Consider the following 110550-nt stretch of genomic DNA (forward strand, 5'->3'; position numbering starts at 1 on the left):
AGGACCAGACCCATGTTCGCACGCGCCATCGACAACCAGCCCCGCGGCACGATCTGCATCGAAGATCTCGAAATCGGGATGACCCGCTATCTGCTGAAAACCGTCACTGACCGCGACATCGAAATGTTCGCCGAGGTGTCGACCGACCGCAACCCCGTCCACCTCGACGATTCCTACGCCCAAGACACCATATTCGAGGGGCGCATCGCCCACGGCATGCTGACCGCCGGCCTGATTTCCGCTGTGATCGGCGAACAGCTTCCCGGCCACGGCACGGTCTATCTGGGCCAAAGCCTGCGCTTCATGGCCCCCGTCCGCCCCGGCGATACCGTGCGGGCCGAGGTGAAGGTGACCGCGATCGACCACGCCAAGCGCCGCGTCACCCTTGAAACCCACTGCGCCGTGGGTAATACGGTTGTCCTGAAGGGCGAGGCGCTGGTTCTGGCGCCCAGCCGCAAGTTCGACTGACAGCCACGGGCGCGCCCCGTGCGCGCCTTGGGGTAAGATGCGTATTCACCATCACTGGCAGGGACTTCCCCGCGATGCACAGGGCGCTTCCGTCGCCATGGGCAATTTCGACGGCGTCCACCTCGGCCACCGCTCGGTGATCGACCGCGCGCGCGGCGCGGCCCCCTTGGGTGTCGTGACCTTCGAACCCCATCCGCGTCAGGTCTTTGCCCCCGACGCATCCCCCTTCCGCCTGATGAACGCCGAAGCCCGCGCCAACCGTCTTGCGAAACTTGGCGTGGCCGAGCTTTACGAACTTCCCTTCGATGCCACCCTGTCCGGCCTGTCCCCTGCCGAATTCGCAAGCCAGGTGCTGGTGCAGGGATTGGGCATCTCGCATGTCGTCGTCGGCGCCGACTTCCGCTTCGGCAAGGGCCGCGCGGGCACGGCCGAAGACCTCGCCACGCTGGGCCGCGACCTCGGCTTTGCGGTCACCATCGCCCCCCTCTTGGCCATCGACGGGCAAGAGGTGTCATCCACCGCCATCCGCGCCGCGCTGGCCGAGGGCCGCCCCCGCGCGGCGGCCGCCATGCTCGGCCACTGGCACCGGATCGAGGGCGAGGTGATCCACGGCGAGAAGCGCGGCCGCGAACTGGGCTACCCCACAGCCAACATGTCGGTAGACGGGCTGCACCTGCCCCGCCTCGGTGTCTATGCCGTGCGCGCCGATGTCCTGACGGGCCCGCAGGCGGGCAGCTACATGGGGGCCGCCAGCCTTGGCGTGCGGCCGATGTTCGGGGTGAACCGGCCCAACCTCGAAACCTTCCTTCTCGATTTCAAGGGCGATCTTTACGGCCAGCACATCTCGATCGGTTTCGTCGACTACCTCCGCCCCGAACTGAAATTCGACGGCCTCCCCGCCCTCATCACCCAGATGGACGCCGACTGCGTCAAGGCGCGCGAAATCCTCTCCGCGCTCTGACAGGCAAATTTCTTCGAAGAAATTTGCAAATCCGTCCGAACGGATTTGGCCCCCCTTCCCTTCCGCCCGCCAAACGGGCACCTTTCCCCCATGACCGAAAAACTCCGCCCGCGCTTTTGGGAAACCGTTCCCCTGAACAAGATGACCGCCCCCGAATGGGAGGCGCTCTGCGACGGCTGCGGCAAATGCTGCCTGAACAAGATCGAATACGAAGACACGGGCGAGGTGGAATACACCCGCGTCGCCTGCCGCCTGCTCGACGGCGAAACCTGCCGCTGCACGCAATACCCGATCCGCCACCAGTTCGTGCCCGATTGCGTGCGCCTCACGCCCAAGACCTTGCCGAAAATCGCCTATTGGATGCCCGCAAGCTGCGCCTACAAACTGCTTCATCAGGGCAAGACCCTTCCCGACTGGCACCCCCTCGTCACCGGCGACCCCGACAGCACGCACAAGGCGGGCCGCTCGGTCCGTGGCCTGACCGTGCCGGAGTTCGAGGTCGACGAGGAAGATTGGGACGATTACATCATCGAGGACCAGACCTGATGTTCTTTGCCTCCGACAACACCTCCGGCGCTCCGGCCGAGGTGATGAACGCCCTGCTCCGCGCCAACGAAGGCTATGACCGCAGCTACGGCAACGACCGCATCATGGCCGATGTCACCGCCCGCATCCGCGACCTTTTCGAAGCGCCCGAGGCTGCGGTCTACCTCGTCCCCACCGGCACCGCCGCCAATGCCCTCGCCATCGCCACCCTCACCCCGCCCTGGGGTGCCGTGTTCTGCCACCGCCACGCCCATATCGCCGAGGATGAATGCGGCGCGCCGGAATTCTACGCCTCGGGCGCGAAGCTCGTCCTCGTCGAAGGCGCGCATGGCCGCATGACACCCGAAACCCTGGCCGCCGCCCTTGCCACCACGGGGGCAAGCGGCGTCCACGGCGTGCAGCGCGGCATGCTCTCGCTCACCAACGTGACCGAGGCGGGAACCCTCTACACCCCCGCCGAGATCGCCGCCCTCACCGCCTTGGCCAAGGCCCACGGCCTGCCCTGCCACCTCGACGGCGCGCGCTTTGCCAATGCCATCGTGGCAACGAAATCCTCCCCCGCCGAAATGACATGGCGCGCGGGCATCGACGTGCTTTCCTTCGGCGGCACCAAGAACGGCCTTCTCGGTGTCGAGGCGGTGGTTTTCTTCGACCCCGCCAAGGCGTGGGAGTTCGAGCTGCGCCGCAAACGCGGCGGTCACCTCTTTTCCAAGCACCGTTTCCTGTCGGCCCAGATGCAGGCCTATCTGGCCGACAACCTCTGGCTCCGCCTCGCCGTCCACGCCAACGACATGGCCGCACGGCTCTGGCAGGGCATCGCGGCCTTGCCCCATGCGGCGCTGACCCATCCCTCGCAAGCGAACATCGTCTTCGCCAATTGGGAAGCGGGCGGCCACGACCGGCTGCAAGCCGCAGGGGCCATCTACTACGATCTGCGCCCCACGCCCGAAGGCCGCGAAACCGCCCGCATGGTCACAAGCTGGAACACCACCACCGACCACGTCGACGATTTCGTCACAGCCCTCAGGGGCTGACGCGCCCGCCCCCGCTTTCACACCCGCTCAAATATCCTCGGGGGGACGCCGCCCCCTTGGCGGCGCGGGGGGCAGACAGCCCCCCGTCGCACCCGTTCACCCCGCGCCACGCCCAGAGGCCCCGCACAGGGCAAAGTCGCCCGCCGCCAAGGCTAGGCCCCCGCCAGATGCGCCTCCAGATCGTCCAGCCGGTCCTGCCCCCAGAACCGCGCGCCTTCCGTCACGAAGAACGGCACGCCGAAAACGCCCTTTGACACCGCCTCTTCCAGATTTCCGGCATAGGTCTCGGCCGCCATCAGCATCCCCCGATCCGCGACCTTGGGATCGAAACCGTTCTCTGCCAGCGCCGCATGGATCACCTCGTCCTCCGAGATGTCCTTGCCTTCGGCCCACATCGCCCGCCCGATGGCCAGAACATAGCCCGCCAGATCGCCGCCCCCCGCCGCCTGCGCCGCAATCAGCGCATAGGCCGCAGGCGCAGGGTTCGCCCCGCGAAACAACGGGTCTGCCGTCATCCTGACACCCAGCTTCCTGGCCTGCCGCGCGAGATCCTCGGCGGAATAGCTCACCCGTGACGGATGCCGATCGGCCCGCACCTTGCCCCCCGTGCGCGGAAACAGCGCCAGCGCATCAAGCGGCTTGTAGACCAGCGTCGCCCCGTGCAGTGCCGCAATCTCGGCAGGCCGCCGTCCGGCCAGATAGACCCACGGCGATTGCAGCGCCAAAAAGTACTCAATCTGCGCCATTTCCGCACCCCGCCCTTCGCCCGTGTTTCCAAGAGCGTAACGCGGTGCTAAGGCACAACCAACCCGAATCCGAGCCCACCGGAGTAACCATGCCCGCAATCACCGAGCCGAAACTCATTTCCGGCAACGCGAACCTGTCTCTCGCCAAATCCATCGCCCGCCGCATGTCGATGCATCGCGGCATGTCGGTGAACCTCGTCGACGCCCGCGTCGAACGGTTCAACGACCAAGAGATTTTCGTCGAGGTGTTCGAGAACGTGCGGGGCGAGGACATGTATGTCATCCAGCCCACCTCGAACCCCGCAAACGACAACCTGATGGAACTGCTGATCATGGTCGATGCGCTCCGCCGCTCCTCGGCCAGCCGCATCACCGCCGTGATCCCCTATTTCGGCTACGCGCGGCAAGACCGCCGCGCCAAGGCCCGCACGCCGATCAGCGCCAAGCTCGTCGCCAACCTGATCGCCGAGGCAGGCGTTGACCGCGTCCTCACCCTCGACCTGCACGCCGCGCAAATTCAGGGTTTCTTCGACCTTCCGGTCGACAACCTCTACGCCTCGCCGGTGTTCGCGCTCGACATCGAACACAACTTCAAGGGCCAGATGGATGACCTCATGGTCGTCTCGCCCGACGTGGGCGGCGTGGCCCGCGCGCGCGAACTCGCCAAGCGCATCCATGCCCCGCTCGCCATCGTCGACAAGCGCCGCGAAAAGGCGGGCGAAGTCGCGGAAATGACCGTGATCGGCAATGTCGCGGGCAAGAAATGCATCATCGTCGATGACATCTGCGACACCGCCGGCACGCTGTGCAAAGCGGCCGAAGTCCTTATGGAAAACGGCGCGACCGAGGTGCATTCCTACATCACCCACGGCGTGCTGTCCGGCCCCGCCGTGGAACGCATCACCAAATCGGTGATGAAATCGCTCGTCATCACCGACAGCATCGAACCGACCGACAAGGTCAAGGCCGCGCCCAATATCCGCATCGTGCCCACCGCACCGATGTTCGCCCAAGCCATCCTGAACATCTGGAACGGCACCTCGGTCTCGTCGCTGTTCGAAACCGACACCCTCGTTCCGATCTACGAAGGCATGTACCAGCGCGCCTGACAGGGGGCGCGGCCCGTCCCGCCAAGCGCCCCTCCTCCCTTTGCAAAGCGGGGGGGCTGCGGCGCGGCGGGACTTGGCCGCCTACTCGACCTCCCACAAATCCTCGTCCCGCACGGGGCCGATCGCCGTCCAGTCCGCCCGCAATTGCGCAACGCGCGTATCGCTCCATGTGCGAAAGACCAGGTGGAACCCCGTCGCGGTCACCTCTTCCGCCGACAGATCGGCGCGGATGTTCGACTTGTGGTCCATATCCCAAAGCGAAATGCCGACCATCACCGCGGGCTTTGCAAGGAACGGTTCGGCAAAGACAATCACATGGCGGCTTTCCCGCCGCCCTTCGCCGGTCCACATCGGCCCGTCCGTCGCGTAATCCGAAAACAGCATCCGGCTTCCCTGCTGGATACCCATCGGCCCGCTGATCACCTGTCGCTTCGGTTTCGAACTCATGGTCACTCATTATACGGCTTTCGGGACGAAACATTGACCGAAAACAACGAAAAAGGGCCCTGCCAGACGGCAGAGCCCCAATTTTCGCCCAAAGCGTTAAGGAACGCTTAACGCTTTACAGCCCAGCTGCCGCGCGCAGGGCCGCCATATCGGCGACCAGCTTGTCGGCAACGTCCTTGTCCTCGGTCGCGGCAGCGGCCTCGCGGGCCTCGACCATCAACGCGTCGAACAGGGCGGCGTTGGCTTCTTCCACCGGAACCGCGCGCTCGGCCAGAACCGAAACGCCCGCCGCCGTGATCTCGGCGAAACCGCCGGTGACCACATAGGCTTTGGTGCCGTCAGCGCCCAGCGCCTTCAGGATGCCGGGCCGCAGCGTGGTGATGGTCGGGGCATGCCCCTCCATCGCCGTCAGGTCGCCATCGGCGCCCGGAATCTGCACCTCGGTCGCGGCGACAGAGGCAAGCCTCCGTTCCGGCGAGACGAGGTCGAATTGCAGCGTGCCTGCCATGTCGCCCCCTTAGGCCGCAGCCGCGGCGAGACGCTGGGCCTTGGCAACCACTTCCTCGATGTCGCCGACCATGTAGAAGGCGGCTTCCGGCAGGTGATCGTATTCGCCGTTAACGACCGCTTTGAACGAAGCGATGGTCTTTTCCAGCGGAACCTGAACGCCGTCCGAACCGGTGAAAACCTTCGCCACGTCGAAGGGCTGCGACAGGAAGCGCTGGATCTTGCGGGCGCGGGCCACCGTCAGCTTGTCCTCTTCCGACAGTTCGTCCATCCCGAGAATGGCGATAATGTCCTGAAGCGACTTGTAGCGCTGAAGAATGCCCTGAACCGAACGGGCGACCTGATAATGCTCGTCGCCGATCACGGCGGGGTCAAGCAGACGCGAGGTCGAGTCGAGCGGGTCGACGGCCGGATAGATGCCAAGCTCCGAGATCGCACGCGACAACACCGTGGTGGCGTCGAGGTGGGCGAACGAGGTCGCAGGCGCAGGGTCGGTAAGGTCGTCGGCCGGAACGTAGATGGCCTGAACCGAGGTGATCGAACCCGCCTTGGTCGAGGTGATGCGTTCCTGCAGCGCGCCCATGTCGGTCGCCAGCGTCGGCTGGTAACCCACGGCCGAAGGAATACGGCCCAGCAGAGCCGACACTTCCGAACCGGCTTGGGTAAAGCGGAAGATGTTGTCCACGAAGAACAGCACGTCCGTCCCCGACTGGTCGCGGAACTGTTCGGCCAGGGTCAGGCCGGTCAGCGCCACGCGGGCACGCGCCCCCGGAGGCTCGTTCATCTGGCCGTAAACAAGGGCCACTTTCGACTCGGTCAGGTTATCGACCTTGATAACGCCCGATTCCATCATCTCGTGGTACAGGTCGTTCCCTTCACGGGTCCGTTCACCCACACCCGCGAACACGGAATAGCCCGAGTGCACTTTGGCGATGTTGTTGATCAGTTCCATGATCAGAACCGTCTTGCCCACGCCGGCGCCGCCGAACAGGCCGATCTTGCCGCCCTTGGCATAGGGGGCCAGCAGGTCGATGACCTTGATGCCGGTCACCAGAACCTGGCTTTCCGTCGCCTGCTCGCTGAAGGACGGGGCCTTCTGGTGGATCGGGCGGTATTCGGTCGCGTTGACCGGGCCCTTTTCGTCCACCGGCTCGCCGATGACGTTCAGGATGCGGCCCAGCGTCGCGTCACCCACCGGCACCGAGATCGGTGCGCCGAGGTCTTTCACCGGCGCGCCACGGACCAGACCTTCGGTCGCGTCCATAGCGATGGTGCGGACGGTGTTCTCGCCCAGGTGCTGCGCCACTTCCAGAACAAGGCGCTTGCCGTTGTTCACGGTTTCGAGGGCGTTCAGAATGGCCGGAAGGGCCCCTTCGAACTGGACGTCAACCACAGCGCCGATGACCTGCGTCACCTTGCCCGCCGCGGCAGCCGCTTTCGGTGCTTTTGCCATGTCGTTTCTCCGGTTCCTCAGAGCGCCTCGGCGCCCGAAATGATTTCGATAAGCTCTTTGGTGATCGCAGCCTGACGCGAGCGGTTATAGATCGTCGTGTACTTGGTGATCATCTCGCCTGCGTTGCGCGTTGCGTTGTCCATCGCGCTCATCCGTGCGCCCTGTTCCGACGCACCGTTCTCCAGCAGGGCGGTAAAGACCTGCGTCGCCAAGCCGCGCGGCAGAAGGTCGGCCAGAATGGCCTCTTCGCTCGGCTCGTAATCGTAAAGCGCGGTAACGGCGGCCCCGTCGAATTTCGCCGGAATCACCTGCTGCGCGGTCGGGATCTGGCTGATCACCGACTGGAAGCGGTTGAAGAACAGCGTCGCCACGTCGAATTCACCGCCGTCGAAACGGCCGATGATGTCGCGTGCGATGGCCTGCGCGTTGACATAGCCCACGCGCTTCACATCCGACAGGTCCACGTGGCCGACGAAATGCGCGCCAAGGTCGCGTTTCAGCGCCTCGCGGCCTTTCTTGCCGACGGTGAGGATCTTCACCGTCTTGCCGGCGGCCAGCAGTTCTTGCGCATGCAGACGGGCAAGGCGCGCGATGGTGCTGTTGAAGCCACCGCAAAGCCCGCGCTCGGCCGTCATCACCACCAGAAGATGCACCTTGTCCGACCCCGTCCCCGCCAAAAGGCGCGGGGCCGAAGCCGACGATCCGACCGAAGCCGCCAGCCCCGCCATCACGGCATTCATCCGTTCGGCATAGGGGCGTGCAGCCTCGGCAGCATCCTGGGCCCGGCGGAGTTTAGCCGCCGAAACCATCTGCATCGCCTTGGTGATCTTGCGCGTGTTCTTAACGCTCGCGATCTTGTTCTTTAGGTCCTTAAGGCTGGGCATCGTTTATCTCCCTGCCCCGCCCTCAGGCGAAGTCTTTCGCGAACTTGTCCAGCTCGGCCCGGATCGCCTTCTCCAGATCGCCCGCAACCTTGCGGTCGTTCTTGGTGATGTCTTCCAGAAGGGCCTTGCCCGTGGTCCGCAGATGCTTCAGCAGGCCCGCTTCGAACCGGCCAACGTCCTTCACCGCGATCTTGTCGAGGTAGCCGTTGGTGCCCGCGAAGATCACGCAGACGATCTCGGCGTTGGTCATGGGCGAATACTGGTTCTGCTTCATCAGCTCGGTCAGACGCGCGCCGCGGTTCAGCAGCTGCTGGGTCGAAGCGTCAAGGTCCGAACCGAACTGCGCAAAGGCCGCCATTTCGCGGTACTGCGCCAGTTCGAGCTTCACCTTGCCGGCAACCGACTTCATCGCGTTCGTCTGCGCCGAAGAGCCGACGCGCGACACCGACAGACCGGTGTTCACAGCGGGGCGGATGCCCTGATAGAACAGTTCGGTTTCAAGGAAGATCTGCCCGTCGGTGATCGAGATCACGTTCGTCGGAATAAAGGCCGACACGTCGCCGCCCTGCGTTTCGATGATCGGCAGCGCGGTCAGCGAACCGGCACCGAAATCCTCGTTCAGCTTGGCCGACCGCTCCAGAAGGCGCGAGTGGAGGTAGAAAACGTCGCCCGGATAGGCTTCACGTCCCGGCGGACGGCGCAGCAGCAGCGACATCTGGCGGTAAGCCACGGCCTGCTTGGAAAGGTCATCATAGATGATCAGCGCATGGCGGCCGTTGTCGCGGAAGAATTCCGCCATCGCGGTCGCCGAATAGGGCGCGAGGAACTGCATGGGCGCCGGGTCCGAAGCGGTCGCGGCCACGACGATCGTGTAGTCGATCGCGCCGGTTTCTTCCAGCTTCTTCACAAGCTGCGCCACGGTCGAACGCTTCTGGCCGATGGCGACGTAGATGCAATACAGCTTCTTGCTCTCGTCGTTGCCAGCCGCTTCGTTGTACGACTTCTGGTTCAGAATGGTGTCGAGCGCCACGGCGGTCTTGCCGGTCTGGCGGTCGCCGATGATCAGTTCGCGCTGGCCACGGCCTACGGGGATCATCGCGTCCACGGCTTTCAGGCCGGTTGCCATCGGCTCGTGAACCGATTTGCGCGGGATGATGCCGGGGGCCTTCACGTCAGCGACGCGACGCTCGGTCGCCGCGATCGGGCCTTTGCCGTCGATCGGGTTGCCAAGGCCGTCAACGACACGGCCCAGCAGCGCGTTGCCGGCGGGCACGTCCACGATGGACTTGGTGCGCTTGACGGTGTCGCCTTCCTTGATGTCCTGGTCGGAACCGAAGATCACGACGCCGACGTTGTCGACTTCGAGGTTCAGCGCCATCCCGCGGATACCGCCGGGGAATTCCACCATTTCACCGGCCTGGACGTTGTCCAGCCCGTGCACACGGGCGATCCCGTCACCAACCGAAATAACGCGGCCCACTTCGGCCACTTCGGCATCCTTGCCGAAGTTCTTGATCTGCTCTTTCAGGATCGCAGAGATCTCAGCAGCCTGAATTCCCATCACCCAACCTCTTTCATTGCATTCTGGAGAGCCGCGAGCTTCGACCGCACCGAAGTGTCGATCATGGTCGAGCCCAGCTTGACGACAAGACCACCGATAAGTGTCTCATCGACGGCGGTTTTCAATTTCACGTCCTTGCCCACCCGCGCTTTCAGCGTGTCGGCCAGTTTCTTCGCCTGATCGGCGGTCAGCGCCGCGGCGCTGGTCACTTCGGCGGTCACCTCGCCCTTTTCGGCGGCGATGCGCGCCAAAAGGTCGGTGACAAGCTGCGGCAGCACGAACAGGCGCCGCTTCTGCGCCATCAGCGCCAGCGTGTTTGCGACCAGCACAGACACGCCCATCTTGGCGGCGATGGCGGCAATGGCACCTGCCTGTTCGTCACGCGACACGACCGGCGAGCCGATCATCGCGACAAGTTCGGGGCTTGCGGCCAAAGCCGCTGCAAGCGCGTCGGCATCCCGTTCCAGCGCCTTGAGGCCGCCTTCTTCCTTAGCAAGGTCGAAAAGCGCCGTGGCGTAGCGTGCGGCGATGCCGGAGGAGATCGAAGCTGGTTCGGACACGTCAACCCTTCCGCTGTTTTCGCCCCGTCCCGCTGACCCGCAGGCAAAGGCTTCCCAAGGCGCACGCTGTTGCGCGCGTCGGTGTGAATTTGCGGCGTCATTAGCAGAGGTGCAGGAACCCCGCAACCGTCAAGGAAGCGTGAACGTGACTGATTTGGTCATGATTTTCTGGGGGTTTCGCCAAAGCGCCCGCCCCTGCGACTCTTTGCGCGGGGCGGGGGCGGCAAAGCGGGGTGCAAACCGCCAGAATCAGCGCGCTTTCCAGACCGTGCAACACCGTGCCCGACCCTGCGGCCCGCCCCTGCCGCCGCCGCCCCTGCCGGACAGCCGCGCCAAATCCGTCCGAACGGATCTGCAAATTTCTTCGAAGAAATTTGCCCGCTCAGTCGCCTTGCGTCATCGCAGGTTCCGGCACGCCCTTGCCCACGCCTTCCAGCACCCGCAAGGGCCGCCGCACCACCGCCCCCAGCCCCCCGCGCGTGGGGGCATAGACCTGCTTTGATGCCTCGACCATCAGCACCCCGCCCGCCAGCCACGGCCCGAAGCGCCGCCCGAAGCCTTCCCAGTAATCCGCCGTCCGCAGCCAGAACCGCCCCTGCGCGGGGGGCGAGAACAGCGCGGCGCAGGTGCGCTCCGGCGTAAAGCCGTGCCGCTTCAGCTGCGTTTCCAGCTGCGACATCGAATAGGGCCGGCCAAAGCCAAAGGGCGTTCCGTCCCGCCGCGACCACAGGCCCGACCGGTTCGGCACGATGAACATCGCCTTCCCCCCCGGCCCCAGCACGCGATGCGCCTCTTGCAGCACCTCCGAAGGGTGTTCCGACGTTTCCAGCCCGTGCATCAGCACCAGCCGGTCGATGAACCCCGTCGAGATCGGCCAATGCTCCTCCTCGCACAGCACCGACACGTTCTCCAGTCCCGCAGGCCAGGGCATCACCCCCTGCGGCCCCGGCATCAGCCCGATTACCCGCCGCGCCTCGGTCAGGTAGGGTCGCAGCAGCGGCACGGCAAAACCGAAGCCCGCCACCGTCTGCCCCGCCTGCACCGGCCACAGCTTGACCACCTGATCGCGGATCGCCCGCTGCGCCACGCGGCCCAGCTGCGTGCGGTAATAGAAATTGCGAAGGTCGAGCACGTCGAGGTGCATTGCACTTGGCTTTCCTGCCGGTCCAGACTGGCGACAGCATACCCAAGACAGGGACAAAGACCATGCCGCTCGAACTCGTCACCATCCCCTGCCTCAAGGACAATTACGCCTACCTGATCCACGACCCCGAAACCGGCGAAACCGCCGTTGTCGACGTGCCCGAGGCCGCCCCCATCCTCGCGGCGCTCGGGCAGCGCGGCTGGCGGCTGACCGACATCTGGCTTACCCACCATCACTGGGACCATATCGACGGCGTCCCCGCCCTGCGCGACGCGACGGGCGCTCTGGTCACCGGGGCTGCGGCCGATGCCCACCGCCTGCCCCCGCTCGATTTGTCCCTGCCCGCGGACGGCAGCTTCACCCTCGGCCGCCACAGCGTCGAAACCCTCGAGGTTCCCGGCCATACCGTCGGCCACATCGCCTTTCACATCCCCGCCGCAGGGCTTGCCTTCACCGGCGACAGCCTGATGGCCGCGGGCTGCGGCCGCCTGTTCGAAGGCACCCCCGACCAGATGCACGCCAGCTTGCAGAAACTGGCGCGGCTGGCCCCCGGCACGCTGATCTGCTCGGGCCATGAATACACCGCCGCGAACATCCGCTTCGCCCTGACCCTTGAACCTTCCAACGCTGCGCTTATCTCTCGTGCAGACAAGGTGGCGACGCTGCGCGCAGGCGGGCATCCCACCGTTCCCGTCACCCTTGCCGAAGAACTGGCAACCAACCCCTTCCTCCGCACCCACAGCGCGGAAATAAGGGCCAACACCGCCCTTGGCACCGCCCCCGACGCCAAGGTTTTTGCCGAAATCCGGTCCCGCAAGGACAGCTTCTAGGCATCCACCGCCACCAAACGATCACTTTTTCCGGTCCTTTGGCGGCAAAGCGAAATTAGCGCCAATTTGTCCTTGAAGTGCGGCGAATAAAGCCGAAGTCTAAGGGCATGAGGCCACGGCTGGATCGGGTCCGTCGACCCGTCCGGCCCGCAGGACAGGAGCACCCAACGTGCCGTCATTTTCGACCACACTCGAGCAGGCCATCCACGGCGCACTCGCTTTGGCGAATGCACGCCGCCATGAACTCGCAACGCTGGAGCATCTGCTTCTGGCGCTGATCGACGAACCCGATGCAGCCCGCGTGATGAAGGCCTGCTCGGTCAACCTCGACGATCTCAGGAAAACCCTGATCGAATTCATCGACGACGACCTCTCCACCCTCGTCACCGATGTCGAAGGGTCCGAGGCCGTGCCGACCGCAGCCTTCCAGCGCGTGATCCAGCGCGCCGCGATCCACGTCCAGTCCTCGGGCCGGACCGAGGTGACGGGGGCCAATGTCCTCGTGGCCATCTTCGCCGAACGCGAATCCAACGCCGCCTATTTCCTGCAAGAGCAGGACATGACGCGCTATGATGCGGTGAACTTCATCGCCCACGGCGTCGCCAAAGACCCGTCCTACGGCGAATCCCGCCCCGTCTCCGGTGCCGAAGAACATCAGGAAACACCGAAAGCCGAAGCCGGCGAGGCGAAGGAATCCGCCCTGTCGAAATACTGCGTCGACCTCAACGTCAAAGCCCGCAAGGGCGATGTCGACCCCCTGATCGGCCGCGATGCCGAAGTCGAGCGCGCGATTCAAGTCCTGTGCCGCCGCCGCAAGAACAACCCGCTTCTGGTGGGCGATCCGGGCGTGGGCAAAACCGCCATCGCCGAAGGTCTGGCGTGGAAGATCGTCAAGAAAGAGGTTCCCGAAGTTCTGGCCCATGCCACGATCTTCAGCCTCGACATGGGCGCGCTTCTGGCCGGCACCCGCTACCGTGGCGATTTCGAAGAGCGTCTGAAAGCCGTCGTCAAAGAGATGGAGGATCACCCCGACGCGATCCTGTTCATCGACGAAATCCACACCGTCATCGGTGCGGGCGCCACTTCGGGCGGGGCGATGGATGCCTCGAACCTTCTCAAGCCCGCGCTTCAGGGCGGCAAACTGCGCTGCATGGGTTCGACCACCTACAAGGAATTCCGCCAGCACTTCGAAAAAGACCGCGCCCTCTCGCGCCGCTTCCAGAAGATCGACGTGAACGAACCTTCGGTCCCCGATGCCATCAAGATCCTGATGGGCCTCAAACCGCATTTCGAGGAACATCACGACCTGCGCTACACCTCCGACGCCATCAAATCGGCGGTGGAACTTGCCGCGCGCTACATCCACGACCGCAAACTGCCCGACAGCGCGATCGACGTGATCGACGAGGCGGGCGCCGCCCAGCACCTTCTGCCCGAAGGCAAGAAGCGCAAAACCCTTGGCACCAAGGAAATCGAGGCTGTCGTGGCGAAAATCGCCCGCATCCCCCCGAAGAACGTGTCCAAGGACGATGCCGAAACCCTGCGCGATCTGGAAAAAACCCTCAAACGCGTCGTGTTCGGTCAGGACAAGGCGGTTGAAGCACTCTGCTCGGCGATCAAACTCGCCCGCGCCGGCCTGCGCGAGCCTGAAAAGCCCATCGGCAACTACCTCTTTGCCGGTCCGACAGGCGTCGGCAAGACCGAAGTCGCCAAACAGCTTGCAAGCTCGCTCGGCGTGGAACTGCTGCGCTTCGACATGTCGGAATACATGGAGAAGCACGCCGTTTCCCGCCTCATCGGCGCGCCTCCGGGCTATGTCGGCTTCGATCAGGGCGGCATGCTCACCGATGGCGTCGACCAGCACCCCCATTGCGTCCTGCTCTTGGACGAAATGGAAAAGGCGCACCCCGATGTCTACAACATCCTGCTTCAGGTCATGGACCACGGCAAACTGACCGACCACAACGGTCGCACGGTCGATTTCCGCAACGTGATCCTGATCATGACATCGAACGCCGGCGCGCAGGAAATGTCGAAATCGGCCATCGGCTTCGGGCGCGAGCGGCGCACGGGCGAAGACACCGCCGCCATCGAGCGGACCTTCACCCCCGAATTCCGCAACCGTCTGGATGCGGTGATCTCCTTCGCCCCGCTTGGCAAGGAAGTGATCCTGCAAGTCGTCGAGAAGTTCGTCCTGCAACTCGAAGCGCAGCTCATGGACCGTGGCGTTCACATCGAACTCACCCCCGAAGCCGCCGCTTGGCTGGGCGACAAGGGCTATGATGACAAGATGGGCGCCCGCCCGCTTGGCCGCGTGATCCAGGAACACATCAAGAAGCCGCTGGCCGAAGAACTGTTGTTCGGCAAGCTGGTCAAGGGTGGCGTGGTCAAGGTCGCGGTCAAGGATGACGGCATCGTGCTGAACATCGAAGAACCGGCCAAGCCGCGCCTGACAGGCTCGAAGCCGCCGCTGCTGACCGCCGAGTAAGGCGCGACCCCGACACAAGACCAAAGGCCCCTGCCGCAAGGCGGGGGCCTTTTTCTTTGCCGCACGGGTGAAGAAAGTCTTAAGCCGCCGTGTCAAACCTGTGCATCAGATGTGCATCCGCACCATTTAACGCTCGGTCAATTTCAACTCGATCCGACGGTTCTGCGCGCGGCTCGCCTCGTCGTCGCCCGCCGCTACGGGGCGGTATTCCCCGAACCCCGTCGCGGCCATCCGCTCGGGCGGGAAACCAAGGGCCGTCTGCATGTAGCGAACCACCGAAAGCGCCCGCGCCTGCGACAGCTCCCAATTGTCCTTGAACAGCCCCGTTCCCAGCAGCGGGATATTGTCGGTATGGCCGTCCACGCGGATGATCCAGTCAATCTCGGGCGGGATATCTCCCTTGATTTCATTCAATATTTTCACCACTCCGGCAATCTGCGCCTGCCCTTCCGGGGCCAGATCGGCCGCCCCCGGTTTGAACAGGACCTCGCTGGAAAACACGAAGCGGTCACCCACCACGCGCACCCCTTCGCGCCCGTCCAGCAGCGACGACAGCTTGCCAAAGAATTCCGACCGGTATCGCGCCAGATCGGCGTTTTCCGCCTGCAAACGCAGCTTTTCCGCCTCTTCCAGTTCGGCCCTTTTCCGCTGCTCGGACGCCACCTGCGCCAAGGCCGCGTTCAACTGCGACCCAAGGTTTTCAAGCTGCACCTTGGCCTTGGCATCCTTGTCCGCCGCCTCGTTCAGCACCGCCTGAAGGCTGGCCAACTGCCCACGAAGCGAGGCGATCTGCTCATTCAGCAGCGCCATTTTCCGCTGCGCTTCCAAGGACTTGGCCTGTTCCTCGCTCAGGGCTTGCTTCGCCGCCTCAAGCGCCGCGTCCTTGCCGGTCAACCCCTCGGCCCGCTTCGCCGCCTCGGATTTGGCAGCCGCCAAAAGGGTCAGCGTATCCTCGGCGCGCTGCCGCTCTTCTTCCAATGCAAGCGTCATCGCGGTGATCTCGTCATCGGATGATTTCAGCTTGTTTCGCAATTCTTCCAAGGCCTTGGCATCCACCAGCCGTGCCGCCTCGGCATCGCCCAGCTTGGCGGTGGCTTCGGTCGATTGCCGCCGCAACGTCTCGACCAGCGCGGCCATCGCCTCGCGCCGCGCCGCCGCAAGCCGCGCCTCTTCCGCCTGCTTGTCGATCTCGGACCGCGCCTTGGCCAGCGCCAGTTGCGCGGCCTCTTGCTCGGTCAGCAGTTTTTGTTGTGCGGTTTCAAGCTCTTGGACAGTGCCTGTCAGCTTGTTCTTTTCCGCCAGAAGCGATGCGACCTGCGCTTCAAAGCTGACGATCTTGCCTTGCGCGGTCGCCAAATCTCCCTGCGCCGTCGCCAACTGCCCCGAAAGCGAGGCGATCAGCGACGCCTGTTTCTCTCCCTCGGCCTTTGCCGCCGCAAGCGAGGCGTCCAGTTCCCCCACCTGCGCCGTCAGCTCGGCAGCCTTCTTCTTTTCCAGCCCCAAGGCATCGGCCAATTGCGCGATCTGGTCGGTCAGGCTGTCCAACTCGTTCGACTGCGCCGTGATCGTGTCGCGCAGCACCACCTGCATCACGGTAAAGATGGTCAGAATGAACATCATGACCATCAAAAGCGTGGTCACGGCGTCCACAAAGCCGGGCCAGATCATCGCAGTATCTCGGCGCGACCGAAGGCCCATGATCTACCCCCGCCCGACCGTGCCACGCGACAGCGTGCGGATCGCGGCCGTCAACGCAGCGATGTCGCCGCGCAGATCGGCCGTGCTTTCCTGACGTCCGGCCGAAATTTCTTCAAGTATCCTAAGCAGTTGCACGTCGATCGACCGCAGGCGCATCCGGCTTTCGGCATCCGAATGCGCGCCTCCCTCGGCCCCCGTCAGTGCCGCGACCAGCCGGTCCTGCCCTTCGGCGATCCGGTTCAGGGCCGCCGCCTGTCCGGTTTCGGCCTCCATCCGCTCGGCCAGCTTGGTGATGGCGCGGGCAAGATCGTCGATCTTGTCTTCGACCATGACACGCGTGATATCGGATTGGGTATAAAGGGATTGCAGCGCATCCATCTGCGCCGCCATCTGGTCGACCACAGCCGCCATCGCATTGCTGTCGCCGCCTTCGCCATCAGAAGCAAGGCTCACGCGGGTGATCGACGACAGCCACTCTTCCAACTCGCGGTAGAAGCGGTTCTGCCCGTGTCCGGCAAAAAGTTCGAGCAACCCCACAACCAAAGATCCGGCAAGGCCCAGCAAGGACGAGGAAAACGCCGTCCCCATCCCGCCCAACTGGTTCTCGAGGCCCCCCATCAACTTCGTGAAAACCTGTATGCCCGTTTCACCCTCTTGCGGGGCAAGCGAGCGAATGGTTTCGACCACCGCCGGAACCGTGGTGGCAAGGCCGTAGAATGTGCCGAGAAGCCCCAGAAAAATCAGCAGGTTGGTCAGATAGCGGGTGATATCCCGCGCCTCGTCGATGCGGGTGGCGACCGATTCAAGGATGGACCGCGACGAGGAATTCGAGATCTGCATCTTTTTCCCGCGCGATCGCAAAAGCGAGGCGAGCGGCGCCAGCAAACGCGGCGGGCGGGTGTTTTCGTGCCCCGGAATATGGCGCACGAAATCCTCGATCCAGCTGACCGACTGCATCAGGATGAACACCTGCCAGAAGCAGGTCAGCACCCCGAGGAAAAAGACGCCCGCAATGAAACCGTTCAGCAACGGGTTTGTCTGGAAAATGCCCGCCACCTGCGCATGGATCACCCAGGCACCCGTGGCGACCAGCACGACAACGACCAGCATGAACACCAGTTGCCGGATCGGCTGGCTGAAGGTGGTGGCCGGCTCGGCCCGGAACTTGTCCATCAGGTCACATCCACAAGGTTCTGCTGCGCGATCACCATAACAGCCCGACGCCCCATGCCAAGGGGAAGCCCGTTCACGAACACAGTTGCCGGACCCTTGCGGCCAACCAGTCGAGGTCGGCATCGGCGATGCCAAGTGCTGCAAGATGTTCCGCGGTCGAATAGAGGTAGTCGCGGTTCGGCCCACGTCCGCCTGTCGCATGGGCAATGATTTCGGCCTGCTCCTCGAGCGGCAGGCCACCGCAATACTGTTCATGCACGGGGTCGATGACATAGGCCAGCGCCGTGACCTGACGGCCATCCGACAGGGTCACATCAAGCCATTCCTCGATATATGCGGAAGATATGAGCTCTCTTTCCCGCAATGCCGCCAGCGTTTCGTCTTCGGCGCCTTCCGCCACGCGAAAGGCGACGCCGTCGCAATGCACGCCCGTGGCCCTGTCCAGCGCCAGCACCAGACCCGGCGCTTCGACCGAGCCGCGATGGTGGATCGAGCGCATGCAGAAACTGCGGTGCCAGCCCGCCAGCCGCGCCACATGGCGTTCGGCCACGGGAAATTCCGGATGCCAGATCAGCGACCCATAGCCGAAGACCCAAAGCGCAGCTTTCATTGACTGGCCCTCATGTTGCCGCACCTGTAGACAACAGGGCGTTGAACTTGGAAAGGGCGTCCGATGCGGGCATTGCTTGTCGCGGTTCTGATCGCGGCCATTCTTTGGGCCGGTTACTGGGTCGTCGGTTCGCGTCTTGTCGAACGCGAGGTGACGGCTTGGTTCGCGGCACCGCATGGCGATGTGACGGCAGCGCAAAGCGATATCACGGTTCTGGGCTTTCCCAACCGCTTCGACCTGACCGTGACGGACCCCGCCCTTGCCGATACGGCCCGTGGCTGGGGCTGGCGTGCGCCCTTTGCGCAGGTGTTCATGATGACGTGGAAGCCGTGGCACCTGATCGCGGCCTTGCCGCAAGAGCAGGAAATCGACACGCCTTTCGGCCCCTTCCGCCTGACGTCGAGCCAGTTCGAAGGCAGCCTCGTGATGATCCCCGGCACGGCATTGGCGCTCGACCGGACGGTTGTTTCCGCCGACAATCCGGCCTTGCTGCGCGCCGACGGGTGGGAGGTTTCGGCCACCAAGGCGACATTCGCCACGCGCCTCGCGCCCGATGACGCCAAGGCGCACGAAATCGGGATCGAGGTCACGACCCTGACACCGCCCGCAGAGTTCCGCATGGCGCTGGCGAACCGGTCCGCCCTGCCCGAACAGGTCGAAAAGGTGCGGCTTGACATGGTTGCAACCTTTACCGCGCCGATTGACCGTTTTGCCGCCGTGGCCCGGCCGCGTTTGTCCGCACTACGGGTGAAGGAAGGGCTTTTGCGCTGGGGCGATATGGTCATTTCCGCCAATGGCGAGGTAAGCCCCGCCGCCGATGGCACCGCCGAAGGCCGGATCGAGCTAAGGGTGCAAAACTGGCGCGAACTGGTTCCCGTGCTGGTCGCGGCGGGGTTGGTGACAGCCGAAGTGTCGCCAACCGTAACACGCGCCATGGAATTGCTGTCGGAACAGGGCGCGAACCCCGACGTGCTGGACATTCCGCTGGTCATGCAATCGGGGCGCATGACGCTGGGGCCGCTCCCCCTCGGGCCGGCGCCGCAGATGTTCTAGCGGCAGTAGGGGCCGTTGCGGTAACCGGCGGTGTCGAAATGCAGATGGTCTTCGTGGTAGCCATCCGATCCGGGGCCGAGCGTCGTGCCGAAGATGCCGCAGGCGGCCTTGTGCGCCTTGCGGATCTGCCGATTGTAGTCTGATTTGACCGTCCATTCGCTGCCATCGGAAAAGACGAAGGCCGAAATATCCACCGCCTTGCCGCGCCCGTGTTCGCTGATCTTGTTGCCGCGAATGTTGTTACGCGGACGGCAGACGTAGCTTCCGGCAATCTGCAACTCGACCACATCTTTGGAGAAGGCGGGCTGCATGCCCTTGTCGATCCATGTCTTGAGGGCCGTTGCCGTGTTGCAGTCGATCGTCGCCCCGCCCCGCAGGCGTATGCCGTCGATCGACGTGACGCGGACCGGTTCCTCGACCCCGCAGCCTTTGACTTTCGACGTTATCGGCGCCAGCTCGTCGCCGCGAATGTCGGGGTCGCCGCAGACATAACCGTCGGTCGGGACCGGCTTTTTCGGTTTGCGGTTGCCGAAAAGCGCCCCGAGGCCGCCGCCACGCGCGGGTTCGTCGGCTGGTGCTGCTTCGACCGGCGCCGAAGCCAGCAGAACGTCGGGGCGTTTCCTGGGGCGCAGGGTGCCATCGGTCGCGGGTGACACGGTGACCGCCAAAAGTGCAGGAACCGGCATCGCAAGGCTTGCAGGACGCGGCAGGGGGCGCGGTATCTGACCGCTCAGGGCAGGCGGCAGCGCGGCAAGACCGGCGGCCGGGCTTGCTGTCGGCAGGGCAATCGTCGCAGGTCGCGGCTTGGGTCGCGGCCCCTGCAGGGCCTGCGGAACCGTTGCAAGCGCCGCGACTGGCACCGCTTGCGGCAGGGCGGCTGTTGCCGGGCGCGGGCGCGGCCGAACCGGGGCTGCGACTGGCTGGGCAGATGCCATGTCCATCGGGCGCGGCAGAGGGCGCAGCGAGGTCGTCATTTCAGCCTGCGCGGCACTGCCTGCCACCAACAGGGCAGCAAGGGCCAGACGGATCACCTAGGCATCTTTCTTGGCGGCCACGCGGCCGAAATCGGGGGCGGCAGTATCCTGTCCGGCCTCGATGATCCCGCGACGGATCGCGCGGGTGCGGGTGAAATAGGCATGCAACTCGTCACCATCTCCCATCCGGATGGCCCGCTGCAGGACGAACAATTCCTCGGTAAAACGGCCGAGGATATCCAGCACGGCATCCTTGTTGGTCAAAAACACATCCCGCCACATCGTCGGGTCCGACGCCGCGATACGGGTAAAGTCCCGAAACCCCGACGCGGAATACTTGATCACTTCCGAATTCGACACGCGCCGCAAATGATCGGCCACGCCCACCATGGTGTAGGCGATCAGGTGCGGGGTATGCGACACGACTGCCAGCACGAGATCATGGTGGGCGGCGTCCATTTCATCGACATTCGCCCCCATACCCTCCCACAAGGCGCGCAGGCGCGAGGTCGCTTCCGGGGTCGAGGTTTCGGTCGGCGTCAAAAGGCACCAGCGGTTCTGGAACAGGGTCGCGAAGCCCGACCTTGGGCCGGAATGTTCCGTTCCTGCAAGCGGATGGGCGGGCACAAAGGCCACGTCGGCGGGAATATGCGGAGCAACGGCTGCAATCACCGCCTGCTTCACCGAGCCGACGTCGCTGACGCAGGCACCCGCCTTCAGGCGAGGGGCGATTTCGGCGGCAATTTCGCCCATAGCACCCACGGGCACGCAAAGCACGACCAGATCGGCACCGTCGACGGCTTGCGCCGCTGTGTCGAACACCTTGTCGCAAAGGCCGATTTCCAACGCCGTCGCCCGCGTTTCCGCCGACTTTGCGTGGCCGGTGATCTCGCGTGCCAATCCGAATTGGCGGATCGCCAGTGCCATCGAGGAAGCGATAAGCCCAAGCCCGATGAAAGCTACACGGTCATAGATCGGCGCGGGCTTGGCAGTCATTTCACACCTTTGAACTGCGCCACGGCATGTGCAACGCGGCGGCAAGCGGCCTCGTCACCGATGGTGATGCGCAGACAATGCGGCAGCTTGTAACCCGCAACGCGCCGCACGATCAGCCCTTGGGCCTGAAGGAAGGTATCGCAGGCGGCGGCTTCCTCGTCAGAGGCAAAGCGGGCGAGGACAAAATTCGCCATCGAGGTATCCGAGGGCACACCCAATTCGGCCAGCGCCTCGGACAGCCAGTGCCGCATGCGGGCGTTTTCGGAACGGCACTTGGCGACGAATTCCTGATCGCGGACCGCAGCTTCTGCGGTTTCAAGCTGCGTGTTCGACAGGTTGAACGGGCCGCGGATGCGGTTCAAGACGTCGATGATCGCCTTTGGCCCGTAGCCCCAACCGATCCGCAATCCGCCCAGACCATAGATTTTCGAGAAGGTCCGCGTCATGACGACATTGCTGCGGCTTTCGATCAGGGCAAGACCGCCGTCGTAGCCGTCGACATATTCGGCATAGGCCCCGTCGAGAACGAGGATGGCTTGCTTTGGCATCCCTTCGGCCAGACGCTGGACATCGGCCATCGAAATCATCGTGCCGGTCGGATTGTTCGGGTTGGCGATGAACACCAGTTTTGTGCGCCGGTTGCAGGCGGCAAGGATCGCATCGACATCGGTCGTGCGTTCACGCTCGGCCACCTCGACGGGCGTGGCCCCGACCGCAAGCGCCGAAATCCGATACATAAGAAAGCCGTGTTCGGTGAAGACCACCTCGTCCTTGGGGCCGGCATAGGCCTGACAGAGGAATGTGATGATCTCGTCGGAACCCACGCCGCAGATCACCCGCTCGGGGTCGAGGCGATGCACTTCGGCAATCGCCTCGCGCAAGGCGGCGTGGTCGGTGTTGGGGTAGCGATGCAGCGAATGGACCGTGCGGGCAAAGGCTTCCTTGGCCTTGTCCGAAGGGCCGAAGGGGTTTTCGTTCGATGACAGCTTGACCGCATTCTGCACGCCCGCCACATGCGCCTTGCCGCCCTGATACAGAGCAATGTCAAGGATGCCGGGCTGCGGTTTGATGGCGTCGGTCATGGAACTCCCCCCTGTCACGCGGCTTCTAACGATGGCGCAGCCGCAAGGCCAGTGGGTTTCTCCGGTTGAATCGCCGCAGCCTTTTATTTGCTGCGCGATTGCAGCCAGTCCATCAGCGCCATGAGAACGCCGGAAACGACAAAGGTCAGATGGATGCCCGTCAGCCACATCAGTGTCCGGTCATCGACAGGCGGGGAACCCGGATTTCCGATTTCCATGAAGCGCTTCAGAAGATGGATACCCGAAATCGCGACGATCGAGGCGATGAGCTTCATTTTCAGGCCGCCGAAGTCGACCTTGCCCATCCATTCCGGACGGTCCGCCCCCGCGTCGAAATCGAATTTCGAAACGAAATTCTCGTAACCCGAAAACATCACGATCAACAAAAGATTTGCCGCCAGCGTCAGGTCGATCAGCGTGAGGACGACCAGAATGGTCTTTTCGGGGGACAGCGTCAGGATTTGCGGCGCGTAATAGACAAGCTCGCGCAGGAAAATCACGGTGAGCATGCCCAGCGCGACCACCAGACCAAGATACATCGGCGCCATCAGCCAGCGCGATGCGAACAAGCCGCGTTCGAAACGATCTTCCAATGTGTTTTTCATGCCAAGCGAAATGGACCGCAGCGCGCAAAAAGCAAGAGGCCCGCCACAAGGGGCGGGCCTTTCGTAGCACAAGAAGCGAAGATCAGTTCTTCGCGTAGTATTCGACGACGAGGTTCGGTTCCATCTGGACCGGATAGGGCACATCGCCCAGCGACGGCGTGCGCACGAAGGTCGCGACCATTTTCGAGTGGTCGACTTCGATGTAGTCGGGAACGTCACGCTCGGTCAGGGCGACGGCTTCCAGAACCAGAGCCATCTGCTTCGACTTCTGGCGCACTTCGACGACATCGCCTTCCTTGACGCGGTAGGACGCGATGTTGACGCGCTTGCCGTTCACGGTGACGTGGCCGTGGTTCACGAACTGGCGCGCGGCAAAGATCGTCGGGACGAATTTCGCGCGGTAGACGACCGCATCGAGACGACGCTCGAGCAGGCCAACCAGCATCTCGCCGGTGTCGCCCTTGACGCGTTCAGCTTCGCCGTAGATTTTGCGGAACTGCTTTTCGGTCAGGTCGCCGTAGTAACCCTTGAGTTTCTGCTTGGCGCGCAGCTGCGTACCGAAGTCCGACAGCTTGTTCTTGCGGCGCTGGCCGTGCTGGCCGGGGCCGTATTCGCGCTTGTTCACCGGAGACTTCGGACGTCCCCAGATGTTTTCGCCCATGCGGCGGTCGATCTTGTGCTTGGCAGAGGTGCGTTTGGTCACCGCTGATCTCCTTCTAAGTTACGAAGGGCGTTGTCCTTTTCCCCGGGGGGACGACAGGCTTCCCCTTGCGGGGGCCACCAACACCAATGAAAAACCCCGACCTTTCGGCCGGAGTTGAGGGGCTTATACAGCCCGTTGAAGCAGAGTCAACCAGCCTCAGGCCGCAACATCGTGCCGCAGGATCGAGGCTTCGGACGCCGAAAGGTTGCGCCGCGCGTAATCGCCGTAGCTTTGCGGATTGACCGCGATCTGCGGCAAGAGGCCAAGCAAGCCCTCGCGCTGGTCGGGATCGATCGTGTCGAGCGCGGTATTCGACGGGTGAAAGCTTTCCGTCTCGATCCCGTTGGCGAAAACGATGTTGTGCCGTTCCAACAGGATGTGAACGTAGGTCACCTCGCGCAGGGCATAGTCGACGGTCACGGTGGTGTCGTTCAACAGGTCCTGCGCCCGCACGAGGACTTCGGGCGTGTTGAACAGGGCCTGCGCCGCAGGCCCGCGCAACAGCATACGGTGTTGCGGCGAAACCAGAAGGTCAGGCTCGGGCCGCCCGACGCCATAGGCCCCCGCGCGGAACCGGACGGGCCGGAGGTGCGGCATGGCGTAGAGCCGCGCGCCGGTCATGCGGCGGCTTCCGGTCCACAGAATCTCTTGCGGGCCGTTGTCCTTGGTCAGCACCCTGTCTCCTGCACGGAGCGAGCGGATCAAGCGCGGGCCAACCGGTGTCGCGATGCGCGTTTCAGGCGTGAAGCAGATCACACCGCCGGCCTCGACCGCGCCCGCACCGGAATGCGTGCGATCTATCTGGGTGCGCACGACCCAAAGATCGGCGTCTTTCGGCGGCAACTCGCCATAGAACATCAGAAGTCGCGCCGAACTTGACGGCACGTCTATCACCGTCACGGAAAAGCTTTGGTGACCGTCGGTCACGATGAAGCCCTGGTCGGGTTCGTCCTCGTCCTGTTCCGAAGCGGCTTCGTCGGCGGACGCGCGTTCCATCGCAGCGCCGACAAGGCGGCGCACCATGCGCGCCGCACGTTTTTGCATGTCTGCCTTGCCCTCGTGCCCTTCCAGAAGAAGCGTATCCTGCGTGCGATCAACCCGGACGGCTTCCCCCGTCCAGCGCCAAGCCACACCCACGGTCAGCGAGTCGAGTGTCGACGCCGCCAAACCATCCACTTCCGTCTGCGCCCAAGAGATGACAAACGTGCCGCGAGAGCCCGTTTTCATTGCCTGTTACCGTCTGCTCGTTTTTTCTTGTTTATGACGAAAGGCTAGCAGGCTTACAGACCTTTGGCTATATCCCAAGCGCAACACTGCGCAGCGAAGTTTCGGAATTCGTTCAGAAGTTCAGCCGCAGGTTCACCGAGCCGATCATCTGCGATTCGGGCTGGGTGGTGAATTCCTTGCCAAGCCATGTCACGCCATAGAACACCTCGGACCGGTCGCCCTGCCAATGCACGCCCGCGCGCAGGCGGCTGCGCGTGTCATTGGGCTGCGCGGCGTCGCCATCCTCGAAATAATGGCTGTCGAACACGCGCGCGATGTCGCCGCCCATGACAAGGCTCAGGCCCGAAGTCCGGCTTCCGGCGACGGCGCGGTAACGCTGGCCGCTCGGGCCGTCGCGCAGCATCAGCGCCTCGCGGGTGAAGCCGCCGAAGCTGAGGTCGGCACCGACACGGACGAAGGTTTCGACACCGGCCTGCGCCTCGACGAAGGGGCGCAATTCGGCGTTGGAAAGCGCGATGCGTCTGCCCATCTCGGCCTGGGCGGTCGGATAGAAGGCATCGTCGATCTGGGTGTCGTAGACTTGCGGTTCACCAAGGCCGAGCAGATCATGGATGTTGGATTGAAGATCGCTCGCTCCGGTCTGGGGGCCGGTAATCACGATGTTTGCGCCAAGGCTGGTTTCGATCCCGTGCCAGTCGAAATGGGTGTGCAATCCGAAGGTCAACGCGCCGACGAAGCGGCGGTCGTTCGGATCGGCAACAAGCAGATCGGCGGGGGCGATCGTCTCGCCGACGGCGCGGAATTCGAGGATTTGACCTGCGGTCGCGGGCAGCGCGCCCGACCATTCCGTGCCCCGCACGCGCGACAGGCTGTACGAGCCTGACCGCCAGCGGTCGCGGCCGTCGCCGAGAATGTCATTTGTCAGAAGCCGGCCCCATCCAAGGGTGACACGTTGTTCCTGTGCGGAAAGCGAGGCGGGGATCAGGGACAAAAACGCGCAAAGCGCAAGCAAGGGCTTGTTCATATAAGGTCCATCGATATCAAGCCCCCAAGCTTGTGACCAATTTATATCCTGCAGTCGCTTCGGGCCAGCCTTCGGGATGGCCTGACGATACCTTGGTCACAAACCGTTGCATAAACGCCGGATGTGATGCCGTTCGGACAGAAAAACTGTGCAAATTCGTCATCGGCCGTGTCGATTTCGTCAAATGACGAATTTGCAGATCCGTCCAAACTCGACAAATTCGTCAGTTTCGTCCGCTTGGTAACCAAATCATCACCTTTATGAACGCCTCGTCACCCCGCCGTTTCGGCGCCGCACAGCCGGATGTATACCGATATTCGACCGCCGCTGGTGAGTTTTACGAGTGGCTGAGTATCGTGTGTGTGTAACGAGTGTGTCGGTACTGGTTGTTACCTTGTTCGCGTAACGAGTTAAGCTGGCGGCGGTCTTTCTATCGGGTTTAAGGGGCGCAGGGTTTGCGCCCCTTTACCTTATGTGCCGATCAGATCGGCTTCCTCCCTTACCGACTGTGCGGCGCCCGCGATCTTGTAGAGATGGGCATCCAGACCCGAATGGAACCCGTCGAGCGCCGTGATCAGCGAGGCCAGCCCCTCGTGCGGTTTCGGCATCCGTCCGCATTCGACACGGCTCATGATACGGATCGAATCAAGCGCAACGATGGCGCGGCGAAGCGAACCGATATCGGCCACCAGCCGCCCCGAGATGCGCGCCAGACCGACAAGCGCCTCGGAGGCTTGGGCGTCGTAGTCGGCGGCCAAGGCTGCAAGCGCGCTGCGCTCTGCGGCGATGTCGATGCCGTCGCCGGCCATCGTCTGACGGGCGAATTGCCGTTCGGCCATCCGCATCAGGCGCGAGGCTCCATGCTGGAACAAGGCCGCCTCTTCACCCGCCATCACGAAGGGTGAAGCGGCATCGCCATCGCCCAAGAGACGGTTGAGTTCGCGCATGACGGTGCCCGCAAGGTCGCGGTAATTGTCGGCGATTGCGCCAAGCGGTCCACCCGAGCGTTCGATCCTTGCCGAGATGATGCGCATGTTGACCGGCACAAGCTGCAAGCGCCGCAGATCGGCCGTAACCCGTGCCTTCTGGGCGCGAATGGTTTCGGCCTGCTCTGCAAGGCGCAGCATCGCCGCGATGCGCCCGTCAGGCTCTGCGCGCAGGGCGGCGTCATGCGCGACAAATTCGCTTGCAAGGGCGCGGGCCTGAAAGTTGGCATACCGCGCAAAGCCAAGTTCGGTCAGCCGCCCCAGCAGCCGCGCCGCCGATTGCGGCGGGGTCAGCTTTTCATCGCGCTCGGCCGCGAGCAGGGCCGCATATTCGGCCACGACCTGCGCGAAAAGGCCGCTTGTGGGTTTCATCCGGACCGAGAGATAGCCGCCGTTGCACGGCGTCACCAAGGCAAGCACCCAGTAGTATCGCCCGTCCTTGGCCTTGTTCTTCACATAGGCCGCGACGGGATAGCCCGACTGGATCCCGTCCCACAACAGCTGGAACACCCCCTTGGGCATGTCGGGATGCCGGATCAGGCGGTGCGGCGCGTTGCGCAGTTCTGCCGCCGGAAAGCCGCTGATGCGCATGAACACATCGTTATAGGCCCGGATCACGCCGCGCCCGTCGGTCCGCGAGAAGAAGGTCTCGTCCAAGCCAAATGGCGCCTCACCCGTCCGCACATCACCCGTTTGAAAAACCGCCGTCATGGGATGCCCCTTTGCGATAGGCGGCGCCGTTCTGGCGCTACGCCGCAAGGTGCAAAACGGCAAATGACGTGCCACCGTTAGTTGATCGAACGGTTTTTCACACCGTCGCCTTGGCGGCCGCCTCCCAACTCGGCAGAACGGATGGTGCGGCGAAGTAATATCCCTGCAGACAATCGACGCCGAGCGCCGTCAGCCACGCGGCCTCGGCCTCATGCTCGACCCCTTGCGCAACGCAGATCATGTCGAATTGCCGCGCGATGGACAGGAAAGCCGCCATCAGCACCTGATTGTCGGCATCCAGATGGATGGCGCGGGTGAACTGGCTATCGACCTTGAGGACATCGAAGGAAAATTCGCGGAAGTGGCGAAGGGCCGTCTGGCCTGCGCCGAAACCGTCAAGCGCAAAGGATATCCCCTTGCGCCGCAGGTCTACCATGAAGGCCGCCACGACCTCGGGCACGGTCATTGCACTGGTTTCGGTGATTTCGAGGATGAGACGCTCGCCCACGCCATCGGTGCCCTGCAAGCCGTTTTGCAGAATCCGCATCCAGCGTGGCCATCCGATAGACCGCGCCGACATGTTGACAGACAGGCGCAGGTCGCGATGGCGTCGCAGAGCATCCAGCCCCATGGCAAGCGCGGCACAGTCGATTTCGCGCCCGAGTTCCTGCTGTTCGACCACAGACATGAAATCGCGCGCCGGAATCACGCGCCCCGTCCGGTCAAGCACGCGCATAAGCCCCTCGTGAAAGCCGTTCCGTCCCGGATTGGCCGCCACGACGACCGGCTGGTAAGCCAGACGCAGGCGCCGTTCCTTTACCGCTTCCGCGACCATTCCCAGAACCTGCCGGTCATTTTCGGCAACGGCCCATGACAGCGGGCTTTCGCCGGCGCTGTCGATTGTCTTTTGCATCTGCATTCGGTCACCCCCATGACACCCCTTTGTCGACAAAGATGCGCCCCAGCCGTAAACACGGGGTGAATGCGGATAGGAAATAGCATGTCAGACCGTTGCCCCTGGTGCGGGACCGACCCGCTCTATGTCACCTATCATGATCAAGAATGGGGCATTCCGCAGCGCGACCCGCGGGCCTTGTGGGAATGCCTGATGCTCGAGGGGTTTCAGGCCGGTCTGTCGTGGATCACCATCTTGCGGCGGCGCGAGACGTTCCGCGCCGCCTTCGCGGGGTTCGATCCGGCAACCATCGCGCAGTGGGGCGAGCCCGAGGTGACGCGCCTGCTTGGCGATCCGGGGATCATACGCCACCGCGGCAAGATCGAAGGAACGATCCTGTCAGCCCGCGCCTACCTGCGGATCGAGGCGGACGAGGGTTTCTCACCTTATCTGTGGAAGCATGTGGGCCACCGCCCGCAACAGAACCAACCCCGAAGCGGGGCCGATATTCCCGCGCAAACGCCCGCCTCGGTCGCCCTGTCAAAACAGCTCAGGCAAGACGGGTTCAAATTCTGCGGCCCGACGATCGTCTACGCCTTCATGCAGGCCGTCGGCATGGTGAACGACCACCTCGTCACCTGCCCGTCGCATGGACATGCGGCTTCTTTCGCCTGATTTCACCTTTGCCCAAATACTCTGGGGGGTGCGGGGGGCTAGCCCCCCGCCGCTTCCGACATCATGGCCGCCAGCACGGCCTTGGCATTGTCGCTGTCCCATTCGGCATCGCCGATCAGCCGCGCCACTTCCTGCCCTTGCGGGTTCAGGATCACCGTCACGGGCAGGGCCAGCACACCCATCGCCCGCGCAAGGTCGGATTTCGGGTCGCGCAGGATCGGCAGGCCGGTCACGCCTGCCTCTTCATAGAACCGCTGGATACCCTCGACAGCATTGCGTCCGGTCGCCACGGGCACAACTGCCAGCCCGGGCATCGCGGCCTGCAAACGGTCGAGCGACGGCATCTCCTTGCGGCAGGGCGCGCACCATGTGGCCCAGAAATTCAGCACGACCCATTTGCCGCGCCAGTCGGCCAGCGGATGGGGAGTGTCGGCCTCGTCCAGAAACACCGCCTCGGGCAGATCGACCGGCGTTTCGTGAAGCGCCAGTTTCTTCATGTCGCCCTCGCGCAGGGCGGCCACATCGGCGGCAGCCGGATTTGCACCAAGCATCAAGGCCGTATAAAGAACCGCCAACCAGATCTGCCGCATATCACCTCGCAAAGGCCGCATCATGACCGATACCGCGACATCCAAAGCCGCCAACCAGATGTGGGGCGGGCGTTTCGCCGAAGGTCCGGATGCCATCATGACGGCGATCAACGCCTCAATCGGCTTCGACAAACGGCTTTACGCGCAGGATATCGCAGGCTCTCGTGCCCATGCGGCCATGCTTGCCGCCACGGGTATCCTGACCAATAAGGATGCCGAGGCGATCGGGAAAGGGCTTCTCACGGTCTTGTCAGAGATCGAAGGCGGGAATTTCCCGTTCCGCACCGATCTGGAAGACATTCACATGAATGTCGAGTCGCGGCTGAAAGAGATCATCGGCGAGCCGGCGGGGCGGTTGCACACGGCGCGGTCGCGCAATGATCAGGTCGCGGTGGATTTCCGGCTATGGGTGCGCGACCAGTGCGACGCGGCCATCTCCGGCCTGACGGAACTGATGAAGGCCTTTCTTTCGCAGGCCGAAGCCGGTGCCGACTGGGTCATGCCGGGCTTCACCCACCTGCAAACGGCGCAGCCCGTGACATGGGGTCACCACATGATGGCCTATGTCGAGATGCTCGCCCGTGACCGCAGCCGTTTTGCGGATGCGCGGGCGCGGATGAACGAATGCCCCCTTGGTGCTGCCGCCTTGGCGGGCACGTCCTTTCCCATCGACCGCCACGCGACGGCACAGGCGCTGGGGTTCGACCGGCCCACGGCGAACAGCCTCGATTCGGTATCGGACCGCGACTTTGCCCTAGAGTTCCTTTCCGCCTCGAGCATCTGCGCGATGCACCTGTCGCGTTTTGCCGAGGAACTGGTGATCTGGTCGAGCGCACAGTTCCGCTTCGTCCGGCTTTCGGACAAGTGGACCACCGGCTCGTCGATCATGCCGCAGAAGAAGAACCCCGACGCGGCGGAACTGCTGCGCGCCAAGCTGGGCCGCATCCTTGGCGCGACGGTGGCGCTTTTCACCATCATGAAGGGTCTGGCGCTGACCTATTCCAAGGATATGCAAGAGGACAAGGAACAGGTGTTCGACGCCGCCGATACGCTGATGCTGGCGTTGGCCGCCATGACCGGCATGGTCACCGACATGACAGCCAACCGCGAGGTTCTGGCGCAGGCGGCGGCTTCGGGTTTCTCGACCGCGACCGATCTTGCGGATTGGCTGGTGCGCGCGCTTGGTTTGCCCTTCCGCGAAGCGCATCATGTGACGGGAACGCTGGTCGCACTGGCCGAATCCAAGGGCTGCGACCTGCCGGACCTGTCGCTTGCCGATATGCAATCGGTGCATACGGGCATCCGCGCGGAGGTGTTCGATGTTCTTGGTGTGGAGAATTCGGTCCGCTCGCGGACATCCTATGGCGGGACGGCGCCCGAACAGGTTCGCGGGCAGGTGGCGCGCTGGAAGGCGGCATTGGCCTGAGGTGGCCCCGCGTGCTTTACTCGTGCTGCTTTCGGTCTCGGCCTGCGGATATCCGGTGAACGGCGTAATCCACATTGGCGGCGCCGATCTGCGGGTCTATCCTTCCATCTCGATCAAGGCGCATGACGGCGCCGCAACCCGTTGAACCAGAGGCGATTCATGAAACATCTTATCCTACTGGCCGTTTTTGCGCTGACCGCCTGCGGGGCCGATGGCGCGCCCGAGAAGCCGCAGACCGGTGTTGCCATCACGGGCGAAGCGCGCGTCGGCGTGACCGGTTCGCTCTAGGGCCGACAGGGCCGATGTGATCGTGGCCGTGCGGGCAAACCCTGCCCGCGCGAATTGCGCCACGCGTTCCATCTGATATAGCACGCGGCAAGCGTATTGGCGGCAAGGGCGTGTGCGATGGATCATTTCCTTTACAAGAACGGCACCCTTCATGCCGAGGATGTGCCGATCAGCGAGATCGCGGCCGAGGTCGGCACGCCGTTCTATGTCTATTCCGCCGCCACGCTGACACGGCATTACCACCTGTTTACCGAGGCCCTGTCGCCCCTGCCGCACATGGTGTGCTTTGCGATCAAGTCGCTGTCCAATGTGGCGGTGCTGAAACTGCTTGGCGACCTTGGCGCAGGAATGGATGTGGTTTCGGGCGGCGAGTACCGTCGCGCCCGCGCCGCCGGTGTGCCGGGAAACCGCATCGTGTTTTCCGGCGTGGGCAAGACACGGGACGAGATGCGTCTGGCGCTGACCGGCGGGATCAGGCAATTCAACGTGGAAAGCGAGCCTGAATTGCACGCCCTGTCCGAGGTTGCGACCTCGCTCGGCCTGACCGCGCCCATCACCATCCGCGTCAACCCCGATGTCGATGCCAAGACCCATGCCAAGATCGCGACGGGCAAATCCGAAAACAAGTTCGGCATCCCCATTGCCCGCGCGCGCGAGGTCTATGCCGAAGCGGCACGCTTGCCCGGCATCGAGGTGATCGGGGTCGATGTGCATATCGGCAGCCAGTTGACCGACCTTGCGCCCTTCGAGCAGGCCTATCTCAAGGTGGCGGATCTGACACGGCAGTTGCGCGCCGACGGGCATGATATCCGCCGTCTCGATCTGGGCGGGGGGCTAGGCATCCCCTACACCCGTTCGAACGAAGCGCCGCCCCTGCCGCTGGATTATGGCGCGCTTATCAAGCGCACCGTGGGCGATCTGGGCTGCGAGATCGAAATCGAACCGGGTCGGCTGATTTCGGGAAATGCGGGATTGCTGGTCGCCTCGGTCGTCTATGTGAAGAATGGCGAGGGGCGTGATTTCCTGATCCTCGACGCGGCGATGAACGATCTGGTCCGGCCGTCGATGTATGACGCGCATCATGACATCGTTCCGGTCGTCGAGCCTGCCGCCGCGACCGAGGCTGCGGTCTATGACGTGGTCGGCCCCGTCTGCGAAACGGGCGATACCTTTGCCAAGGCCCGCCCCGTCGCCCCGATGCACGAGGGCGATCTGGTCGCCTTTCGTTCGGCGGGTGCCTATGGCGCGGTGATGGCGTCGGAATACAACACCCGCCCGCTTGTGCCCGAGGTTCTGGTGAAGGGGGATCACTTCGCCGTCATTCGCCAAAGACCGACCTTTGACGAAATCCTGAACCGCGATACCATCCCCGAATGGTTGTGATCCGGCCGGTCCCAAAGGGCCGCCCAAGCGGCGGAGGCCGATGACAGACGACAGTGCCAGCATGTTCAAGGCCATTGCCCGCCCCCTACGGCTTACGCTGCTGGGGCTGTGGGCTGAACGGCTTGTGCGGTGCCTTTGGCCGCTCTGGACGGTTCTGATCGCCACGCTTTCCGCGCTTGCCTTCGGGTTGCAGGATCTTTTGCCGATCGAGGTGGCTTGGCCTGCGCTGATTCTGGCGGGGCTTGCAGCACTTGGCTTTCTTTGGCGCGGGTTCCGGCAGTTCCGGCGCCCGACACGGACCGAGGCGCTGATCCGGCTTGACCAGCGGCTTCCCGGACGCCCGCTTGCGGCCTTGACCGATACGCAGGCGATTGGCGCGGGCGATCCGGCCTCGTTGGCGGTATGGCAAGCGCACCGCGCCCGCATGGCAGCCCGCGCGGCGGGTGCAAGCGCCGTCGAACCCGACCTGCGTCTTGCCAGCCGCGACCCGTTTGCCCTGCGCTATGTCGCGCTGACGGCCTTTGTCATGGCGCTGATGTTCGGCTCGCTCTGGCGCGTCACGTCGGTCGAGGCGCTTGCTCCGGGATCGGGTGCGAATATCGCGGCAGGGCCGACATGGGAGGGATGGGCCCAGCCGCCCGCCTATACCGGAAAACCGACGATCTATCTGAACGAGGTCGACCAGACCGCGCTGTCCTTGCCGGTCGGCACCCGCCTGCAATTCCGGCTATACGGCGAAGTGGGCGATCTGACGCTTTCGGAAACCGTCTCGCAGCGGACCGAGGTTCCGGCGGCGTCAGAGCCTGTGCATGATTTCACCCTGCGCCAGTCGGGCAAGGTTTCGGTCGATGGTCCGGGCGGTCGCGCCTGGGAGTTCACCGCCACACCGGATGCCGCGCCGAGCGTCACGCCGGACAAGACGGTTGCGCGGGAAGCCGACGGCAAGCTGAAGCAGAAGTTCAGCGCCAAGGACGATTACGGCATCGCCTCGGGTCAGGTGAGCATCGCGCTCGACCTTGCCGCCGTGCAGCGGGTTTACGGGCTGACGGTCGACCCCGAACCGCGCGAGGCTGCCGTTCTGGACCTGCCCTTGCCGGTGCATGGCAGCCGCGCCGAGTTCACCGAGACATTGGTCGATGACCTGTCGAAGCACCCCTTTGCCAACCTGCCCGTCACCATGACCTTTTCGGTCACGGACGGGGCCAACCAGACCGGCCGGGCCGAAGCCCTGCATATTACCCTTCCGGGCAAGCGTTTCTTCGACCCCTTCGCCGCTGCCCTGATCGAAATGCGCCGCGATCTTTTGTGGAACCGCAGCAATGCGCCGCAGGTCGCGCAGATCCTGAAAGCGGTCACCCATCGCCCCGAAGATATGATCCGGAACCAGCGCGCCTATTTGCGGCTGCGCGTGTTGATGCGCGATCTTGACACGCAGGCCGCCACGCTGACGCCCGAAGCCCGCGACACGATGGCCGAGGAGCTTTGGCAAATCGCGTTGATGGTCGATGAAGGCGACCTTGCCTCGGCGCTTGAAAACCTGCGTCGCGCGCAGGACCGGCTGGACGAGGCGATCAGGAACGGGGCGGACAAATCCGAAATCGACCAGCTGATGAAAGAGCTGCGTCAGGCGATGAACGATTACATGCGCCAGTTGGCGCAAGAGGCGGAAAAGAACCCCGACCAGCAGCAGTCGCAGAATATGGACGGCATGCAGATGTCGGCCGACCAGTTGCAGCAGATGCTGGACGAGCTGCAAAAGCTGATGGAAGAGGGCAAGACCGCCGAGGCCCAGCAGCTGATGGAGATGCTGCGCCAGCTGATGGAAAACATGCAGGTGGTGCAGGGGCAGGGCCAAGGTCAGGGTCAGGGCGGCCCCGGGCAGCAGGCGATGCGCGATTTGCAGGATACGCTGCGCAACCAGCAGGGCCTGTCGGACGATGCCTTCCGCGATCTGCAGGACGGGCAGGAAGGCGAGGGCGAGCAAGGGCAGGATCAGGGTGAGGGCAAGGGCGAAGGCAAGGGCGGACAAAGCCTTGCCGACCGCCAGCGCGAGCTGCGCGACAAACTTGGCCAGTTGCAGGGCGGGCAGCTTCCCGGTGACGGCAGCGAGCAGGGCGAGGAAGGCCGCCGCCAGCTTGACCGTGCCGGCCGCGCCATGGACGAGGCCGAAGATGCCCTGCGCGACGGCGACTTGCCGCGCGCACTGGACCGGCAGGCCGAGGCGATGGAAGCGATGCGCGACGGGATGCAGAATTTCGGCGACGCCCTTGCCGAGACCCAGCGGCAGGGCGATGCGGCGCAGGGCGAAGAATTCGGTCAGGCCGATCCGAATGGCCAGCGCGATCCCCTGGGCCGCGAACCGGGCAATTCGGCGCGCATCGGTTCGGACCGGAACATGCTGCAAGGGCAGGATGTCTATCGCCGCGCACAAGACCTGCTTGACGAAATCCGCCGCCGTTCAGGCGAACAGGCGCGGCCCGAAGGCGAGCGCAACTATCTGCGCCGCCTTCTGGATATGTTCTGAATCATTCTCCGCTGTCGGCGGTCAGCCCCTGAATCGCCGCCGTCGCACGACGCATCGCGCCGTCAAGCCACAGCCGGCCGGCATCGACGGTCTGGACATAGCCATCCATCGCACCCTTCGAGGCGGGGATCTGTTCGGAAATCTTCGGCGCCATCGCATAGGCCCCGGCAGCCCCTGCGGCGATCAGAAGCGACAGGACGAAACCGCTGCGAAAACCGCTGCGCGCGGCGGGTTCGTCGGCGCTTGCCGCATCGACATCGGCCGCGCCGGACCGGAGCGACGAGTTGATTTCCTCGATATCGGGCAGCAATCCGCGGCGTGACGGCGGCTTGGCCGGTTCGGGCGGGGGTGCGGCTTCGGGGTCCGCGCCCTTGAGCCGCGCGATGCGTCGCGCTGCCGCCGCCGCAAGCCCGCCACCTGCCGCGACATCGGGTGCGGAAAGCGGCATCTCGGTCTGGGTTTCGATGGGGGCGGCTTCGGCCCTGCGGGCGGCGGCTTCGCGTTCGGCCTCTTCGCGCAGAACCGCCATCAGGTTTTCGTCAAGCGTCCGGCGGGCGGGCGTTTGCGGCAGGCTTTCGGGTTCGGGCGCTTCGTCCAGATCGGGGCCGGACTCTCCGAACAGCGCCTCTTCATCGGCTATCGCAGCCTCGACTTCGGCCGGCAGCTGGAACCAGGCGTGGCCGCAGTTTGAACATTGCACATCACGTCCCCCTTCGGGAATCGCGGCATCATCCACTTCGTATTCGGCGTCACAATTCGGACAGATCAGGCGCATTCCGTCATGGTCCCCACTGAATCAGGCCCTGCGCATTCCGCCTTGACCCGACACACCCTGTTTTACATACCCCATGGCAGCAAGCGGACCCACTCCGATTGCAACCGACACCACCTTGGGCAATGCTGCGCCCGCAAGCAAGGGCAGAAGAGGCATCCGTGATCGCGTTTGACAATGTCGCCTACAACTACGGAGGGGGCGAGCTTTTGTCCGAGGTCAGCCTGCGCCTTGCGCCGGGATCGTTCCACTTTCTGACCGGCCCTTCGGGTGCGGGCAAATCGACCCTGCTGAAGCTTGCCTATGCCGAGCTTTTGCCGACCGCAGGACATGTCACGATCTTCGACAAGGACGTGCGCAGCCTTGGTCGCAACGATGTCGCGCTGACGCGCCGCCGGATCGGTGTGGTGCATCAGGATGTGCAGTTCCTCGACCATCTGCCGCTTGCGGCGAATGTGTCCCTGCCGCTGACCGTTTCGGGCAAGCAAGGAAATCCGCGCGATCTGACCGACCTTTTGCAATGGGTCGGTCTGGGCAAGCTGGCCGATGCGCTGCCGCCTTCGCTGTCGGGCGGCGAGAGGCAAAGGGCGGCACTGGCGCGGGCCATCATCATGGGGCCCGACGTGATACTTGCCGACGAGCCGACGGGTAACCTCGATTGGGAAATGTCGCTGCGACTTCTGACACTTCTGGCCGAGTTGAACCGGATGGGTAAGACGATTCTGGTGGCCACCCATGACCTGAACCTGATCCGCCAGGCCAAGGCGCAGGTGGCCGCCCGTGTGCTGCGCATCCGCAACCGCCGTATCCAGCTTGCGGGGGCCGATCTGTGATTGCGTCCTTTCAGGCCCTGCTCTTCTCGGACCGGGCGGCGGACCGCGTGGTGCCACCCACGGGCCATACCGCATGGCTGACCACGTTCACCGCCGCAGCGATGACCTTCCTTGCGGTCTTTGCGCTGGCGCTTTCGCTTGCATCGGGCCGGCTGGCTGCGCGGTGGTCGGAGGCTTTGGCAAACACCGCGACGATACGCATTTCGGCCCCGGCAGACCAGATGCAGCAGCAAACCGACGCCGTGCTTGCCGTGTTGTCGGGCACCCCGGGCATCGCCAGTTCGCGCGCCCTGACGAATGACGAGCAAAAGGCGCTTCTGGCGCCGTGGTTCGGCCCGGATTTGCCGGTCGAGGCATTGCCGCTTCCGCGGCTTATCGAGGTGACGGAAACCGGCGAGGGCTATGACAGCGAAGGCCTGCGCCAGCGCCTGTTGGCCGAAGCTCCGGGGGCCGTGCTTGACGACCATACACGCTGGCGCCGCCCGCTTGCCACGGCTGCCGCGCGGCTCAATCTGTTGGGGGGGCTGTCGATCGTGCTGATCGGTGCGACGATGGCCGCGATGATCACGCTTGCGGCCAATGCCGCGCTTGCGGCCAATGCACAGGTGATACGCGTGTTGCGTCTTGTCGGGGCGCAGGACGATTACATCGCTGCCGCTTTCGTCCGCAGGTTCACCCTGCGCGCGGTGGCCGGATCGGCCATAGGGGCCGCGCTGGGGCTTGTGGGCGTGTTCCTTCTGCCGCCGGTCGACGAGGCGGGCGGTTTCCTGACGGGGCTTGGCTTTCAGGGGACGGGCTGGCTGTTGCCGCTGCTTCTTCCGCCCATAGCAGGGGCGGTCGCGCTGATCGCAACACGCGCCGCCGCGTTCCGCAAATTGCGAGAGGTGCAATGACCAATCCTGTCCGCTGGCTTTTGTCGTTGCTTTTCATCGCGCAGATGTATCTGGCGATGCTGGTTCTTGCGGTGGTCTATCTGGTCCCGGCCCTTGTCTCGCGCAGCGGGGCATGGGCGGGCGTTCATGCCTATTGCCGCTGGGTGCGTTTCACTGCCCGCATCCTTGTCGGCCTGCGGTCGGAAATCAGGGGCGAGGTGCCGCAGGGCGAGGTGTTGATCGCGTCGAAGCACCAGAGTTTCTTTGACATCATCCTGATCTGCTCGGCGGTTCCGCGCCCGAAGTTCATCATGAAGAAAGAGCTGAAATGGGCCCCCCTGCTGGGCTGGTATGCGCTGCGCATCGGCTGCATTCCGGTGGATCGCGGCAAGAAGGGCCGCGCCATCGCCGAAATGAAGCGCGCGGTGGCAGAGGGCGCCAAGATACCCGGCCAGTTGATCATCTATCCGCAAGGCACGCGCGTCGCACCCGGAGCGACGCTGCCCTACAAGGTCGGCACGGGGATCATCTATGCCCAGATGAACCGTCCCTGCGTTCCGGCGGCGACGAATGTCGGCGTGTTCTGGCCGCGCCACGGCATCTTGCGCAAGCCCGGATTGGCCGTTGTCGAATTCCTTCCCGCCATCGCGCCGGGCAGATCGATTTCAGAATTCATGGCCGAAATCGAAGCCGTGATCGAACCCGCATCGGACCGCTTGATGCAAGAGGCGGGGTTCGTCGCGGCAGGGTGATTGCCGAACGGCGACGCAAGACATTCGCCAATGTGGCCCGGCGACTGACGACGCGTCAGATCGCGAGGCCAGTCTTGCGCCCATCGTGAAAGGCATAGGGTGCCTGCCTCGGGGCGGCGCAATCGCCGATCCGGTGCAGCAGCTTGCCCGCGATGGCTTCGGGAAACGGGTCAAAGGCGATGTTCGTCGTTGCCATCACAAGGGCCGAAGCCGCAAGTGTCTGCTCGCTTCCATCCAGCATGGACCGCACCGATACGCCGTTGCCGTGCCAGCGGGTGATGACATGTTCGGTCAGCATCACGGCGCCGGCCTGCGCCAGACGCTTGCGCGCCGGACCATCGGCCGAGGTGCGGGCAATTTCCTTGCCGACGAACGGGTCGGGGGTGACCACGATCACCTTCTTGCCCTGTTCGGCCAAGGCCCATGCCGTTCCAACGCCGCGCCAGTTGCCGCCCTCGTCATAGACGACCACGGTGCCGCCAAGCCGCGCCTCGCGCCGCAGCACCTCTTCCGGCGACCAGACGCCGCCGGCTTCGATTCCCGGAAGGGTCGCGGCCTCGGGCATCCACCGCTGCCGTCCCGTGCCATCGGGCAGCGAGCCTGTGGCGATCACCACCTCGTCCGCATCGTGTGAAGCGACCTCGGTCTCGTCGAGATAGGTGTTCAATCGCACCGTCACGCCCAGCTTTTCGAGTTGGCGTTCATACCAGCCGATCAGGTCCATGATCTGCCCGCGCCGCGGCTGCATGCCTGCCAGCCGGAACTGCCCGCCCAGTTGCGGCGCTGCCTCGACCAGTTCGACCCGATGTCCGCGCTCGGCCGCGACCCGCGCCGCCTCTAGTCCCGCAGGGCCACCCCCGACGACCAGCACCGATTTCTTCACAGCCGCAGGGGTGAAACGGTCCCCGCCCCATTCCCATTCGCGCCCCGCGCTCGGGTTGATCAGGCAGGAAATCCAGTAGTCGCGCGATCTTCGCCCCCAGCACATCTGGTTGCAGGAAATGCAGCCCCGCACGTCCTCGGCCCGCCCCTCGGCCGTCTTGCGCGCAAGGTGCGGGTCGGCGATTTGCCCCCGCACGATGGAAACCATATCGGCCTGACCCGAAGCGATGACGCTTTCGGCATTCTCGGGCGTGCGGACATGGGCTTCCGACGTCACCTTGGCATGCGTCACGACGCCCTTGATCTGCTCGGTCACGGGGGCGGTGAGTTTTTCGCCGAACAGGAAGGTCGGCATCAGCCGTTCAAAGTCGAGATAGCCGCCATGCCCGCAGGTGACATAATCGACATGTCCCGTGGCATCGTGCAACGCCACGCATTCGAGAAGGCTTTCCACCGACAGCGTCACGGCAGTCGCATCCGAGGTGCTGACCGCCAAGCCGATGATGAAATCCTCGCCACAGGCGCGGCGGATGCGTTCGATGATGGTGCGCGAGAACCGCGTGCGGTTTTCGAGTGAACCACCCCATTGATCGTCGCGCTTGTTGGACCAGGGTGTCCAGAACTGGTCGAGAAGCGAGTGATAGGCCGCCCAGACCTCGACCCCCTGAAACCCCGCCTTCTGGCACCGCACGGCGGCGGCGACATGGGCGTCGATCAACTCCCAGATCTCGGCTTCGGTCAACTTATGCGACCCGTCCGAGTCGTGATAGCTCGGCTCGCCCGAGGGTGACCAGTGCGGCTGGAAACTCAGATCGGAATCGCCATGCGCGCCGATGTGGTAAAGCTGTTGCAGGATCACGGCCCCCGCCTCTTTCACAGGTTCCGTCACCTTGCGAAAATGGGGGATCACCTCATCCGTGCCATGCCGGAAATTGCCCCGCGTCAGAACGCCGGTCCGGTGTACCGGCATCGGCTCGCAGACGATCATCGCCGCCCCGCCCAGCGCCCGCTCGAGCAGATATCCCGCCGTCCTCTGCCCCGGCAGGCCGTTCTCGGCCATGTTGTTGGTATGGGCGCCAAAGACGATCCGGTTGCGCAATGTCTGGCCGCGCAATTCGATGGGCGAGAGAAGATGGCGGTGGTTCATGGGCGTTTTCCTGCGTTGCAAGACCAGCCTAGCGCGCCGTTCCGCCTGCATCCGCCTTCAGCCGCGACACGGAATGGTCAAGTTCCGCCCTGCGCTTTCATCCTTGCCCAAATACTCATCTTGCAACCGCAGCCAGGCACGGCACATCGGCCGCCAAGGCGCCGTTCTGCCGCTTCCTTGTCGCGGGAAAGGGGATCTTCGGTCAGAATGGACAGGCGGCCGAAAACTCGACCCATGCCTTCGTTTCGGGATGGTGCAGCGCCAATGTCTCGGCATGCAGCATCAGACGGGGGTAATCCCGCGCCGATCCCTCTGCGTAGATCGGATCGCCAAGGATCGCATGGCCCAGTTCGCGCATATGCACCCGCAACTGGTGGCTGCGGCCGGTGTGGGGAAACATCCGCACCCGGGTCTCGCCGTTGCTGCGGCTGACGACTTCCCAATCCGTCACCGCCGGACGCCCGCGTTCATGGTCTACCTTTTGGCGCGGGCGATATTCCCAGTCGGCGCAAAGCGGCAGGTCGACCGTGCCGCGATCTTCGGCCATCAGCCCTGCCACACGGGCGATGTAGCTTTTCCGCGCCCGCCGCTTTTCGAATTCCTGCCCCAGAAAGCCCTGCGCCGCCTTGTCCCGCGCGAAGATCATCACGCCCGAGGTGTCGCAATCAAGCCGATGCACCAGAAGCGCGCCGGGGCGGAACAGTTCGAGCCGCGTCATGAGGCAATCTTCGCGTCCCTCCAGCTTGCCCGGAACCGACAGCAGGCCCGACGGCTTGTCCACCACGATGATCCGCGCATCCTCGAAAAGGATCACGGGGTCGCCCGGGGGCGGGCTGTAGCTGAAATCGGGAAGCAGGCTCACACGACCCGATGCCCCGCCGCCCGCAACGCTGCCGCAAGCGCGCTGATATGGGCGGGACCGACATCGCAGCAACCGCCGACGATTGTGGCCCCCTGCGCCACCCAGCCCATCGCGAAGCCCACGTATTTCTCGGGCGTCAGGTCGTGGCGATGCGTCAGGGCGGCTACGGTGGGCTGGTCTTCGAGGAAGCCGTCCGAGATGTGGGTGAACCCGTTGGCATAGGCGCCGAAGGGAAGTCCGAACCCCTTGACCACCGCCATCGCCGCCGCCATCGCTTCGGGCACCGAACAATTCACCAGCACTGCCGCCGGATGGTAGGTATCGACCAGCCGCTTCAGATCGGCCAGCGCCTCGCCCGAGCGCAGTTTCGTGCCGTCGCGGTCATCGACCGTCACCGACAGCCACACGGGCTTGCCCGCCGCCTGCGCCCCGCGCAGCGCGCCTTCGGCCTGCATCACGCTGGCCATCGTCTCGAGCAGGATGACATCGACCTGCGGGCCAAGGATGCGGGCGATTTCGGCGTATTTCGGCTCTGCCTCGGCCAGAGGAAGGGTGACATCGGTGCGATAGGTTGCCACGAGCGGCCCCATCGACCCCGCGATCCGGCCCGACCCATGCGCATCCCGCGCAGCCCGCGCCTCGGCCAGCGCGCGCGCGTGCAGGTCTGCGAACAGGTGGTCGAGGTTGAACGGCTCGAGCCGGTCGTGGTGGATGGCATAGGTGTTGGTCGTCGCCACCGTCGCCCCTGCGGCGAAGTAGTCGTCATGGATCGCGCGGACCAGATGCGGATGGTCAAGCATGACCCGCGTGGCCCAAAGGGGTGTCGGCTCGTCACCCGAACGCGCCACCAGTTCCTGCCCCATGCCACCGTCGAGCAGCGTGATCTCGGCCATCTTCATCTCTCCCATCAGGATTCGCGGTCGAACTGCGGCAGACCGTCGTTCAATTCGTAATAATCGCCCTTGTCGGCCACATACCAGTGACACTCGACCGAAACGCCGGTTTCTCCGTCGATCGTGCCTGCGCCGATCGAGGTGGTATCGCCGCCGACCGGTTCCCAGAACAGGCTTGACCCGCAGGTTCTGCAAAAACCGCGCCTTGCACTGTCGCTGGACCGGAACCACGCCAGACCGTCATCGCGCACCATCCGCAGCGCGGCTGTGGGAACCGATGTGGCGGCCCAGAAATGCCCGCTCGTCTTGCGGCACTGCGTGCAATGGCAGGCGATGACGGGGCGCAGGGGTGTGTCGGCTTCGAACACCACCGCACCGCAAAGACAAGAGCCGCGCATCAGGCGGCGTCCCTGAACACTTCGGCCAGCAGGGGCACGATCCAATCTTCGTCCGCACGGGTGAAGGCGGCGGGCGTGTTGCTGTCCAGATCAAGCACCCCAAGCAGCGCCCCCGCGCCGTTCCAGACCGGCACCACCAGTTCCGACCGCGTGGTCGAGGAACAGGCGATGTGGTCGGGGAAAGCATCGACATCCGGCACGTTCAGCACCTTGCCCGACCGTGCCGCGGCACCACAGACCCCGCGGCTGAAGGGAATGACCAGACAGCCATGCCCGCCCTGATAGGGCCCGATTTTCAACAACTCTGGCCCCACGACGCGGTAAAAGCCCGTCCAGTTGGAATAGGGATGCCGGTTGTGGATTTCACAGACCACCGTGGCCATCAGCGCGACCGCATCCGTTTCGCCATGACACAGGGCGCGGATTGCCGCTGTGATATCATCGTAATCAATAGCCAAGGGCGCACCCGTCTTTTCTCGGGTCCGATCCGCCGACCAGAACCCCGTCCTCGCCAATGAAAATGGCTTGCGACCCGCCGATCGGCTCGTCGGGAACCGATACGTCATGGCCCATTTCCGCCAAACGGGCGCGCACCTCGGGCGCATAGCCGCGTTCCACCTTCATCCCGTCAAGCGCGCCGAAACTGCGCGGCGCGTCCATCGCGGCCTGAATGTCCATTCCGAAATCGACGAGGTTCGACAGGAAGCGGATATGGCCGTTGGGCTGATAGGCGCCGCCCATGACGCCAAAGGGCATGGTCACGCGACCAGCTTGCCGCAACATGCCCGGAATGATCGTGTGCATGGGTCGCTTGCCGCCTGCCGCCTCGTTCGCGTGGCCTTCGACCAGCGAGAAACCGGCGCCGCGATTCTGGAAGTTGATGCCGAACTTGTCCGAGGCGAGGCCTGCGCCAAACCCCCAGAACACAGAGTAGATCAGGCTGACCGCCATACGGTCACGGTCGACCACGGTGATGTAGACCGTGTCTTTATGCACCGCCTCGGACAGGGGGGCCGGGGCGGCCATCGCACGCGCGGGGTCGATCAGCGCGGCGAGTTTTGCTGCCGTCTCGGGGGAAAGCATTTGCCCCAGCCGCGTGACATGGTCGGCATCGGCCAGAAAACGGTTGCGGGCATCGTATGCCAGCTTTGCCGCCTCAGCCTCGATATGCGCACGCGCGGCGCCCCAAGGGTCCATCGCGGCGATGTCGAAATGCTTCAGGATATTGGCCAGCAGGATCGCCGTCGCGCCCTGCCCGTTCGGCGGATGCTCGACCAGCTCCACACCCTTGTATTCGCCCGAGACCGGCTCGGCGTAGTCGCAGGTCACGCCGGCGAAATCCTCGAGCGTATGCGTCCCGCCCAGAGCGCGTAACGAGGCGACCATATCCTCGGCCACTTCGCCCTCGTAAAAGCCTTTGCGCCCTTCGCGGGCCACGCGGCGCAGAACCTCGGCCTGTCCGGGGGCGCGGAACATCTGGCCGGCTTTGGGAACCTGTCCGTCGACCAGATAGAAGCGCCGCGCGGCGCCCCTGAGGGCTTCTGCGTCAACGGCCCAGTCGAAGGCCACGCGGGGGGCCACGGGAACGCCTTCGTCCGCATAGCGGATGGCAGGGGCCAGCACGGCATCAAGCCCGAGCTTTCCCCAATCTTCCGACAGCTTGCAAAAGGCGTTCACCGCGCCGGGCAAGGTCACAGCCTCGATCCCCTGGATGGGCACGGTGGCAAGACCGCGCGACCGCATTTCCGCGGCTGAATAATCACGCGGGGCGCGGCCGGAACCGTTCAGCGCGACGATCTTTTCGGAACCGGCCGGTTTCAGCAGAACGAAGCAGTCGCCGCCGATACCGGTCATTTGCGGTTCGCAAATTCCCAGAAGGACGGCACCGGCAATCGCGGCGTCGACGGCATTGCCGCCCGCCTTCAACACATCGACCGCGACGGATGCCGCGAGCGGATGCGATGTCGCGCACATGCCATTGGCCGCAAATGTCGCTGAACGACCCGGCCTGTGAAAATCGCGCATGTCATCCTCCCTTGGTTAGGGCGGAAGGTAGGCGGCACCGATCCGATTGCCAAGCGTGGGGCGCAAGACCATGGAAACCCCGACATCGCCAGCTAGGTGGGGGCTGTCGCCAGCGATGCCGGGGTGAAGCTTTCAGTGCAGCTACTGCTCTGTTATCGGCACGGCTACGGGCAAGTTTAGGGGGGGATTCCGGCCTTTCTGCGTCAATTGTGACGAATCAGAAACGAATCACCCGTGTCTTGCGCATTGTGTCCGGCAAGACGGAAGTCGAGAACGTTGCAGCCCAGACGGCGGCGCTGGACGAGTCTTTCGGTCAGCACACGAATCAGGCCAAGGCCGAACCCGCCTTCGGGCAAGGTGGCCGGATCGTAGCGGTTCCCGCGGGTAAAGACCGGGGGCACGACGCCCTTGTCGAGAACCCTGCCGCACAACTGGCCGTGGCAGAGCCACAGGCTTGCGCTGACCGGCCCGTGCCCGCCGCCATAGGCATGTTCGGCGACGTTGTTCAGCACCTCGGCCATCACCAGAAGCGCGGTTTCCCGCTGCGCCGGAGCCAGCACGGCAAGGGGGCCACCCTCGATCCGCACAAGAGCTGCCCGCACCGCGAGGGGATCGGCAAGGAATTTTTCATGTGCGAGAAGCACGGTTCAATGCGCCGTTGCCGGACCAATCGGAACGACGGGATGAATGGTGAAAACGCTGTCCATGCGCGTCAGGCGAAACACCCGCTCGACCGGCGGGGTCAGTGCGGCCAATTCCAGAACAACGCCTTCGGGCAAAAGCCGCCGCACCGCTACAATTGCGCCAAGCCCCGAAGAATCAAGGAAATTTACCGACCCAAGGTCAAGAATGACACGCCCTTCGGCATCGGCCACAGCGGCGCGGAACCGGTCTTTGAAGGCCAGCACGCCCGCAGCATCAAGCCGCGCGGCCGTGGTTGCGACGACCCGTGCTTGCGTGGTTTGGATGATCGAAAGCTCCATCGCGCCTGTCTCCTGCACCGTGCTGCGGCACAGGCTAGGCGACGAGACGTAAAGATTCAGTTCATCTGGAACTGGAGCGGATAGCGCCCGTCCTCGAAATCACCGAACAGATCGCTAAGGTCCGGATGGCCCACCGGTTCGCCGGTTTCATCGGGGATCAGGTTCTGCTCGGACACATAGGCCACGTAGTAGCTTTGATCGTTTTCGGCGAGCAGGTGGTAGAACGGCTGGTCCTTGCGGGGACGGCTGTCCTCGGGGATGGCGTCATACCATTCTTCGGTGTTGCTGAAGCGCGGGTCGACATCAAACACCACACCCCGGAAGGGATGTTTCTTGTGCTTGACCACCTGCCCAAGGTGATATTTCGCATGCGTCGTAAACATGGCATCGTGCTCCCCACAGGAGATAAATAATCCCTTAGGCCATGGCTTGTCCATCCGAGAGGCTGGCCGATACGGGAAACAGTCTGTGACGCCAGCCCCCACAGTCGGCCACAATGGCGCGCCGCAGGCTGCGGCAATCGTGATCTGTGTTAATCCTTTGGGGCATTTCCTCCGGCCGCGTTTTCCCCTATCTTCGCCACAAAAGAATAAACCGCGAGGGGCAGATGAGCAGACTTCTCCGCGCGTCGATCCTGTTGCTACTTCTTGCCTCCTGCGGGGGCGGCAACTATTCGGCGCCCAGAAATTTGGACAACGCATGCGCCCTGCTGCGCGAGCGTCCGACCTATTACCGTGCGATGAAGGCGACCGAGCGGCGCTGGGGCATTCCCGTCCACGTCCAGATGGCAACGATCCATCAGGAATCGAAGTTCATCGGAAACGCCCGCACGCCGCACCGCTTTGCCTTGGGTGTGATCCCGATGGGGCGCCAGTCTTCGGCCTATGGATATTCACAGGCCATCGACAGCACCTGGGACGACTACCGCCGCGATGCGGGCCGCATGGGCGCGCGGCGCGACCGTATTCAGGATGCGACCGATTTCATGGGGTGGTACATGAACGAGACATCCGAAAAGCTGAACGTCCCGAAATGGGATGCCGCAAGCCAGTATCTTGCCTATCACGAAGGTCGCAACGGCTTTGCCAACCAAAGCTATCTGGGCAAGCCCTGGCTGATGGACGTGGCGGCCAAGGTCGGCAGCCGCGCCGAGATGTATCGCGGCCAGCTTGAAACCTGCGGCAGGCTTTAGATCACTTCCGTTTGTCGGCTTCCGTCGCGATCGAGAACAGAGAGGGTGGCAAATCGCCGCCCTTTTTCATTTCGCCCAGAATGACCGTGGTCTGGCTGCCCAGATCATCGGTGATCACCCATTGGCGCAATTCGACGGGATCGGGCGTGAAAACCAGCTCGATGGTGCCGTATTCGGGATGGTCCGGGTCCTGCACGGCAAGCCGTGTCGTGGCGTCTTGTTCGACGTGCCCGACAACCATCCTTGCGCGCCCGAGATCGACCCCTTCGGCAAGGATCAGGCTGAGGGGCGTGCGGCTGAGCGGATATTGCTCGGGGGGCTGGTTCGACTTGGCGTCGAAAATCGCCACCTGCCCCCCGCCCGCCATCACAAGGCTGCGGTCGGGCGGATCATACTCGAACCGGACGCGACCGGGACGCTTGATATAGAGCTTTCCTGTCGAAATGGACCCGTCCGCGTTGACCTGCGTAAAGGGCGCTTCGACGGTGGTCAGACCGTTCACATAGCGGTTCAGATCGTTGATCGCGATCTTCTCGGCATGGGCCGGAAGGGACAGCATCAACGCGGCAATCGGGGCCAAAAGGGCGGTGCGCAGGGTCATGGGACAAGTATAGCGACGCCGCGGCCCGCTTCACAGGGTGGCATTGCGATGTTGCGGAAAAGTGCCTGCCTCGTGATCGCCCGTCATCAAGCAATGAAGCGGCGAAAAATCCCGTCATGTCGCGGTCATTCTTCGCTATATCTGGACAAGGCAGAATAATCTTCGACAATTGCTTATTTTATTCGCGCTTTCTTCCAAGAACGGGAAGAACGGCGCGCAGCTTTGCCAGCACCTTGCGCGGCAATGCCTGCATCTTGCGGGAAATCTTCTTCAAGGCAGTGGCACTCATGAAAATCGTGGTTCTCGGCTCTGGCGTCATCGGCGTGACCTCGGCGTGGTATCTGGCCAAGGCGGGGCACGAGGTGACGGTGATCGACCGTCAGGCTGGCCCCTCGCTCGAGACGTCCTTCGCCAATGCGGGCGAGATCAGCCCCGGCTATTCCTCGCCCTGGGCCGCGCCGGGCATCCCGCAAAAGGCGATCAAGTGGATGTTCATGAAACATGCGCCCCTGATCATCCAGCCGCGCCCCGATCTGGCGAAACTGGGCTGGATGGCGAAGATGCTCGCCAACTGCACGACCGAAGCCTACCAGACCAACAAGCGCCGCATGGTCCGCCTGGCCGAATACTCGCGCGATTGCCTGATGGAACTGCGGTCCGAAACCGGCATTTCCTATGACGAACGCACCCAAGGCACGCTGCAACTCTTCCGCACGGCAAAACAGGTCGAGGCGGCAGCAAAGGACATCGACGTCCTGCGCGCCGACGGCGTGCCGTTCGAAGTGCTGGACCGCGACGCCTGCATCGCCGCCGAACCCGGCCTTGCCGCAGCGCGCGACAAGATCGCGGGCGGCCTGCGCCTGCCCGGCGACGAAACCGGCGACTGCTTCAAATTCACCAACAGCCTTGCCGACATGGCCGCCGCTGCCGGCGTGACCTTCCGCTACGGCATCTCCATCGACGGGCTGGAAGCCGCAGGTTCGCGTATCGAAGCTGTCCGCACCAGCACGGGCCGGATCACGGCAGATGCTTTCGTCGTGGCACTGGGCAGCTACTCGCCCTTCCTCGTGGCTCCCTTTGGCATCAAGCTGCCGGTCTATCCGGTCAAGGGCTACTCGATCACCGTTCCGATCACCGACGAAAGCCGCGCGCCGGTTTCGACCGTCATGGACGAGACCCACAAGATCGCCATTACCCGTCTGGGCGACCGCATCCGCGTGGGCGGCATGGCCGAAATCGCGGGCTTTGACCTGTCGCTCAACCCGAAACGCCGCGCCACGCTGGAACATTCGGTCGAGGATCTTTTCGGCGGCGCGGGCGACCAGTCGCGCGCCAGCTTCTGGACCGGACTGCGCCCGATGACACCCGATGGCACCCCCGTCGTGGGCCGTTCGCCGGTTTCGAACCTGTTCCTGAACACCGGCCACGGCACGCTCGGCTGGACGATGGCGGCAGGGTCGGGCCGTGTGCTTGCCGACATCGTCTCGGGCCGTGCGACAGAAATCGAAAGCGCCGACCTCGGCTTTGCCCGTTACGAACGCAAGGTGACGCGGCCTGCACGGGTCGGCGCGGCCTTGCCTGCGTGATTTCGCACTCGGACAAATATCCTCGGGGGGTGAGCCCCGCAGGGGCGAGGGGGGCTGACAGCCCCCCTGATTTTTCGCAGAAAAATCGTCAGTTCCCCAACCTCAGGACCGCCCCTGCCAAAAGGGCAACGGTGGTCGTCTGGTCGAGGTATCCTGTCGCATCCATGTTCCGCGCTTCCTGAAACCGGCGGATCGCACGGCGGGTGCGGTCGTCGAACTGGCCATCGACCTTGCCCGGTTTCAGGCCCAGCGCGTCGAGCCGTGTTTCGATGACGCGCCGCGCTTCCGGCCCCAGCCCGAGGGCGGCTTCGACCGCCTCCTGTCGCGCCGTCTGGTCGCCGCTTTCCGCTTCCGACGTCAAAGCGTCGATTCGCGCCTGGGCTTCGCCTGCGAATGCCCCGTCGGGATAGCTTGCAAGATAGTCCTGATAGGATGCGATGGTCTGATCGCGCGAGGCCAAATCCCATGCCGCGCGGTCGGCCGCTTCGGCCTGATCCATCCGGTCGGCTTCGGATGCTTTCAGGCGCTCTTCGGCCAAGTCGGCATAAAGCCCGTCGGGATAGCGTTTGAGATAGGTGCGCAGGCCGGCTTCATCGCCTGCGGCACCGGTTTCCTGCCAATAGGCGCGGTCTTCGGCCTCGACCGCCTTTTGCCGCGCGGCGGCCTCGGCCTCGAGCGCGGCGGAACGTGCGTCGGCCTGTTCGGTCAGTTTCACGATCTGGTCGCGGGTCAGGTAAGAGGTGGCCTCGTAGCCGTTTTTCTTCTGCCATGCGGCGATGGCGGTGCGCGACCCGGCGCCGAAAACCCCGTCGATCCCTTTCGGGTCGTATCCCACAAGTGACAGACCGCGCTGTATCGCGCGGCGGTCATCGCGGTTCAGGGCAAGTGCTGCCTCTGCCTCGCGCGCCTCGCGTTGCGGTTCTGCCTTGATGCGGGCGATCTCGGCCCGCGCCTCGTCGAGATAGCGCCCTTTGGCGTAGCGTTTGGCATAGGCCTCATAGGCGCCAAGCGTGCCCTGCTCGACCGTGCTTTCCCAGAAGACCGCTTCGGCATCGGGTCCGGGCAAGGGGTCGGCCGCAGCGCCCGCGTCCGCCGGACGGAAGGGCACCAGACCGGACAGAAAACCGTCTGCCGTCAGGTCGGGATTGGCGTCGAGCATCACGGCCAGAGATTGGCCCCGCAGCGGCAGCGCGCGCGCCACGAAATCGGCAACCCGCGCCGCATCGCCACGGATCAGGGTCACCCCCTGCGGCACGGGAACCGACCCGATCCCCGGGTCGAGACCGGGACCAAGCGGCAAGCGGCGAGGCTCGGTTCCCAGCACGACGACCGCGCCGCCCGGAGCTTCGGACGCCACCTCAAGCACCGTCGCAAGGGAAATGCCGACACCGTCGACCGTGGCAAGGTCGGGCACCGATGCTTCGACCCCCAGAAACCATGTATTGCTCGCGGCCTGTGCGAAGTGGCCGGACAGGACGATGACCAGACGCCCGTTTTCCGGCGCGGCCTGAACGAGCGGCGAAAGAAGGCCACGGATTTCGGGGGCTTGCATATCCTGACCCGAGGTGACGTCGAACCCCGCAGCCTGTAGCGCATCGACGGCACCCAAGGCGGCGTCAGCCTCGGTTATGTCGGCACCATCCGAATAATTCTCGTTCCCGACGATGACGGCGCGATCCTGCGCCCAAAGGGGAACTGCGGTGCAGAGCAAAAAGGCGGCAAGGCTGATCGGGCGGAACATGGGCAGACCTCCAAAGATTTCCTGACAAAACCCTTGGCCCGCCCGCTTTGTTCCGTCGGACCGAAGCGAAGCCGTCAGACCATGTCGCGCGACAGGCGCATATAGGTGAACATGCCTGTCAGAAAGCCTGCGAAGGCCAGCAACCCGGCGGTTACCATCTGCTGGGGGTCTTCGATCCGTGCCGAGAGGGCAAGATAACCGAAGGCCCAGAAACCCGACCAGCTTACGACGCAGGCCACGGCGATCACTTTGCGCATACTCCCCTCCTCCCAAAGGTTCGTTGGCGCAAGCGTAACCCAAGTGGCGCAAAACGCATCATCTATTCTGCATATGTCATTCCGAAAGGACCGAGGCGAGGTAGCGCCCGTAGTCGTTCTTGCGGAACACCTCGGCCCGCGCCGCCAATTGCGCTGCCGAAATGAACCCCGCGCGATAGGCGATTTCGTCAGGGCTGCCGACTTGCAGGCCCTGACGGTCGGTCAGGGTGCGGACGAAGTTTCCGGCGTCCAGCAGCGAGCCGTGGGTTCCGGTGTCAAGCCAAGCGAAACCGCGGCCCATCTTCTCGACCTGAAGGGACCCTTCCTCGCGGTAGATTTCCAGAAGATCGACGATTTCCAGCTCGCCCCGAACCGATGGCTTCACGCCCCGGGCCAGTCGGGGCGCGCGGCCGTCGAGGTAGTAAAGCCCGGTGACCGCATAGTTCGACGGCGGCACGGCGGGTTTTTCGATGATGTGCTGCACGCGGCCATCCTTGTCGAAAGCCACGACGCCGTAGCGTTCCGGATCGGCCACGCGGTAACCGAACACCGTGCCGCCATCGCGCTGCGCATCGGCGCGTGCCAGCGTTTCGGGCAGACCGTGACCGAAAAAGATGTTGTCACCCAGCACCATCGCGCTTGGCGCTCCGTCGAGAAAATCTTCGGCCAGCAGATAGGCCTGCGCCAGCCCGTCGGGCGAGGGCTGGACGATATAGGTGAAGGAAAGGCCCCATTGCGAGCCATCGCCCATCAGGCGCTTGAACTGGGCCTGATCCTCTGGCGTGGTGATGATGGCGATCTCGCGGATGCCACCCAGCATCAGCACGGACAGCGGGTAATAGATCATCGGTTTGTCGTAGAGCGGCAAAAGCTGCTTTGACACGCCCATGGTGATCGGCCAGAGCCGCGTGCCGGATCCGCCCGCCAGAATGATCCCCTTGCGCTGCATCAATGCTCTCCCAGTTCCGCCACCACATCTGCCAGACCGATCCGCCAATCGGGCCGCACCACGCCGAAATCACGGGTCAAGGCGGTGCAGTCCAGTCTGGAATTGGCAGGACGCCTGGCCGGAGTGGGATAGGCATCGGTCGGGATATCATTGATAGCACAGGTCAGGCCGGCCCTGTCCATGATGGCACGCGCGAAATCTGCCCAGCTGACATCGGGACTGCCCGCGAAATGGTAGATGCCGCCCGACGCCCCGCCCGCAAGCGCCCCTGCGGCAACGAAAAGCGCATCGGCGATGGCTGCGGCGGGTGTCGGCCCGCCGATCTGGTCTGCCACCACGTTCAGGCTTTGGCGTTCGGCCCCGAGACGCAGCATCGTTTTCACGAAATTGGCCCCATGCGCCGAAAAGACCCAGCTTGTCCGCAAGACCACCGCCCGCGCGCCGCTATCGATGATAGCAATCTCGCCCGCGCGCTTGCTGCGGCCATAGGCGTTGCGGGGTGCGGTTGGCCGGTCGGGGGTGAAGGGCGCCGTGCCTTCGCCGTCAAAGACGTAATCGGTCGAGATATGCAGAAACGGCACCCGGAGCGCGGCGCATTCACGCGCCATCGCGGCGGGTGCTTCGGCGTTGACGACATGCGCGGCTGCTTCCTCGGACTCGGCCTTGTCCACGGCCGTCCATGCTGCGGCGTTGATGACGGCATCGGCCCGCGCCGCGCGAACCGCCGCCGCGCAGCTTGCCGGGTCAGACAGGTCGGCGCGGTCGCGGCCCAGAAACTCGGCCATGACACCTGCGGGAAGGCGCCGCGCCAGTTCTTGCGCGACCTGCCCTGTCTTGCCGAAAACCAGAACCCTCACGCCTTGACCCCCAGACGCTGGCCCACTCCGGCACGGTTCTGCAAGGCGCGCCACCACGTTTCGTTGTCGAGATACCAGCGCACCGTGCGCCGCAGCCCTTCCTCGACCGTGACCGATGGCCGCCAGCCGAGTTCGGTCCTGATCCGTGTCGGGTCGATGGCATAGCGCAGGTCATGGCCCGGACGGTCGGCGACGAAAGTGATCAACCGGTCATAGGGCGCGCCGTCGGGGCGCATCTCGTCGAGCAGCGCGCAGATGATACGGACCAGGTCGATATTGCGGGCCTCGTTCTCGCCGCCGATGTTGTAGCTGCGCCCGATGGCACCCTTGTCCAGCACGCACAGCAGGGCATCGGCGTGATCCTCGACGAAAAGCCAGTCGCGCACGTTCTGCCCGTTGCCGTAGACCGGAATGGGCTTGCCCGCCAAGGCGTTCAGAATGACCACGGGCACCAGCTTTTCGGGAAAGTGGAAGGGGCCGTAATTGTTCGAGCAATTCGTCAGGACGACGGGCAGGCCATAGGTTTCATGCCACGCCCTGACCAGATGGTCGCTTGCCGCCTTTGACGCCGAATAGGGGCTGTTGGGCGCATAGGGGGTGTCTTCGGTGAATTTGCCCGTCGCGCCCAGACTTCCGAACACCTCGTCGGTCGAGATGTGGTGAAAGCGGAACCCTTGGGGTTTGCCCTTGCGAACCCAATGGGCACGCGCGGCTTCCAGCAGGTTGAAGGTGCCGGTCACGTTGGTTTCCACGAAATCGCCCGGCCCGTCGATGGAACGGTCGACATGGCTTTCGGCGGCAAGATGCATGATCGCATCGGGTTCGTGTCTGGCAAGGACGGCATCAAGCGCCGCGCGGTTGCGGATATCGGCATGCTCGAAGGAATAGAGGGGCGAGTCTGCGACCGATGCGACGTTGTCGAGACAGGCCGCATAGGTCAGCGCATCCAGATTCACCACCTGATGCCCGCGCGCCACGGCAAGCCGCACCACGGCAGACCCGATGAAGCCCGCGCCACCTGTGACCAGTATTTTCATGCCGCACCATAAACAAAAGGCGATTGCCAGTCGGCAAAGGCCGGGGCCACTTGATCCTTGGCCGACAGCACCGGGTCGGTCACGCCCCAATCGATTCCGACGCTGTCCCACCTGACGCCGCCGTCACAATCGGGGGCGTAGACGTCGCTGCATTTGTACTGGACCTCGGTTTCGGGTGCGGTGGTCACGAAACCATGCAGAAACCCCTTGGGAACCAGAAGTTGCCGTCCGTTCGCGGCGGTCAATTCGACAGCGACCCACTTGCCATAGGTTGCAGAGCCGATGCGGGCATCGACTGCGACATCAAGTATCGCACCGCGCGAGCAGCGCACGAGTTTGTCCTGCGCATGCGGCGGCTTCTGGTAGTGCAGGCCGCGCAAGGTGCCCTTTGCCGCCGAGAAGGAATGGTTGTCCTGCACGAAAACGGTCGAAACCCCTGCGGCGGCCATGCGCTGCGCGTTGAACGTTTCGGAGAACCAGCCACGCGCATCGCCGAAGCGCTGCGGCGTAAGGATCAGGACTCCGTCAAGCGCGGTGGTTTCGATCTGCATGGCGACCCTTTCATGTTGCAGTGCAGCATTTCGACCCACCGCGGCGAAATCAAGGCAGGGTTACAGCAATTCCTGTACGGCCCGCGCCACGGCAAGACCAAGCTTGCCATGCGCCGCCTCGTCGTAATGCACACCGTCGACCATGCTTACCGAAATCACCTTTCCAGCATCCAGATAGCCGATCCCGCGCGAGCGCGCCAAATCCTCGTAAAGCGGCGGCAAGGCCTGCGACCGCGCGGCGCCGCCCCAGAATTCGGTCTTGATCGGCCCGACCTCGACGACTGGCGGGGGGCAGATCAGCAAGATCTTGAATCCGCCATGCCGCGCCTGCATCTCGATCGACATGGCAAGGTCCAAAAGCCCCGCGATGCCCGCCACAACGATTTCGGGCGTTGCTGCGAAGCGGGTCTTTACGTCGTTGGTGCCCAGCATCAGCGTCATCACATCGATGGGGCCGTGGCTTTGAAGGGCCATTTTCAGCCCTTCGCGCCCGTCCATGATATCGCCCATGACGGGATCGACAAAAGCCGCCGTCCGGCCCGGAAGCCCTTCTTCCACAAGTTCCCAATCAGCCCCGAGCGCCGCCTGCGTCACGGTGGGCCAGCGCACGCCGCGCCCGAAACGGGCATAGACGCCCCGGTCGACGATGGGCGGCGTGCCGTGGGTATTGCTGTCGCCAAAGGTGAATAGGATCGGCATGATGGTTCCCCGCCCGCGGTGCATTTGGCCGCAGGCTAGGGCGCGGCGGCCTGCAGGTAAAGCGCCTTTGCCCCCTTGGACTTTGCGCGCCCCGCGATCATATAGGGGCAAAGCTTTCCGGATGAGGGCACAGCATGTTTGGAATGGGCGATACCCCCGCCGTTGCGGGTGATCTGGTCAAGGATGTGACCGAAGCAACCTTTATGGCCGATGTCATCGAAGCCAGTCGCGAGGTGCCGGTCATCGTCGATTTCTGGGCGCCGTGGTGTGGCCCGTGCAAGACGCTTGGCCCGCAGCTCGAAGCCGCGGTCAAGGCTGCGGGCGGCAAGGTCCGCATGGCAAAGGTCGACGTCGACCAGAACCAGATGATCGCAGGCCAGCTGCGCGTGCAGTCGATCCCCACCGTCTATGCCTTTTGGCAGGGCCAGCCCGTCGACGGGTTCCAAGGGGCCGTGCCGGCATCGGAGGTCAAGAAATTCATCGACCGCGTCGCGGCGCTTGCCGGTGACGGCGGTCTGGCCGAGGCGCTCGAAGCCGCAGAACAGATGCTTGCCGAGGGTGCGGTGACGGACGCCGCCGAAACCTTTGCCGCCATTCTGGGCGAAGAGCCGGAGAACGCATCGGCCTTTGCCGGACTGGTTCGCTGCCACCTTGCGCTGGACCAGCTTGACCAAGCCGAGGCGATGCTTGCCGCCGCCCCGCCCGCGATTGCCAAGGCCAAGGAGATCGACGCCGTGCGCGCGCAGATCGAACTGGCAAAACAAGCGGCAAATGCCGGTCCCGAGCAAGACCTGCGCGCCGCGGTTGAGAAAGACCCGCACAGCCGTCAGGCCCGTTTCGACCTTGCCTTGGCGCTTCACGCCGCTGGCAAGGTGGAAGAGGCGGTTGACGTGCTGCTCGACCTGTTCCGGCTTGACCGCGAATGGAACGACAGCGCCGCCAAAACCCAGCTGATGACGATCTTCGAGGCGCTGAAGCCCACCGATCCCATCGTTCTGAAGGGGCGTCGCCGGCTTTCCTCGATGATATTTGCCTAGAGGCCCATGCGGGCTATCTGCACCCCATGATGCATGCCTCAGACTTGCCCGAGACGATTCCCGTTTTCCCCCTTCCGGGGGCGTTGTTGCTGCCGCGTGGGCGGTTGCCTTTGCATATTTTCGAGCCGCGCTACCTTGCGATGATCGAAGATTGCCTGAAAACCAAGCACCGGCTGATCGGAATGATCCAGCCGCGAGAGGTTCCGGGCACGGGCGAGAAGCGGTTGAACGCAATCGGCTGCGCGGGGCGACTGACGGGGTTTTCCGAAACCGAGGACGGGCGCTATATGGTGACCCTGTCGGGCATCTCGCGCTTTCGGGTCAAGGACGAGGTGCAGGGTTTCACCCCGTACCGGCGCTGCAACGTCGACTGGACGGGTTTCGGCCGCGATCTTGGTGCGCAGGAAGAGGACGCCGGTTTCCAGCGCGAGGAATTTCTTGCCCTGCTCAACCGCTTCTTTCTTTCGTTGAACCTGTCGACCGACTGGTCCAGCCTGAAAGAGGCCGAGACCGAGTTGCTTATCAACTCGCTTTCCATGCTGTGTCCCTTTACGCCCGAGGACAAGCAGGCCCTGTTGGAAGCGCCCTCGTTGACGACGCGGCGCGAAACTTTGGTGACCCTGATCGAATTCGCCATGCGCAGCGGTTCAGGGGATGAGGTGATGCAATGAGCGACAGCGCAACCGTGTTCGACCGGCGGATGCTTGAATCCCTTGTTTGCCCCGTGACGCAGGCAACGCTGTCTTATGACGCCGCGCGGCAGGAACTGGTATCGAAACAGGCCAACCTTGCCTTTCCGATCCGCGACGGCATTCCGATCATGCTGATTTCCGAGGCGCGAACGCTGGACTAGGGGTGTTGGTGCGGCGGAACGCGGGCGCAGCCTGAAGGTTCAGGCCAGTCCCATCGCCTTCCACGCCATCGCCGCCCGCCGCTGCATTTCGGGAATCGCCTGCCCGTGGGCCAGAAAGGCCGCAACCTCCATCATCTCCCAACGCTGCCCTTCGTCGCCGAAGCGGATGGCGGAAATCTCTTCCTCGGCCAGCAACCCGCCGAACAGGACCGAGGGGCGGGTCGGCACCGTCATCGACGGGAGCACCCGCGCGAAAAGCAGCCGCCCGGGCGAGAGTGTCAGGCCGAATTCCTCGACGATCTCGCGCAGGACGCACTCCTCGGCGCTTTCCCGGCCTTCGCGTCCGCCGCCGGGCAAGTCCCACCAACCGGCCCAAGGCAGGCCCGCGATGTCGTCGCGCTGATAGGTCAGCAGGCGGCCACCGCAGAACAGCGCGGCCTTGGCACCAACGAAATCAGACACGCGCTTCAATCATTGATGTCGCGATCCCACAGTTTGACCTGACCTTCGCGCACGCCCATCGTGCGGCGCAGGGCCAGCCAAGCCAGCACAGACATGACGGCAAAGAGGAACAGCAGAACCGCCAGTCCGCCGGCGAAGATGCCAAAGCCTACCAAGGCCCCCGTCAGCACCGCGCCGATTGCAAAGCCCAGAAAAATGTAGCCCGGCGCCATCACCTCGAGCCCGCCCAGCACGAAACCCGCGACGATCCAGACCCACCAGACCTGCCAAAGACCCTCCATCACGCGCGCCCCTTGAGCATCTTGAAGGCATCGCCAAAGGCGTCCAGCACACTTGTCGGCAGGATCACGGTCTGCTTGCCCTGCCCGACGGCGACGGCCTGCAACGCCTCGACCTGTTTCAGCGCCACCTGATATTGCGCCGCTTCCAGACCGCTTTCCTTGATGGCCACGGCGATCACGCCGGTCGCATAGGCCTCGGCATCGGCCAGAACGCGCCGCGCCTTGGCCGATTGCTCGGCGGCGTAAAGGTCGCCATCGGCGGCAAGTTCCACCGCCCGTTTGCGCCCCTCGGCCTCCATCACCTGCGCCCGCCGCGCACGTTCGGCGTTGAGTTGTTGCAGCATCGCCGCCCGCGTGGCGTCATCCAGATTCACGTCGAGGATTTCGGCCCGCGTCACCTCGACCCCCCAGTCGTCGACCATCGCGCTGACCTGTTCGCGCACGCGTTCGATCAGTTGCGCGCGGTTCGACTGCACCTGATCCAGTTCCAGCTTGCCGATTTCGGACCGCACGATCCCCGCCACGGTCGTGGCAATCGCACCGTCTACGTCGCGGATGCGGTAAACAGTCTTTTCCGGCTCGGTGATGCGGTAGAAAACGCTCGTCTCGACCTTAACAAGCACGTTGTCGGCGGTGATGGCGTCCTGGCTCGCATTGGGAAGCTGCCGTTCTAGGATGGAAATCTTGTGCGGCACACGGTCGAGGAAAGGCACGATGAAGTTGATACCGGGCCCGAGAACGGCGCGAAGCCGCCCGAACCGTTCGACCACGTGCTTTTCCGACTGCGGCACGATCCGCACGCCAAGAAAGACGCAGAGGATAAGAAAGGCCGCGATTGCCAGAAAGACCGCGTTGCCGCCGAACAAAGGCTCGTTCATCGTCTACTCCTGTCCAAAGGATACAGGCCGAAGATGTGGGCAATGCCGGTTGTGCGCAAGCGGTCAGAACGATGCGCGCATGAAGATCGTGATCGGCGCAAGATCGGGTGGCGCGTCGCGGAACGGGGCGCAGACCGAAAAGCCGAACCTTTGGTAAAGCCGGATCGCATCGGCCATGAAGGGCGCCGTCTCTAGCACCGCACCTTTGTAGCCCTTGCCCTGCACGGCGGTGCAAAGGTCCGCGAGAAGGGCCTTGGCCAGCCCGCCACCACGCGCCATCGGGTCAAGCCAGACCAGAAGCACCTCGGCCTGCCCGGCGTCATAGCGGGAAAAACCGGCATGGCCGCAAATGGCTGCGCCCTGTTCGACAACCAGCATCGCGGCATCCTGCGCCGTGAAGATGCGCTGCAAATCCTCGACCGTGTCGCTGTAATAGGCCGCGGCCACGCCATCGGCGGGATAGCCGAGCTTTCGGCACTCTGCCTCGTCCCAGGCGGCCATTTCGGCGCGCATGCGGTGGATCGTTCGGAAATCGGCAAGGTCCGTCGCCAGCCTGATGGTATGCATGCCCGCTCTCTGCTGCCCCTGAGCAAGGCTAGCACGCGCCTGCCTGCCCGTGCTAGCCTTGCACCCATGCCCGCCCTGTGCCGCGATTGCCTGACCACCTTTGACAGCGGCCGCCGCTGCCCGTCGTGCCGCAGTCCGCGCGTGCTGTCCCACCCCGAGCTTTTCGACCTGTCGGTCGCACATATGGATTGCGACGCCTTTTACGCCAGCGTCGAAAAGCGCGACGATCCCGGCCTTGCCGACAAACCCGTCATCGTAGGCGGTGGCACGCGGGGAGTGGTTTCGACCTGCTGCTACATCGCACGCATCAGCGGTGTCCGTTCCGCCATGCCGATGTTTCAGGCGCTGAAGCTTTGCCCCGATGCGGTCGTGGTGAAGCCGCGCATGTCTGTCTATGTCGAAGCCAGCCGCAAGATCCGCGCCATGATGGAGGAGTTGACCCCCTCGATCGAACCCCTGTCGCTGGACGAGGCCTTTCTCGACCTGTCGGGCACGACCCGCCTGCACGGCGCGCCCCCTGCGGTGCAGATGGCGCGTCTGTTGCGGCGGATGGAGACGGAGCTGGGCCTGTCGGGATCGGTCGGGCTGTCGCACAACAAGTTTCTGGCGAAGATCGCGTCCGACCTCGACAAGCCGCGCGGATTTTCGGTGATCGGCAAGGCCGAGACGCAGGCCTTTCTGACGCCGAAATCGGTGCGCATTATCTGGGGGGTGGGAACGGCCATGCAGACGGCACTGGAAGCGGCGGGCATACGGACCATTGCCGACCTTCTGCGCTGGGACCGCGCCGACCTGTCGGCCCGCTTCGGCAGCATGGGCGACCGCCTTTGGCACCTTGCCCGCGGTCTGGACCACCGCCGCGTCATGCGCGACGAAAAGCCCAAGTCGATCAGCAAGGAAACCACCTTCTTCGAGGATACGTCCGACCCCGACATCCTCGACGGCCATTTGTGGAGGTTGGCCGAGCAGGTCGCCGACCGCGCCAAGGCAAAGCGTCTGGCGGGCAGGACCGTGGTGCTGAAGCTCAAGACCGGCGATTTCCAGACCGTCACGCGCCGCCATGCGCTGGGAGATGCAACGCAGACCGCAGACCGAATCTATCGTGCGGTCCGCGAGTTGTACGACCATGCGGGCGCGCGTGGCCCTTTTCGGCTGATCGGCGTGGGCATAGCCGACCTGACCCCCGAATCCGAGGCAGACCGTTCAGGCGACCTGCTTGACCCCGATGCGGGCAAACGCGCGGCAGCCGAACGGGCGACCGATGCCATCCGCGCGCGCTTCGGCGCCGAAGCGATCATCAAGGGCCGCGCCCTGCGCTAGACGAAATCCGCCGAAGGGCCGCGACTCACTCGGCTGCCAGTGGCAGCCTGTCGCGTCCGATTTCCGCCAGTTCCGTAATTACGCCTGCCATCAGGGAGCGAAATGCTTCGAAGTCGGGGCGCGGTTCGATCCGCGTTTCGTCCATGTACAGCGCGCGGTCGATTTCCACCTGAACCACATGCGCCCCGCGCGATGGCCGGCCATAGGCCTGCGCGATATAGGCCCCCGCAAAGGGTGCATTGCGCACCACGCGCAGGCCGGCGCCGGCAAAGGCAGCCTCGATCCGTTCGACCACGTCGCGTCCGGCCGCAGCGCCGAAGCGGTCGCCCAGCACGACCTCGGGGCGCGGTTGTCCCGGTCTGGCATGGGCTTCGATCGCCTCGTGCGGCATGGAATGGCAATCGATCAGAACGGCCTTGCCGAATTGAACCAGTGAGCCGTCGATCAGGCGCTTCAGGGCGTCATGATAGGGGTGCCAGTGCCGGGTCAGGCGATACTCGGCCTCGCTCAGCGGCAATTTGCCCCGATAGATCGCGCGCCCGCCTGCCACCACACGCGGAATGACACCAAGGCCGGAAGAGACGCGCGGATTGTGGGCCACCCGTTCCACACCGGCGATCACGGCGGGATCCAGTTCGTCGGCGGCACGGTTGAGGTCGATATAGGCCCGAGGCGCCCGCGCGGCGATCAGCGGTGCCCCGACCAGGGGCGCATGGGCGAAAAGCCGGTCGACAAAGGCATCTTCCGACGACCGGATCGTATGCGGGTCAAGCAGGCTGGCGTCGAGAAACGCGGCAGGATAATCCTGCCCGCTATGGGGCGAGGAAAACACAACCGCCGTGTCGCGGCGGTCCGGCAGGTAAAGGCGATAGGCGTCTTGATCCATATGTTCAGATATAGCCGTATTTTTTCCTTTGCCAAAACCCCTTGAACCCCGCTGCGACTCCTTTTATAGACCGCCCACCGACGCGGAACCGCCCGCGTCTTTTTGTTTGGACTGGGCGGTGACGAAACGGGGCGTGGGCGGTTAGCTCAGCGGTAGAGCACTACGTTGACATCGTAGTGGCCACTGGTTCGATCCCAGTACCGCCCACCATTTCACCGCTTCCTTCGGGAAGCTTATGACGGATTTCAAGGCGCTGCGCGCCGCGAATGGGAGAAGAACGATGAAGGTTGCGAACTCGCTCCGCTCGCTCAAGACGCGTCATCGCGATTGCCAGGTCGTGCGCCGCAAGGGCCGCGTCTATGTGATCAACAAGACGCAAAAGCGCTACAAGGCCCGTCAGGGCTGAGCGCTGTCAGAAGCGAACGATGCAGGGCCGTCCTTCGGGGCGGCCTTTTGCTTTTGCGGCGGCGGCAGGGATTCGGGCGAACCCCGATTCGGTTTTGGGACCGATGGGCGATCTTTCCCGCAAGGAACCGGGCCGCGGTGCGGGGCGCGCGCGCTGTCAGGTGCCGGAAACCGCTGTTGCGGCCATCTCGGGGCGGGCCTAGGCTTGGGCCGTCATCCAGAAGGGTCTTGCCATGCGCCTCTACCACTCGCCGACCTCACCCTATGTTCGCAAGGTCATGGTGCTTCTGCACGAGACCGGAATGCTGGATCAGGTCACGCTTGTGTCAAAGGCGGGCTCGCCCATCGATTCCGCGAACGCTCCTCTCGAGGCGAATCCGTTGGGCAAGGTTCCCGCGCTTGAACGCCCCGACGGCCCCGCGCTTTACGACAGCCGCGTCATCTGCCGATATCTCGACGATCTGGCAGGTTCGAACCTGTATGGCGCAGGGCCCGCGCTTTGGGATGTGCTGACGATAGAGGCCACGGCAGACGGCATCCTCGATGCCGCGCTGCTGATGGTGTATGAATGGCGGCTGCGTCCGGAAGAGCACCGTTACGATCCGTGGGTCGAGGGGCAGTGGGCCAAGGTGGACCGGGCGCTCGATACGCTCGAGACACGCTGGATGGCGGAACTTGTGGGCCCGCTCGACATGGGGCAGATCGCCGTGGCTTGCGCGCTGGGGTATGTCGACTTTCGCCACGACGCCCGTGGCTGGCGCGATACGCGGCCGCATCTGGCGGACTGGTATGGCGATTTTGCCAAGCGCCCGTCGATGATCGCGACGCAGCCCGCCTGAGCATGCTGCCGTGGCATGACTTCGTGACGGTCTGGGCCTTTCTGGCTGCCAACATCGCCTCGCCGGGGCCGAATGTGCTGAACACCATCGCATTGGCGATGGGGTCGGGCCGGGCGGCGGGATTCGGCTCGGCGGCAGGGGTGGGGCTTGGCATCGGGTTGTGGTGCGTTTCGATGACCCTGGGTGTTGCCGCCGTGCTGACCATGGTTCCGGGGGCGGCGCTGGCGCTGACGCTGGCGGCGACGGGTCTGCTGCTCTGGTTTGCGTCACGCTATGCCCGCGCGGCGTGGCAGGGGTTTCGCCGGAACGGAATGGCCGCGCCGACCGGCAAGGATGGCGCGGGATTCGCCACGGGTTTCCTCCGCTCGCTTGCCGTGAACGCGCTGAACCCCAAGGCGCTGACCAGCTGGCTTGCGGTTCTGGCGATGTTTCCGACGGCCCGCGCCACGGGTGCCGATATCGCGCTGCTTTGCGCCGGTGCCTGCCTGCTGTCGTTCAGCCTGCATGGCGCCTATACGCTTGCCTTCTCGACCCCGGTCGCCTTGCGCGTCTATCTCAGGGCGGGATGGCTGCTTCAGGCGACGGCGGCGGTCATGTTTACCGGTTTTGCCCTGCGGCTCGCGCTTAGCTTGACCTGAAGATCTTGCGGAAGGGCGCGGCGATCCAGCCCTGCACGCGACGCAAGCCCTGCACGACAGCGGTGCGCGCGCGAGACGGGCGCCGCAGGGCGCGGTCACCGATCCAGCCATAAAGCGCGCCGGCCAGAACCTGCCAGATGTTGTGCTTGTCGGCCTCGATCCGCGAGGCCCCGACGAATCCGGCGGACAGGATCACGGCACCCTGCACCCAGGGGTTGCCCGTCACACATTCATGCACCAGCGCAGAGGCCCCGTAGACCGCAGCCGAGGTATGTCCCGACGGGAACCCCTGATCCCCGCCATTGGGGCGAATGTTGATCGCGGCCTGCCCCAAACCGTGTTTCGTGCCATGCGTGGCAATCCATGATGCGGCAAAGCGCACGGCGTATTCGGTGGCCTTGCCATTCACCGCAGAACAGCCCCAGCCGATCATGGGCAGCGCCACCTGCAACTGGTCGCCGATCCGCTCGGGCAGCGATTTGCGGGATGCTGGCGCCATCAGCACCCCAAGCACCGTGAGGGCCAGCAAACCCGCCACGATTCCCTGCCGCCAGCGCGACAGACCTGTCCGAACCTTTGCCCACATGGACGACCACCCTGCCTTGAACTTGCGCGTCTATAGCCCGTTGCCCGCAGCTTCGCTACGACTTGTCGCAGGGTCTGGAAAGCCCGGAAAACAAAGCCACTCTTACGCGGCAGGCGCCTTGTGCGCGCTGCGACGGGCCGGTGATGCCCGCCAAAGCTGCAAAAGGCGCACAGGAAAACCACAGGCCGCGCAAATCCTGCGCCGGATTGGCCCAAATGCCCCTGCTGCGCCCGTTTGTCCGCTGGACGAAGGAGCGCAGCTTGGCTAAAAGCCGCCCGGCAAGGCTGCGGGCGACCGTGGCCCTAACGGCTTATGGGGCGCGGGCGGAACCCGCGTTCTTGAAAGGGAGAAATTCTCGTGTCCCACGCAGACGACACCACAGGCGCCGGCACCCGCCGTGACTTCCTGTACTACGCCACGGCAGGGGCCGGAGCTGTCGCCACCGGCGCAGCCGTCTGGCCGCTGGTCAACCAGATGAACCCCTCGGCCGACGTTCAGGCGCTCGCCTCGATCTTCGTCGATGTTTCGGGGGTCGAGACCGGAACGCAGCTGACGGTCAAATGGCTTGGCAAGCCGGTCTTCATCCGCCGCCGGACGCAGGAAGACATCGACGGGGCGCGCGCTGTCGCGCTGACCGATCTGGTCGATCCGAACGGCGAGAACGCGAACAAGCCGAACGCCGATGCCGCCGACGAGAACCGCACGCTCGACGAAGCGGGCGAATGGCTGGTGATGATGGGCGTTTGCACCCACCTCGGCTGTGTGCCGCTGGGTGACGCGGGCGATTTCGGCGGCTGGTTCTGCCCCTGCCACGGTTCGCACTACGATGCCGCCGGACGCATCCGCAAAGGCCCCGCCCCGCGCAACCTGCCGGTGCCGGTCGCCGCGTTCACCGACGAAACCACGATCAAGCTCGGGTAAGGAAACAACAGATGGCCGGAATTCCGCACGACCATTACGAGCCGAAAAGCTCTGGCGAGCAGTGGCTGCACAAGCGCCTACCCATCGTCGGGCTGCTCTATGACACCATCATGATCCCCACGCCCAAGAACCTGAACTGGATGTGGATCTGGGGAATCGTCCTGACCTTCTGCCTTGCGCTGCAAATCATCACCGGCATCGTGCTGGTCATGCATTACACGCCGCACGTCGACCTTGCCTTCGCTTCGGTCGAGCACATCATGCGCGACGTGAACGGCGGCTATATGATCCGCTACTTCCACGCGAACGGCGCCTCGCTGTTCTTCGTGGCGGTGTATCTGCATATTTTCCGTGGTCTCTACTACGGAAGCTACAAGGCTCCGCGCGAAATCACCTGGATCATCGGCATGCTGATCTATCTGGCGATGATGGGCACGGCCTTCATGGGCTACGTTCTGCCCTGGGGCCAGATGTCCTTCTGGGGTGCGACGGTGATCACCGGCCTGTTCGGCGCCATCCCCGGCATCGGGCCGAGCATCCAGACCTGGCTTCTGGGCGGCCCTGCCGTGGACAACGCCACGCTGAACCGCTTCTTCTCGCTGCACTATCTGCTTCCCTTCGTGATCGCCGGCCTTGTCGCCGTTCACATCTGGGCGTTCCACACCACGGGCAACAACAACCCGACCGGTGTCGAAGTGCGCCGCGGGTCCAAGGAAGAAGCCGCCAAGGACACGCTGCCCTTCTGGCCCTACTTCGTGATCAAGGACCTGTTTGCCCTGGTCGTGGTGCTGGTGGTGTTCTTCGCCATCGTCAGCTTCATGCCGAACTACCTTGGCCACCCCGACAACTACATCGAGGCGAACCCGCTGGCGACGCCCGCGCATATCGTGCCGGAATGGTACTTCCTGCCCTTCTACGCGATCCTTCGCGCCTTCACCGCCGACGTTCTGGTGGTGCAGATCGCAAGTTTTGTCACCGGTGGCATCGTCGACGCCAAGTTCTTCGGTGTGCTGGCCATGTTCGGCGCGATTGCCGTCATGGCGCTGGCGCCTTGGCTTGACACCTCGTCGGTGCGGTCGGGCCGCTATCGCCCGATGTTCAAGTGGTGGTTCGCCCTGCTGGCCATCGACTTCGTGGTGCTGATGTGGGTCGGCAGCCAGACGCCCTCGCCGTTCACGGCATGGGTTTCGCTGATCGCTTCCTACTACTGGTTCGCCTATTTCCTGATCATCCTGCCGCTGCTCGGTGTCATCGAGAAACCGCTGCCGCAGCCTGCGACGATCGAGGATGACTTCAACGCCCACTACGGCAAAGCCCATCCGGCCGAGTGAGAAAGGAACTGACTGACATGTTCAGGAAAATCGCACTCAGCGCGGTCACCGCAGCGACCCTCGTGGTCGCTGGCACCGCCAGCTTTGCTGCCGAAGGCACGGCGCATATCGAAGATGTGGCCTTCCCCTTCGAAGGCCCCTTCGGAACCTTTGACCGCAACCAGCTTCAGCGCGGGTTGCAGGTCTACACCGAGGTTTGCTCGGCCTGTCACGGGCTCAAGTTCGTTCCCATCCGCACCCTTGCGGACGAGGGCGGGCCGCAGCTGCCCGAGGATCAGGTCCGCGCCTATGCCGCAGGCCTTTCGGTGAACGACGAGGCATCGAACCCGAAGCTGATCGATCCGGAAACCGGATCGGCCCGCACGCTGGTTCCGGCCGACAACTTCCCCGCCAACCATGCGGCAGGCGCACCCGACCTTTCGTTGATGGCAAAGGCACGCGCCGGTTTCCACGGCCCCTATGGCCTTGGCATCAACCAGCTGTTCCGTGGCATCGGCGGGCCGGAGTATATCCACGCCATCCTGACCGGCTACACCGGCGAGGAAAAGGAAGAAGCGGGTTCGGTCTTTTACGAGAACCACGCCTTCTCGACCGGCTGGATCAAGATGCCGCCTCCGCTGTCGGACGATCAGGTGACCTATGCCGACGGCACGCCGGCCACGCTGGACCAGATGTCGATGGATGTCGCATCCTTCCTGATGTGGACCGCCGAGCCGCATATGATGAACCGCAAGGAAACCGGCTTCAAAGCCGTGATCTTCCTGATCATCTTCGGCTCGCTGCTCTATCTGACGAACAAGCGCATCTGGGCTGGCGTCAAAGGCAAGAAGCTGGCCTGAGCTGCACCCGCAGATTGAAACGGAAAACCCCGCCACCGTGCGGGGTTTTTCTTTTGGAAGCGCCGTTTTCTGCAAGCCCCCCCGCAGGCCATGCGCGGGGCGCGCGATCCGCTAGCAGGTCAGCCAGTCACAGGTTGCTGGCCGCGCCAGATGGCCCAAGGACGGTTTCGGCCCGTGCGAAAGACCTAGCCGAGGTAGTCGGACAGCGCCTTGGGCGGATGGGCGAACAGCGCCGCCGTATCGCAGGGGGGGTGGGCGACACCGTCGGCCACCAGAACGGTTTGCCCGGCAAAGCCCTGTGCGTCTTTCGGGTCATGCGTGACCATCAGCACGGTCGCCCCCGTTTCGGCGGCAACCTCACCGACCAGCCCGAGCATATCCTGTTTGAGAGCCGGGCCCAGGGCGGCAAAAGGCTCGTCCAGCAAAAGCAGGGGCCGCGCCCGCAGCAACGCCCGCGCCAAGGCCGCCCGCCCCGCCTGACCGCCCGAAAGCTGTGCGGGCCGCCGCGCGCCAAGCCCCGCAAGACCGGTGCGGTCAAGCGCCCTTGCGATCTGTTCCCGTTGCGTGACCGTGGGCCGCATCGAGGGCGAAAGGCCGAGGGCAAGGTTCTGCGCAATGGTGAGGTGGGGAAAGAGGTTCTGGTCCTGAAACAGGATCGTCAAAGGCCGCTCGCCCGGCGGCAGCGGAACAAGGTCTGCACCCTGCCAGAGGATGCGCCCGGACGCTGACGCAACGAAACCGGCGATGGCGTTCAGCAAGGTCGACTTTCCCGCGCCCGATGGCCCGATGATGGCCACCCGCGCGCCTTGGGGAATGCTCCAGTCGGCGTATAGCCGGAAATCGGCTTCGGTCAGAACGACCCGTTCAAGGTGCAGCACGGCGGCCTATCCCATCGAAAAGCGCAAAGAGCGCGAAACTTGCCGCCACAAGGACCAATGCCGCCCCTGCCGCCGCCTCCATCCGGTATGCGCCCATGAGGCGATGTACGTAAAGCGGCAGGGTCGCGCCGCTTTCCCCCGCAAAGAGCGTGATGACCCCAAGATCGCCCATCGAAAGCGCGGCTGCCACGCCCGCACCGAAACCCAAGGGGCGGGCAAGCCTTGGCAGGGTAATCCAGCGCAGCCGCGCCACACCGCGCAGGGCCAGCGAGTCTGAAAGGCGCCCGTAATCGGCGCAAAGCGCCCGCGCCTCGGGCAGAAGCAGCCGATAGGCATAGGGCAGAGAGAGCAGGGCATTCACCAGAACCGTTACGGGCAGGGCGATGTCTTCTGGCCGCACCAAGGACCGCAAGGTCAGAAACAGCCCGGTTCCGAGAACCAGCCCCGACACCGCCAAGGGCAGCACCGCCACCGCGTCGAAAAGGCGCGCTCCGCTTGCGCGGCGCGCCACGGCAAGGGACAGGATAAGCGCCGCACCCGATGTCACCACGGTCGAAGCCAGCGCAACCGATATCGACCGAAGCAGGGCCATGCCCAGACCTTGGGGAAGATCGGACAAGCCCGGCACACCCCGCACCACCACGGCGCCCAGTGGCAGCAGCAGGAAAGCCGCCGCCAAGGTGATTGCCAGCGCATCAACCGCCCGCCGCCACCCTTTGGGTGCTGCAAGGTCCATCTGCCGCCCCAATCCCGCACCGAAACCCGCCGACGTCAGCGCGACCCAGCCCAAGGCGACCGCTCCTGCACCAAGGGCGAACTGGATCAGCGCCAATGTGGCCGCCCTTGCAGGGTCATAGTCGAAGCGCAGGGCCTGATAGATCGCAAGCTCAACCGTTGTCGCACCGGGACCGCCGCCCAGAGTGAGTGCCACCGCAAAGCTGGCAAGGCAGATGGTGAATATCACCACGGCCGCCCCCGGCAGGACCGCCCTTAGCATCGGCACTTCGAGATGCCGGAACATCGCGCCTTGCGGCATGCCGAGCGAGGCGGCAAGGCGGAACCTTTCCGCCGGAATCGCCTGCCAGCCCATCAGGAGCATCCGTGTGGCAAGCGGCAGGTTCAGGAACACATGCGCCAGCACGACCCCGTGCAACCCGTAGACCGAAAGGCGCGGCAGGCCAGTCAGCGAAAGGGCATCGTTCACCAGTCCGCCACGTCCGAATACCGCAAGCAGCCCCAGCACCGCCACGATCACCGGCAAAAGGAACGGGGCACCCATGAGCGAAATCAGCAGGCCCCGCCCCGCAAACCGGCGCCGTGCCAAGGCCCGCGCCACGGGCACGGCAAGAAGGCATGACAGTGACGCCGACAGCCCCGCCTGCAAGACCGTAAAGCGCAGGGCCGACCAGTCCGCAGGTGTCGGGCGCAGGCTTCCCGCCCCCTTCCCGACGACGACGGCCATCCCCAAGGTCAGCGTCACGACAAGGGCGGCGATTGCCGCCGCCCCCGGCGCGCGCCTTACTTCGCCAGCGCGGCTTGCCATTCGGCCAATGCGCCGTCGCGCGCGGCTGCCGCTTCCTCTGCCGTCATGAGCAGCGACTTGGCGGGGCGGAAGCGGTCGAACCCTTCGGGCAGCCCAGCCGAGGGCGTCACGGCGGGATACATCCAGTTCGTCGTCGGAATGGTTGACTGGAAAGCGTCCGAACCGATGAAGGCAAGGAACTTGTCCGCAAGGTCCGGCTGGTCGGTCGCGGCGAGCTTTCCGGCAACTTCGACCTGCATGTAATGTCCTTCCTCGAACACCGCCGCCGCCTTGCTGTCATCGCTTTCCGCAATCAGGTGATAGGCGGGCGAGGTGGTATAGGACAGAACCATGTCGGCCTCGCCCTCGGTGAACAGGCCATAGGCCTCGGACCAGCCGGGGGTGACGGTCACGATATTGTCGGCCAAAGCCGCCCAGACATCCTTGGCCTTGTCGCCATATGCGGCCTTGACCCAAAGCAGCAGGCCCAGACCGGGGGTCGAGGAACGCGGGTCCTCGATCACGATCTTCAGATCAGAAGCGCCGAGTTCCTCGAAGGTCTTGGGCACGTTTGTGACCTTGGTCTTGTCATAGACCATCGCGAACCAGCCCCAGTCATAGGGCACGAAATCCGCATCGGAATAGGTCACGGGCAGATCGTTGGCCCATGTCTGCCCGTGCGCCGCGAACAGCCCCGTCGCGCGTGCCGATGCCGTCAGGCTTGTGTCGATACCAAGGACGACATCGGCTTCCGATGTCTTGCCCTCCATCTGGACGCGGCCCAGCAGGGCTGCGCCATCGCCCGCCGGCACGAATTTCAGATCGCAGCCGCAGGTCGCCTCGAAGGCCTTTTCCACCGCCGGGCCGGGGCCCCATTCGGCGACGAAGCTGTCATAGGTCAGCACAGTCAGCACAGGAGTTTCGGCCGCCGCCATGCTGGCAACGGTGGCAAAACCCAGCGCAAGGATCGAAGTTTTCATATCTTCCTCCAATTGCGACGGGACAGGTCGGGCTTGGAGAATTCCATGCACCTTCCCTCCGCCGGTATGATCCGGTTCAGGTTCAACGGGTCCGCTTTCGCATCTCAGCCACTGGGGCACCCCGAGGTAAGGCGCAAAATAGGCCATCGCCCGCCAGACGCAAGGGGGGAGAGAGGGTTCGGGGCTTGGCCAATGAACCAACATGTTGTCCCGCCGCACGCTTTCGCCTAAAGCAAACAGCGCAGAACAGGGGCGGCCTTCATGTCTTTCAACACCTTCGGCCATATCTTCCGCGTCACCACTTGGGGCGAAAGCCACGGACCCGCGCTTGGCTGCACGGTCGACGGCGTGCCGCCCGGCATTGCCCTGACCGAAGCCGACATCCAGCCCTGGCTTGACCGCCGCAAACCGGGGCAGAACAAATTCACCACCCAGCGGCAAGAGGCCGATCAGGTCCGCATCCTGTCGGGCGTGTTCGAGGGGATGACCACCGGCACCCCGATCCAGTTGATGATCGAGAACACCGACCAACGGTCAAAGGATTACGGCGACATCGCGCAGGCCTTCCGCCCCGGCCATGCCGACATCACCTATCACCAGAAATACGGCCACCGCGACTATCGCGGCGGCGGGCGCTCTTCGGCGCGCGAAACGGCGGCGCGTGTGGCTGCGGGGGGCGTGGCCCGCGCCGTGCTGGCGCGCCTTGCACCTGCGGTTCGGATCAGCGGCTTTATGGTCCAGATGGGTGCAAAGGGCATCGACCGCACGCGCTTTGACGAAACCCAGATCGACCAGAACCCCTTTTGGTGCCCCGATGCCACCGCCGCGATCGAATGGGCGGGTTATCTCGACGAACTGCGGCTTTCGCACAATTCGGTCGGCGCGGTGATTGAAGTCACGGCAACGGGTGTTCCCGCAGGCCTTGGCGCGCCGCTTTATGCCAAGCTCGACAGCGATCTCGCCTCGGGGATGATGTCGATCAACGCGGTCAAGGCCGTGGAAATCGGCGATGGTATGGGCGTGGCCGCGCTGACCGGCGTGGACAATGCCGACGAAATCCGCATGGGGCCCGACGGGCCCGAGTTTCTGTCGAACCATGCGGGCGGCATCCTTGGCGGCATCTCGACCGGCCAACCCGTCATCTGCCGGTTTGCAGTCAAGCCGACGTCGTCGATCCTGACCCCGCGCCGCACGATCGACACCACCGGGGCAGAACGCGACCTTATCACCAAGGGCCGTCACGACCCTTGCGTCGGTATCCGCGCCGTGCCGGTGGGCGAGGCGATGATGGCTTGCACGCTGCTTGACCACTTGCTGCTTGACCGTGGGCACACGGGCGGGCTGCGCGGCAAGATCGGCTAACCGCCGCGCAATTCGGCATGGAACTGCCGCAGCAGCGGCACGCGACGGGGGCGGAAACTTGCCCCCGTGGGTTCGACCCGTCCGATCCGCATCAGATCGAAGCGCCGGAAATCCTGCCTTAGGCAGCACCATGCCAGCAGCATCAGCGAGCGGTCGAGGAACACGATCGACAGCGGCCAGATACTTCGGCTTGTGACTGCGCCTTCCTTGTCGCGGTAGCTGATCCGCAGTTCCGCCTCGTCCCAGGATGCCTGCCGAAGCACGGCCAGATGCGGCGGGGCGGGGGGGCGTTTCTCGAAGCGATAGGTTTCCTGCACGGCATGAAGCGCCTGCCGTTGAACGCGGTCGGGCAAGGTGGCGACGATCTTGGCCAAGGCCGCCTGCGCTGCGCCGGCAAGGGCGGCATCCCCGACCAAACGCACCTCTGCCAGGCCCAGCACCAGCGCCTCGACCTCGAGCCGGGTGAACATCTGCGGCGGCAAGGCCGGGTCTTCGGTCAGCGTGTAGCCAACCCCCGCCGCGCCGTCGATCAGGGCGCCGCCGGCACGAAGCGAGGCGATATCGCGGTAGAGCGAGCGTTCGGAGACGCCCGTCTCTTCGGCCAATCGTGCCGCGGTGACGGGCTGCGGCAGGGTGCGCAAGGCATGGAGCAAACGGAAAAGACGGTCGGGTCGGGCCATGACGGTTCCTGCCAGCTTCTGTCAGGAAGGCTAGCGCAGGATGCAAGGGTCACCAAGCCCGAAAGGATATTCCATGCTGACGCTTTTCCACGCCCCGCAAAGCCGCTCCACCCGCATCCTGACATTGATCGAGGAGATGGGCGCAGCAGACAAGATCACCCTGCGCCCCGTCGATATCATCCGCGCCGATGGCACGGGTGCCAGGGACCATGCCAATCCGCACCCCGACGCCAAGGTCCCCGCACTGGACCACGACGGGACGCTTGTCACCGAATCCGGGGCGGTGATGCTGTATCTGACCGACCTGTTCCCTTCGCCCCTTGCGCCGGTGCAGGGCGATGCGAAGCGCGGCGCGTTTCTGACCTGGCTTTTCTGGTACGGATCGGTGATGGAACCCGTGATGATCCTGTCGGGCGCGGGTCTTGACCATCCGTGGCTGGCAAAGACCTATCGCGGGATGCCCGAAATCACCGCCCGTCTGCAAAGCGCCCTGTCGCGCGGCCCGTGGCTTCTGGGCGATACCTTCACCGCCGCCGACATCCTGATCCAGTCGCCCTTTCACTGGTTCAAGGACGCCATCCCCGACGACCCGCTGATCCGCGACTGGCTTGCCCGTGGTGCGGCCCGCCCCGCCTATCAGCGCGTCATGCAGGCCGAGGCGCAGCGCCGCGCGGCCTGATCACTGCGGGCGGCGACCAAGTTGCACCGCCAGAATGCCGCCCGCCACGACTGCGACACCCAACAGGTCGAGCGGTCCGATCCTTTCGCCCAGCAAGGCCGCGGCGATCATCACTCCAAAGAACGGATTCAGGAAGTGGAAGGTCGCCGCACGCACCGCCCCGATCCGCTTGACCAAAGCGAACCAAAGCAGCGTCGCGGCCAGACCCGGCACAAGGATCTGGTAGGCAAAGGCCACCACGAGTGACGGGGTCAGCGCAAGGCGGGGCGTCTCGAACGCCAGTGCCACCATGCCCAGCGCGACCGATCCCACCAGCATCTGCAAGCCGACGACCATCAGCATGTTGCCCTGCCCCGAGGCAGAGCGCAGCGTCAGCGTCGCCACGGCAAGCGCCAATGCACCACCGATGCACATGGCGACGCCCAGATGGTCGGCCCCGCCTTCGACCCGCGTGCCCATGATCAGCGCCACCCCCGCAAAGCCCGCAACAAGCCCCGCAAGGCCAAGGCGGCCCACACGATCACCCCGCACCGCCCAGCCCAAGGCCGCGACGATCAGGGGCATCGAAGCGGCGATGATGACGGCCAAGGACGCCTCGACCCATTGCAGCGCAAGAAAGTTCAACCCGAGGTAGGCCGCGTTCTGCAACAGGCCGAACAGCACGACCGACCGTGTCTGGGTCTGCGAGAGGCGCCAGCTTTGCCCCATCGCCCGCGCCACGCCGACAGCCAGCAGGCCCGAGATCGCGAAACGGCAGGCCAGCGCGTAAAGCGGCGGCGCATCGGCCACGATGATCCGCGCGGTGGCAAAGGCCGATGACCACATCAGACTGAACATCAGCCCCATCGCTATCGCCCGAAAATCCATCATGTCCCCCGCGCCACAGAAAAGGGCCGCCCCGAAGGACGGCCCCGAACCGAGTCTGACGACCCGAAATACGATCAGGCGTTGACGCTGTCTTTCAGCGCCTTGGCGATCGAGAACTTGACCTGCTTGTCGGCAGGCTTGGTCACGGTCTCGCCCGTGGCCGGGTTACGCACCTGACGCTCGGGGCGGGCGCGGCAGACCACCTTGCCAAGGCCCGGCAGCGTCACGGCACCGCCAGCGGCGACTTCACGCGACACAACCGCAGCGATGGCGTCGAGTGCAGCGCCAGCCACTTTCTTGTCCGAACCCATTTGTTCGGCCAGAGCGGCGACAAGCTGCGTCTTGGTCATCGGTTTCTGCATTCTATCCATCCTTCGTTTCTGGTCCCACCGCTCGGGCAGGAATGTCCCTGTACTTCAAGCGACGTCAAGCGACTGTCTCGTCGCTAAATTAGGTTTTGGCGAACAAATCAAGCCTATTTCGCAAGTTCCGGATGGAATAGGCAAGCCCTGTCACAGGAAGGCAGTTTCATCGAAGCTGCGCAACTTGCGGCTATGTATCCGCTCGATCGGCATTTCGCGCAAGCGCTCCATCGCCCTGACACCGATCAGAAGATGCCGCGCGACCTGCGTCTTGTAGAACTCGGAGGCCATGCCCGGCAGCTTCAATTCGCCATGCAAGGGCTTGTCGGAAACGCAAAGAAGCGTTCCGTAAGGCACGCGGAAACGGAACCCGTTGGCCGCGATGGTCGCCGATTCCATATCGAGTGCGATGGCCCGGCTTTGGCTCAGGCGCTGCACGGGGCCGGACTGGTCGCGCAGTTCCCAGTTCCGGTTGTCGATGGTCGCCACCGTTCCGGTCCGCATGATGCGCTTGAGTTCGTAGCCTTCGAGCTGCGTCACCTCTTCCACCGCATCTTCCAGCGCGATCTGGATTTCGGCCAGCGCCGGAATCGGCACCCAGACGGGAAGATCGGCGTCGAGCACGTGGTCCTCGCGCAGGTAGGCATGGGCGAGGACGAAGTCTCCCAGACTTTGCGAATTGCGCAGCCCCGCGCAATGGCCCACCATCATCCACGCATGCGGGCGCAGCACCGCTATGTGGTCGGTCGCGGTTTTGGCGTTGGACGGCCCCACCCCGATGTTCACCAGCGTGATCCCCTGACCATCGGCCCGCTTGAGGTGATAGGTCGGCATCTGCGGCATCTTCGACGCCTGTTGCAGCACCCCGTCACCGCGGGTGATCGTCTGGTTACCCGGAGCCACGAAGGCCGTGTAACCCGAGGCCGGATCGTCAAGGACCGACCGCGCATAGGCTTCGAATTCATCGACGTAGAACTGGTAGTTCGTGAAAAGGACGTGGTTCTGGAAATGCGCGACATCCGTCGCCGTGTAATGCACAAGGCGCGCCAGCGAATAGTCGACCCGCTGCGCGGTAAAGGGTGCGAGGGGTTGCGATCCGTCGGGGTGGAACTGGCGCGTGCCGTTTACGATGTCGTCGTTGGTGGTCGAAAGGTCCGGCACGTCGAACACATCGCGCAGGCTGAAATCGAGCACGCCTTCCTGCGGGATCGTCACGTTGGGGTTGCCCGCCACCGCGAAATGCACCGGAATCGGCGTGTCGGACGCGCCGATCACCACGGGTTGCCCGTGGTTGTGGATCAGCAATCCAAGCTGCTGGATCAGGTAATTGCGAAACAGGTCGGGCCGCGTGACGGTTGTCGAATAGCTGCCCGGAGCGGCGACGTAACCAAAGCTCAGGCGCGAGTCGGTCTTTACGTGGCTGGTCGAGGTCAGCCGGATTTCAGGATAGAAGGCCCGCACGCGCGCCGCCGGCTTTGCGCCCGTGACCGAGGCTGCGAAATGCAGCGACAGGAACTCGGTCGCCGTGCGGTAGATCTCTTCCAGACGGTCCACCGCTGCGGCAGGGTCGGAAAAGGCCTGGGGGGCGGGGTGGTCCGGCATCAGGACCGGCAGGGTATCGTCGTTCATGCGTCAATCACTTCATTTTGGTCACGCATCTAAGCCGGAACCGGCCCGCCCGCGCAAGTGAAGCCTTTGCAACATTCAGCCCTTGCGGAACAGTGCGATCAGCGCGCGGTCGGAGGCATGGGCCGGGTCCATCAGGGCCGCCCCTTGCCCGTAGATCTCAACCTCGATCAGTTGCAATCCGGTGATCGGCAGCGCGGCCAAGGCGGCATCGAAACCCATCGCCGCAAAGACACCGGCGTTGATGGAAAGCGCAACCTGCGCGCCCCTGCGGGCTTGTGCCAGCACATGCGGCAGCGCCGACGGGCCGACATGACCGTGGGTAAAGGTGCCGGAGCTGACGATGCCGCCATAGCCGCCCGCAAGCGGCAACGGTTGCATCACATCGGCTTGGACCAGACTGCGGTAAATGCCCTTGACCCGCGCGCGTTCAAGCATCTCGGGCGACAGGTCGACCCCGTCGATGGGCGCCGAAAAGCCTGCGCCGCGCAGCCGTTCGGCCAGCAATCCGGTGCCCGCGCCGATATCGAGCACCGGCCCCGCGCCGCCTGCCGCAAGGAATGCCCGCGCCACATGGGCGGGCAACAGATAGTCCATACCGGCAGCAAAGCCGCCGTCGTAGCTTTCCGCCCAAGCGCGATAGACCCGCAGGCAATCGGCGGGTGTGGCTATGGAATAGGCGCTGTCCAAACCTTCGCTCATGCTTGCATCGACGCATTTCGCCCCGTGAAAATCAAGCCACACCCTTGCAGCGCCCCGCCCCGCACCCGATAGTCGGGGGATGAAAACGCTGCTTTCCATCGGTCACGGTTATTCGGCCCGCGCCCTTGCGCGCCTTCTTCTGCCGCAGGGCTGGCGGGTTATCGGCACCACCCGGTCTGCCGCGACCGCCGGCGAGCTTGCGGCTTCGGGTGTCGAACCCTTGCTTTTGCCCGCTTCGCTGGCCCCCGCTTTGGCGCAAGCGACGCATATCCTCAGCTCGGTCGCGCCGGATGACGAGGGGGACCCGATCCTGCGCGACCACCGCGACGCGTTTGCCGCAGCGCGGCCCGAATGGGTGGGCTACCTGTCCACCACTGCGGTCTATGGCGACCATCAGGGCGGCTGGGTCGACGAGACGACCGCGCTGACCCCCACGACGCGCCGTGGCGCGGCCCGTGTTCTGGCCGAATCCGAATGGGCCGCACTTGGATTGCCGCTGCACATCTTCCGCCTTGCGGGCATCTATGGCCCGGGTCGCGGCCCGTTCGAGAAGGTGCGAGACGGGTCGGCGCGCAGGATCATGAAGGCGGGACAGGTGTTTTCCCGCATCCATGTCGAGGATATCGCGCAGATCGTGGCGGCGTCGATCGCGCGCCCGAATGCCGGTGCGGTCTATAACGTCTGCGATGACGACCCCGCCCCGCCCGAGGATGTGATCGGCCATGCCGCGACCCTGCTCGGCCTGCCGCTTCCGCCGGCCATCGCCTATGAAGACGCCGAGATGACGCCGATGGCGCGCAGCTTCTATGCCGAGTCCAAGCGCGTGCGGAATGACCGGATCAAGCACGAACTTGGCGTGTCGCTTCACTACCCCAGCTATCGCGAGGGCCTTGCCGCGCTTCTTGCCAGCGAAAGCGGGCGTGGCTGACCTTTTGGAGCAGAATTCCGCTCACGATCCCTTGAAACCTTCGTGAGAACGCCCAAATAGCGCAATGCGGGACCGGGCCCCTCTGACGGCATCTTACATGTCGTGATGTCGGACCGCATCGAGTGCGCTCGATGTCATGCCCGGTTATTGGCAGACCTCTCGGCGCGTGTGGCAAAACAGAGAGGTCATTGCCCGCTATGGAGTTTCTTTTCCTGCCCTTCCTCGCCACGCCGATCTGGATGTGGCTTGTGTTCATCACGCTGGTCGTGGGCCTGCTGGTCCTTGACCTTGGCGTTTTGCACAAGACCGACCACGAGATCGGCGTTGCCGAAAGCCTGAAACTTTCGGCCATGTACATCACCCTTGGCGTCGCCTTTGCAGGCTTTGTCTGGTGGCAAATGACGCCCGCTGCGACGGCGCAGTATCTGACGGCCTTTGTCGTCGAAAAGACGCTGGCGCTCGACAATATCTTCGTCATCGCGCTGATCTTCTCGTTCTTCGCCATTCCGCGCGAATACCAGCACCGCGTGCTGTTCTGGGGTATTCTGGGCGTGATCGTGCTGCGCGGCATCATGATCGGGCTTGGCGCGACCATCGTCGCCAACTACGGCTGGGTGCTTTACGTCTTTGCCGTGTTCCTGATCTTTACCGGCATCAAGATGCTGTTCGTCAGCGAAAAGAGCCACGACCTTGCCGGAAACCCGCTGCTCAAGTTTCTGAAAAAGCGGATGAACGTGACCGATGACCTGCACGGTCATGACTTTTTCGTCAAGAAAGCGAACCCCGAAACCGGCAAGCTGACGCGCTATGCCACGCCGCTTTTCCTTGCGCTGGTGCTGATCGAGGTGGCTGATCTTGTCTTCGCGGTCGACTCGGTCCCTGCGGTGTTCACGATCACGACCGATCCGTTCATCGTCTACACGTCGAACATCTTCGCGATCCTCGGTCTGCGCGCGCTTTACTTCGCCCTGGCCGCGATCCTGCACCGCTTCGCCTATCTGAAGTACGCGCTTTCGATCCTGCTGGTGTTCATCGGATCGAAGATCTTCATCGCCGACCTGATGGGCTGGGCCAAGTTCCCGCCGGCATGGTCGCTGGGCATCACCTTTGCCATCCTCGCCGCTGGCATCGTGGTATCGGTCTGGAAAACGCGCGGAGAGCCGGCGGCGCCGCTGGTCAAGCCCGCCGAATAAGACATAGCGCCCGGCCCCCAAAGCCGGGCGCAACCCTTTTCAGGCCCGCTTCTATTCAGGCCCGCTTGCCCACCACGGCAACGCCCAGCGCGGCCAGAACCTTTGCCTCGATCTGTGCGGCATCCATGCCGGCGATTTCATACATGCGTTCGGGCGAAGCCTGATCGATGAAGATATCGGGCAAGACCATCGAGCGGAACTTAAGCCCGCGGTCAAAGACGCCTTCCTCGGACAAAAGCTGCGCGACATGGCTGCAGAAGCCGCCCACCGCGCCCTCCTCGACCGTCACCAAAGCCTCGTGATGGCGTGCCGCGTTCAGAATAAGGTCGCGGTCCAGCGGCTTGGCGAAGCGCGCGTCGATCACCGTGGGCTTGATCCCCTTGGCCGCAAGCGCCTCGGCCGCGCGCAGCACCTCGGTCAGGCGCGTGCCAAAGGACAGGATCGCGACGCGCCCGCCCTCGGCCACGATACGGCCCTTGCCGATCTCGAGCGGAACGCCACGGCTTGGCAGATCGACGCCGACACCATCGCCACGGGGGTAACGGAACGCGCTTGGCCCTTCGTCATGGGCGGCAGCGGTGGCGACCATATGCATCAACTCGGCCTCGTCCGCCGCTGCCATCACGACAATGCCGGGCAGGTTGGCAAGGAATGCGATGTCGAAAGACCCCGCATGTGTCGCCCCGTCCGCCCCCACCAGACCGGCACGGTCGATGGCAAAGCGCACAGGCAGGCGCTGGATGCACACATCATGCACGACCTGATCGTATCCGCGTTGCAGGAAGGTCGAATAGATCGCGCAAAAGGGTTTCATCCCCCCCGCCGCCAGCCCCGCGCTGAATGTCACGGCATGCTGCTCGGCGATGCCGACATCAAAGATGCGCTTGGGGAAACGGTCGGCAAACAGGTTCAGCCCCGTCCCGTCCGGCATGGCCGCCGTCACGGCCACGACCTTGTCGTCGCGCTCGGCCTCGGCGATCAGACCTTGGGCGAAGACCTTGGTATAGCTGGGCGCGTTCGAGGCCGCCTTGGCCTGCACCCCTGTCAGCACGTCGAACTTGCCCGTGGCGTGGCCCTTGTCGCGCGCCGCTTCGGCGGGGGCATAGCCCTTGCCCTTTTTCGTGATGACATGGATCAGCATCGGCCCGGTGGCCCGCGCCTTGGCCGTGCGCAGCACCGCCAGCAGCTGGTCCAGATCATGCCCGTCGATGGGGCCGACGTAGGAAAAGCCCAACTCCTCGAACAATGTCCCGCCGACGGCCATGCCCTTGAGCATTTCCTTGGCCCGACGCGCTCCCTCTTGGAACGGTTCGGGCAGCAGGGACACCGCCCCTTTTGCCGCCGCCTTGAATTCCTGAAACGGCGCGCCGGTGTAAAGCCGCGTCAGATAGGACGACAGCGCCCCGACCGGCGGGGCAATCGACATTTCATTGTCGTTCAGGATGACGAAGAGCCGCTTTTTCAGATGGCCCGCGTTGTTCATCGCCTCGAAGGCCATGCCGGCGCTCATGCTGCCGTCGCCGATGACGGCAATCGCGTCGCCCGCATCGCCGCCAAGGTCACGCGCGGCGGCGAAACCCAGCGCCGCCGAGATCGAGGTCGAGCTATGCGCCGCTCCGAACGGATCATAGGGGCTTTCGGAGCGTTTGGTGAAGCCGGACAAGCCGCCTTCGGTCCGCAGCGTGCGGATGCGGTCGCGCCTGCCGGTCAGGATCTTGTGCGGATAGCACTGATGCCCCACATCCCAGATCAGCTTGTCGCGCGGCGTGTCGAATACGGCGTGGATTGCCACGGTCAATTCGACCACACCCAGACCCGCGCCCAGATGCCCGCCCGTCACCGACACGGCAGAGATCGTTTCGGCCCGCACGTCATCGGCCAGCTGGCGCAATTCGCGGTCACTCAGCGCCTTCATGTCCGAGGGCTGTCTTACGCGATCGAGGATCGGGGTCACCGGTCTGTCGTTCATTCCCAAACCCTCAGCTTTCCCGTGCAACCACAAACCGCGCCAGGGCGATCAGGTTTCCGGCCGATGCACCATAGGCACGCAAATGCGACTCGGCCTCGGCCACAAGGGCATGGGCGCGGGCCTTCGCCTCGGCCAAGCCAAGCAACGAGACAAAGGTCGCCTTGCCCGCATCGGCATCCTTTTGCAGGCGCTTTCCGGCCTTGGTGGCATCGCCCTCGACATCCAGAACATCGTCCCAGATCTGGAAGGCCAGCCCCACCGCCGTGGCATAGGCCCGCAGCGGCGCAGGGTCGGCCCCGGCGATGACGGCGCCCGCCTCGGCGGACCAGCGGATCAGCGCGCCGGTCTTGCCTGCCTGAAGATCGGTGATCGCCTCGAGTGTCAGCGGTGTGGTGGCCGTTTCGGCGGCGATGTCCAAGGCCTGCCCCAGAACCATCCCTTCGGCGCCGCTTGCACGCGCAAGCCCCGCCACCAGCGCAATGCGCACATCGCCAGACCCGAGCGCCGGATCGGCCAGCAGCTCGAAGGCCAGCGTCTGCAAGGCGTCGCCCGCCAGAACAGCCGTCGCCTCGTCCCATTTCACATGGACCGTGGGCTGCCCGCGCCGCAGGTCATCATCGTCCATCGAAGGCAGATCGTCATGCACAAGGCTGTAGGCGTGCAGCGACTCGACCGCCGCAGCGGCGCTGATGGCATCCACACCGCCCAGCATCCGCGCCGATTCCAGCACCATGAAACCGCGCAGCCGCTTGCCGCCGCGCAAGGCGTAGCGCATCGCCTGCACCACGGGCACATCGCGCCGCCCCGCAAGTGCCGCCATCAACCGCGCCTCGATCCGCGCGGCATCGCTTGCCAGAACCGAGGAAAAGCTCACAGCCCCTCCGCCGGAGAGGTTCCGACTGCACGGCCTTCCTGCGCGCGGATCATTTCGACCTTGGCTTCCGCAGCGGCAAGCTTGTCGGCGCAGTACTTTTTCAGCGCGGCACCCTTCTCATAAAGCGCGATCGACTGTTCCAACGCCACATCGCCCCGCTCGAGCTGGTTCACCACCTGCTCCAAAGCGGCCATCGCCTCTTCGAACGTCATCTCGGCCACGGATTTGTCGGTCATCGTCCACGCTCCTCAAGCACGCCCACATGCGCCGCCACGCAGGCCTCCAACGCCTGCAAATCATATCCCCCTTCGAGTGTCGAGACGATCCGCCCCCCCGCGTGGGCATCCGCGATGTCGCAGAGCCGCCCCGTCAGCCAGGCGTAGTCGTCTGCTTCCCACTCAAGCCCCGCCAAGGGATCATCCGCATGGGCATCGAACCCTGCCGAGATCAGGATCAGTTCCGGCCCGAAAGCCTCGAGCGCGGGAAAGACGCGCGCCTCATAGGCCGCCCGCATCACGGCGCTGCCCGACCCCGCCCGCAGCGGAACGTTGACGATCTGCCCGTGCGCCCCGCGCTCGGACTCGGCCCCCGATCCGGGATAAAGCGGCATCTGGTGGGTCGACGCGAAAAGGCAGCGCGCCTCGTCCCACAGCAGGTCCTGCGTGCCGTTGCCATGATGCACATCGAAATCGACGATGGCGACACGCGCCAGCCCGTGCCTGTCGAGCGCCCGCTTCGCGGCGATGGCGACATTCCCGAAAAGGCAGAAGCCCATCGCCTTGGCGGTTTCGGCATGGTGGCCGGGGGGACGGCCCGCGACGAAGGCATTCTTCGCCTCGCCCCGCAACACGGCATCGACCGCAGCAGCACACCCGCCAACGCCGCGCAGGGCCGCCACCAGCGAACGCGGCGCAAGATAGGTATCGCCGTCCAGTTGCCCCCAACCCTCGACCGGAACCTCGGCCTTCACCCGCGCCAGATACCCGGCCGGATGGCAGCGCAGCACTTCCGATTCTTCGGCCAGCGGCGCTTCGCGCCGTTCGACGGCCAGACCCGCAAGACCCCGCTCGACAGCCCCCAGCCGCGCCACCTGTTCGGGGTGGCCGGGCGGCGTCATATGGCCGAAAAAGTCCGAATGCGTGTAAACCAGCGTCGCCAAAGGCCCGCTCCCTTGTTCATCTTTGCGGCAAATACTCTGGGGTCCGGGGCAAAGCCCCGGGGTCTGCCGCCCCTCAGTCGGGTTGCAGCATATAGCCTTCGCCCCGCACGGTCTGCAAATAACGCGGCTGGCGCGGGTCTTCCTCGATCTTGCGGCGCAGACGGGTGATCTGCACATCGACCGCCCGTTCCTGCGCGCCCTCTTCCGCGCTGCGGCCCAGATCGCCGACCAGCTTTTCGCGGGCCACCGCCGTTCCGGGCTGCGCGGCAAAAATCCGCATCAGCGCCGACTCGGTCGCGGTCAGCCGCACAGGTTCGGAACCGCGCCACAACTCGCCGCGATCCATGTCGTAGCGCACAGCACCCATATGCAGGACCTTGGGCGCGGGTTCGGCGGGCTTCACCTGTGGAACACGCCGCAGGATCGCGTTGATCCGCAGCAACAACTCTTTCGGCTCGAAGGGTTTGACCAGATAGTCGTCGGCCCCCGCCTCGAACCCCTCGATCCGGTTCGACGCCTCGCCCTTGGCGGTCAGCAGCAGGATCGGAACCGCCAGCCGCCCGCGCAGATCGCGTGTCAGGCTGATCCCGTCCTCGCCCGGCATCATCACGTCAAGCACGATCATGTCGAATTCCAGTCCGGCCAGCAGCCGACGTGCCTGGGCGGCATCGCGCGCCACGCTGACAAGATAACCGTTGCGCATCAGGAACTTTTGCAAAAGCCCCCGGATGCGTTCGTCATCGTCGACGACAAGCAGATGTGCCTGCAATTCAGTCATGCGTTCCCGTCCCTCAGCCCTTGATACTGCCGCCGCAGTTCAGGGTCCATCATCGCTTCCAGCACGGTGCGGAAGCCCTGCACCGCCGCCGGCCCCGCCGCCCTGTAGGCCGCACGCATCCGCGCCCTTTGGGCATCGGACAGGGCGCGTTCCAGTTCGGCGCCCTTGGCGGTCAGGTAGAGATGCCGTTCGCGCTTGTCCTGCTTGCCCACGCGGCTTTCCACCAATCCGTCTTCGACCAGCGACCGCAGCACCCTGTTCAGACTTTGCTTCGTCACGCCAAGGATCGAAAGCAAATTCGACACCGTCGTTCCGGGCGAGCGGTGGATGAAGTGGATGGCGCGGTGATGCGCGCGACCGTAATCCATGCCTTCGAGAATCCGGTCCGGATCGGCCGTGAAGCCGCGATAGGCGAAGAACATCGCCTCGATGCCCTTGCGCAACTGCTCGTCTGTCAGAAACAGCAGCCCTTCGCCGCCCGTGGTGCCGTCAACCATAACATGCTCCCTGCTCGCTTCGAATTTACGTCAGCCTTGTTGACTTTCCAAGCACAGACTGTTAGCCACACCTCCGGTTTTGCGCAACTTTATGTCCGTTTCGGACCTAACATACGCAACATTCGCAAATTCTTACCCGTGGGAGAGGGCAAATGGCTGGCTACGACGATCGCGATGGTTTCATCTGGATGGACGGCAAACTGGTTGAGTGGCGGCAAGCGAACGTTCACATCCTGACCCACGCGCTGCACTACGCTTCGGCCGTGTTCGAGGGCGAACGCTGCTACAACGGCAAGATCTTCAAATCCGCCGAACACTCGGCCCGCCTGCTGAAATCGGGCGAGATGCTCGACATGCCGATTCCCTACACGGTCGAGCAGATCAACGCCGCGAAGGAAGAAGTGCTCAAGGCCAATGGCCTGACCGACGCCTACATCCGCGCCATCGCCTTCCGTGGCGTGGGCGAGGAAATGGGGGTCGCCTCCCTCAACAACCCGGTGCGCCTTGCCATCGCCTGCTGGACATGGGGTGCCTATTACGGCGACGCCAAGATGAAGGGCGCCAAGCTCGACATCTCGAAATGGAAGCGCCCGTCGCCGGAAACCATCCCGTGCGAGGCAAAGGCCTCGGGCCTGTACATGATCTGCACCATGTCGAAACACGCCGCCCAAGCCAAAGGCTGCTCGGACGCCATGATGTATGACTATCGCGGCTATGTGGCCGAGGCGACGGGGGCCAACATCTTCTTCGTCAAGGACGGAGAGGTCCACACCCCCGCGCCCGACTGCATATTGAACGGCATCACGCGCCAGACCGTCATCGGCATGCTGCGCGACATGCAGATCAAGGTGCATGAGCGGCACATCCTGCCCGAAGAGCTTGCCACGTTCGAGCAGTGCTGGCTTACCGGCACCGCGGCCGAGGTCACCCCCGTCGGCCAGATCGGGGACTACACCTTCGAGGTGGGCGACATCACCCGCCGCGTGGCCACCGAATACGAGGCGCTGGTGCGGGCGTAAGCCCCCCCCGCACTCTTTCGCAAAGACACCAAACCCCCTGTGGCGACACAGGGGGTTTTTCTTGGCCCGACGCGACCAAAGGCGCGGGGGGACGAAACCGGACCGCATCGGCCCCTGACCACTTCCGTTGCGCGTTCCGCATCGCTACGATCATCCTATGATTGCAGAAAACGCTTTTCCACTCGCCCTTATTTCCGGGCTTCTTCTTCTCACCTACCTCGCCCTTGTCTGGCGGAAACGGCCGAAGCGGCGCCGCTTGTTGGTCGACGGATCGAACGTGATGTATTGGCGGGACGGCAAACCCGATCTGACCACGCTGCGGCAAGTCATGCTGGCGCTTGTGGAACAGGGCTTCTCGCCCGATATCGTCTTCGATGCCAATGCGGGCTACCTTTTGACCGGCAGGTTCCGCGACGATCACGCCTTTGCAAGGCTCCTCGGCATTCCGGCACATCGCATCCTTGTCGTGCCAAAGGGAAATCAGGCCGACAGATACATCCTGACCGCGGCCCGCGAACTGGAAACGCGCATCGTGACGAATGACCGCTACCGCGATCATGCCGACGACTTTCCCGAGGTTCTGGTCAAAGGCCACCTCGTCAAGGGTGGTTACCGTGACGGCGTCCTCTGGCTTGACCCGCTGCGAGAGACGGCCTAGGCCGACCGCCCCCGCGCGATCCGCAGGAATTCCACCAGCCGCCGGTTGCCCGCTGCTGCCTCGCTCCGGTGCCAGAACCCGCGCCCTGCCCGTGCGATGCGCATAAAGGCCCGGACGCGCCCCGTTCCGCGCGCGTGGCCGTGGTCTGCTAGATGTCTGGACATGGCAAGCCTCCCTGAACGCCTGCGCGATGCTAGCACCGATGGGCCGATTCCCCAAAGACGGGCTTCGCGCCCTGCGGGTCTTTGCCGTCAGTCGGTGCCCGGTCCGAAACGCCGTGGAAGGGCCTGTTCCTTTTCGGTCTCGGCGCTCGGCTCGAAAATCTGCAGGGCGACCAGCGCATTGGTCAGCGTAAGGTTCGACATAGCCTCGCTGACCGGTTCCAAAGGCACGAGCAGCGCGGCCAGAAACGCCGCCTGCCCAAGCCCGATTAGGTTGAGCGTTCCCGCAAAGGACGGTTTCCGCGTCTTGTGCCGCAAGCGCCGCTGCGCCAGTTTTGCCCCCGGCCAGCCGCCGAACAGGGCAAGCGTCAGCAGGGTCGCTTCGGGAATGCGGCTTTCGCCGCGCTCGGCCCGTCCCTTGTCGATGGCAAAGGCGACATAGGCAAGCACGCTTGCCACCAGCACGTAGCCCGCCAGACAGACCGCAAGAAACCCGACCGACCCCGGTGCCATCATACCGCGCTGAACCCGCCGTCGACGAAAAGCTGCGTCCCCGTGATGAACTCAGCATCATCCGACGCGAGATAGAGCGCCGCGCGCGCGATGTCCTCGGGCTGGCCGAAGCGCCCTTGCGCGGCCTTGATCGCGGCTTCCGACACATCCACCCCGTATTTCGTCAGAAGCTCCACCTCGCGTTGGCCGTGCGGCGTGTCGATGAAACCGGGACAGATGGCGTTGCAGCGGATGCCACGGTCGCGGAACTCGACCGCGATGGCGCGGGCGAACATGTGGCAGGCGCCTTTGGTCGCATCATACAGCACCTCCATCGGCGTGGCATAGACGGCGCTGATGCTCGATGTGCAGACGATGGCCCCTTTGCCCTGCGCCAGCATGTGCGGCAGCACGGCGCGGGTCATCAGATACATGGACTTCACGTTCACATCGAAAAGGAAATCCCAGTCCTCTTCCTCGGTTTCAAGGAAGGGTTTGATGACGATGGTGCCCGCGTGGTTGAACAGAACGTTCACGGGGCCAAGCTCGGCCACCACGGCGGCAACGGCACCGTCCACCTCGGCCTTGACCGCGACATCGGCCTTGGCAAAGACGGCCCTATGCCCCGCGGCGACCAGCTCTTCGGCCAGCGCCTGCCCTGCCGCCACGTTGCGGTCGATGATCCCGACCGAAGCCCCCTCGGCGGCGAAAAGCCGGCTTGCCGCCCCGCCGCAACCCGTCGCCCCGCCCGAGATGATTGCCACCTTGCCCGCCAGCCTGCCCGCCATTTTCCACTCCCTGAAAGTTAACGCGCAGCCTAGGCAGCCCCGCCCCCGTGCGCAAGCCGCGCCACGGCCCAGCGCGCCGCATCGGCCACAGCGGCATCGGCATCGCCCGCCAGGGCGGCAGCGGCGGGGGCAAGCGCAGGCATCCCCGAATTGCCGATGGCGTAAAGCACGTTGCGCACAAAGCGGTCCCGCCCGATCCGCTTGATGGGCGACCCTGCGAAACGGGCGCGAAACGCGGCATCGTCCAGCGCCGCAAGCTCGGCCAACTCTGGCGCGCCGATCCGTGGCTGGTAGCCCAAGTCCTGCGCCGCCTGCGCGAACTTGTTCCACGGGCAGACCGCCAGACAATCGTCGCAGCCGTAGATCCGGTTGCCCATCAGCCCGCGCAACCCCTCGTCCACCGGCCCCTTATGCTCGATGGTGAGGTAAGAGATGCAGCGCCGCGCGTCGAGCTGATAGGGTGCCGGAAAAGCCCCTGTCGGGCAGATGTCGAGGCAGGCGGTGCAAGACCCGCAATGACTGACCTCGGCCGCATCCTTCGGCAGGTCGAGCGTGGTGAAGATCGCCCCGAGGAAGAACCAGTTTCCCAGATCGCGCGACAGAAGGTTGGTGTGCTTGCCCTGCCAGCCCAGCCCCGCCGCCTGCGCGAGCGGCTTTTCCATCACCGGCGCGGTATCGACGAAAACCTTGATCTCGCCACCACCCTGATCGATCAGCCAGCGCCCCAGACGCTTCAACCGCCGCTTCACGAGGTCATGGTAATCCTTGCCTTGGGCATAGACCGAAACCGCCGCCCGGTCGGGCATATCCAGCACCGCCAGCGGGTCGCTCGCGGGCGTGTAGACTTCGGCCAGCATGATGACCGACCGCGCCTCGGGCCAGAGAGCGGCGGCAGAGCCACGCCATTCCGCCCGCTCGGCCATCCAGCCCATCTGGCCCTGCCGCCCCTTGGCCAGCCAGTCCGCCAGCCGTCCGGCCGTTTCGGGCGTCGCATCGGGCGCGCAGATGCCAAGCTTGGAGAATCCTTCCTCCAAGGCCCGCGCCGTCAAAGCCGCCTTCAACGCCTCTGACATGTCCTGTCCTCAAATATCCTTCGGGGAAGTCGCCAAAGGCGACGGGGGCCGCTCAGAAATCAAGATCCGCATAATGCTGCGGCGGCGGGAAACCCGGCACCTGATCGGCCAGCAGCGTGCGGAAACTCGGCCGCGACTTGATCTTGGCATACCAGTCCTTGACCGTCGCCGAACGGTTCCAATCGACATCGCTGATATAGTCGAGACAGGACAGATGCGCGGCGGCGGTGAAATCGGCCAGCGTCATCACATCTCCCGCAAGCCAGCGCCGCTGGTCGAGCAGCCAGCCCAGATAGTCGATGTGGTATTTGATCCGGCTTGCCCCGAACTTCACGTTCTTGCTGTCGGGATAGCCCTGCCCCATGACCTTCTTGTTCACCCGCTCGTACAAGAGCTTGGACGTCACCTCGTCATGGAACTTGTCGTCGAACCACGCGCAAAGCCGCCGCACCTCGTAGCGCAGATCGGGGTCACGCGGCATCAGCTGGGGTTGCGGATGGCTTTCCTCGAGATATTCGCAGATCGCCTGACTTTCCGACAGGACACGGTTGTCGATCTTCAGCACGGGCACCTTGCCCGCCGGATTGCGGCGCAGGAAATCGGGCGAGGGTTCCCAATACCGCTCCTCGACCAACTCCACCTCGAGCCGCTTTTCGGCCAGAGTCAAACGGACCTTCCGGCAGAAGGGCGAGAGGGGGAAATGATAAAGACGGATCATCTGATGACGTCACACCTGTGTAACATTGCCTAACTCCTTGCCCGCTTAGGCTGTGGAATTCAACCGTGATTGACGGTCAGGCAGCTTGGCGGCGCTTTATTCTTCGAAGCAATCGGCGCGGCCGTCGGCTGCGATGGTCGCGGCCCCGCCCATGATCGACCGCGTCCGCCGCCGCACGAAGGACGACGGGTTGCCCGCGTCGCGGTTTTGCGGGTCAGGCAGGACGGCTGCCAGACGCGCCGCCTGCGTGGGCGTCAGGTCACGCGCATCGACCCCGAAGTGATGCTGCGCCGCCGCCTGCACGCCAAAGACGCCTGTCCCGAATTCGGCGACGTTCAGGTAAACTTCGAGGATACGGCTTTTCGACCAGAACAATTCGACGACCGGCGTCATCGCCGCCTCCATCGCCTTTCGCAGCCATGACCGGCCGTGCCAGAGAAAGACGTTCTTCACGACTTGCTGGCTGATGGTCGACGCGCCACGGGTCGACCCCTCTTCCACCGCCTCGCGGATCGCCTTCATGTCGAAGCCCCAGTGCAGGCAGAAGTTCGCATCCTCTGCCGCCACCGCCGAGCGCGGCATTTCGGGGGCCATGTCGTCGATCGAGACCCAATCCTTTTCGATGCCGCCCAGACGCCAGACCTCGCCCAATTGGTAAAGGTTGATCGGGGGCGGCACCACGCTGAACAACAGGATCAGCACCATGTAAAAGGCCGCGATCCCGCCGATGATGCGGCCCGCCCAGCGCAGCGCGATGCGCTTGCGGTCGGGCGCGGGTGCCACGACGACAGCCGTCGAGGGCTTGCGCGGCCGCCGTTTCGGAGCGGCAAGCGGCAGTTCTTTCTGGGGCGGGGTATCGTCGGTCATGGGGGGCAGCATAGCCATGATGCGAAGGGCAGGGTCAAGCCACGCCGCTTGCCGCCGGACGAGATGGGCAAGAAACGCGCCTTGCGATTTTTCTGCGAAAAATCAGGGTGGCGGCCGGTGCGGCCGAATTTTCGCAGAAAATTCGCGAGCAGAGGCCCAGAAAAAAGCCCCGCATCGCTGCGGGGCTTTCATGGTCACTCGGCCGGAACCTTTGCCGCCTCGTCGGTCAGCGGGTGGGCAAGATGGACCAGCATTTCCTTGGGGCAGACTTGCAGGAAGTTGCGCTTCTCGCTTTCCCACTCGCCCAGGATACGCGCCGCGATCTGGCTTCCCGTCTCGTCCAGATGGCGCTGGATCAGCCCTTTCAACTGGGCTTCCCAATGCGGATGGCCGATGCCGCAGGTCACAAGCGATTCAAGGTTCATGAAATCCTCGGCCACGCCGGTGGGATCGTAGACGTAGGCCATACCCCCCGTCATGCCGGCGCCAAAGTTCGCGCCGATCCGGCCAAGGATCACGGCCACACCGCCGGTCATGTATTCGCAACCGTTGGAGCCGCAGCCTTCGACAACCACCGAAGCGCCCGAGTTGCGGACGGCGAACCGCTCGCCCGCGCGGCCGCTGGCGAAAAGGAAGCCATCGGTTGCGCCGTAAAGCACGGTGTTGCCGATGATGGTGTTGTCTTCGGCCCGCAGGGGCGAGGACATCATCGGTCGCACGGTGACGGTGCCGCCGGACAGACCCTTGCCGACATAGTCGTTGGCATCGCCCTGCACTTCGATCTTCAGCCCGCGCACGGCGAAAGCACCAAGCGACTGGCCGCAGGAACCGGTCAGCTTCACCGTCAGATGGTCGGGCTGAAGGCTGTTCTTCATACCGAACTTGCGCACGATGTGGCTGCTGGCCCGCGTCCCGATGGTGCGCAGCGTGTTGCGCACCGCGTAGGAGAGCTGCATTTTCTCGCCATCCTCGAAGAAGCGCGCGCCGTCGCGGATGATTTCGGCATCCAGCGTGTCCGGCACCGCATTGCGCGGCTTGGACCGGTCGTAGGTGATCTTCTGCGCCCCATCGACCGTGATGAGCAGCGGGTTGAGGTCGAGGTCATCAAGATGCGCCGACCCGCGCGAGACCTGCGTGAGCAGGTCCGCCCGACCGATGATCTCGTCCATCGACCGCGCCCCGATGGAGGCGAGGATTTCCCGCACTTCCTGCGCGTAGAAGGTGATGAGGTTCACCACCTTGTCCGCATTGCCGGTGAACTTTGCCCGCAGCGATTCATTCTGCGTGCAAACCCCGACGGGGCAGGTGTTCGACTGGCACTGGCGCACCATGATGCAGCCCATCGCAATCAGCGCCGCCGTGCCGATGCCGTATTCCTCGGCCCCGAGCATTGCCGCCATCACCACATCGCGCCCTGTCCGCAGGCCGCCATCGGTGCGCAGCGTCACCCGCTCGCGCAGGTTGTTCATCGACAGCACCTGATGCGCCTCGGTCAGGCCCATTTCCCACGGCAGACCCGCGTATTTGATGCTGGTGCCGGGCGAAGCACCCGTCCCGCCGTTGTGGCCGGAGATCAGGATCACATCGGCCTTGGCCTTTGCCACGCCTGCCGCGATGGTGCCGACACCGCTGGCCGAAACCAGCTTGACCGTCACCTTGGCGCGCGGGTTGATCTGCTTGAGGTCATAGATCAGCTGCGCAAGGTCTTCGATCGAATAGATGTCATGGTGCGGCGGCGGCGAGATCAGCGTCACGCCGGGGGTCGAATGGCGCAGACGCGCGATCAGCGCCGTGACCTTCATGCCGGGCAACTGCCCGCCCTCACCGGGCTTGGCACCCTGCGCGACCTTGATCTCCAATTCCTCGCAGGCGTTCAGGTATTCGGCCGTTACGCCGAAACGCCCGGATGCCACCTGCTTGATCTTGGCCGACGGGTTGTCGCCGTTCGGTTCCGGCAGGAAATGCGCCGGGTCTTCGCCGCCCTCGCCCGAGTCAGACTTTGCCCCGATGCGGTTCATCGCCACGTTCAGCGTCTTGTGCGCCTCGGGCGACAGCGCCCCGAGCGACATGCCCGGCGTCACGAAACGCTTGCGGATCGAGGTGATGGATTCCACCTCTTCGATCGGCACGGGCTTGCCGAGGGTCTTGATGTCGAGGAGGTCGCGGATATGGATCGGCGGGTTGGCCCGCATCGCGGCCGAATACTGCCGCCACAGGTCGAAACTCGCCCGGTCACAGGCAGCCTGCAACATGTGCATGGTCTGCGCTTCCCAAGCGTGCTTTTCGCCCGAACGCCGCGCCTTGTAGAACCCGCCGATGGGCAGGACATCGGCACCACCCAGCCAGCCTTTGGCGTGGACCTCTTCCAGCTTCTGCTCGATCCCGTGCAGGCCGATGCCGGAAATGCGGCTGTGCATGCCGGGGAAGTATTCGGCCACCATCGCACGGGACAGGCCCACGGCTTCAAAGTTCAGACCGCCGCGATAGGACGAGATCACCGAAATCCCCATCTTCGACATGATCTTGAGCAGACCTGCGTCGATGGCATCGCGGTAGCGCCGCATGGCATCGGTCAGGCTGCCTTCGATCAGCCCGCGCTCGATCCGGTCGGCGATGGAATCCTGCGCCAGATAGGCGTTCACCGTGGTCGCACCGCAGCCGATCAGCACCGCAAAGTAATGCGGGTCGATGCATTCGGCCGAACGGACGTTGATCGAGCAGAAGGTGCGCAGCCCCTTGCGGGTCAGCCAGCTGTGGACGGCGCTGGTGGCAAGGATCATCGGCATGGGCACGCGCCCCTCGCCCTGATGCTCGTCGGTCAGCACAAGCTGCCCCGCGCCCGACCGCACGGCATCTTCGGCCTCGGCGCGGATGCGTTCCAGCCCTTGGCGCAGATCGTCATGGCCCGGTGCCACGGGGAAGGTGCAGTCGATGAAAGCGACCTGATCCCCGAAACGCTGGACCAGCACGTCGAATTCGCGGTTCGCGATGAAGGGGCTGTCGAGGACGAGAATTTCCGTCTGGCTCGAGTTTTCGTCCAGCACGTTGCGCAGGTTGCCGAAGCGCGTCTTCAGCGACATGACCCGGCCTTCACGCAACGAGTCGATGGGCGGGTTGGTCACCTGGCTGAAGTTCTGCCGGAAGAAATGGCTCAGCGGGCGATAGACCGTTGACAGAACGGCGGCGGGGGTATCGTCGCCCATCGAGGCGATCATTTCCTTGCCGTCCTCGGCCATCGGGGCCAGAACCTGCTCGAGCTCTTCGACCGTGTAGCCCGCCGCGATCTGGCGCTTGCGCAGATCGGCCCCGCTGAACAGCGCCGCTTCGGGCACGTCACGCAGCAGGGTGTTCAGTTCGGTGACCTTTTCGATCCACTCGCCATAGGGGTTGGCCGAGGCCAGTTTGTCCTTCATTTCGGCGTCGTGATAGAGCTTGCCGCCCTTCATATCGACGGCGATCATCTGCCCCGGCCCAAGCGCGCCCTTTTCGCGGATGGTGGTTTCGTCGACAGGAACCATGCCCGCTTCCGAACCCGCGATGAGCAGGCCGTCACCCGTGATGACATAGCGCATCGGGCGCAGGCCGTTGCGGTCAAGCCCGCCGCAAACCCAGCGGCCGTCGGTCATGGCCAGTGCTGCGGGGCCGTCCCACGGCTCCATCACCGCGTTGCAATAGGCATACATATCGGCCCAGGCCTTGGGCATGTCGGTCGTCGCCTTGGACCACGCCTCGGGCACCAGCATGGTCTTGGCCATCGGCGCCGAGCGGCCCGAGCGCACCAGAACCTCGAACACCGCGTCCAGCGCGCCGCTGTCAGAGGTGCCCGACGGGATGATCGGCTTGATATCCTCGGCCGCCTCGCCAAAGGCGGATGATGCCATGCGGATCTCGTGGCTCTTCATCCAGTTGACGTTACCCTTGAGCGTGTTGATCTCGCCGTTATGGGCCAGCATGCGGAAGGGCTGCGCCAGCCACCACTGCGGGAAGGTGTTGGTGCTGTAGCGCTGGTGGTAGATGGCGAACGAGGACTCGAACCGCTCGTCCATCAGGTCGGGGTAGAATACCGCGACCTGCTCGGCCAGCATCATCCCCTTGTAGATGATCGACCGGCACGACAGCGAGCAGAGGTAAAGGCCCTGGATCTGTGCCGCGATGGCGGCCTTTTCGATGCGGCGGCGGATGATGTAGAGCTCGCGCTCGAACTGGTCGTCGTCGATGTCCTTATCGCAGCGGATAAGGATTTGTTCGATTTCCGGTCGCGTTGCGTTCGCCTTATCGCCCAGAACTTCGGTGTTCACCGGAACGTGGCGCCAGCCGTAGATATAGTGGCCCATGCGCAGCACTTCGGATTCGACGATGGTCCGGCAGCGTTCCTGCGCGCCGAAATCGGTGCGCGGCAGAAACACCTGACCAACGGCGATCAGCTTACCCATATCGGGTTCATGTCCGGTGCGGCGGACCTGATCGTAGAAGAACTTGACGGGGATCTGCACGTGGATGCCCGCGCCGTCGCCCGTTTTGCCATCGGCATCGACCGCGCCGCGGTGCCAGACCGCTTTCAGCGCGTTGATCCCGTTCTCGACCACCTTGCGCGACGGCTTGCCGGAAATGGCCACGACCAGACCGACACCGCAGGACGAATGTTCGTCATCGGCCTTGTAAAGTCCGTTCGCGTCCAGCCAAGCCCGCTTCGCCTCTTCGGCCTTCACCCAGGCGTCATCATAGATTGTCATGGCTTAGGGCCTCCTGTGGCATGGGCGAGATCGGCAGCGAGGACATCACCGCGTCGCAATCGAAAATCGGTTGGGTTGTGGCAAAACCGGCTTCACCGGATTCGCTGAATTTGACCGGAGACCCGTCGAGCGGCAGGAACCCCTGTCCGCCGTCCCACTGGCTTGGTCCGGCGAAGAACAGACGCCACTTGGCGCTGACATATTCGTTGCCGTAGGACCGCCGCAGCAAAGTGCCATCCGGACCCGTTTCGGAATATTCGAATTCGGTCTGCTGCAAGGGTTCGCCGTCGATGACGATGTTGCTTCCCGTCAGCGCATCATGCCCGGCGATTTCGGTCGGTGCGGCGCCGTCTGTCGACAGGTTGAAACGATAGTCGTCGCGCCCGCGCGCCAGAAGTTCCGAGAAGGAAGCCGGATCGGCAGCACCCGGAACCAGCACCTGCTTGGTTCCTGCGCCGACCTCGTAGCTTTCGACCCATTCGCCCTCGTTGTTCACGCGGCTCAGGAAGAACATGCCCTCCTGATCGAAATCGGCGCGCCATTTGTCGCCTGCGGGGTCTGCCTCGCAGGTGTAGTGGTTCGACACGCGGCAACCCTTGGATTGCACGGTCAGAAAGGTCGTGCAGCCTTCGGGCGGGGTAAAGCTTCCCGCTGCCGCCGGGCCGGCCAGAACCGCAAGGATCAGCGCGGCACGCATCACTCGGCCGCCACCGTTGCGGGTTGGGCCAGATAGGACAGGATCGCTTCGGCCGCCTCGCGCCCGTCACGGATGGCCCAGACCACCAGCGAGGCACCGCGTACGATGTCACCCGCCGCGTAGACACCGTCGAGGCTGGTCGCATGGCTGCGGAAATCGGCCTTGATCGTGCCCCAGCGGGTGACGGCCAGTTCCGGCACGCCCCAAAGGGTCGGCACGTCTTCCGGCTCGAAGCCCAGCGCCTGAATGACCAGTTCGGCAGGCTCGACGTAATCGGCCCCTTCGATGATTTCCGGCGACTGGCGGCCCGACGCATCGGGCGCGCCAAGGCGCATGCGTTGCACCATCACACCATCGACCACATCGCCGCCGGTAAAGCCCTTGGGCGCGGTGAGCCAGACGAAATCGACGCCCTCTTCTTCGGCGTTCTGCACCTCGCGTTGCGATCCGGGCATGTTGGCCTTGTCGCGACGGTAGAGGCATTTGACCGAGGTCGCCCCCTGACGGATCGCGGTGCGCACGCAATCCATCGCGGTATCGCCACCGCCGATTACCACGACGCGCTTGCCTGCGGCGTTCAGCTCGCCCGAGTCGAATTCGGCCACTTCGTCGCCAAACGACTTGCGGTTCGAGGCGGTCAGATAGTCGAGCGCGCGCACCACGCCCTTGGCACCCACGCCGGGGGCCGAAATGTCGCGCGCCTTGTAGACACCCGTGGCAATCAGCACGGCGTCATGCTGGCCGCGGATGGCGTCAAAGCTGATGTCCTCGCCCACGCGGCAGTTCAGCACGAATTGAACGCCCGCTTCTTCAAGCTGCGCGATGCGCTGCATGACGACGGGCTTTTCCAGCTTGAAACCGGGGATGCCGTAGGTCAGCAGACCGCCCGCACGGTCGTAGCGGTCATAGACCGTGACCTGAACGCCACGCTTGCGCAATTCACCCGCCGCCGCCAGCCCGCCCGGACCCGCACCGATGATGCCGACGGAATCCGTCCGTTCGGACAGGGGAACGATCGGCTTCACCCAACCGTTTTCCCAGGCAAGGTCGGTCAGGTATTTCTCGACCGAACCGATGGTCACTGTGCCGTGGCCCGACTGCTCGATCACGCAATTGCCTTCGCACAGACGGTCCTGCGGGCAGATGCGGCCGCAGATTTCGGGGAAGGTGTTGGTGGCTTGCGAAAGCTCGTAAGCCTCTTGCAACCGGCCCTCGGCTGTCAGGCGCAGCCAGTCGGGGATGTTGTTGTGCAGCGGGCAATGCGACTGGCAATAGGGCACGCCGCACTGGCTGCACCGACCCGCCTGCTCGGCCGCTTTTTCGGCGGCGAATTCGCGGTAAATCTCGTGGAAATCCTGCGCGCGCAGGTCTGCCTGCCGCTTCTCGGGCATCTCCTTGCCGACCGTGACGAACTGGAGCATGCGTTGCTTGGCCATGAAGGCGCCCTCCGACAGGATAATCTCAGGCGCGCTTTTTACTTTGGCTCTTCCGGCAATAAAAGTCAGCACTACTGACCTAATGCCCGCTTTTTTCGACGATGGGTCAAAAATACTGCCCGATCGGGCGATAATTGGGTCAGTATTAGTTACCTAAACTCTCAAAACCCCAACAGAAGCAGCGCCAAGGCCAGGCTTCCCACGATGATTCGCCACCAGCCGAACAGAACAAATCCGTGGCGAGAGACGAAATCGAGCAGCCAGCGCACGACCAGCACGCCACTGACAAAGGCCAGAACGAAGCCGATGACGATGTTTCCCAAGCCTGCGAAATCAAGAATGTGGCGGCTTTTCCACAGATCGAATGCAAAGGCGGCGGCCATCGTCGGCATCGACAGGAAGAACGAGAACTCGGCCGAGGCGCGCCGCCCCACACCGATCATCCGCGCGCCGACGATGGTCGCGCCCGAACGGCTGACACCCGGCACCAAGGCGAGGCATTGGAAAAACCCGATGGCCAAGGCCTTGCGGAAAGGCAGTTGCATCGCATCCTCGTGGGTCGCGGCGGGTGCGAAACGGTCGACGAACAGCAAGATCACCCCGCCGACGATCAACATCACGGCCACCAGAACCGGCGTTTCGAACAGCACGGCCTTGATGAAATCGTGCAGGGCCGCACCGATCACCATCGCGGGCAGAAAGGCCAGCAAGACCGAGAACACGAAGCGCGCCGCTGCCGGATCGGTGCGAACGGTCGAGACGACCTGCCAAAGTTTGGCGGCATAGACGGTCAGGATCGCAAGCACGGCGCCTAGCTGGACGACGACCTCGAATGTCCGTCCCGGGCTTTCGAAGCCTAGAAAGTGACCCGCCAACAAAAGGTGCCCCGTAGAGGAGACCGGTATGAACTCGGTCAGGCCCTCGATCAGGCCGAGGATGACCGCGTCGAAGGTATTGCCCAACTGGTTTACGCCTTGCGAAGGTTCTTCGCCGAATTCTTGATGGCCGCGTACTGCCCCGAGGGACGGTAGCGCCACAGATACTCGGGCAGGACAGCGCCCATAGCCGTGGGGGCAATCCCCAGTTCGGCAAACCCGCGCGCGCCGGGGGAAACCACGTTGTCACGCTTGAGGTTGCGCACCTGGTCGCGGGTGATCATCCCGTTCTTCACGATGCCGGCAGTCAGAGCTTGCAGCAGGTCGAAGGCGGCGCCCATCAGGCTTGCCACGAAGAACGGCACGTTGAGCACCAGCCGACGCCGCTGGATGACGGCCAGCATCTGCTGCATCAGGTCGCGGAAGGTCGCCACATCCGGCCCGCCGAGTTCGTAGATACCCGGCGCGGCATGGCCTAGAACGCCTGCAACCGCGGCCTGCGCCACATCATCGACATAGACAGGCTGGAATCGCGTGTCCGCCCCGACGACGGGAAGGATCGGACCCATCCGCGACATGGCGGCGAAACGGTTGAAGAAGCCGTCCTCGTTGCCGAAGATGATCGAAGGCCGAAGGATGACCGCTGTCGGGAAGGCCTGCAGAACCGCGGCTTCGCCCTTTGCCTTTGTCTGCTGGTATTCGCTTTCCGAGGCCGCATCGGCCCCGATGGACGACAGCTGGACCAGATGGCCCACGCCCTCTTCCGCGGCGATCCGTGCGATGCGGGCTGCACCTTCGGCTTGGACCGAATCAAACGTGTTGCGACCGGCGCGGTTCAGGATGCCGACGCAGTTGACCACCGCATCCGCCCCGCGCATCACGGCGCGCACGCTTGCATCGTCGCGGATATTGCAGGCCACGGGTTCGACCTGACCGACGACACCGTAGGGTTTGACGAACAGCGCGTCATTGGGATGGCGGACGGCGACGCGGACGCGCCAGCCCTCTTTCGCCATGCGGCGGGCTATGTAGCGCCCGACGAACCCCGAACCGCCGTAGATCGTGACCAGTTTGCTCATGCCCGGGCCTCCATATGCTTCGGCTGCTGATTACACGCTTGCCCGCGAAAGGCCAAGCACCACGAAACGCCGCAGGGAAGGGACAGATTTCTCTGCGGAAAATCGGGGCGGTTCTGCCCGTGCCGCGCCGGTTCGCACCGATTTCATTGCGGGTTGTTCCGGGCCGCCCCGCCGCCGCCCCGCCGTCGCAAAGAATCTTCACGCCATCCGTTGACACCGCCCGACCGCTTCTTTACATCGCCCCACATCGACGTGATGCCCAGATGGCGGAATTGGTAGACGCACTGGTTTCAGGTACCAGCGCTGCAAGGCGTGGAGGTTCGAGTCCTCTTCTGGGCACCACGTCGATCTTAGCGAAAAGGGCGCGCTGAAAAGCGCGCCCTTTTGCCATTCCGGCGTCCTCCTGCGTTGACCGTGCCCCTATGGGGGTCTAATGCGGGCCGACACCTTACGGACAAGGATTTTCCCGTGGCGATCCACCTTTACCGCAACGACCTGCCTGACGGGCTGACGCTTGGCCCCGTGGTCGCGATCGACACCGAAACCATGGGTCTCGACCCGCGCCGCGACAGGCTGTGCCTTGTCCAGCTTTCGGACGGGAACGGCGATGCACATCTTGTGCAGATCGAACGCGGCCAGACCAGCGCGCCGAACCTCGAACGTCTGTTGACCGATCCGGCCACGCTGAAGCTGTTCCATTTCGGCCGTTTCGACATTGCCGCGATGAAGAAAGCCTTTGGCGTCACCACCGCGCCCGTCTGGTGCACGAAGATCGCCTCGCGCCTGATCCGCACCTTTACCGACCGGCACGGGCTGAAATACCTGCTGCTGGAACTTGTCGGCGTCGACGTCTCGAAGCAGCAACAGACATCGGACTGGGGGTCGGCCACGCTGACCGATGCGCAGAAGGAATACGCCGCGTCGGACGTTCTGTACCTGCACCGTCTTATGACCGAGCTGGAAGCGCGCCTGATCCGGGAAGGCCGGATGGAGCTGGCGCAGCGGCTGTTCGATTTCCTGCCCACACGGGCCGAGCTTGACCTTATGGGCTGGGATGAACCCAATGACATCTTCCACCATTGACGCGACCGATCTGCTGAAGACCGCCCGTCGCGTCATCCGTCGCGAATCCGAGGCGCTGACGCTTTTGGCAGATAGCCTTGACGCAGCCTTTTCGGCTGCGGTGCAGACGATATTGCAGGCGAATGGGCGGGTGATCGTCTCGGGCATGGGGAAATCGGGCCATATTGCCCGCAAGATCGCGGCCACGCTCGCCTCGACCGGCACGCCTGCGCAATTCGTGCATCCTGCCGAGGCAAGCCACGGCGACCTTGGAATGGTGATGCGCGGCGATGTGGCGCTTGTGCTGTCCAATTCGGGCGAGACGCCCGAGCTTTCGGACATCATCGCCCATACCCGGCGCTTCGACATTCCGCTGATCGGGGTGGCGTCGCGTGCCGACTCGACCCTGCTGCGGCAGGCCGATGTGGCCCTGCTGCTGCCCCCCGCGCCCGAAGCCTGCGAGACGGGGATCGTGCCGACGACCTCGACCACCATGACCCTTGCGCTGGGCGATGCCATCGCGGTGGCCCTGATGGAGCACCGGCAGTTCACGCCGGAACATTTCCGCCTGTTCCATCCCGGCGGCAAGCTGGGGGCGCGGCTGTCCAAGGTGCGCGACCTGATGCATGGCGACCCTCCGACGGTGACGCATGACACCTCGATGGGCGAGGCGCTGATCCTGATGTCGGGGCGCGGCTTCGGTGTCGTCGGGGTGACCGATGGCGATGGCTACTTGCAGGGCATCATCACCGATGGCGACCTGCGCCGCCATCTGGACGGCCTGATGGATCTGACCGCCGGAGATGTGATGACGGCCGCGCCGCGCACCATCGGGCCGGATGCGCTGGCCGAAACCGCCGTGCGCATCATGAACGAAAAGAAGATCACCTGCCTGTTCGTCACCGATCCGCCCGACAGCACGACTGCCGTGGGGCTGTTGCACATCCATGATTGCCTGCGGGCCGGTATCGCCTGATGGCCGTGCGGCGCGCCTTTGACGGGTGGTCGCGGACCGTGGGCTGGCTCAAGGTTGCGTTGCCGTTGACGGCGCTTGGCCTGTTGTCGACGCTGTTTCTGGTGTCGAACCGCATCGACCCCGAAGCCGCCATTCCCTATGCGACGGTCGATGTGGAATCGCGCATGCGCGAACCGCGCCTGACCAAGCCCGCCTATGCGGGGACCACCGTCGATGGCAGCGCCCTTGTGATGTCTGCCGAAGAGGCGCGGCCTGCCACGACACCCGGCGCGCCCTCGACCGCGACAAAGATCACGGCAAGCCTGACGACCCCCGATGGCAAGCGCACCGACATGCGGGCGGATGACGCCCTGCTCGACGCCGAGGCGAACAGGTTGAACCTGAACGGAAACGTCATTGTCGAGAACTCGACCGGCTACCGCATCATGACCGAGGCCCTGCAGGCGGATCTGGCGAAAACCGAGCTTGCATCGCAGGCAAAGGTCAAGGCTACTGGCCCCGCAGGACAGATCACCGCCGATGCCATGACGCTGACCGGCGACGGCACGCCGGGCAAGCCCTATCTTCTGGTTTTCAAAGGCAGCGTTAAACTGGTATATCAGCCCAAATGAAGCGCAACTTCCCCCTCGCCCTGTTCCTTGTCGCCGCGACTGCCATCGGCCAACCGGTCCTTGCGCAGCAGATCGAATTCAAAGGGTTGCAGCAAGACAGCTCGCTTCCCGTCGAGGTGGCGGCCGACAGTCTGGCTGTCGACCAGACCTCGGGGCTTGCGACGTTCGACGGAAATGTCGTCGTGGTGCAGGGTGACATGACGATCAAGGCCGGAAATGCCCGCGTGGAATATGCGGCCGATGGAACCGGGATCGCCAAGCTGTATTTTTCGGGCCGCGTCACCTTTGCCGGCGGAACCGAGGCGGCGCAGGCCGACGAGGCCGTCTATACGGTTGCCGCGGGCGAGGTTGTCATGACCGGCGATGTGCTGCTGACCCAGGGCAGCACCACGATTGCGGGCCAGAAGATGGTCTATGACCTGCAAAAGGGCACCGGCAAGATGGAAGGGCGGGTCCAGACCAGCTTTACCCCGAAATCCGCGGCCGAGAAGAAAGCGCCCAAGGCCACGCCGACGCCGGGCGCCGCACCGTGAACGCGAAACCCGAATTGACGGTAACCGAAGGTTCGGCCGGGCTTGTGGTGCGGGGTTTGCGCAAAAGCTACAAGCGCCGCCCCGTTATCCGCGACGTTTCGATGAACCTGATGCGGGGCGAGGTTGTGGCGCTGCTGGGTCCGAACGGTTCGGGCAAGACCACCTGCTTTTACGCCATCGCGGGCCTTGTGACCCCCGAAGGCGGCGAGGTGCTGATCGACGGGCGCGACGTTACCGCGCTGCCCATGTATCGCCGCGCCCGCCTTGGCATCGGCTATCTGCCGCAAGAGGTCTCGATCTTTCGCGGCCTGTCGGTCGAGGACAATATCCTTGCCGTCCTCGAGATTGCGGTGACCGACCGGCACAAGCGCCGCGAACGGCTGGAAGAACTGCTTTCGGAGTTTTCGATCACCCACCTGCGCCGCGCGCCCGCGCTGGCACTTTCCGGGGGCGAGCGCCGCCGCGTCGAAATCGCGCGCTGTCTGGCGGCCGATCCGAAATACCTGCTGCTCGACGAACCCTTTGCAGGGGTCGACCCTATCGCGGTTGCGGAAATCCGCCACCTTGTTGCCGACCTGAAAGGGCGTGGCATCGGCGTTCTGATCACCGACCACAACGTGCGCGAAACGCTCGAGATCGTGGACCGCGCCTATATCCTGCACGATGGCAAGGTGCTGATGAGCGGGACGACGGACGAGGTCGTCAGGGACGAGATGGTCCGCCGCGTCTATCTGGGGCAGAATTTCCGCATCAGCTGACGGGCGGCCATTTGGACTAGTCCGCACGATCCATGTTGACAAGACGGGCAGGCTTGGGCGCAAATGTCCTTGATGCGACCGACACACGCCATGCCCGGATCCGCCTATGCCGCCCCACGACGGGTGCCGCACCTTGCAGGATCGGGCAGCGCCCCTCAGATTAACCAGAGCCGTCCGTTCCGCGCCATTGCGGCGGCCGGTGTTTCATGCGCGAAGGAGGCATCATGCGCTACCAGATCAGCGGCAAACAGATCGACATCGGGGAAGCCCTCCAGACCCATGTAAAGGCCGAACTCGGCGAGGTGGTCGAGAAATACGCCCAGCGGCCGACCGATGCGTTGATCGTCTTTTCGCGCTCGGCGCATGAATATGTCTGCGAGGCGGTGATCCATCTTTCGACGGGCCTGACGGCGCAGGCCAAGGGCCATGCCACCGAAATCTACGCGGCTTTCGAATCCTGCCGCGAGAAGATGGACAAGCAACTGCGCCGCTACAAGCGCCGCATCCGCAACCACCACAACACCCGCACGGCGCCGGTTGAATTCGCCGAAGGCTCGTCCTATATCCTCGCGCCAACGGAAGAGCCCGAGGATGATACGGACGACCTGACCCAGCCCATCGTCATTGCCGAGATGGAGACGAAAATCCCCTCTGTCACGGTCGGCGAAGCGGTGATGATGCTGGAACTTGGCGGCCAGAAAATGCTTGTGTTCCGCAACGAAGGACATGGCGGCGTGAATGTGGTGTACCGTCGTGATGACGGAAACATCGGCTGGATCGATCCGCGCAACAGCAAATGACCGGCACAATCCGGCACAGGAACGACTGACGGCATGGACCTTTCCAAGCTACTTATTCCGGGGGCCGTCAGGGTCGTCGGTCAACTGACCAGCAAGAAGCGGCTCTTCCAGGAACTGGGAGAGCTGGCCTCCTCGGCCTACGGGCTGAACGCGGCGACGGCGATCGACGGGTTGCAGGAACGCGAAAGCCTTGGCCCCACCGGCGTGGGCCACGGCATCGCTTTGCCCCATGCCCGTCTGGAAGACCTGTCCCGGATCGTCGGCGTTTTCATCAGACTGGAAAAGCCGCTCGATTACGACAGCGTCGACCGCCAGCCGGTCGATCTGGTCTTTGGACTGTTCGCGCCGAAGGATTCGGGGGTCGAGCATCTCAAGGCGCTGGCGCTTGTGTCGCGCACCATGCGGGATGCGAATGTCGTCTCGAAGCTGCGGGCGAACACCGATTCCGCCAAGCTGCACGCCATTCTGACCGAAGCGCGGACGATTCAGGCCGCATGACCGCGCGGCCCGAAACCGAAGCCCATGTAGTCGCGCTGATACGCCTCGCGCGCGGCGTCTTCGACCGAAGCGTCAAGAACCGCCTCGACGCCCGAGGGTTCGGCCGCGCGCAGGGGTGGCATGGCGACACCGACTTCGGCGCACAGCCACGAAAGCCCCTCGGGCAAGCGATCCTCGCGCAGCACCGCGTCGGGGCCGTTGAACAGGGCGAAGCCTTGCGTCAGCGCCGTCTGGCTGGCCCATGCCGCAGGCGTACGGAACCCGGTCTGGCCAGCGATGTTGCGTTTGAGGAAGCGCAGGAAGGCGACAAAGGCCGCGCGCTCTTCCTCGACCGAGGCGTAGCCCTGTTTGGGAAAGGCGACGCCATGCACCCGCGACAGGATATTGCGCTGCTCTGGCCCCAGACCGCTGCCCTGCGCGTCCTTGAAGGCCGCCCATGCCCTGTCGACCGGATGGCGCAGCACGGTAAAGCTGCGGTGTCCGGCATGGGCGCGCTTCCACTGGCGCAACGACTTTTGCACGAAGTCGCGCTCCAGCCCGCCGAACGCTTCCAGCCAGTCGACCACCCGCGCCTCGGGCCCGCCGCGCAGCGGCATGAACAGCAAAGGCACCTCGCGCGAGGCGATGAAGCCCGGAATGCCCGCCGTGCGGCGCGGTTCGAAATTCGGGGTGCGTGACAGGTTGAAGCGGTCGAGCCGCGCCAAGGCCTGTTCCATCGCGGCAGGGTTCGTCACCTTGTCGGCCAGCGGTTCGGGGTTTTGCACCGTCAGCGACTGGTCCACCGCATCAAGCCGCGCATCGACCCGGAGGAAGGCGGCAAGCCCGTTCAGAACGGCAAGATCCTGAATATCCTCGTAGTCGAGATAAAAGGCGGTCTGCCCGCTGGTCTGCAATGCGTTCAGCAGCCGGACCTGAAAGCCCTGCACGGCATCGAGATGCGCCTCGAATTCGACGCTGTCGAAACGGGCCTTGGCCTGTTTGAGGTTTTTGGGGTTGGTCAGTTTCCATTGACCTGTCGCCTGCGCGATCTTGAGGCTGACATAGCTTTCCACCGGATTGCGCGTCAGCACGATCTTGGCGCAGCGCGTGTCGGCCATGACGGCATCGAATACGCGCGGGTCGTGGTCGTGGAACCAGCGGAAGCCGACCATGCCGCCCGTGGCCGCCCGCGCGGCCGCGATCAGCGCCATCGGGTCAGACTCGCGCTGGGCGAGGGTAACGCCGAACATCTCGGTCTGGTCCTTCTTGCCGATGAAGAAGGGGTTGAACAGTTCACCCAGACAGGAAACGCCGTGCAGCGCGTTCAGATTTGCTTCCAGAAAATTGGACCCTGTCCGCATTTCGGCGAACATCACGAAGCTGTCGAAACCGCGCACTCACTTCACCAGATAGGGCCGCCCGCGCGAGGCGCTGGCGGGGCGCGGGTCGTCGCCCGCCGGAAAATCGCCCATAAGCACAGGCTGCATCCCCTGATTGCGCAGGTTTTGCAGGAATTGTCCAAAGCCTGTCAGGTCCGTCATCTTCGGCGCTTCGGTCAGCCGCCGCAAGGAACGGGGGCTGATCTCGTCCACGATGGTCTGCAACGGCTCCATCGGGCTTTCGACAAATTCCGCCAGCGTCCAGATGCGGACACGGGCCTTGGTGCTGGATTGGCGCAGGACGGCAAGCGTTTCGCTTTCCACCTTTTGCAACCGCGCCGCCTCGCGCCGGATGTCGCCGAAGTTGCGGTTCGATTTCCAAAGCGGCAGCGCCCATGCGCCCGATATCACCGATATCTGCGCGTTGGCGTCCATTGCGATAAAGGGGTTCAGCGTCTGGCTGTCGGCAGGCCCGAACTGGAAGCACTGCCTTTCGCCCCGCGTTGCCCAGATGAGGTTGGTCAGGAAGGACCGCGGGTTGTAGTCGCGCAATCTGGGGCTGTCAGAGAGCGCGCCGTTATAGATCGCCTCGCCCCCGGCGAATTCTACGCGGTCGGGGGCGAAGAGGTGGCCATGCACGCGGCTTCCCGTCGTTTTGGAAAGCCACATCTCGAAGTTCTCGAACACCTCGGAAAAGCCGTGGAACACCGAATAGGGCGCCGCCGTGCGCCCGTTCTCGAAGTTCTCGTTCGGGAAGCGGCTTTGCATGTAAAGACCGGGACGCCCTTTGACCCGCCGCTCGACCGCCTTGGCGAAAAGACGGTCGATCTTGCCGGGGTTCGGTTCCCGACCGGCCTGCGCCTCGGCGTCGTCGGTCAGGAAGGTGCGGTAGAGTTTGTTCGCATGCGGCCAGATCTTGCGCGCCACGAAGCAATCGGACCGGCGCAAAAGCTGGAGGTGGTCATCGTAGAAGATATGCGGCTTGCCCTGAAAATCGAACTTCGACAGCGTGAGCGACCGGCTTTCGACCGAGCTTGAGACCAGCCGCACCAAGGTCTGGAAGTAGCTTTCGTCGGGAATCCAGACGCGGCGGAAATAGTCGTCATAAAGCTTGCGGTCCGGCCCCTGCAGAATGGCCGAAAGGGTTTGCCGTGTCAGGCACCACCATTGGCTGCCAAGATGCGGCACGACATCCTTGGGAATCTTGCGCTGGAACCGCACACGGCGTTGCAGGGCGACGTAGCGGTCGAAAAGCCACCGCTGCGTGCGCCACGAAAACGGGAAGCGGAGGGTAAAGCGTTCCATGTTCAGCCCGCCGATGGTCCAGCCGACCTCTTCGGTGGTGACGCTTTCGATGAAATCGGTGCGGGGGCGGGCATCGAGATAGGCGATCAGGTCGCGCACGGGGCGCAGGGGCATGCAGGACCCCGAGGCGAGGTAGACATGCCGGACCTGCGGAAAGTCGGCCAGCATCACCTCGGACGCGGCTTGCGTGGCGGCGACGATGCCCCATGTGCCCCATTCGCAGGCGAAACGTTCGGAAAACCGGACATTGGCCAGATCGGCCAATTCGGTTTTCATGGTGTCGTAACTCCACGCCTTGACCCGCGCGTCGACGTGGATGACGACCGGACAGCCGCGTTCCGCCCAGTGACGCGCCACTTCGGCGGCGCGGTGCAAGGCCGTGTGGCACAGCATGACAAAGCCGAGGGTGGTGCTTTCGGTCATGCCCAATTCCCCTTGGACATCAGGCCCAGAATTTCGAGCTGTCGCCAGTTGATGTATTTCTCGCTCCACTTGCACCACAGGTCGGGCTGGGATTTCAGCCCCTCGCGGTAGGCGCGGTATTCGTGGCTGTCGGCATAATGCTGACGGCGCTTCATCTCTTCCTCGGCCTTGACGGCGAAGGTATCGAGGAATTTGGCATGAAGCAGGCAGCCGCTTGCCTTTTCACCACCCCATTCATCATAGACGAGGTTCAGCCCGCGCGGCAGCAGCATGTGGGTCGAGCTGACATAGGCATAGGCGCGGTCCCATTTGACCAAGGGCACCTTGTTCAGCGCGGGTGCGCGTTCGGGTTCGTCGGCAAAGAACATCCGGCCGCGCGGCCCGCCCTGAAGCCAGAGGTTGCCCAGCCCCGCGTTGCGCTTGACCGAATAGTTCGCGCTGTCGAACCACTGCGCGATTTCGAACGGGTCCTGACCTTCGGCATAGGGCTGCGCGTCGATCGGACCCTTGGGATACATGTCGAGGATCATGGCCGAGAAGGAGCGGATGCCCGAAGTGTCGAGCCAGTCGGTCAGCGCGCGCAAGGGCCGCGTTTCGCAGAAGGGATAGATCAGGAATTCGTCGACATCCACCGTCAGCGTCCAGTGCTGGTGGCAGTAGCGGCGTTGCAGATGGGTGATCCAATCCATGCCGAAGCGTGAATTCTTGTAACTGCCCGTGGCCAGCCACAGCGAAACATCGGGCTGCGCAAGAAGGTATTCGCGGCTGCCATCGGTCGAGCCATTGTCGACGATCAGGAAGTGGTTGACGCCCAAATCCCTGTAATAGCGAAGAAAATAGGGAAGGCGGATCTTTTCGTTCCGCAGGGTGGTGCAAAGCAGGATGCTGTCGGACCGGATCGCTCCGGTGCGATTGGCAAGGCTTGTCATTTCGCGCCGCCGCAGCCAGCCGCGCAAATGCAAACGCCGCCGCCGAAGCCGCAGCCGATATGCCCCGATCAAACCCACTCGAACAACCTGCCCCTGCCACATCGGGCCACCCGTCAAGTGCGCCCGTCCCCGTCTTCGCCTATGGTCCCGACATGGGCTGCGCCCTGTCCGGTTCCGTACAGATTAGTAACAACCCATCCTAAAGTAAACAAAACTTGACTTTCGGATCGTATGATCTCCTAGAAGTTGTAAATGATTCTTTACAACCAACCTCCGCGCGACATCAGCCCCAGTGCCTCGAGCCCGCGCCAGCCGTCGTAGCGGCGCGATGTGCTGCACCACAGGTCGGGGTTCGAGGACAGTTCGTCATAGTAACGGTCATAAAGCGCAGCATTTGAGAAGTGTTCGCCACGTGCCTTTTCCTCGGCCGCGCGGGCAACGGCGAGGTTGAGGAACTTCGAATGCAACAGAAGGCCCGAGGGCGCCTCGCCCCCGTCGCTTTCGTAAAAGCGGTTGAGACGGGGCGGCAGCAGGGAATGGGTCGAGTTGACGTAGGCGTAGCGCCGGTTCCAGCGCACCAGCGGCACCTTGTTCAGCGTGGGCGCGCGCTCGGGCGCATCGGCAAAGAACATGCGCGCCCTCGGGCCACCTTGCAGCCACAGATTGCCCATCGGCTTTTGCACGCGCATTCCGTAATTGGCGCTGTCAAACCATTGCAGCACGGCGAAAGGGTCGTCGCCCGCCCGATACTCCTGCACCGCGACCGGCCCTTTGGGATACATGTCGAGCATCATGGCGGGGAACATGTCCCGGCCCTGCCCGTCAAGCCAACCGGTCAGCGCGCGCAGGTCGCGGGTGTCACAGTAGGGATAGACCAGGGCCTCGTCGGCATCGAGCGTCAGGCACCAGTGGCCGTGACCGTAGCGGGCCAAAAGCCAGTTGGTCCAATCCAGCCCGAAACGCGACGCCTTGTAGCCCGCCCCCGTGCGCCACAGCGACACGTCGGGTTGCGCGGACAGCAGGTCTTGCGTGCCGTCGGTGCTGGCATTGTCGACGATCAGGAAGCGCGCCACACCGAGGTTGCGGTGATATTCGAGAAACCACGGCAGGCGCAGCGCCTCGTTCCGCACGACGGCGAAACACAGGATGTCATCGCGGGAAATATCGGCCGTCCGGTCGACCACCGGCGCCAGATCGTGCCGCTTGCCGATGGCCCGCGCCAGCAGCCTGCGCCGTTTCCAGCGCAGGCGATAAGCATCAAGCCAAGCGGCCACGCCGTTACTGCGCAGCTTTCTGCAAGGCGATCATGTCATGCAGATAAGCTGAAAACTCGTCACGCAGATCAGGCCGCGACAGTCCGAAGGCCACCGTCGCCTGCAAGAAACCGGCTTTCGACCCGCAGTCGTAGCGTTGACCGCGGAAGCGGTAGCCGAACACGTTGCCATCGGCCACTTCTTCGGCAATCGCGTCGGTCAGCTGGATTTCGCCACCGGCACCCTGCTTCATGCGGTTCAGGTTGGTCATGACCTTGGGCGACAGGATGTAGCGCCCGATCACCGCGAGGTTGGAGGGTGCGGTTCCGGCTTTGGGCTTTTCCACCATGCCCTTGGCCTTGACGATCGAGCCCATGTCCTCGCCGATATCCAGCACGCCGTATGAGGAGGTCCGCTCGGGCGCCACTTCCATCGCGGCGACCATGTTGCCACCGGTTTCGGCATAAGCCTCGACCATCTGTTGCAGGCAGGGCTTTTCGGCTGCGATCACGTCATCGGGCAGCAGGACGGCAAAGGGTTCGTCCCCCACCAGCCGCCGCGCGCACCAGACCGCGTGGCCAAGGCCAAGCGGGCGGTTCTGGCGGATATAGGCGATGGCACCCGAATCCATGTTCGTCTCTTTGAGGATTTCGAGCAGGTCTTCCTTGCCCGATTTCTTGAGCGCGCTTTCAAGTTCGGGCGCGTTGTCGAAGTAATCCTCGAGCGCGGATTTCCCGCGCGACGTCACGAAGATGAATTCCTTGATGCCGGCAGCCCGCGCCTCGTCGATCGCGTATTGGATCAACGGGCGGTCAACCAGCGTCATGATTTCCTTGGGAATGGATTTGGTCGCAGGCAGGAACCGCGTGCCCAATCCGGCGACGGGGAAGATGGCCTTCGAGACCTTCTTGATTTTCATTTCGACACCTATGTTTCAGCCCGGAACACCCGGCGCCGATACCACGCCCATGCAGTGCGGTCGGTAGGCACAGATTAACAGCCTTCCGCCCGATGGGAAACGCCGTTGCGGTAGCGGTTCCGTAGTGCATCCGCAAGCACGACGATAGGGCATGGACATGTCAAATCTGCGGCTTTTCGCCTATTTCATCGCCGCCATCATCGCTTCGATCACGGGAACGTCGCTCGGGTTGTTCAATTCCCAGAATTGCCGCCCTTGGGCTTCGACCTCGACGCAAAGCACCGCGCGTCCGTTTTCGAGAAAGCGCAGCTGTTCCAGGCCTTCCAGCTTTTCCAGCGGCCCGACGGGCCAGGACGGATAATCGCGCAGCGCGGCGGGCC

At 64.1% G+C, this 110550-nt stretch carries 118 protein-coding genes, 2 tRNA genes and 1 riboswitch (1 of these 121 cut by a window edge); of the genes, 44 read left to right on the forward strand and 76 right to left on the reverse strand.

The genetic code is table 11. The features are described from left to right. Positions 1 to 12: 12 nt before the first annotated feature. The 4 genes from H7F16_RS05080 to H7F16_RS05095 all read left to right on the forward strand — a co-directional run bounded on the left by H7F16_RS05080 (position 13) and on the right by H7F16_RS05095 (position 3009). A complete protein-coding gene (locus H7F16_RS05080) occupies positions 13 to 468 on the forward strand; it encodes a MaoC family dehydratase (RefSeq protein WP_185796437.1) in 456 nt (151 codons plus the stop codon). Between the two features lie 37 nt (positions 469 to 505). Then, complete coding sequence (locus H7F16_RS05085; protein ID WP_185796438.1) at positions 506 to 1429, forward strand: bifunctional riboflavin kinase/FAD synthetase; 924 nt, start codon at positions 506 to 508, stop codon at positions 1427 to 1429. A gap of 90 nt (positions 1430 to 1519) precedes the next feature. Further along, positions 1520 to 1975, forward strand: a complete 456-nt coding sequence (locus H7F16_RS05090) for a YcgN family cysteine cluster protein (RefSeq protein WP_185796439.1) — start codon at positions 1520 to 1522, stop codon at positions 1973 to 1975. Continuing rightward, on the forward strand, positions 1975 to 3009 hold the full coding sequence (locus tag H7F16_RS05095; RefSeq protein WP_185796440.1) for a threonine aldolase family protein: 1035 nt from the start codon (positions 1975 to 1977) through the stop codon (positions 3007 to 3009). The genes H7F16_RS05090 and H7F16_RS05095 overlap by 1 nt, the downstream gene beginning before the upstream one ends. Positions 3010 to 3161: 152 nt before the next feature. On the opposite strand, the gene H7F16_RS05100 is transcribed toward H7F16_RS05095, so the two are convergent. Next, positions 3162 to 3755, reverse strand: a complete 594-nt coding sequence (locus H7F16_RS05100) for a 2-hydroxychromene-2-carboxylate isomerase (RefSeq protein WP_185796441.1) — start codon at positions 3753 to 3755, stop codon at positions 3162 to 3164. A gap of 89 nt (positions 3756 to 3844) precedes the next feature. Between H7F16_RS05100 and H7F16_RS05105 the strand changes: the two genes are divergently transcribed. Beyond that, positions 3845 to 4864: a ribose-phosphate pyrophosphokinase gene (locus H7F16_RS05105; protein WP_185796442.1), complete on the forward strand. Its 1020-nt coding sequence runs from the start codon at positions 3845 to 3847 to the stop codon at positions 4862 to 4864. A gap of 81 nt (positions 4865 to 4945) precedes the next feature. Here H7F16_RS05105 and H7F16_RS05110 read toward each other — a convergent pair whose 3' ends face one another. The 7 genes from H7F16_RS05110 to H7F16_RS05140 form a co-directional block, all read right to left on the reverse strand. Then, the gene (locus H7F16_RS05110) at positions 4946 to 5311 is read right to left on the reverse strand and encodes an H-type lectin domain-containing protein (RefSeq protein WP_241741177.1); all 366 of its coding nucleotides are present in this window, start codon (positions 5309 to 5311) and stop codon (positions 4946 to 4948) included. Positions 5312 to 5426: 115 nt separating this feature from the next. Next, on the reverse strand, positions 5427 to 5819 hold the full coding sequence (locus H7F16_RS05115; protein ID WP_185796443.1) for a F0F1 ATP synthase subunit epsilon: 393 nt from the start codon (positions 5817 to 5819) through the stop codon (positions 5427 to 5429). Positions 5820 to 5828: 9 nt separating this feature from the next. Next, complete coding sequence (atpD, locus tag H7F16_RS05120; RefSeq protein ID WP_185796444.1) at positions 5829 to 7271, reverse strand: F0F1 ATP synthase subunit beta; 1443 nt, start codon at positions 7269 to 7271, stop codon at positions 5829 to 5831. Positions 7272 to 7288: 17 nt separating this feature from the next. Then, positions 7289 to 8155: a F0F1 ATP synthase subunit gamma gene (locus H7F16_RS05125; RefSeq protein WP_185796445.1), complete on the reverse strand. Its 867-nt coding sequence runs from the start codon at positions 8153 to 8155 to the stop codon at positions 7289 to 7291. 22 nt (positions 8156 to 8177) lie between these two features. Beyond that, on the reverse strand, positions 8178 to 9716 hold the full coding sequence (gene atpA / locus H7F16_RS05130) for a F0F1 ATP synthase subunit alpha (protein WP_185796446.1): 1539 nt from the start codon (positions 9714 to 9716) through the stop codon (positions 8178 to 8180). Next, positions 9716 to 10276 (reverse strand): F0F1 ATP synthase subunit delta, encoded by a 561-nt coding sequence (locus tag H7F16_RS05135; protein ID WP_185796447.1) that lies wholly within the window; start codon positions 10274 to 10276, stop codon positions 9716 to 9718. The genes atpA and H7F16_RS05135 overlap by 1 nt, the downstream gene beginning before the upstream one ends. 382 nt (positions 10277 to 10658) lie before the next feature. Beyond that, positions 10659 to 11420 (reverse strand): class I SAM-dependent methyltransferase, encoded by a 762-nt coding sequence (locus tag H7F16_RS05140; protein ID WP_185796448.1) that lies wholly within the window; start codon positions 11418 to 11420, stop codon positions 10659 to 10661. Between the two features lie 62 nt (positions 11421 to 11482). On the opposite strand from H7F16_RS05140, the gene gloB reads away from it, so the two are divergent. Both gloB and clpA read left to right on the forward strand, forming a co-directional pair. Next, positions 11483 to 12250 carry a hydroxyacylglutathione hydrolase gene (gene gloB, locus H7F16_RS05145; RefSeq protein WP_185796449.1) on the forward strand — a complete coding sequence of 256 codons (768 nt, stop codon included), beginning with the start codon at positions 11483 to 11485 and terminating at the stop codon, positions 12248 to 12250. A gap of 169 nt (positions 12251 to 12419) precedes the next feature. After that, the gene (gene clpA / locus H7F16_RS05150) at positions 12420 to 14738 is read left to right on the forward strand and encodes an ATP-dependent Clp protease ATP-binding subunit ClpA (RefSeq protein ID WP_185796450.1); all 2319 of its coding nucleotides are present in this window, start codon (positions 12420 to 12422) and stop codon (positions 14736 to 14738) included. A gap of 126 nt (positions 14739 to 14864) precedes the next feature. Here the strand turns inward: clpA and H7F16_RS05155 are convergent, their stop codons facing one another. From H7F16_RS05155 to H7F16_RS05165, 3 genes are all read right to left on the reverse strand, one after another. Further along, a complete protein-coding gene (locus tag H7F16_RS05155) occupies positions 14865 to 16436 on the reverse strand; it encodes a peptidoglycan -binding protein (protein ID WP_185796451.1) in 1572 nt (523 codons plus the stop codon). A 3-nt stretch (positions 16437 to 16439) separates the two neighbouring features. Further along, positions 16440 to 17609, reverse strand: a complete 1170-nt coding sequence (locus H7F16_RS05160) for a biopolymer transporter ExbB (RefSeq protein WP_185796452.1) — start codon at positions 17607 to 17609, stop codon at positions 16440 to 16442. 73 nt (positions 17610 to 17682) lie between these two features. After that, positions 17683 to 18219: a gamma-glutamylcyclotransferase gene (locus tag H7F16_RS05165; RefSeq protein WP_185796453.1), complete on the reverse strand. Its 537-nt coding sequence runs from the start codon at positions 18217 to 18219 to the stop codon at positions 17683 to 17685. Positions 18220 to 18282: 63 nt separating this feature from the next. Here H7F16_RS05165 and H7F16_RS05170 point away from each other — a divergent pair, with 63 nt between their 5' ends. After that, positions 18283 to 19272, forward strand: coding sequence for a DUF2125 domain-containing protein (locus H7F16_RS05170; RefSeq protein WP_185796454.1), 990 nt, complete (start codon positions 18283 to 18285; stop codon positions 19270 to 19272). Here the strand turns inward: H7F16_RS05170 and H7F16_RS05175 are convergent. The 9 genes from H7F16_RS05175 to H7F16_RS05215 all read right to left on the reverse strand — a co-directional run bounded on the left by H7F16_RS05175 (position 19269) and on the right by H7F16_RS05215 (position 28499). Further along, a complete protein-coding gene (locus H7F16_RS05175; RefSeq protein ID WP_185796455.1) occupies positions 19269 to 19958 on the reverse strand; it encodes an extensin-like domain-containing protein in 690 nt (229 codons plus the stop codon). The two genes, H7F16_RS05170 and H7F16_RS05175, sit on opposite strands and share 4 nt — an antisense overlap. 345 nt (positions 19959 to 20303) lie before the next feature. Beyond that, positions 20304 to 21242: a prephenate/arogenate dehydrogenase family protein gene (locus tag H7F16_RS05180; RefSeq protein ID WP_185796456.1), complete on the reverse strand. Its 939-nt coding sequence runs from the start codon at positions 21240 to 21242 to the stop codon at positions 20304 to 20306. Then, complete coding sequence (gene hisC, locus H7F16_RS05185) at positions 21239 to 22324, reverse strand: histidinol-phosphate transaminase (RefSeq protein WP_185796457.1); 1086 nt, start codon at positions 22322 to 22324, stop codon at positions 21239 to 21241. The genes H7F16_RS05180 and hisC overlap by 4 nt, the downstream gene beginning before the upstream one ends. 83 nt (positions 22325 to 22407) lie before the next feature. Further along, a complete protein-coding gene (locus H7F16_RS05190) occupies positions 22408 to 22929 on the reverse strand; it encodes a TIGR00645 family protein (RefSeq protein ID WP_185796458.1) in 522 nt (173 codons plus the stop codon). Positions 22930 to 23011: 82 nt separating this feature from the next. Beyond that, positions 23012 to 23632, reverse strand: coding sequence for a 30S ribosomal protein S4 (rpsD, locus tag H7F16_RS05195; RefSeq protein WP_185796459.1), 621 nt, complete (start codon positions 23630 to 23632; stop codon positions 23012 to 23014). Positions 23633 to 23788: 156 nt separating this feature from the next. Beyond that, positions 23789 to 24859, reverse strand: coding sequence for a Hint domain-containing protein (locus H7F16_RS05200; RefSeq protein ID WP_185796460.1), 1071 nt, complete (start codon positions 24857 to 24859; stop codon positions 23789 to 23791). A 112-nt stretch (positions 24860 to 24971) separates the two neighbouring features. Next, positions 24972 to 25883, reverse strand: a complete 912-nt coding sequence (locus tag H7F16_RS05205) for a lipid A-modifier LpxR family protein (RefSeq protein ID WP_185796461.1) — start codon at positions 25881 to 25883, stop codon at positions 24972 to 24974. A 470-nt stretch (positions 25884 to 26353) separates the two neighbouring features. Beyond that, on the reverse strand, positions 26354 to 27580 hold the full coding sequence (locus H7F16_RS05210; RefSeq protein WP_185796462.1) for a PAS domain-containing protein: 1227 nt from the start codon (positions 27578 to 27580) through the stop codon (positions 26354 to 26356). A gap of 97 nt (positions 27581 to 27677) precedes the next feature. Then, complete coding sequence (locus H7F16_RS05215; protein WP_185796463.1) at positions 27678 to 28499, reverse strand: EAL domain-containing protein; 822 nt, start codon at positions 28497 to 28499, stop codon at positions 27678 to 27680. Positions 28500 to 28580: 81 nt separating this feature from the next. On the opposite strand from H7F16_RS05215, the gene H7F16_RS05220 reads away from it, so the two are divergent. Further along, positions 28581 to 29150 (forward strand): DNA-3-methyladenine glycosylase I, encoded by a 570-nt coding sequence (locus tag H7F16_RS05220; RefSeq protein WP_185796464.1) that lies wholly within the window; start codon positions 28581 to 28583, stop codon positions 29148 to 29150. A 38-nt stretch (positions 29151 to 29188) separates the two neighbouring features. Here the strand turns inward: H7F16_RS05220 and H7F16_RS05225 are convergent, their stop codons facing one another. After that, entirely contained in the window at positions 29189 to 29740 is a 552-nt protein-coding gene (locus H7F16_RS05225) for a TlpA family protein disulfide reductase (protein WP_185796465.1), read from the reverse strand. Between the two features lie 22 nt (positions 29741 to 29762). On the opposite strand from H7F16_RS05225, the gene argH reads away from it, so the two are divergent. From argH to H7F16_RS05240, 5 genes are all read left to right on the forward strand, one after another. Beyond that, positions 29763 to 31166 carry an argininosuccinate lyase gene (gene argH, locus H7F16_RS05230; protein ID WP_185796466.1) on the forward strand — a complete coding sequence of 468 codons (1404 nt, stop codon included), beginning with the start codon at positions 29763 to 29765 and terminating at the stop codon, positions 31164 to 31166. Between the two features lie 22 nt (positions 31167 to 31188). Continuing rightward, entirely contained in the window at positions 31189 to 31311 is a 123-nt protein-coding gene (locus H7F16_RS19830) for a hypothetical protein (RefSeq protein ID WP_277818344.1), read from the forward strand. A gap of 14 nt (positions 31312 to 31325) precedes the next feature. Beyond that, entirely contained in the window at positions 31326 to 31454 is a 129-nt protein-coding gene (locus H7F16_RS19835; RefSeq protein WP_277818345.1) for a hypothetical protein, read from the forward strand. A gap of 117 nt (positions 31455 to 31571) precedes the next feature. Next, positions 31572 to 32837, forward strand: coding sequence for a diaminopimelate decarboxylase (gene lysA, locus H7F16_RS05235; protein ID WP_185796467.1), 1266 nt, complete (start codon positions 31572 to 31574; stop codon positions 32835 to 32837). Positions 32838 to 32877: 40 nt separating this feature from the next. Then, complete coding sequence (locus H7F16_RS05240; protein WP_185796468.1) at positions 32878 to 35361, forward strand: TIGR02302 family protein; 2484 nt, start codon at positions 32878 to 32880, stop codon at positions 35359 to 35361. 1 nt (position 35362) lies between these two features. Here H7F16_RS05240 and H7F16_RS05245 read toward each other — a convergent pair whose 3' ends face one another. Next, positions 35363 to 36136 (reverse strand): zinc-ribbon domain-containing protein, encoded by a 774-nt coding sequence (locus H7F16_RS05245; RefSeq protein ID WP_185796469.1) that lies wholly within the window; start codon positions 36134 to 36136, stop codon positions 35363 to 35365. A gap of 158 nt (positions 36137 to 36294) precedes the next feature. Here H7F16_RS05245 and H7F16_RS05250 point away from each other — a divergent pair, with 158 nt between their 5' ends. Genes H7F16_RS05250 through H7F16_RS05260 form a run of 3 tightly spaced genes read left to right on the forward strand, consistent with a single transcriptional unit; the run spans position 36295 to position 38590 of the window. Further along, positions 36295 to 36966: an ATP-binding cassette domain-containing protein gene (locus H7F16_RS05250; RefSeq protein WP_185796470.1), complete on the forward strand. Its 672-nt coding sequence runs from the start codon at positions 36295 to 36297 to the stop codon at positions 36964 to 36966. Continuing rightward, a complete protein-coding gene (locus tag H7F16_RS05255; RefSeq protein WP_185796471.1) occupies positions 36963 to 37859 on the forward strand; it encodes a cell division FtsX domain-containing protein in 897 nt (298 codons plus the stop codon). Before H7F16_RS05250 ends, H7F16_RS05255 begins: the two co-directional genes overlap by 4 nt. Beyond that, the gene (locus H7F16_RS05260; RefSeq protein ID WP_185796472.1) at positions 37856 to 38590 is read left to right on the forward strand and encodes a lysophospholipid acyltransferase family protein; all 735 of its coding nucleotides are present in this window, start codon (positions 37856 to 37858) and stop codon (positions 38588 to 38590) included. The genes H7F16_RS05255 and H7F16_RS05260 overlap by 4 nt, the downstream gene beginning before the upstream one ends. A gap of 55 nt (positions 38591 to 38645) precedes the next feature. Here the strand turns inward: H7F16_RS05260 and H7F16_RS05265 are convergent, their stop codons facing one another. From H7F16_RS05265 to hspQ, 9 genes are all read right to left on the reverse strand, one after another. Continuing rightward, complete coding sequence (locus H7F16_RS05265; protein WP_185796473.1) at positions 38646 to 40619, reverse strand: oxidoreductase; 1974 nt, start codon at positions 40617 to 40619, stop codon at positions 38646 to 38648. 202 nt (positions 40620 to 40821) lie between these two features. Then, a complete protein-coding gene (locus H7F16_RS05270) occupies positions 40822 to 41481 on the reverse strand; it encodes an RluA family pseudouridine synthase (protein ID WP_338401962.1) in 660 nt (219 codons plus the stop codon). Further along, positions 41478 to 42374, reverse strand: a complete 897-nt coding sequence (locus H7F16_RS05275; protein WP_185796652.1) for a homocysteine S-methyltransferase family protein — start codon at positions 42372 to 42374, stop codon at positions 41478 to 41480. The genes H7F16_RS05270 and H7F16_RS05275 overlap by 4 nt, the downstream gene beginning before the upstream one ends. A 14-nt stretch (positions 42375 to 42388) precedes the next feature. Further along, the gene (locus tag H7F16_RS05280) at positions 42389 to 42772 is read right to left on the reverse strand and encodes a GFA family protein (RefSeq protein ID WP_185796474.1); all 384 of its coding nucleotides are present in this window, start codon (positions 42770 to 42772) and stop codon (positions 42389 to 42391) included. Continuing rightward, positions 42772 to 43224 carry a GAF domain-containing protein gene (locus tag H7F16_RS05285; protein ID WP_185796653.1) on the reverse strand — a complete coding sequence of 151 codons (453 nt, stop codon included), beginning with the start codon at positions 43222 to 43224 and terminating at the stop codon, positions 42772 to 42774. The genes H7F16_RS05280 and H7F16_RS05285 overlap by 1 nt, the downstream gene beginning before the upstream one ends. Beyond that, positions 43220 to 44797, reverse strand: coding sequence for a gamma-glutamyltransferase family protein (locus H7F16_RS05290; RefSeq protein WP_185796475.1), 1578 nt, complete (start codon positions 44795 to 44797; stop codon positions 43220 to 43222). Before H7F16_RS05290 ends, H7F16_RS05285 begins: the two co-directional genes overlap by 5 nt. Before the next feature lie 203 nt (positions 44798 to 45000). Then, the gene (locus H7F16_RS05295) at positions 45001 to 45441 is read right to left on the reverse strand and encodes an ATP-binding protein (RefSeq protein ID WP_185796476.1); all 441 of its coding nucleotides are present in this window, start codon (positions 45439 to 45441) and stop codon (positions 45001 to 45003) included. A gap of 3 nt (positions 45442 to 45444) precedes the next feature. Further along, a complete protein-coding gene (locus H7F16_RS05300; protein WP_185796477.1) occupies positions 45445 to 45780 on the reverse strand; it encodes an STAS domain-containing protein in 336 nt (111 codons plus the stop codon). A 56-nt stretch (positions 45781 to 45836) separates the two neighbouring features. Beyond that, complete coding sequence (hspQ, locus tag H7F16_RS05305; RefSeq protein ID WP_185796478.1) at positions 45837 to 46163, reverse strand: heat shock protein HspQ; 327 nt, start codon at positions 46161 to 46163, stop codon at positions 45837 to 45839. 224 nt (positions 46164 to 46387) lie between these two features. Between hspQ and H7F16_RS05310 the strand changes: the two genes are divergently transcribed. Next, complete coding sequence (locus tag H7F16_RS05310) at positions 46388 to 46972, forward strand: transglycosylase SLT domain-containing protein (RefSeq protein ID WP_185796479.1); 585 nt, start codon at positions 46388 to 46390, stop codon at positions 46970 to 46972. A 1-nt stretch (position 46973) separates the two neighbouring features. On the opposite strand, the gene H7F16_RS05315 is transcribed toward H7F16_RS05310, so the two are convergent. Next, a complete protein-coding gene (locus H7F16_RS05315; protein ID WP_185796480.1) occupies positions 46974 to 47573 on the reverse strand; it encodes a LolA family protein in 600 nt (199 codons plus the stop codon). Positions 47574 to 47860: 287 nt separating this feature from the next. Between H7F16_RS05315 and H7F16_RS05320 the strand changes: the two genes are divergently transcribed. Continuing rightward, positions 47861 to 49159 carry a D-amino acid dehydrogenase gene (locus tag H7F16_RS05320; RefSeq protein WP_185796481.1) on the forward strand — a complete coding sequence of 433 codons (1299 nt, stop codon included), beginning with the start codon at positions 47861 to 47863 and terminating at the stop codon, positions 49157 to 49159. Positions 49160 to 49247: 88 nt separating this feature from the next. Here H7F16_RS05320 and H7F16_RS05325 read toward each other — a convergent pair whose 3' ends face one another. From H7F16_RS05325 to H7F16_RS05355, 7 genes are all read right to left on the reverse strand, one after another. Continuing rightward, entirely contained in the window at positions 49248 to 50900 is a 1653-nt protein-coding gene (locus tag H7F16_RS05325) for a peptidoglycan-binding protein (RefSeq protein ID WP_185796482.1), read from the reverse strand. A 74-nt stretch (positions 50901 to 50974) separates the two neighbouring features. Then, the gene (locus H7F16_RS05330; protein WP_185796483.1) at positions 50975 to 51157 is read right to left on the reverse strand and encodes a hypothetical protein; all 183 of its coding nucleotides are present in this window, start codon (positions 51155 to 51157) and stop codon (positions 50975 to 50977) included. 76 nt (positions 51158 to 51233) lie between these two features. Then, positions 51234 to 52106: a glucose-1-phosphate thymidylyltransferase RfbA gene (rfbA, locus tag H7F16_RS05335; RefSeq protein ID WP_185796484.1), complete on the reverse strand. Its 873-nt coding sequence runs from the start codon at positions 52104 to 52106 to the stop codon at positions 51234 to 51236. Beyond that, positions 52106 to 52963, reverse strand: a complete 858-nt coding sequence (rfbD, locus tag H7F16_RS05340; RefSeq protein WP_185796485.1) for a dTDP-4-dehydrorhamnose reductase — start codon at positions 52961 to 52963, stop codon at positions 52106 to 52108. Before rfbD ends, rfbA begins: the two co-directional genes overlap by 1 nt. Next, positions 52960 to 54000: a dTDP-glucose 4,6-dehydratase gene (gene rfbB / locus H7F16_RS05345; protein ID WP_185796486.1), complete on the reverse strand. Its 1041-nt coding sequence runs from the start codon at positions 53998 to 54000 to the stop codon at positions 52960 to 52962. The genes rfbD and rfbB overlap by 4 nt, the downstream gene beginning before the upstream one ends. After that, complete coding sequence (gene rfbC, locus H7F16_RS05350) at positions 53997 to 54551, reverse strand: dTDP-4-dehydrorhamnose 3,5-epimerase (protein WP_185796487.1); 555 nt, start codon at positions 54549 to 54551, stop codon at positions 53997 to 53999. Before rfbC ends, rfbB begins: the two co-directional genes overlap by 4 nt. A 60-nt stretch (positions 54552 to 54611) precedes the next feature. Continuing rightward, a complete protein-coding gene (locus tag H7F16_RS05355) occupies positions 54612 to 55250 on the reverse strand; it encodes an SGNH/GDSL hydrolase family protein (protein ID WP_185796488.1) in 639 nt (212 codons plus the stop codon). Positions 55251 to 55384: 134 nt separating this feature from the next. Here H7F16_RS05355 and H7F16_RS05360 point away from each other — a divergent pair, with 134 nt between their 5' ends. From H7F16_RS05360 to H7F16_RS05370, 3 genes are read left to right on the forward strand one after another with little or no spacing between them, the layout of a single operon-like run. Then, on the forward strand, positions 55385 to 56287 hold the full coding sequence (locus H7F16_RS05360; RefSeq protein ID WP_185796489.1) for a thioredoxin family protein: 903 nt from the start codon (positions 55385 to 55387) through the stop codon (positions 56285 to 56287). Between the two features lie 26 nt (positions 56288 to 56313). Further along, complete coding sequence (locus H7F16_RS05365; protein ID WP_185796490.1) at positions 56314 to 56958, forward strand: LON peptidase substrate-binding domain-containing protein; 645 nt, start codon at positions 56314 to 56316, stop codon at positions 56956 to 56958. Beyond that, the gene (locus H7F16_RS05370) at positions 56955 to 57140 is read left to right on the forward strand and encodes a Trm112 family protein (protein WP_185796491.1); all 186 of its coding nucleotides are present in this window, start codon (positions 56955 to 56957) and stop codon (positions 57138 to 57140) included. The genes H7F16_RS05365 and H7F16_RS05370 overlap by 4 nt, the downstream gene beginning before the upstream one ends. Before the next feature lie 39 nt (positions 57141 to 57179). Here the strand turns inward: H7F16_RS05370 and H7F16_RS05375 are convergent, their stop codons facing one another. From H7F16_RS05375 to H7F16_RS05390, 4 genes are all read right to left on the reverse strand, one after another. Further along, positions 57180 to 57602, reverse strand: a complete 423-nt coding sequence (locus H7F16_RS05375; RefSeq protein WP_185796492.1) for an NUDIX domain-containing protein — start codon at positions 57600 to 57602, stop codon at positions 57180 to 57182. Between the two features lie 5 nt (positions 57603 to 57607). Then, positions 57608 to 57883, reverse strand: a complete 276-nt coding sequence (locus tag H7F16_RS05380) for an NfeD family protein (protein ID WP_185796493.1) — start codon at positions 57881 to 57883, stop codon at positions 57608 to 57610. Further along, entirely contained in the window at positions 57883 to 58761 is an 879-nt protein-coding gene (locus tag H7F16_RS05385) for an SPFH domain-containing protein (protein WP_185796494.1), read from the reverse strand. The genes H7F16_RS05380 and H7F16_RS05385 overlap by 1 nt, the downstream gene beginning before the upstream one ends. Positions 58762 to 58824: 63 nt before the next feature. Then, positions 58825 to 59328, reverse strand: a complete 504-nt coding sequence (locus tag H7F16_RS05390; protein WP_185796495.1) for a GNAT family N-acetyltransferase — start codon at positions 59326 to 59328, stop codon at positions 58825 to 58827. Between the two features lie 66 nt (positions 59329 to 59394). Here H7F16_RS05390 and H7F16_RS05395 point away from each other — a divergent pair, with 66 nt between their 5' ends. Further along, positions 59395 to 60648, forward strand: coding sequence for a DNA polymerase IV (locus tag H7F16_RS05395; RefSeq protein ID WP_185796496.1), 1254 nt, complete (start codon positions 59395 to 59397; stop codon positions 60646 to 60648). Positions 60649 to 60673: 25 nt separating this feature from the next. Here H7F16_RS05395 and H7F16_RS05400 read toward each other — a convergent pair whose 3' ends face one another. Further along, positions 60674 to 61534 carry an N-formylglutamate amidohydrolase gene (locus H7F16_RS05400; protein WP_185796497.1) on the reverse strand — a complete coding sequence of 287 codons (861 nt, stop codon included), beginning with the start codon at positions 61532 to 61534 and terminating at the stop codon, positions 60674 to 60676. Between the two features lie 135 nt (positions 61535 to 61669). Between H7F16_RS05400 and H7F16_RS05405 the strand changes: the two genes are divergently transcribed. The 4 genes from H7F16_RS05405 to H7F16_RS05420 all read left to right on the forward strand — a co-directional run bounded on the left by H7F16_RS05405 (position 61670) and on the right by H7F16_RS05420 (position 63416). Further along, positions 61670 to 61744: transfer RNA gene (locus tag H7F16_RS05405), tRNA-Val, on the forward strand. A 70-nt stretch (positions 61745 to 61814) separates the two neighbouring features. After that, the gene (ykgO, locus tag H7F16_RS05410) at positions 61815 to 61940 is read left to right on the forward strand and encodes a type B 50S ribosomal protein L36 (RefSeq protein ID WP_023666132.1); all 126 of its coding nucleotides are present in this window, start codon (positions 61815 to 61817) and stop codon (positions 61938 to 61940) included. Positions 61941 to 62172: 232 nt separating this feature from the next. Next, positions 62173 to 62778 (forward strand): glutathione S-transferase, encoded by a 606-nt coding sequence (locus H7F16_RS05415; protein WP_185796498.1) that lies wholly within the window; start codon positions 62173 to 62175, stop codon positions 62776 to 62778. A gap of 2 nt (positions 62779 to 62780) precedes the next feature. Continuing rightward, positions 62781 to 63416, forward strand: a complete 636-nt coding sequence (locus H7F16_RS05420; protein WP_185796499.1) for a LysE family translocator — start codon at positions 62781 to 62783, stop codon at positions 63414 to 63416. Here H7F16_RS05420 and H7F16_RS05425 read toward each other — a convergent pair. Then, entirely contained in the window at positions 63403 to 64002 is a 600-nt protein-coding gene (locus H7F16_RS05425; RefSeq protein WP_185796500.1) for a phosphatase PAP2 family protein, read from the reverse strand. The genes H7F16_RS05420 and H7F16_RS05425 overlap by 14 nt on opposite strands. A 357-nt stretch (positions 64003 to 64359) precedes the next feature. On the opposite strand from H7F16_RS05425, the gene petA reads away from it, so the two are divergent. Genes petA through H7F16_RS05440 form a run of 3 tightly spaced genes read left to right on the forward strand, consistent with a single transcriptional unit; the run spans position 64360 to position 67093 of the window. Further along, complete coding sequence (gene petA / locus H7F16_RS05430; protein WP_185796501.1) at positions 64360 to 64923, forward strand: ubiquinol-cytochrome c reductase iron-sulfur subunit; 564 nt, start codon at positions 64360 to 64362, stop codon at positions 64921 to 64923. An 11-nt stretch (positions 64924 to 64934) separates the two neighbouring features. After that, complete coding sequence (gene petB, locus H7F16_RS05435; RefSeq protein ID WP_185796502.1) at positions 64935 to 66254, forward strand: cytochrome b; 1320 nt, start codon at positions 64935 to 64937, stop codon at positions 66252 to 66254. 17 nt (positions 66255 to 66271) lie between these two features. Further along, positions 66272 to 67093: a cytochrome c1 gene (locus tag H7F16_RS05440; RefSeq protein WP_185796503.1), complete on the forward strand. Its 822-nt coding sequence runs from the start codon at positions 66272 to 66274 to the stop codon at positions 67091 to 67093. Between the two features lie 185 nt (positions 67094 to 67278). On the opposite strand, the gene H7F16_RS05445 is transcribed toward H7F16_RS05440, so the two are convergent. From H7F16_RS05445 to thiB, 3 genes are read right to left on the reverse strand one after another with little or no spacing between them, the layout of a single operon-like run. Continuing rightward, entirely contained in the window at positions 67279 to 67971 is a 693-nt protein-coding gene (locus tag H7F16_RS05445; protein WP_185796504.1) for an ATP-binding cassette domain-containing protein, read from the reverse strand. Then, on the reverse strand, positions 67958 to 69514 hold the full coding sequence (locus H7F16_RS05450) for an ABC transporter permease family protein (RefSeq protein WP_185796505.1): 1557 nt from the start codon (positions 69512 to 69514) through the stop codon (positions 67958 to 67960). The genes H7F16_RS05445 and H7F16_RS05450 overlap by 14 nt, the downstream gene beginning before the upstream one ends. Beyond that, positions 69490 to 70473: a thiamine ABC transporter substrate binding subunit gene (gene thiB / locus H7F16_RS05455; RefSeq protein WP_185796506.1), complete on the reverse strand. Its 984-nt coding sequence runs from the start codon at positions 70471 to 70473 to the stop codon at positions 69490 to 69492. Before thiB ends, H7F16_RS05450 begins: the two co-directional genes overlap by 25 nt. A 36-nt stretch (positions 70474 to 70509) precedes the next feature. After that, positions 70510 to 70607, reverse strand: a riboswitch (TPP riboswitch). A gap of 127 nt (positions 70608 to 70734) precedes the next feature. On the opposite strand from thiB, the gene aroC reads away from it, so the two are divergent. Further along, on the forward strand, positions 70735 to 71835 hold the full coding sequence (gene aroC / locus H7F16_RS05460) for a chorismate synthase (RefSeq protein WP_185796507.1): 1101 nt from the start codon (positions 70735 to 70737) through the stop codon (positions 71833 to 71835). Here the strand turns inward: aroC and H7F16_RS05465 are convergent. After that, a complete protein-coding gene (locus tag H7F16_RS05465; protein ID WP_185796508.1) occupies positions 71832 to 72515 on the reverse strand; it encodes a helix-turn-helix transcriptional regulator in 684 nt (227 codons plus the stop codon). The genes aroC and H7F16_RS05465 overlap by 4 nt on opposite strands. A gap of 73 nt (positions 72516 to 72588) precedes the next feature. Here H7F16_RS05465 and H7F16_RS05470 point away from each other — a divergent pair, with 73 nt between their 5' ends. Then, a complete protein-coding gene (locus tag H7F16_RS05470; RefSeq protein WP_185796509.1) occupies positions 72589 to 73194 on the forward strand; it encodes a glutathione S-transferase family protein in 606 nt (201 codons plus the stop codon). On the opposite strand, the gene H7F16_RS05475 is transcribed toward H7F16_RS05470, so the two are convergent. The 4 genes from H7F16_RS05475 to H7F16_RS05490 form a co-directional block, all read right to left on the reverse strand. After that, the gene (locus tag H7F16_RS05475; RefSeq protein WP_185796654.1) at positions 73195 to 74061 is read right to left on the reverse strand and encodes a DMT family transporter; all 867 of its coding nucleotides are present in this window, start codon (positions 74059 to 74061) and stop codon (positions 73195 to 73197) included. Positions 74062 to 74135: 74 nt separating this feature from the next. Continuing rightward, the gene (locus H7F16_RS05480; RefSeq protein ID WP_185796510.1) at positions 74136 to 74423 is read right to left on the reverse strand and encodes an HU family DNA-binding protein; all 288 of its coding nucleotides are present in this window, start codon (positions 74421 to 74423) and stop codon (positions 74136 to 74138) included. Between the two features lie 150 nt (positions 74424 to 74573). Continuing rightward, positions 74574 to 76052, reverse strand: coding sequence for an AMP nucleosidase (locus tag H7F16_RS05485; protein WP_185796511.1), 1479 nt, complete (start codon positions 76050 to 76052; stop codon positions 74574 to 74576). 75 nt (positions 76053 to 76127) lie between these two features. Further along, positions 76128 to 76751: a class I SAM-dependent DNA methyltransferase gene (locus H7F16_RS05490; RefSeq protein ID WP_185796512.1), complete on the reverse strand. Its 624-nt coding sequence runs from the start codon at positions 76749 to 76751 to the stop codon at positions 76128 to 76130. Positions 76752 to 76830: 79 nt separating this feature from the next. Between H7F16_RS05490 and H7F16_RS05495 the strand changes: the two genes are divergently transcribed. Continuing rightward, on the forward strand, positions 76831 to 77679 hold the full coding sequence (locus H7F16_RS05495; protein WP_185796513.1) for an SDR family oxidoreductase: 849 nt from the start codon (positions 76831 to 76833) through the stop codon (positions 77677 to 77679). A 197-nt stretch (positions 77680 to 77876) separates the two neighbouring features. Then, positions 77877 to 78872 (forward strand): TerC family protein, encoded by a 996-nt coding sequence (locus H7F16_RS05500; protein ID WP_185796514.1) that lies wholly within the window; start codon positions 77877 to 77879, stop codon positions 78870 to 78872. Between the two features lie 55 nt (positions 78873 to 78927). Here H7F16_RS05500 and dxs read toward each other — a convergent pair whose 3' ends face one another. From dxs to H7F16_RS05530, 6 genes are all read right to left on the reverse strand, one after another. Continuing rightward, complete coding sequence (gene dxs, locus H7F16_RS05505) at positions 78928 to 80841, reverse strand: 1-deoxy-D-xylulose-5-phosphate synthase (RefSeq protein ID WP_185796515.1); 1914 nt, start codon at positions 80839 to 80841, stop codon at positions 78928 to 78930. A gap of 10 nt (positions 80842 to 80851) precedes the next feature. Further along, positions 80852 to 81715, reverse strand: coding sequence for a farnesyl diphosphate synthase (locus H7F16_RS05510; protein ID WP_185796516.1), 864 nt, complete (start codon positions 81713 to 81715; stop codon positions 80852 to 80854). Beyond that, positions 81712 to 81951: an exodeoxyribonuclease VII small subunit gene (locus tag H7F16_RS05515; protein ID WP_185796517.1), complete on the reverse strand. Its 240-nt coding sequence runs from the start codon at positions 81949 to 81951 to the stop codon at positions 81712 to 81714. Before H7F16_RS05515 ends, H7F16_RS05510 begins: the two co-directional genes overlap by 4 nt. After that, positions 81948 to 82874 (reverse strand): histone deacetylase family protein, encoded by a 927-nt coding sequence (locus tag H7F16_RS05520; protein ID WP_241741180.1) that lies wholly within the window; start codon positions 82872 to 82874, stop codon positions 81948 to 81950. Before H7F16_RS05520 ends, H7F16_RS05515 begins: the two co-directional genes overlap by 4 nt. Before the next feature lie 73 nt (positions 82875 to 82947). Then, positions 82948 to 83652: a response regulator gene (locus H7F16_RS05525; RefSeq protein WP_185796518.1), complete on the reverse strand. Its 705-nt coding sequence runs from the start codon at positions 83650 to 83652 to the stop codon at positions 82948 to 82950. Next, positions 83649 to 84149, reverse strand: coding sequence for a MarR family winged helix-turn-helix transcriptional regulator (locus H7F16_RS05530; protein ID WP_185796519.1), 501 nt, complete (start codon positions 84147 to 84149; stop codon positions 83649 to 83651). The genes H7F16_RS05525 and H7F16_RS05530 overlap by 4 nt, the downstream gene beginning before the upstream one ends. A 152-nt stretch (positions 84150 to 84301) precedes the next feature. Here H7F16_RS05530 and H7F16_RS05535 point away from each other — a divergent pair, with 152 nt between their 5' ends. Both H7F16_RS05535 and H7F16_RS05540 read left to right on the forward strand, forming a co-directional pair. Next, entirely contained in the window at positions 84302 to 85168 is an 867-nt protein-coding gene (locus H7F16_RS05535) for a branched-chain amino acid aminotransferase (RefSeq protein WP_185796520.1), read from the forward strand. A gap of 157 nt (positions 85169 to 85325) precedes the next feature. After that, a complete protein-coding gene (locus H7F16_RS05540; protein ID WP_185796521.1) occupies positions 85326 to 85826 on the forward strand; it encodes an NYN domain-containing protein in 501 nt (166 codons plus the stop codon). On the opposite strand, the gene H7F16_RS05545 is transcribed toward H7F16_RS05540, so the two are convergent. From H7F16_RS05545 to H7F16_RS05595, 11 genes are all read right to left on the reverse strand, one after another. Further along, positions 85823 to 85990, reverse strand: a complete 168-nt coding sequence (locus H7F16_RS05545; RefSeq protein ID WP_185796522.1) for a hypothetical protein — start codon at positions 85988 to 85990, stop codon at positions 85823 to 85825. The two genes, H7F16_RS05540 and H7F16_RS05545, sit on opposite strands and share 4 nt — an antisense overlap. Before the next feature lie 87 nt (positions 85991 to 86077). Continuing rightward, positions 86078 to 86503, reverse strand: coding sequence for a DUF1294 domain-containing protein (locus H7F16_RS05550; protein WP_185796523.1), 426 nt, complete (start codon positions 86501 to 86503; stop codon positions 86078 to 86080). Beyond that, positions 86500 to 87267, reverse strand: coding sequence for an SDR family NAD(P)-dependent oxidoreductase (locus H7F16_RS05555; RefSeq protein WP_185796524.1), 768 nt, complete (start codon positions 87265 to 87267; stop codon positions 86500 to 86502). Before H7F16_RS05555 ends, H7F16_RS05550 begins: the two co-directional genes overlap by 4 nt. 29 nt (positions 87268 to 87296) lie before the next feature. Next, on the reverse strand, positions 87297 to 88340 hold the full coding sequence (gene queG / locus H7F16_RS05560; RefSeq protein ID WP_185796525.1) for a tRNA epoxyqueuosine(34) reductase QueG: 1044 nt from the start codon (positions 88338 to 88340) through the stop codon (positions 87297 to 87299). A 52-nt stretch (positions 88341 to 88392) separates the two neighbouring features. Continuing rightward, the gene (gene fzlA / locus H7F16_RS05565; RefSeq protein ID WP_185796526.1) at positions 88393 to 89058 is read right to left on the reverse strand and encodes an FtsZ-binding protein FzlA; all 666 of its coding nucleotides are present in this window, start codon (positions 89056 to 89058) and stop codon (positions 88393 to 88395) included. A gap of 96 nt (positions 89059 to 89154) precedes the next feature. Further along, positions 89155 to 89925: a monofunctional biosynthetic peptidoglycan transglycosylase gene (gene mtgA, locus H7F16_RS05570; RefSeq protein WP_185796527.1), complete on the reverse strand. Its 771-nt coding sequence runs from the start codon at positions 89923 to 89925 to the stop codon at positions 89155 to 89157. A 194-nt stretch (positions 89926 to 90119) separates the two neighbouring features. Next, a complete protein-coding gene (gltB, locus tag H7F16_RS05575; protein WP_185796528.1) occupies positions 90120 to 94658 on the reverse strand; it encodes a glutamate synthase large subunit in 4539 nt (1512 codons plus the stop codon). Then, positions 94645 to 95355, reverse strand: a complete 711-nt coding sequence (locus H7F16_RS05580) for a hypothetical protein (RefSeq protein WP_185796656.1) — start codon at positions 95353 to 95355, stop codon at positions 94645 to 94647. Before H7F16_RS05580 ends, gltB begins: the two co-directional genes overlap by 14 nt. Next, the gene (locus H7F16_RS05585) at positions 95355 to 96791 is read right to left on the reverse strand and encodes an NAD(P)-dependent oxidoreductase (RefSeq protein ID WP_185796529.1); all 1437 of its coding nucleotides are present in this window, start codon (positions 96789 to 96791) and stop codon (positions 95355 to 95357) included. Before H7F16_RS05585 ends, H7F16_RS05580 begins: the two co-directional genes overlap by 1 nt. 161 nt (positions 96792 to 96952) lie before the next feature. Continuing rightward, positions 96953 to 97753, reverse strand: a complete 801-nt coding sequence (locus H7F16_RS05590; RefSeq protein ID WP_185796530.1) for an undecaprenyl-diphosphate phosphatase — start codon at positions 97751 to 97753, stop codon at positions 96953 to 96955. A 5-nt stretch (positions 97754 to 97758) separates the two neighbouring features. After that, positions 97759 to 98745, reverse strand: a complete 987-nt coding sequence (locus H7F16_RS05595; RefSeq protein ID WP_185796531.1) for a complex I NDUFA9 subunit family protein — start codon at positions 98743 to 98745, stop codon at positions 97759 to 97761. Between the two features lie 257 nt (positions 98746 to 99002). On the opposite strand from H7F16_RS05595, the gene H7F16_RS05600 reads away from it, so the two are divergent. The 8 genes from H7F16_RS05600 to H7F16_RS05635 all read left to right on the forward strand — a co-directional run bounded on the left by H7F16_RS05600 (position 99003) and on the right by H7F16_RS05635 (position 103983). Further along, a tRNA-Leu gene (locus H7F16_RS05600) sits at positions 99003 to 99087 on the forward strand. Positions 99088 to 99213: 126 nt separating this feature from the next. After that, positions 99214 to 99828 (forward strand): ribonuclease H-like domain-containing protein, encoded by a 615-nt coding sequence (locus H7F16_RS05605; protein ID WP_185796532.1) that lies wholly within the window; start codon positions 99214 to 99216, stop codon positions 99826 to 99828. Next, positions 99809 to 100783 carry a KpsF/GutQ family sugar-phosphate isomerase gene (locus tag H7F16_RS05610; RefSeq protein ID WP_185796533.1) on the forward strand — a complete coding sequence of 325 codons (975 nt, stop codon included), beginning with the start codon at positions 99809 to 99811 and terminating at the stop codon, positions 100781 to 100783. The genes H7F16_RS05605 and H7F16_RS05610 overlap by 20 nt, the downstream gene beginning before the upstream one ends. Further along, positions 100783 to 101394, forward strand: coding sequence for an LPS export ABC transporter periplasmic protein LptC (gene lptC, locus H7F16_RS05615; protein ID WP_185796534.1), 612 nt, complete (start codon positions 100783 to 100785; stop codon positions 101392 to 101394). The genes H7F16_RS05610 and lptC overlap by 1 nt, the downstream gene beginning before the upstream one ends. After that, complete coding sequence (lptA, locus tag H7F16_RS05620; protein WP_185796535.1) at positions 101391 to 101927, forward strand: lipopolysaccharide transport periplasmic protein LptA; 537 nt, start codon at positions 101391 to 101393, stop codon at positions 101925 to 101927. Before lptC ends, lptA begins: the two co-directional genes overlap by 4 nt. Next, a complete protein-coding gene (gene lptB / locus H7F16_RS05625) occupies positions 101924 to 102685 on the forward strand; it encodes an LPS export ABC transporter ATP-binding protein (protein WP_185796536.1) in 762 nt (253 codons plus the stop codon). Before lptA ends, lptB begins: the two co-directional genes overlap by 4 nt. A gap of 224 nt (positions 102686 to 102909) precedes the next feature. Beyond that, on the forward strand, positions 102910 to 103485 hold the full coding sequence (gene hpf / locus H7F16_RS05630) for a ribosome hibernation-promoting factor, HPF/YfiA family (protein WP_185796537.1): 576 nt from the start codon (positions 102910 to 102912) through the stop codon (positions 103483 to 103485). 33 nt (positions 103486 to 103518) lie between these two features. Further along, positions 103519 to 103983 carry a PTS sugar transporter subunit IIA gene (locus H7F16_RS05635; protein ID WP_185796538.1) on the forward strand — a complete coding sequence of 155 codons (465 nt, stop codon included), beginning with the start codon at positions 103519 to 103521 and terminating at the stop codon, positions 103981 to 103983. Here H7F16_RS05635 and H7F16_RS05640 read toward each other — a convergent pair. The 6 genes from H7F16_RS05640 to H7F16_RS05665 all read right to left on the reverse strand — a co-directional run. Further along, positions 103971 to 105335 carry a nodulation protein NodH gene (locus H7F16_RS05640; protein WP_194308404.1) on the reverse strand — a complete coding sequence of 455 codons (1365 nt, stop codon included), beginning with the start codon at positions 105333 to 105335 and terminating at the stop codon, positions 103971 to 103973. The genes H7F16_RS05635 and H7F16_RS05640 overlap by 13 nt on opposite strands. A gap of 24 nt (positions 105336 to 105359) precedes the next feature. Beyond that, positions 105360 to 107069 carry a DUF5927 domain-containing protein gene (locus H7F16_RS05645; RefSeq protein WP_241741182.1) on the reverse strand — a complete coding sequence of 570 codons (1710 nt, stop codon included), beginning with the start codon at positions 107067 to 107069 and terminating at the stop codon, positions 105360 to 105362. Beyond that, entirely contained in the window at positions 107066 to 108100 is a 1035-nt protein-coding gene (locus H7F16_RS05650) for a glycosyltransferase family 2 protein (RefSeq protein ID WP_185796540.1), read from the reverse strand. The genes H7F16_RS05645 and H7F16_RS05650 overlap by 4 nt, the downstream gene beginning before the upstream one ends. A gap of 158 nt (positions 108101 to 108258) precedes the next feature. Next, entirely contained in the window at positions 108259 to 109272 is a 1014-nt protein-coding gene (locus H7F16_RS05655; RefSeq protein ID WP_185796541.1) for a glycosyltransferase family 2 protein, read from the reverse strand. A 4-nt stretch (positions 109273 to 109276) separates the two neighbouring features. After that, positions 109277 to 110170, reverse strand: coding sequence for a UTP--glucose-1-phosphate uridylyltransferase GalU (galU, locus tag H7F16_RS05660; protein WP_185796542.1), 894 nt, complete (start codon positions 110168 to 110170; stop codon positions 109277 to 109279). Positions 110171 to 110350: 180 nt separating this feature from the next. Beyond that, positions 110351 to 110550 carry the end of a 3-deoxy-manno-octulosonate cytidylyltransferase family protein gene (locus tag H7F16_RS05665; protein ID WP_185796543.1) on the reverse strand. It continues 589 nt past the right edge of the window, so 200 of the gene's 789 nt are visible here — the last part of the coding sequence; its start codon lies off the right edge, out of view — the gene reads right to left on this strand; its stop codon occupies positions 110351 to 110353.

The organism is Paragemmobacter straminiformis, from assembly GCF_014243445.1.
Lineage (GTDB): Bacteria > Pseudomonadota > Alphaproteobacteria > Rhodobacterales > Rhodobacteraceae > Paragemmobacter > Paragemmobacter straminiformis.

Bases quoted from the DNA above. Each gene is read 5' to 3' on its own strand.
- H7F16_RS05325 (WP_185796482.1), bottom strand. From the start codon at position 50,900: ATGTTCCGCCCGATCAGCCTTGCCGCCTTTTTGCTCTGCACCGCAGTT.
- H7F16_RS05450 (WP_185796505.1), bottom strand. From the start codon at position 69,514: ATGGCAAGCCGCGCTGGCGAAGTAAGGCGCGCGCCGGGGGCGGCGGCA.
- H7F16_RS05105 (WP_185796442.1), top strand. From the start codon at position 3,845: ATGCCCGCAATCACCGAGCCGAAACTCATTTCCGGCAACGCGAACCTG.
- queG (WP_185796525.1), bottom strand. From the start codon at position 88,340: ATGTCAGAGGCGTTGAAGGCGGCTTTGACGGCGCGGGCCTTGGAGGAA.
- H7F16_RS05225 (WP_185796465.1), bottom strand. From the start codon at position 29,740: ATGCGGCAGATCTGGTTGGCGGTTCTTTATACGGCCTTGATGCTTGGT.
- H7F16_RS05535 (WP_185796520.1), top strand. From the start codon at position 84,302: ATGGCTGGCTACGACGATCGCGATGGTTTCATCTGGATGGACGGCAAA.
- H7F16_RS05160 (WP_185796452.1), bottom strand. From the start codon at position 17,609: ATGGACAAGTTCCGGGCCGAGCCGGCCACCACCTTCAGCCAGCCGATC.
- petB (WP_185796502.1), top strand. From the start codon at position 64,935: ATGGCCGGAATTCCGCACGACCATTACGAGCCGAAAAGCTCTGGCGAG.
- H7F16_RS05095 (WP_185796440.1), top strand. From the start codon at position 1,975: ATGTTCTTTGCCTCCGACAACACCTCCGGCGCTCCGGCCGAGGTGATG.
- atpA (WP_185796446.1), bottom strand. From the start codon at position 9,716: ATGGGAATTCAGGCTGCTGAGATCTCTGCGATCCTGAAAGAGCAGATC.
- H7F16_RS05175 (WP_185796455.1), bottom strand. From the start codon at position 19,958: ATGCCGGTTCCTGCACTTTTGGCGGTCACCGTGTCACCCGCGACCGAT.
- H7F16_RS05190 (WP_185796458.1), bottom strand. From the start codon at position 22,929: ATGAAAAACACATTGGAAGATCGTTTCGAACGCGGCTTGTTCGCATCG.
- H7F16_RS05525 (WP_185796518.1), bottom strand. From the start codon at position 83,652: ATGACTGAATTGCAGGCACATCTGCTTGTCGTCGACGATGACGAACGC.
- H7F16_RS05115 (WP_185796443.1), bottom strand. From the start codon at position 5,819: ATGGCAGGCACGCTGCAATTCGACCTCGTCTCGCCGGAACGGAGGCTT.
- hpf (WP_185796537.1), top strand. From the start codon at position 102,910: ATGCGCTACCAGATCAGCGGCAAACAGATCGACATCGGGGAAGCCCTC.
- H7F16_RS05300 (WP_185796477.1), bottom strand. From the start codon at position 45,780: ATGGAGCTTTCGATCATCCAAACCACGCAAGCACGGGTCGTCGCAACC.
- H7F16_RS05555 (WP_185796524.1), bottom strand. From the start codon at position 87,267: ATGGCGGGCAGGCTGGCGGGCAAGGTGGCAATCATCTCGGGCGGGGCG.
- H7F16_RS05475 (WP_185796654.1), bottom strand. From the start codon at position 74,061: ATGGATTTTCGGGCGATAGCGATGGGGCTGATGTTCAGTCTGATGTGG.
- ykgO (WP_023666132.1), top strand. From the start codon at position 61,815: ATGAAGGTTGCGAACTCGCTCCGCTCGCTCAAGACGCGTCATCGCGAT.
- H7F16_RS05465 (WP_185796508.1), bottom strand. From the start codon at position 72,515: ATGGCCCGACCCGACCGTCTTTTCCGTTTGCTCCATGCCTTGCGCACC.
- H7F16_RS05240 (WP_185796468.1), top strand. From the start codon at position 32,878: ATGACAGACGACAGTGCCAGCATGTTCAAGGCCATTGCCCGCCCCCTA.
- H7F16_RS05205 (WP_185796461.1), bottom strand. From the start codon at position 25,883: ATGAACAAGCCCTTGCTTGCGCTTTGCGCGTTTTTGTCCCTGATCCCC.
- thiB (WP_185796506.1), bottom strand. From the start codon at position 70,473: ATGAAAACTTCGATCCTTGCGCTGGGTTTTGCCACCGTTGCCAGCATG.
- H7F16_RS05640 (WP_194308404.1), bottom strand. From the start codon at position 105,335: ATGTTCGCCGAAATGCGGACAGGGTCCAATTTTCTGGAAGCAAATCTG.
- H7F16_RS05420 (WP_185796499.1), top strand. From the start codon at position 62,781: ATGCTGCCGTGGCATGACTTCGTGACGGTCTGGGCCTTTCTGGCTGCC.
- H7F16_RS05315 (WP_185796480.1), bottom strand. From the start codon at position 47,573: ATGACCCTGCGCACCGCCCTTTTGGCCCCGATTGCCGCGTTGATGCTG.
- H7F16_RS05290 (WP_185796475.1), bottom strand. From the start codon at position 44,797: ATGCGCGATTTTCACAGGCCGGGTCGTTCAGCGACATTTGCGGCCAAT.
- H7F16_RS05515 (WP_185796517.1), bottom strand. From the start codon at position 81,951: ATGACCGACAAATCCGTGGCCGAGATGACGTTCGAAGAGGCGATGGCC.
- H7F16_RS05155 (WP_185796451.1), bottom strand. From the start codon at position 16,436: ATGGGCCTTCGGTCGCGCCGAGATACTGCGATGATCTGGCCCGGCTTT.
- H7F16_RS05645 (WP_241741182.1), bottom strand. From the start codon at position 107,069: ATGACCGAAAGCACCACCCTCGGCTTTGTCATGCTGTGCCACACGGCC.
- H7F16_RS05490 (WP_185796512.1), bottom strand. From the start codon at position 76,751: ATGAGCGAAGGTTTGGACAGCGCCTATTCCATAGCCACACCCGCCGAT.
- H7F16_RS05180 (WP_185796456.1), bottom strand. From the start codon at position 21,242: ATGACTGCCAAGCCCGCGCCGATCTATGACCGTGTAGCTTTCATCGGG.
- H7F16_RS05085 (WP_185796438.1), top strand. From the start codon at position 506: ATGCGTATTCACCATCACTGGCAGGGACTTCCCCGCGATGCACAGGGC.
- H7F16_RS05370 (WP_185796491.1), top strand. From the start codon at position 56,955: ATGAGCGACAGCGCAACCGTGTTCGACCGGCGGATGCTTGAATCCCTT.
- H7F16_RS05395 (WP_185796496.1), top strand. From the start codon at position 59,395: ATGCCCGCCCTGTGCCGCGATTGCCTGACCACCTTTGACAGCGGCCGC.
- gltB (WP_185796528.1), bottom strand. From the start codon at position 94,658: ATGACAATCTATGATGACGCCTGGGTGAAGGCCGAAGAGGCGAAGCGG.
- H7F16_RS05545 (WP_185796522.1), bottom strand. From the start codon at position 85,990: ATGTCCAGACATCTAGCAGACCACGGCCACGCGCGCGGAACGGGGCGC.
- H7F16_RS05210 (WP_185796462.1), bottom strand. From the start codon at position 27,580: ATGACGGCGGTTTTTCAAACGGGTGATGTGCGGACGGGTGAGGCGCCA.
- H7F16_RS05090 (WP_185796439.1), top strand. From the start codon at position 1,520: ATGACCGAAAAACTCCGCCCGCGCTTTTGGGAAACCGTTCCCCTGAAC.
- dxs (WP_185796515.1), bottom strand. From the start codon at position 80,841: ATGAACGACAGACCGGTGACCCCGATCCTCGATCGCGTAAGACAGCCC.
- hspQ (WP_185796478.1), bottom strand. From the start codon at position 46,163: ATGTTTACGACGCATGCGAAATATCACCTTGGGCAGGTGGTCAAGCAC.
- H7F16_RS05245 (WP_185796469.1), bottom strand. From the start codon at position 36,136: ATGCGCCTGATCTGTCCGAATTGTGACGCCGAATACGAAGTGGATGAT.
- mtgA (WP_185796527.1), bottom strand. From the start codon at position 89,925: ATGACCGACGATACCCCGCCCCAGAAAGAACTGCCGCTTGCCGCTCCG.
- H7F16_RS05610 (WP_185796533.1), top strand. From the start codon at position 99,809: ATGACATCTTCCACCATTGACGCGACCGATCTGCTGAAGACCGCCCGT.
- galU (WP_185796542.1), bottom strand. From the start codon at position 110,170: ATGAAAATCAAGAAGGTCTCGAAGGCCATCTTCCCCGTCGCCGGATTG.
- H7F16_RS05110 (WP_241741177.1), bottom strand. From the start codon at position 5,311: ATGAGTTCGAAACCGAAGCGACAGGTGATCAGCGGGCCGATGGGTATC.
- argH (WP_185796466.1), top strand. From the start codon at position 29,763: ATGACCGATACCGCGACATCCAAAGCCGCCAACCAGATGTGGGGCGGG.
- rfbB (WP_185796486.1), bottom strand. From the start codon at position 54,000: ATGAAAATACTGGTCACAGGTGGCGCGGGCTTCATCGGGTCTGCCGTG.
- H7F16_RS05125 (WP_185796445.1), bottom strand. From the start codon at position 8,155: ATGCCCAGCCTTAAGGACCTAAAGAACAAGATCGCGAGCGTTAAGAAC.
- H7F16_RS05540 (WP_185796521.1), top strand. From the start codon at position 85,326: ATGATTGCAGAAAACGCTTTTCCACTCGCCCTTATTTCCGGGCTTCTT.
- H7F16_RS05470 (WP_185796509.1), top strand. From the start codon at position 72,589: ATGCTGACGCTTTTCCACGCCCCGCAAAGCCGCTCCACCCGCATCCTG.
- atpD (WP_185796444.1), bottom strand. From the start codon at position 7,271: ATGGCAAAAGCACCGAAAGCGGCTGCCGCGGCGGGCAAGGTGACGCAG.
- H7F16_RS05500 (WP_185796514.1), top strand. From the start codon at position 77,877: ATGGAGTTTCTTTTCCTGCCCTTCCTCGCCACGCCGATCTGGATGTGG.
- lysA (WP_185796467.1), top strand. From the start codon at position 31,572: ATGGATCATTTCCTTTACAAGAACGGCACCCTTCATGCCGAGGATGTG.
- H7F16_RS05380 (WP_185796493.1), bottom strand. From the start codon at position 57,883: ATGGAGGGTCTTTGGCAGGTCTGGTGGGTCTGGATCGTCGCGGGTTTC.
- H7F16_RS05580 (WP_185796656.1), bottom strand. From the start codon at position 95,355: ATGCGTGCCGCGCTGATCCTTGCGGTTCTGGCCGGCCCGGCGGCAGCG.
- H7F16_RS05400 (WP_185796497.1), bottom strand. From the start codon at position 61,534: ATGGATCAAGACGCCTATCGCCTTTACCTGCCGGACCGCCGCGACACG.
- H7F16_RS05275 (WP_185796652.1), bottom strand. From the start codon at position 42,374: ATGGCCGAGATCACGCTGCTCGACGGTGGCATGGGGCAGGAACTGGTG.
- H7F16_RS05425 (WP_185796500.1), bottom strand. From the start codon at position 64,002: ATGTGGGCAAAGGTTCGGACAGGTCTGTCGCGCTGGCGGCAGGGAATC.
- H7F16_RS05635 (WP_185796538.1), top strand. From the start codon at position 103,519: ATGGACCTTTCCAAGCTACTTATTCCGGGGGCCGTCAGGGTCGTCGGT.
- H7F16_RS05320 (WP_185796481.1), top strand. From the start codon at position 47,861: ATGAAAATCGTGGTTCTCGGCTCTGGCGTCATCGGCGTGACCTCGGCG.
- gloB (WP_185796449.1), top strand. From the start codon at position 11,483: ATGCCGCTCGAACTCGTCACCATCCCCTGCCTCAAGGACAATTACGCC.
- H7F16_RS05550 (WP_185796523.1), bottom strand. From the start codon at position 86,503: ATGATGGCACCGGGGTCGGTCGGGTTTCTTGCGGTCTGTCTGGCGGGC.
- lptC (WP_185796534.1), top strand. From the start codon at position 100,783: ATGGCCGTGCGGCGCGCCTTTGACGGGTGGTCGCGGACCGTGGGCTGG.
- H7F16_RS05310 (WP_185796479.1), top strand. From the start codon at position 46,388: ATGAGCAGACTTCTCCGCGCGTCGATCCTGTTGCTACTTCTTGCCTCC.
- aroC (WP_185796507.1), top strand. From the start codon at position 70,735: ATGTCTTTCAACACCTTCGGCCATATCTTCCGCGTCACCACTTGGGGC.
- H7F16_RS05170 (WP_185796454.1), top strand. From the start codon at position 18,283: ATGCGGGCATTGCTTGTCGCGGTTCTGATCGCGGCCATTCTTTGGGCC.
- H7F16_RS05355 (WP_185796488.1), bottom strand. From the start codon at position 55,250: ATGCCGATCCTATTCACCTTTGGCGACAGCAATACCCACGGCACGCCG.
- H7F16_RS05495 (WP_185796513.1), top strand. From the start codon at position 76,831: ATGAAAACGCTGCTTTCCATCGGTCACGGTTATTCGGCCCGCGCCCTT.
- H7F16_RS05280 (WP_185796474.1), bottom strand. From the start codon at position 42,772: ATGCGCGGCTCTTGTCTTTGCGGTGCGGTGGTGTTCGAAGCCGACACA.
- H7F16_RS05595 (WP_185796531.1), bottom strand. From the start codon at position 98,745: ATGAGCAAACTGGTCACGATCTACGGCGGTTCGGGGTTCGTCGGGCGC.
- H7F16_RS05140 (WP_185796448.1), bottom strand. From the start codon at position 11,420: ATGCACCTCGACGTGCTCGACCTTCGCAATTTCTATTACCGCACGCAG.
- H7F16_RS05585 (WP_185796529.1), bottom strand. From the start codon at position 96,791: ATGGCCAAGCAACGCATGCTCCAGTTCGTCACGGTCGGCAAGGAGATG.
- H7F16_RS05530 (WP_185796519.1), bottom strand. From the start codon at position 84,149: ATGGTTGACGGCACCACGGGCGGCGAAGGGCTGCTGTTTCTGACAGAC.
- hisC (WP_185796457.1), bottom strand. From the start codon at position 22,324: ATGACCGACGCCATCAAACCGCAGCCCGGCATCCTTGACATTGCTCTG.
- H7F16_RS05215 (WP_185796463.1), bottom strand. From the start codon at position 28,499: ATGCAGATGCAAAAGACAATCGACAGCGCCGGCGAAAGCCCGCTGTCA.
- H7F16_RS05485 (WP_185796511.1), bottom strand. From the start codon at position 76,052: ATGAACGACGATACCCTGCCGGTCCTGATGCCGGACCACCCCGCCCCC.
- H7F16_RS05385 (WP_185796494.1), bottom strand. From the start codon at position 58,761: ATGAACGAGCCTTTGTTCGGCGGCAACGCGGTCTTTCTGGCAATCGCG.
- H7F16_RS05260 (WP_185796472.1), top strand. From the start codon at position 37,856: ATGACCAATCCTGTCCGCTGGCTTTTGTCGTTGCTTTTCATCGCGCAG.
- H7F16_RS05265 (WP_185796473.1), bottom strand. From the start codon at position 40,619: ATGAACCACCGCCATCTTCTCTCGCCCATCGAATTGCGCGGCCAGACA.
- H7F16_RS19835 (WP_277818345.1), top strand. From the start codon at position 31,326: ATGAAACATCTTATCCTACTGGCCGTTTTTGCGCTGACCGCCTGCGGG.
- H7F16_RS05330 (WP_185796483.1), bottom strand. From the start codon at position 51,157: ATGCGCAAAGTGATCGCCGTGGCCTGCGTCGTAAGCTGGTCGGGTTTC.
- rfbC (WP_185796487.1), bottom strand. From the start codon at position 54,551: ATGCAGATCGAAACCACCGCGCTTGACGGAGTCCTGATCCTTACGCCG.
- H7F16_RS05650 (WP_185796540.1), bottom strand. From the start codon at position 108,100: ATGTGGCAGGGGCAGGTTGTTCGAGTGGGTTTGATCGGGGCATATCGG.
- H7F16_RS05440 (WP_185796503.1), top strand. From the start codon at position 66,272: ATGTTCAGGAAAATCGCACTCAGCGCGGTCACCGCAGCGACCCTCGTG.
- H7F16_RS05100 (WP_185796441.1), bottom strand. From the start codon at position 3,755: ATGGCGCAGATTGAGTACTTTTTGGCGCTGCAATCGCCGTGGGTCTAT.
- H7F16_RS05360 (WP_185796489.1), top strand. From the start codon at position 55,385: ATGTTTGGAATGGGCGATACCCCCGCCGTTGCGGGTGATCTGGTCAAG.
- fzlA (WP_185796526.1), bottom strand. From the start codon at position 89,058: ATGATCCGTCTTTATCATTTCCCCCTCTCGCCCTTCTGCCGGAAGGTC.
- H7F16_RS05480 (WP_185796510.1), bottom strand. From the start codon at position 74,423: ATGCAGAAACCGATGACCAAGACGCAGCTTGTCGCCGCTCTGGCCGAA.
- H7F16_RS05080 (WP_185796437.1), top strand. From the start codon at position 13: ATGTTCGCACGCGCCATCGACAACCAGCCCCGCGGCACGATCTGCATC.
- H7F16_RS05165 (WP_185796453.1), bottom strand. From the start codon at position 18,219: ATGAAAGCTGCGCTTTGGGTCTTCGGCTATGGGTCGCTGATCTGGCAT.
- H7F16_RS05220 (WP_185796464.1), top strand. From the start codon at position 28,581: ATGTCAGACCGTTGCCCCTGGTGCGGGACCGACCCGCTCTATGTCACC.
- H7F16_RS05415 (WP_185796498.1), top strand. From the start codon at position 62,173: ATGCGCCTCTACCACTCGCCGACCTCACCCTATGTTCGCAAGGTCATG.
- H7F16_RS05390 (WP_185796495.1), bottom strand. From the start codon at position 59,328: ATGCATACCATCAGGCTGGCGACGGACCTTGCCGATTTCCGAACGATC.
- H7F16_RS05365 (WP_185796490.1), top strand. From the start codon at position 56,314: ATGATGCATGCCTCAGACTTGCCCGAGACGATTCCCGTTTTCCCCCTT.
- H7F16_RS05200 (WP_185796460.1), bottom strand. From the start codon at position 24,859: ATGAAAACGGGCTCTCGCGGCACGTTTGTCATCTCTTGGGCGCAGACG.
- rfbA (WP_185796484.1), bottom strand. From the start codon at position 52,106: ATGCAGCGCAAGGGGATCATTCTGGCGGGCGGATCCGGCACGCGGCTC.
- lptA (WP_185796535.1), top strand. From the start codon at position 101,391: ATGAAGCGCAACTTCCCCCTCGCCCTGTTCCTTGTCGCCGCGACTGCC.